Consider the following 101,094-nt stretch of genomic DNA (forward strand, 5'->3'; position numbering starts at 1 on the left):
ATTCAGTGGCTGTGCGAGCACGGCGAACGGGAGCAGTGCCGTTAAGATCAGTAGTCGTTTCATTCTCATTTCCTCCTTCTGAGGCCTCTCTTAAGTTTACCCCGAATCTGCCACAACGATGATTTTTTAGGAGTTGTGAACCAGGCTTAAACGGGAATCTGGATCCCTCACCTGGAGAACAACAATGATAAAACCAACGTTTTTGCGCTGGGTAGCGATCGCTGCGCTGATGGCCGGCGGGACATTTACCGTGGCGGCGAACCCGCCAGCCGCACCGCCAGTCTCCTACGGCGTGGAAGAGGATGTCTTCCATCCCGTCAGGGCGAAGCAGGGGATGGTGGCGTCCGTGGACGCGATGGCCACCCAGGTCGGCGTGGATATTCTCAAGCAGGGCGGTAATGCAGTTGATGCGGCGGTGGCCGTGGGTTATGCCCTGGCGGTGACCCACCCGCAGGCGGGGAATCTTGGCGGCGGGGGCTTTATGCTGCTGCGCACCAAAGACGGCAATACCACGGCCATCGACTTCCGCGAAATGGCGCCAAATCAGGCATCGCGCGATATGTTCCTCGACGATCAGGGGAATCCGGACAGTAAAAAATCCCTCACATCCCATCTGGCAAGCGGCACGCCGGGCACCGTCGCCGGGTTCTCTCTGGCGCTGGAAAAATACGGGACCTTACCGCTGAACAAAGTGGTGCAGCCAGCCATCAAGCTGGCGCGCGACGGGTTTGTGGTCAATGACGCGCTGGCGGACGATCTCAAAACCTACGGCAGCGAAGTGATTCCGAACCATGAGAACAGTAAAGCGATCTTCTGGAAGGACGGCGAGCCGCTGAAAAAGGGCGACAAGCTGGTGCAGACAAATCTTGCGAAAAGCCTGGAGCTGATTGCGGAAAACGGCCCGGATGCCTTCTACAAAGGGGCGATTGCCGATCAGATTGCCGACGAGATGCAAAAGAACGGCGGGCTGATTACCAAAGCAGATTTGGCGGAGTACAAAGCCGTTGAGCGCACACCGATAAGCGGTGAGTATCGCGGGTATCAGGTGTTCTCAATGCCGCCACCATCCTCCGGCGGGATCCACATCGTGCAGATCCTCAATATTCTTGAAAACTTCGATATGCACAAATTTGGCTTCGGTAGCGCCGATGCGATGCAGGTGATGGCGGAGGCAGAAAAATTTGCCTATGCCGACCGCTCGGAGTATCTCGGCGATCCGGATTTTGTCAAAGTGCCCTGGCAGGCGCTGACCAACAAAGCCTATGCAAAATCGCTGGCGGATCAGATTGATATCAACAAAGCGAAACCGTCCAGCCAGATCCGCCCCGGCAAACTGGCGCCGTACGAGAGCAATCAGACCACCCATTTCTCGGTGGTGGATAAGGACGGCAACGCGGTGGCGGTGACGTACACGCTGAACACGGTGTTTGGCACCGGGATTGTGGCGGGTAACAGCGGCATTCTGCTGAACAACGAAATGGACGACTTCTCCGCCAAACCGGGCGTGCCGAACGTTTACGGGCTGGTGGGTGGCGATGCCAACGCCGTTGGGCCGAAGAAACGCCCGCTGTCCTCCATGTCTCCGACCATCGTGGTGAAAGACGGCAAAACCTGGTTGGTGACGGGTAGCCCAGGCGGAAGCCGAATTATTACCACCGTGCTGCAAATGGTGGTGAACAGTATCGATTTCGGAATGAACGTGGCCGAAGCGACCAACGCGCCGCGCTTCCACCATCAGTGGCTGCCGGACGAACTGCGCGTGGAAAAAGGCTTTAGCCCGGACACTATCAAGCTGCTGGAACAGCGCGGGCAGAAAGTGGTGGTGAAAGAGGCGATGGGGAGCACGCAGAGCATTGTGGTGGCGCCCGACGGTTCCCTTTCCGGGGCATCCGATCCACGGTCGGTGGATGATTTGACGGCAGGGTACTGATACGTTGTCGCCCGGCAGCGCAGCGCTACCGGGCAATTTTTCACTTCATCCGCGCCATATAATAGGCATCCACAAACTCGCCGTTACGCAGGGCGAATCTCTTTCCGGTGCCTTCGATTTCAAAGCCAAACTTCTTGTACAGCGCCAGTGCAGGAGGATTATCGGCAAAAACCGTGAGTTCGATACGCTCGATGCGCATCCAGTTGTCGCACAGGTTGATCATCTCACGCATGAGCGCACTTCCAACGCCTCGCCCCTGAGCATGCGCCGCAACGCTGATACCAAAGGTTGCCACATGGCTGCGTCGCGGGCTGGCTTCGACCTGCAGCGCCAGATCACCGACAATAATCTCATCCATGCAGGCGACCAGACGTTTTTGGCCAGCTTTAGGATTAAGGCGTTCCTGCCACATCTCAAGGGAAGGATGAGGGAGTTGTAGCGTGTCGTGATACACCTCTGGATGCATATAATTTTGGCGCAGGGCTTCGGCATCTTTCGGTTCAGCGTGGCGTATCACTATCTCACTCATTCTTTTGTCCTCGGTGGGTTGATATCCCTTTCAACATCATTGACTTTGAAATTCGAGTCAACTCCCTTTTTTTTGCAAAAAGTATTGGACAAGTGCGAATGAGAATGATTATTATTGTCTCGCGTTCAGGAAGACCTTTACGGAAACCTGAAAGCACGACATTGCTCACATTGCTTCCAGTATTACTTTAGCCAGCCTCGCGCTGGCTTTTTTTTATCCTGTTTCAGCCAGGCAGACCTGCCCGTTCCCCTCGGGAAGTGTTCTCCATCCCACATACGTGAAGCTCACAGCGGCGGATGCGCGCGCATTTAACTTGCGCTATGGTTGTCCCAACAACCTTAACAAGGACTGAGCCATGACATTACATTGCGCATTTATTGGATTTGGTAAAAGCACCACTCGCTATCACCTTCCGTATGTTCTCAACCGTAAAGACAGCTGGCACGTGGCGCATATCTTCCGCCGTCACGCGAAACCTGAAGAGCAGTCCCCACAGTATTCCCATATTCATTTCACCAGCGATCTGGATGAGGTGTTAAGCGATCCGCAGGTCAAACTGGTGATCGTCTGTACCCATGCCGACAGCCACTTTGACTACGCGAAACGCGCGCTGGAAGCGGGCAAAAACGTGCTGGTGGAAAAACCCTTCACCCCGACGCTTGCGGAGGCCAAAGAGCTCTTCGCGCTGGCAAAAAGCAAAGGGCTGACCGTCACGCCGTACCAAAACCGTCGCTTTGATACCTGCTTCCTGATGGCGAAACAGGCCATCGAGAGTGGCAAGCTGGGCGATATCGTTGAAATCGAAAGCCATTTCGACCTCTATCGTCCGGTGGCGGAAACCAAACCCGGCCTGCCGCAGGACGGCGCGTTTTATGGTCTGGGCGTGCATACCATGGACCAGGTAATCTCTCTGTTAGGCCGCCCGGATCACGTGACCTACGATATCCGCAGCCTGCGCAACAAAGCCAATCCGGACGATACCTTTGAAGCACAGCTGTTTTACGGCGATTTAAAGGCGATCGTCAAAACCAGCCATCTGGTGAAAACGGACTACCCGAAATTTATCGTGCACGGCACCCGCGGCTCGTTTATTAAATACGGTATCGACCAGCAGGAGACCAGTCTGAAGGCCAATATCATGCCGGGCGAGCCAGGATTTGCGGCGGATGAATCGGTCGGCGTGCTGGAGTATGTCAATGACGAAGGCGTGACGGTAAAAGAACAGCTCACCCCGGAAACCGGCGATTATGGCCGCGTCTACGATGCGCTGTATGACACCCTCACCAAAGGCGCGCCGAATTACGTCAAGGAATCTGAAGTTCTCACTAATCTGGAGATCCTCGAACGCGGGTTCGAACAGGCTTCTCCTGCCACGATTACCCTCGCGAAGTAAGCTCTGTCGACTCCTCTATGCTTGTTCATAATTTTTGAACAGAGGAGTCAATTTTCACCCTCTATGATCCCAGGCCAATTGCGTCCACACTTACTTCATCGAAACGAACTGGGGTGAAAAACAATGATCTTTTTACGTAAAGCAGGCGATCGTGGTCACGCAAATCATGGCTGGCTGGACTCATGGCATACCTTCTCGTTCGCGGACTATTACGACCCGAACTTCATGGGCTTCTCGGCACTGCGCGTGATTAACGATGACGTGATTGACGCGGGCCAGGGCTTCGGTACCCATCCGCACAAAGACATGGAAATCCTGACCTATGTGCTGGAAGGCGCTGTAGCGCACAAAGACAGCATGGGTAACGAAGAGCAGGTTCCGGCCGGTGAGTTCCAGATTATGAGTGCCGGTACCGGGGTTCGTCACTCGGAGTACAACCCGAGCAACACGGAAAAACTGCACCTGTACCAAATCTGGATCATTCCAGAAGAAACCGGCATCACGCCGCGCTACGAGCAGCGCCGCTTCGATGCCCTGCAGGGCAAACAGCTGGTGCTTTCCCCGGATGCGCGTGATGGCTCCCTGAAAGTGCATCAGGATATGGAACTGTACCGTTGGGCGCTGGCGAAAGACGAACAGTCTGTGCATCAGATTGCCGCAAACCGCCGCGTGTGGATCCAGGTGGTCAAAGGTGACGTGACAATCAACGGCACCAAAGCCACCACCGCTGACGGTCTGGCGGTTTGGGATGAGCAGGCGCTGTCCGTTCATGCTGACAGCGCGAGCGAAATTCTGCTCTTCGATCTGCCGCCCGTGTGATTAATCGTAAATAAAAGGCCAACCTTCCCTATTTGACAGGGGAAGGTTGGCCTTTGTCCGTGATAAACTGAGAGAATGTCTCATTACAGGTTTCTCTCAGGACGATGAAAAAGAAACGACCCGTACTTCAGGATGTGGCCGATCGCGTCGGTGTGACTAAAATGACGGTCAGCCGCTTTTTGCGTAACCCGGAACAGGTTTCCCTGGCGTTGCGTGGCAAGATTGCCGCTGCTCTCGATGAACTGGGTTATATCCCCAACCGCGCGCCCGATATTCTCTCCAATGCCACCAGCCGTGCGGTCGGTGTTCTGCTTCCTTCCTTAACCAACCAGGTCTTCGCCGAAGTGCTGCGCGGAATCGAAAGCGTTACTGACGCCTACGGTTATCAAACCATGCTCGCGCACTATGGGTACAAACCGGAACTGGAAGAGGAACGTCTTGAATCGATGCTTTCCTGGAACATCGACGGTCTGATCTTAACGGAACGTACTCACACACCGCGTACGCTCAAGATGATTGAAGTCGCCGGCATTCCGGTGGTGGAGCTGATGGACAGTCAGTCGCCTTGTCTGGATATTGCCGTCGGGTTCGATAACTTCGAAGCCGCGCGTCAGATGACCGCCGCCATTCTCGCCCGCGGTCACCGCCACGTGGCCTATCTGGGCGCACGTCTCGACGAACGTACTATCATCAAACAGAAGGGATACGAGCAGGCGATGCTCGACGCAAACTTAACGCCGTACAGCGTGATGGTGGAGCAATCCTCTTCCTATTCGTCCGGTATTGAGCTGATGCGCCAGGCCCGCCGTGAGTATCCGCAGCTTGATGGTATATTCTGTACCAACGATGACCTTGCGGTCGGCGCAGCCTTTGAATGTCAGCGTCTTGGCCTGAAAATCCCTGACGATATGGCGATTGCCGGTTTCCACGGCCACGATATCGGACAGGTGATGGAGCCACGTCTGGCGAGCGTTCTGACGCCGCGCGAACGCATGGGCCGCATCGGTGCGGAACGCCTGCTGGCGCGCATTCGTGGTGAAGTGGTCACGCCTAAAATGTTAGATTTAGGTTTCACCTTGTCACCGGGTGGATCAATTTAGTCTGACAAATTTGAAGTAGCTCACACTTATTCACTTCTCGCACGAATGGATATTGCTTCTCCATAGCCCCGGCAGGACAATGTTACCGATAACTGTTACCCGTAACAATTGACTGAGGGGCACCCTTTGAGCACGACAAATCTCGATCACCACGTTTACGTCCTGATGGGCGTTTCCGGTAGCGGTAAATCTGCCGTCGCCAGCGAAGTGGCGCATCAACTTCAGGCAGCGTTTCTTGATGGCGACTTCCTCCACCCGCGCAGCAACATCACTAAAATGGCCGCTGGCGAACCGCTGAACGACGACGATCGTAAGCCCTGGTTGCAGGCGCTGAACGATGCCGCGTTTGCGATGCAGCGCACCAACAAAGTGTCGCTGATTGTCTGCTCCGCGCTGAAAAAGACCTATCGCGATCTGCTGCGTGACGGTAACCCAAACCTCTCCTTTATCTATCTGAAAGGCGATTTCGACGTGATCGAAAGCCGTCTGAAAGCCCGTAAAGGCCACTTCTTCAAAACTCAGATGCTGGTCACGCAGTTTGAAGCGCTGCAGGAACCGGGTGCAGACGAAAGCGATGTTCTGATCGTCGATATCGATCAGCCGCTGGACGGTGTTGTTGCCAGCACCATTGAGGTCATTAAAAAAAGGCAGTAAGTTTTGAGTACATTAACGCTAGTTTTGACAGCCGTCGGCTCCGTTTTGCTGCTGCTGTTTTTAGTGATGAAGGCGCGTATGCATGCCTTCGTTGCTTTGATGGTGGTTTCTATTGGTGCAGGTCTCTTTTCCGGTATGCCGCTCGATAAAATCGCAGCGACAATGGAAAAAGGGATGGGAGGCACGCTGGGCTTCCTGGCGATTGTGGTCGCGCTCGGCGCGATGTTTGGCAAGATTTTGCATGAGACGGGCGCAGTCGATCAGATTGCCGTCAAGATGCTCAAATCCTTCGGCCACAGCCGCGCGCACTACGCGATTGGTCTGGCCGGTCTGATTTGCGCGCTGCCGCTGTTCTTTGAAGTGGCCGTGGTGCTGCTGATTAGCGTCGCGTTCTCCATGGCGCGTCACACGGGCACCAACCTTGTTAAGCTGGTCATTCCGCTGTTTGCGGGCGTGGCGGCGGCCGCAGCGTTCCTGCTGCCTGGGCCTGCGCCGATGCTGCTGGCGTCTCAGATGCACGCCGATTTTGGCTGGATGATTCTGATTGGTCTGTGCGCCGCGATCCCGGGGATGATTATTGCCGGGCCGCTGTGGGGCAACTTTATCAGCCGCTACGTTGAGCTGCACATTCCTGATGACATCACCGAGCCGCACCTTGGCGAAGGCAAAATGCCGTCCTTCGGCTTCAGCCTGTCGCTGATTCTGCTGCCGCTGGTGCTGGTTGGCCTCAAAACCATCGCCGCGCGCTTTGTGCCGGTCGGTTCCAGTGCTTACGAATGGTTCGAGTTTATCGGTCATCCGTTCACCGCGATTCTGGTGGCGTGTCTGGTGGCGATTTACGGCCTGGCGATGCGTCAGGGGATGCCGAAAGACCGCGTGATGGAGATCTGCGGCGCGGCGCTGCAACCGGCGGGGATTATTCTGCTGGTGATTGGCGCAGGCGGTGTGTTCAAGCAGGTGCTGGTTGATTCCGGCGTGGGCCCGGCCCTGGGCGAAGCGCTGACCGGGATGGGCTTACCGATTGCCGTGACCTGTTTCGTGCTGGCAGCCGCGGTGCGTATTATTCAGGGTTCTGCCACGGTAGCCTGTCTGACTGCGGTCGGCCTGGTGATGCCGGTGATTGAACAGCTGAACTACTCCGGTGCGCAAATGGCGGCCCTGTCTATCTGTATCGCAGGCGGCTCTATCGTGGTCTCCCACGTAAACGACGCAGGCTTCTGGCTGTTCGGTAAATTTACCGGCGCGACCGAAGCGCAAACCCTGAAAACCTGGACGCTGATGGAAACCATCCTCGGCACGACAGGCGCGATTGTTGGGATGATTGCGTTTTCGCTGCTGAGTTAAGTGCGATGTTTGTCGGGAAGGCGGCTACGCCTTACCCGACCGATAAAACGGTGATATGAAGGCCGGGTAAGCGCAAGCACTACCCGGCTTTTTTACAGCGGCTCGACACCTTCTTCAGTCCGTAAGATCAACGGAACAACGCCTTTACCCGATATACTCCTCAACCTCACCCCTTCATCCACGCCCGAATTCCATCCAGGAACATCTGCGTCGCCATCATCACCAGAATCAACCCCATCAGGCGTTCCAGCGCGTTCACCCCTTTTTCGCCCAGCAGGCGCAGGAACAGCGACGACTGCAGCAGGATGATGAAGGTCCCGCCCCAGGCGATCAGCAGAGCAATCACCAGATGGCTCATCTGATTCGGATACTGATGGGAGAGCAGCATCAGCGTTGCCAGAATGGTCGGCCCGGCGACCAGCGGGATCGCCAGCGGTACGATAAACGGCTCTTCACCCGCAGGCAGGCCGCTGCTGCTGCCTTCGGCGCTCGGGAAAATCATTTTAATGGCGATCAGGAACAGAATAATGCCGCCAGAGATCGAAACCGTCTCAGCGCGTAAATTCAGGAACGCGAGGATCTTTTCACCCGCGAACAGGAAGATAAACATCACCAGCAGCGCGATGAGCAGCTCGCGGATCATGATCGCCCGGCGGCGCTTTGGCTCGGTGTGTTTCAGCACCGACATAAAGATGGGCAGGTTCCCAAGCGGATCCATAATCAGGATCAAAAGCACCGCTGCGGAAATGATTTCAGTCATTGTATTTATCCCTGATAAACCCTGTGGTTTCTATTGTAATTAGTGGTATTACTGATCGCAGCGCAATCATTGATTAATTTCACTTGCGACTTTGGCAGCATTTTGTAATGTGAAGGCTATGCCCGTTGGATACGGGTTGACACACACAGCACACACCTCTGCAGGAACATACGCTATGAAAAACGTTGGTTTTATCGGCTGGCGCGGTATGGTCGGCTCTGTCCTCATGCAACGCATGATCGAAGAGCGCGATTTTGACGCCATCCGCCCGGTCTTCTTCTCCACTTCCCAGTTCGGGCAAGCAGCGCCCGCGTTCGGCGGTGCCTCTACGGGCACGCTTCAGGACGCCTTTAATCTGGAAGCGCTGAAGGCACTTGATATTATAGTGACCTGCCAGGGCGGCGATTATACCAACGAAATCTATCCAAAGCTTCGTGAAAGCGGCTGGCAGGGTTACTGGATTGACGCCGCGTCTTCTCTGCGTATGAAAGACGACGCGATCATTATTCTCGACCCGGTGAACCAGGGCGTGATCACCGACGGCCTGAACAACGGCGTGAAAACCTTTGTCGGCGGTAACTGTACCGTCAGCCTGATGCTGATGTCCCTGGGCGGTCTGTTCGCGCAGGATCTGGTTGAGTGGGTCTCCGTTGCCACCTATCAGGCCGCATCCGGCGGCGGCGCGCGTCATATGCGCGAACTGCTGGCACAGATGGGGCAACTGCACAGTCACGTCGCTGACGAGCTGGCGAACCCGGCCTCGGCGATTCTGGATATCGAACGCAAAGTCACCCAGCTTTCCCGCTCCGGCGAACTGCCGGTCGACAACTTCGGCGTTCCGCTGGCAGGCAGCCTGATCCCGTGGATCGACAAACAGCTCGATAACGGCCAGAGCCGCGAAGAGTGGAAAGGTCAGGCTGAGACCAACAAAATCCTCAGCACCTCTTCCGTGATCCCGGTTGACGGTCTGTGCGTGCGCGTTGGCGCGCTGCGCTGCCACAGCCAGGCCTTCACCCTTAAACTGAAAAAAGATGTGTCTATTCCGACCGTGGAAGAGCTGCTGGCTGCGCACAACCCGTGGGCGAAAGTGGTGCCAAACGATCGCGATATCACCATGCGTGAACTGACCCCAGCCGCCGTTACCGGCACGCTGACCACGCCGGTCGGTCGTCTGCGTAAGCTGAACATGGGGCCGGAGTATCTCTCGGCCTTCACCGTCGGAGACCAGCTCCTGTGGGGCGCCGCCGAGCCGCTTCGCCGCATGTTGCGACAACTGGCCTAATAATTTGCTAATACCGGGGGTGATATTCACCCCCTTTTTTTTGCGCGTAACACGGAGTCATGCGCAGAGCGTCAATTTTTATCAGGAGTCATTTCGTCGTTGGCTATGCTTTAAGGAAGAGTCATTTCTTACCTGAGGGTGGGATGGCGCAGAGAGGATGAACAATATCTGCGTCGTTCAGGTCACATTAAAAGTCGCACCGGAGCGCTTAAATAGGGCGACATTAGAAAAAACAGGATGAATACCATGTCCGATCGTATTGATAGAGACGTGATAAATGCGCTAATTGCGGGTCATTTCGCTGACCCATTTTCTGTGCTGGGTATGCACAGGACGGAGGATGGACTGGAGGTCCGCGCACTGTTGCCCGACGCCACCGAAGTGTGGGTCATTGAACCTAAAACTGGCCGCAAGGTAGGCAAGCTGGAGTGCCTTGATTCGCGCGGTTTCTTCTCAGGCGCGATCCCGCGTCGCAAAAACCTGTTCCGTTATCAGCTCGCCGTGCTCTGGCATGGTCATGAAAACCTGATTGACGATCCCTACAGTTTTGGCCCGCTGTTACAAGAGATGGACGCCTGGCTGCTCTCCGAAGGCACGCACCTTCGCCCGTACGAAACGCTGGGCGCGCATGCCGATACGATGGATGGCATCACCGGCACCCGTTTTTCCGTCTGGGCACCGAATGCGCAGCGCGTGTCGGTGGTCGGGCAGTTCAACTACTGGGACGGTCGCCGCCACCCGATGCGCCTGCGGCGTGAATCGGGGATCTGGGAGCTGTTTATCCCCGGCGCGCACAACGGCCAGCTCTACAAATTCGAAATGATCGATGCCCACGGTCAGCTGCGGGTCAAAGCCGATCCTTACGCCTTCGAAGCGCAAATGCGCCCGGACACCGCGTCGCTGATTTGCGGTCTGCCGGAGAAAATCGTACAGACCGAAGAGCGCAAACAGGCTAACCGCTTCGATGCGCCAATCTCTATTTATGAAGTCCACCTCGGCTCGTGGCGTCGCCACACGGACAACAATTTCTGGCTGAGCTATCGCGAACTGGCGGACCAGCTGGTGCCCTACGCCAAATGGATGGGCTTTACCCATCTGGAGCTGCTGCCGATTAACGAGCACCCGTTCGACGGCAGCTGGGGCTATCAGCCGACCGGCCTTTACGCACCGACGCGCCGCTTCGGCACCCGCGATGACTTCCGCTATTTCATCAACGCCGCCCATGCTGCCGGACTCAGCGTGATCCTCGACTGGGTGCCAGGCCATTTCCCGACGGATGATTTTGGTCTCTCTCAGTTTGATGGCACCAATCTTTACGAGCACAGCGATCCGCGCGAAGGCTTCCATCAGGACTGGAACACCCTGATTTACAACTATGGTCGTCGCGAAGTGGCGAACTATCTGGTGGGCAACGCCCTGTACTGGATTGAACGTTTTGGTATCGACGCTCTGCGCGTGGACGCCGTGGCGTCGATGATCTATCGCGACTACAGCCGCAAAGAGGGCGAGTGGATCCCGAACGAATACGGGGGCCGCGAAAACCTCGAAGCCATTGAATTCCTGCGCAGCACTAACCGCATTCTCGGCGAGCAGGTCGAAGGCGCGGTGACGATGGCCGAAGAGTCGACCGACTTCCCCGGCGTATCGCGTCCGCCAGCCATGGGCGGGCTGGGTTTCTGGTACAAGTGGAACCTGGGCTGGATGCACGACACCCTCGACTATTTCAAACTCGATCCGGTCTATCGTCAGTATCACCACGACAAACTGACCTTCGGGATGCTCTACAACAACACCGAAAACTTTGTTCTGCCGCTCTCTCACGATGAAGTGGTGCACGGCAAAAAATCGATTCTCGACCGCATGCCGGGCGATGCGTGGCAGCGCTTTGCCAACCTGCGTGCCTACTATGGCTGGTTGTTTGCCTTCCCGGGCAAAAAGCTGCTGTTTATGGGCAACGAATTCGCTCAGGGCCGCGAGTGGAACCATGATGCGAGCCTCGACTGGCATCTGCTGGAAGGCGGCGACAACTGGCATCACGGCGTTCAGCGCCTGGTGCGCGACCTCAACCTGACCTATCGCCATCACAAAGCCCTGCACGAGCTGGACTTTGACTCCTACGGCTTTGAGTGGCTGGTGGTGGATGACCACGAGCGCTCGGTGTTTATCTTCGTGCGCCGCGATCGGGAAGGGAATGAAATCATCGTCGCCAGCAACTTTACGCCGGTGCCGCGCCAGAACTATCGCTTCGGCATCAATCAGCCGGGCAGATGGCGTGAAATTCTCAACACCGACTCCAGCCACTACCACGGCAGTAACGCCGGTAACGGCGGCAGCGTTCATAGCGATGAGTGGGAAAGCCACGGGCGTCCAAACTCTCTGAGCCTCACGCTGCCACCGCTGTCGACAATCTGGCTGGTTCGGGAGGGCGAATGACGCAACTCACGGCAGGCAAACCCGCTCCGCTTGGGGCAACGTTTGACGGCAAAGGGGTGAATTTCACCCTCTTTACCGCCCACGCAGAACGGGTGGAACTCTGTGTGTTTGACGGTGAGGGTAATGAGTACCGCTACGATCTGCCGGAACGCAGCGGGGACATCTGGCATGGCTATCTGGCCGACGGACGGCCCGGACTGCACTACGGTTTTCGTGTGCACGGCCCGTGGGAGCCGGGGCAGGGGCTACGATTTAATCCGGCCAAATTACTCGTCGACCCTTGCGCCCTGCGCGTCGAGGGAGAGGTCACCGATAACCCGCTCTATTTTGATGGCGACCACGAACCCGAGCCTCGCGACAGCGCGGCGATTGCGCCAAAAAGCGTGGTGGTGAGCGATGCTTACGACTGGGAAGATGACGCCCCGCCCGCGACGCCGTGGGGCAGTACGGTTATCTACGAAGCCCACGTCAAAGGGCTGACGTATCTGCATCCGGCGATCCCGCAGGAGATCCGCGGCACCTACAAGGCGCTCGCTCATCCGGTGATGATTGCCTATCTCAAACACCTGGGCGTCACCGCGCTGGAGCTGCTCCCGGTGGCCCACTTTGCCTCCGAGCCGCGCCTGCTGCGCCTGGGGCTGACCAACTACTGGGGCTACAACCCGCTGGCGATGTTTGCTCTCGATCCGCGCTACGCCTCACATCCGGAACGCGCCAGAGATGAGTTTCGCGATGCGGTAAAAGCGCTGCATCAGGCCGGTATCGAAGTGATTCTGGATGTGGTGTTGAACCACAGCGCGGAGCTGGATCTCGACGGACCGACGCTCTCAATGCGCGGAATCGATAACCGTAGCTATTATTGGATTAGGGAGGATGGTGATTATCACAACTGGACCGGTTGCGGTAACACGCTCAACCTCAGTCATCCGGCGGTGGCAGACTTTGCTTATCACTGCCTGAAATCCTGGGTCGAGACCTTCCATATCGACGGTTTCCGCTTCGATCTGGCGTCTGTGATGGGCCGAACGCCTGCGTTCAGCCAGCAGGCTCCCTTGTTTGAAGCCATTAAAAACTGTCCGGTGCTGTCGCGCGTCAAACTGATTGCTGAGCCGTGGGATATCGGTGACGGCGGTTATCAGGTGGGGAACTTCCCGCCGCTGTTTGCCGAGTGGAACGATCGTTTCCGCGATGCCACGCGCCGTTTTTGGCTGGAAAAAAATCTCTCTCTTGGCGACTTCGCCGGGCGGTTTGCGGCGTCCAGTGATGTGTTCAGGAAGAGTGGCAGAGCACCGTCGGCCAGCGTCAATCTGGTGACGGCGCACGACGGCTTTACCCTTCGCGACTGTGTTTGTTTCAATCAGAAACACAATGAGGCAAACGGCGAAGAAAACCGCGATGGGACTAACAATAACCATAGCTTTAATCATGGTATAGAAGGGTTAGGCGGCAGTCAGGATGTTATCGAGCGGCGTCGCGCCAGCGTGCATGCGCTGCTGACTTCGCTGTTGCTCTCGCAAGGGACGCCAATGCTGCTGGCGGGTGATGAGTTTGGTCATAGCCAGCACGGCAATAACAATGCTTATTGCCAGGATAACGCGCTGACCTGGCTCGACTGGGAACAGGCAAACACGGGGTTAACGCACTTTGCAGCGGCCTTGATCCATCTTCGGCAACAGATCCCGGCACTCACGGCGGATCGCTGGTGGGAAGAGGGAGACGGCAACGTCAGCTGGCTGAATAAAGAGGCGCAACCGCTGAGTGCGCACGAGTGGCAGTACGGTATTCCCTGCCTGCAAATCCTGCTTTCGGATAACTGGCTAATCACGTTAAACGCGACGAACGATGTCGCAGAGATTGTTTTACCTCACGGGGAATGGCGCGCCATTTCCCCCTTTGCCGGAGTGGATAATCCGGTGGTAATGGCTGTCTGGCACGGGCCTGCACACGGAGTGTGCGTATTCCAAAGATGATAAAAAAGGAGTTAGTCATGGTGAGATTAGAGAAGAACGATCCCTTGATGTTGGCGCGCCAGTTACCCTTAAAAACGGTCGCGCTGATACTTGCTGGTGGACGTGGTACCCGTCTGAAAGATTTGACAATCAAGCGTGCTAAGCCTGCCGTTCACTTTGGTGGTAAGTTCCGTATTATCGATTTTGCATTATCCAACTGCCTGAACTCCGGTATTCGCCGTATCGGCGTGATTACTCAGTATCAGTCGCACACCCTGGTGCAGCACATCCAGCGCGGCTGGTCATTTTTCAGCGAAGAGATGAACGAGTTTGTCGATCTGCTTCCGGCGCAGCAGCGCGTACACGGTGAAAACTGGTATCGCGGCACGGCTGATGCGGTGACGCAAAACCTCGACATCATTCGCCGCTACGGCGCGGAATACATCGTGATCCTCGCGGGCGACCATATCTATAAGCAAGACTACTCGCACATGCTCATCGACCACGTCGAAAAAGGGGCGCGTTGCACCGTGGCGTGTCTGCCGGTGCCCGTTGCTGAAGCGACGGCGTTCGGCGTCATGGACGTGGACGAGAATGACAAGATTATCGATTTCGTCGAGAAACCGGCCAACCCGCCGACCATGCCGACGGACGCCACCAAATCCCTCGCCAGTATGGGCATCTATATCTTTGATGCCGATTACCTTTATGAACTGCTGGAAGAGGACGACAAGGACGAGAATTCGAGCCACGACTTCGGCAAAGATATCATCCCGAAAATCACCAAAGCTGGCATGGCTTATGCACATCCCTTCCCGCTGTCCTGCGTGCAGTCTGACCCGGATGCCGAGCCGTACTGGCGCGACGTGGGTACGCTTGAAGCGTACTGGAAGGCGAACCTCGATTTAGCCTCCGTCACCCCGGAACTGGATATGTACGACCAGAACTGGCCGATTCGCACGCACATGGAATCGCTGCCGCCGGCCAAATTTGTGCAGGATCGTTCCGGTAGCCACGGCATGACGCTGAACTCGCTGGTGTCGGGCGGGTGCATTATTTCTGGCTCAGTGGTGGTGCAGTCGGTGCTCTTCCCGCGCGTGCGGGTGAACTCCTTCTGCAATATCGATTCGTCGGTACTGCTACCGGATGTGTGGGTGGGGCGCTCGTGTCGTTTGCGTCGCTGTGTTATCGACCGTGCCTGTGTGATCCCGGAAGGGATGGTGATTGGAGAGAATGCGGAGGAAGACGCTCGCCGCTTCTACCGCTCAGAAGAAGGCATCGTGCTGGTCACGCGCGAAATGCTGCGCAAACTGCAGGTCAAACAGGAGCGATAATGCAGGTTTTACATGTATGTTCTGAGATGTTCCCGCTGCTGAAAACGGGCGGGCTGGCGGATGTACTGGGCGCACTCCCGGCGGCGCAAATTGCGGAAGGTATCGACACCCGCGTGCTGCTGCCGGCTTTTCCTGATCTCCGCCGTGGCATTCCCGACGCGCAGGTGGTGAGCCGTCGCGACACGTTCGCCGGGCGCATCACCCTGCTGTTTGGCCATTACAATGGCGTCGGCATTTATCTGATTGATGCGCCGCATTTGTACGATCGTCCAGGGAGCCCGTACCACGATACGAACTTATTCGCCTATACGGACAACGTGCTGCGTTTTGCGTTGCTCGGGTGGGTGGGCGCTGAAATGGCGGTCGGACTCGATCCCTTCTGGCGCCCGGAGATCGTCCACGCGCACGACTGGCACGCAGGGCTGGCTCCCGCCTATCTGGCGGCGCGCGGCCACCCGGCAAAGTCGGTCTTTACGGTGCACAACCTGGCGTATCAGGGCATGTACTACGCCCATCATATGAATGACATCGATCTGCCATGGTCGTTCTATAACATGCACGGGCTGGAGTTTAACGGTCAGATTTCGTTCCTGAAAGCGGGGCTGTACTACGCCGATCACATCACGGCGGTCAGCCCGACTTACGCACGCGAAATCACCGAGCCGGAGTTTGGCTACGGCATGGAAGGGCTGTTGCGTCAGCGTCATCGCGAAGGACGCCTGTCGGGGATCCTCAACGGCGTGGATGAAAAAATCTGGAGTCCGGAAACGGACCTTTTGCTGGCCTCGCGCTACAACCGTGATTCGGTGGAAGACAAAGCGGAAAACAAACGCCAGCTGCAGATTGCGATGGGGCTGAAGGTGAACGACAAAGTGCCGCTATTCGCCGTGGTCAGCCGCCTGACCAGCCAGAAAGGGCTGGATCTGGTGCTGGAAGCGCTGCCGGGGCTGCTGGAGCAGGGCGGTCAACTGGCGCTGCTGGGGGCAGGCGATCCGGTGTTGCAGGAAGGTTTCCTTGCCGCTGCCGCCGAACATCCGGGGCAGGTCGGCGTGCAGATTGGTTATCACGAGGCGTTCTCGCACCGCATTATGGGCGGCGCGGATGTCATCCTGGTGCCAAGCCGCTTTGAGCCGTGTGGCTTAACCCAGCTGTATGGACTCAAGTACGGCACGCTGCCGCTGGTGCGCCGCACCGGTGGGCTGGCCGATACCGTATCGGATACGTCGCTGGAGAATCTGGCGGACGGCATCGCCACCGGTTTTGCCTTTGAAGACAGCAATGCCTGGTCGCTGCTGCGGGCGATTCGGCGGGCATTTGTTCTGTGGTCGCGTCCCTCTTTGTGGCGTTTCGTGCAACGCCAGGCGATGGCGATGGACTTTAGCTGGCACGTTGCGGCGCAGTCGTACCGCGATCTTTATCAACGCTTGATGTCATAAGGCGGAGTCACTGATATGAATGCACCTTTTAGTTATGCATCCCCGACACTTAGCGTAGAGGCGTTAAAGCATTCCATCGCCTATAAGCTGATGTTTACCATCGGGAAAGATCCGGTGATCGCCAACAAGCACGAGTGGCTGAACGCCACGCTGTTTGCCGTGCGTGACCGTCTGGTCGAACGCTGGCTGCGCTCGAACCGCGCCCAGCTCTCGCAGGAAACCCGTCAGGTCTACTACCTGTCGATGGAGTTTTTGATTGGCCGCACCCTTTCCAACGCGCTGTTATCGCTCGGGATTTACGACGATGTCAAAAACGCACTGGAAGAGATGGGGTTAGATTTAGAAGAGCTGATTGATGAAGAGAACGACCCCGGTTTAGGCAACGGTGGTCTGGGCCGTCTGGCGGCGTGCTTCCTCGATTCGCTGGCGACGCTGGCCCTACCGGGGCGCGGGTACGGGATTCGCTACGATTACGGCATGTTCAAGCAGAACATCGTCGACGGGCGGCAGAAAGAGTCGCCGGATTACTGGCTGGAGTACGGCAATCCGTGGGAATTTAAACGCCACAATACGCGCTACAAAGTGCGCTTTGGTGGCCGCGTGCAGCTCGAAGGCAAAAAGAGCCGCTGGCTGGAGACCGAAGAGATCCTGGCAGTCGCTTACGATCAGATTATCCCCGGCTATGACACCGATGCCACCAATACATTGCGTCTGTGGAACGCCCAGGCCAGTAGCGAAATCAACCTCGGTAAATTCAACCAGGGCGACTACTTCGCGGCGGTGGAAGACAAAAACCACTCCGAAAACGTGTCACGCGTGCTGTATCCGGATGACTCCACCTACTCCGGGCGCGAACTGCGTCTGCGTCAGGAGTATTTCCTGGTATCGTCGACTATCCAGGACATTTTGAGCCGCCACTATCAGCTGCACAAAACCTACAACAACCTGGCCGAAAAGACCGCAGTTCACCTCAACGACACCCACCCGGTGCTGTCGATTCCCGAACTGATGCGCCTGCTGATGGATGAGCACAAGTTCAGCTGGGACGAGGCGTTCGAAGTGACCTGTCAGGTGTTCTCTTACACCAACCATACGCTGATGAGCGAAGCGCTGGAGACCTGGCCGGTCGACATGCTCGGCAAGATCCTGCCGCGCCATCTGCAGATCATCTTTGAAATTAACGACTACTTCCTGAAAACGCTCCAGGAGCAATATCCGAACGACACCGGGCTGTTGAGCCGCACGTCGATTATCGATGAGTCCAATGGCCGTCGCGTGCGTATGGCGTGGCTGGCGGTGGTGATCAGCCACAAGGTGAACGGGGTGTCCGAGCTGCACTCGAACCTGATGGTGCAGTCGCTGTTTGCTGACTTCGCGAAAATCTTCCCGATGCGCTTCTGCAACGTCACTAACGGCGTCACGCCTCGCCGTTGGCTGGCGCTGGCGAACCAACCGCTCTCAGAGGTGCTGGACGAAAACATCGGTCGCACCTGGCGTACCGATCTCAGTCAACTGAGCGAACTGGAACAGCACGCCGATTTCCCGACGGTGAACAAAGCGGTACGCGACGCCAAGCTGCTGAACAAAAAGCGCCTCGCGGTGTACATGGCTCAGCACCTGAACGTCATCGCGAATCCGAAAGCGCTGTTTGACGTGCAGATTAAACGTATTCACGAGTACAAACGTCAGCTGATGAACGTGCTGCATGTGATCACCCGCTACAACCGCATCAAAGCCGATCCGACGGCGGAGTGGGTGCCGCGTGTGAACATTTTTGCCGGTAAGGCCGCCTCGGCGTACTACATGGCGAAGCACATCATTCACCTCATCAACGACGTGGCGAAGGTGATCAACAACGATCCGCAGATTGGCGACAAACTGAAGATCGTCTTCATTCCCAACTACAGCGTGAGCCTGGCGCAGCTGATCATTCCGGCGGCGGATCTCTCCGAGCAGATTTCGCTCGCGGGGACCGAGGCGTCCGGGACCAGTAACATGAAGTTTGCACTGAACGGCGCGCTGACCATCGGCACGCTGGACGGTGCTAACGTCGAGATGCTGGAGCACGTCGGTGCGGACAATATCTTTATCTTCGGGAATACGGCGGAAGAGGTGGAGGAGCTGCGCAAGCAGGGCTACAAACCACGCGAGTATTACGAGCAGGATGAAGAGCTGCGCGAAGTGCTGACGCAGATTGCCACCGGCCTGTTTAACCCGGAAGAGCCTGGCCGCTATCGCGATCTGGTGGATTCCCTGATTAACTTCGGCGATCACTATCAGGTGCTGGCGGATTATCGCAGCTATGTGGATTGCCAGGACAAGGTGGACGAGCTGTATCGCCATCAGGAGGAGTGGGCCACCAAAGCGATGCTCAATATCGCCAACATGGGCTATTTCTCATCCGACAGGACCATCAAAGAGTATGCCGAGACCATTTGGCATATCGATCCGGTACGGTTGTAAATGCAAAACGGCAACGTAAGTTGCCGTTTTTTATGTCTTCGCCCTCACGCTGTGTGGGAGGGCGGGGCATTACGATGCCAGTGACAATTTACGCTTTCCCGCATGTTGGGCCAGCCACTGCGCCACGCGCGATTGCTGCTCCGCATCCAGCCACATCCCCTCTTTGGTACGACGCCAGATGGCATCGTCCAGACGGCGCACCCACTCGTGCTCGACCAGGTAACGCAGCTCCGCTTCATACAACTCATGACCAAAATGTTCACCGAGATCGGCGAGCGTTTTCGCTTCCCCCAGAATCCACTCGGTATTGCTACCGTAAGTGCGCGCGTAATGGCGTGCCATGGATTCGGTAATAAACGGATAACGGCGGCGCAGTTTTGCCGCAAAGTCATCGCGGTCGCTGCCGATATCACCGCCAGGCAGCGTCGCGCCTTTGGTCCACGCCGGGCCGATACCTTTGTAGTACGGCGTCAGTTTTTCCAGCGCATGTTCCGCCAGCTTACGGTAGGTCGTCAGCTTGCCGCCAAAGACCGACAGCAGCGGCGCCTGGCCGTCAACGTCATGAATATCGAGCGTATAGTCACGGGTGATCGCCTGCGGGGAATCAGATTCGTCATCGCACAGCGGACGCACGCCGGAGTAAGTCCAGACCACGTCATCGCGGCCCAGCTGTTTCTTAAAGTGGGCGTTATAGACTTTCAGCAGGTAGCCGATTTCGCTCTCGTCGATTTCAACGTTCTTCGGATCGCCTTTGTACTCCACGTCGGTGGTGCCGATGATTGAAAACTCGTCCATCCACGGGATCACAAACACGATACGCTTATCTTCGTTTTGCAGGATGTAGGCCTGCTTCTGGGTGTGTACGCGCGGAACAACGATATGGCTGCCCTTGATCAGGCGGATGCCGTACGGCGAAGGCAATTTCATGCCGTCGTCAAAGAACTGTTTCACCCACGGGCCAGTGGCGTTCACCAGGCCGCGCGCCTGCCAGCTGAATTTCTCGCCGGTATCGATATCTTCGGCTTCCACAATCCACAGCCCGTTTTCACGGCGTGCAGCGGTGGCGCGAGTGCGGGTTTTCACCTCGCCGTCTTTCTTTACGACCATCTGGGCGTTCGCCAGCACCAGACGCGCATCGTCTACCCAGCAGTCGGAATATTCGAATCCGCGCACGATTTCCGGTTTCAGAACCGATTCTGAGCCAAAACGCAAACCAGTCGATCCCGGCAGACTGGTACGTTTACCCAGATGATCGTACATAAACAGACCAATTCGGATCATCCATGCCGGACGAAGATGCGGGCGATGAGGCAGACGGAAACGCATCGGAATCGCCAGGTGAGGGGCCATTTTCAGCAGCACTTCACGCTCCGCCAGCGCTTCGCTGACCAGGCGGAACTCGTAGTGCTCAAGGTAGCGCAGGCCACCGTGGATCAGTTTGGAGCTGGCGGACGACGTCGCGCAGGCGAGATCGTTGGCTTCCAGCATCAGTACAGATAATCCGCGTCCTGCAGCATCCGCCGCAATACCGGCACCGTTAATGCCACCGCCTATCACAATCAGATCTTTGGTTTCCATATCACCCTCACGCACTTTCGTTAAAGCTCAGAAATGTTCGATATCGCTCATAATAGCAAAGGAACGCTCTTTTGGTAACATCAAAAAAACAATTTTGAGTGATAGAGATAACATAATGGCGTTTCGCCGCCGCCAGGACGTACACTACGGGGTAAAATAGTTTTCCCCTCTTCCTGCGGGAGAGCGCACCAAACCTGAAAAACGAAGAGAATCGAATGGAACAGTTTGAATGCATTAATGTAGAAGAAGCCCATCAGAAGATGCACCAGGGAAAGGCGGTGCTGGTGGATATCCGCGATCCGCAAAGTTTTGCGATGGGCCACACGCCGGGCGCGTTTCATCTGACGAACGATAGCCTGGGCGCGTTTATGCGCGATAACGATTTTGAAACGCCAGTGATGGTGATGTGCTACCACGGCAACAGCAGTAAAGGTGCCGCGCAATACCTGCTCCAGCAGGGTTATGACGCGGTATACAGCGTCGATGGCGGCTTCGACGCCTGGCATCGTCATTTTCCGGCGGAAGTAGAACACGCCTTTGGCGGCTGACGCAGTTATACTGTCCTCTTTTGTACGGAAATAAGCGACTGCCGCCCATGTTGATGATTACCTCTTTTACGAACCCGCGCGTCGCTCAGGCGTTTGTCGATTATATGGCGACGCAGGGTGTGATCCTGACGATTCAACAGCATACGCAAACCGATGTCTGGCTTGCTGATGAAAGCCAGGCGAATTTTGTTAACACCGAGCTGGCGCGCTTTCTTGAAAACCCTGCGGACCCGCGCTATCTGGCGGCCAGCTGGACCTCCGGCCATACGGACAGCGGGCTGCATTATCAGCGTTTCCCTTTCTTAGCCACCGTGCGCGAGCGCGCCGGGCCGTTTACCCTGCTGCTGATGGCGGCCTGTATTCTGGTGTTTATCATCATGAACGTGGTGGGCGATCAGCAGGTGATGATTGCCCTGGCCTGGCCGTATGACGCTTCGGTGCAGTTTGACGTCTGGCGTTACTTCAGCCATGCCCTGATGCACTTCTCGGTGCTGCATATCCTCTTTAACCTGCTGTGGTGGTGGTATCTCGGTGGTGCCGTTGAGAAGCGCCTCGGCACCGGTAAACTTGTCGTCATCACCGTGATCAGCGCCCTGCTGAGCGGCTATGTGCAGCACAAGTTTAGCGGCCCGTGGTTCGGCGGTTTGTCCGGCGTGGTGTATGCGTTAATGGGCTATGTCTGGCTGCGCGGCGAGCGCGACCCACAAAGCGGCATCTATCTGCAACGCGGGTTAATCACCTTTGCATTAATATGGCTCATTGCCGGATGGTTTGATCTGTTTGGTATGTCTATCGCCAATGGCGCACACGTTGCCGGGCTGGGCGTGGGGCTGGTGATGGCCTTTGCTGATACGCTGAATGCGCGAAAACGAACATAATTCCCAGGGATATTTCATGAAACAAACGCAACGTCATGACGCCATTATCGAACTGGTTAAAAAGCAGGGATACGTCAGCACCGAAGAGCTGGTGGAGCAATTCGCCGTCAGCCCGCAAACAATTCGTCGTGATTTAAACGATCTGGCCGATCAGAACCGTATTCTGCGCCATCACGGCGGCGCGGCCCTGCCGTCCAGCTCGGTGAATACCTCATGGCATGACCGTAAGGCGACGCAAACCGCAGAGAAAGAGCGTATTGCCGCCAAAGTCGCGAGCCAGATCCCCAACGGCGCGACGCTGTTTATTGATATCGGCACGACGCCAGAAGCGGTGGCCCATGCGTTGCTCAACCATGAAAACCTGCGCGTGGTCACCAACAACCTTAACGTCGCCAATACCCTGATGCAGAAAGAAGATTTCCGCATCATTCTGGCGGGTGGCGAGTTGCGCAGCCGCGACGGCGGAATCATTGGTGAAGCGACGCTCGATTTTATCTCCCAGTTCCGCCTCGATTTCGGCATCCTTGGGATCAGCGGCATCGACAGCGATGGTTCTCTGCTGGAGTTTGATTACCATGAAGTGCGCACCAAACGGGCGATTATCGACAACTCGCGCCACGTCATGCTGGTGGTAGATCACTCGAAATTTGGCCGTAACGCGATGGTAAATATGGGCAGCATCAGCATGGTCAATGCCGTGTACACCGATGTAATGCCGCCAGCGGGGGTGTTGCAGGTGATTAAGGACAATAACGTTCAGTTAGAGTTGTGCTAATCCCGGTGCGGGCGGCGGCGCCTCCCGACTGACTTAATCGCAGGCCCGGCAAACGTCCCGCCGCCGGGCATTGCATTACACGCCGTAACCCATCATTTTCAACAATTGCTGCGCATGCTGCACCGCATCCTGACGATGCGCCACGCCGAGTTTCTGATACAAATTGCGAATATGGGTTTTGATGGTGGTCGCCGCGACCGCCAGCTCGCCCGCAATCTGTTCGTTGCTGTAACCCGAATAAATCAGCCCCAGAACCTGCCATTCACGCTGGGTGAGCGGGCTGGTGCGAATCAGCTCCGGCACTTCCGGGTGGTTCAGCAGACGTTCGACAAAGTTCTCATCAAAATGCGCGAACTTATGGCGATGATGCTGATTAATCTCTCGCAGAATACGCTGGGCGCGGTGCTGATCCAGCTCCGGCAGGGTGTTGAGTTGAATCAGCTGACGCAGTTGCTGCGCCATCGTTTCGCCTTCAATCACAAAGTGGCTGATAAATCCGGTGCGGTTCGCCAGCTGTAGTGCTTCCAACAACACGCGCTGCGCGTCATTTTTCCGCCCTGCCTGCCAGTAAAGCTGATTGAGCAGCAGCAGGTTGCGGTTCAGATCGCTCATCAGACGCAGACTGCGGGCGTTTTCGTTCAGCTCTTCGAGCACAATTTCCGCAGGCTCAAACTCACCGAGCAGGATCTGCGCGCGGGCGATGTTGCGCCACTGGCTTTGCAGGAAGTGGTTATTGGCAAATTCCGGTTTTGGCGTCTGACGCAGCCAGTTGGCGGCTGATTTCTTATCGCCGATCATTTGCCAGTAAATCACCCGGACTTTATCGGCGTTGGAAACCCAGTCGCTATGGTACTGACCATTGCCCAGCAGGTTTTCCAGACGGTTCAGATGGTTGCGGGCGTTATCCAGATCGCCGCGCGCCAGCGAGCACTGCACCAGCAGCGCCAGACATTGCAGCTGCTGCTGCGGCTGGAAGGTGGAAAGGACGTCAACGCCATGACGGGCAGAGGCTTCGGCCTCATCGAGACGCGCCCAGGCCCACAGCAGCTGTGCGCGAATGCGCAGCAGGAACTCGTGCATCGGCAGCTGTTCCAGGTGTTGATCCTGAATCAGCTGGAACGCTTTTTCCTGTGTCTCCCAGGCGGCTTGCAAGAACCCCTGAGCAAATAAGATTTCGCTCTGCTGGATCATGCTCCACAGGGCGTAATGCCAGACATCATGGCGGCGGGACATCTGCTCCGTCTGCTGCATCAGCGACAGAGAACGGGTGAGATCCCCTTTGCAGTGCAGCACTTCCCCGTGGACCGAGGTGGCGACAATGCGGCTGTAATAGTTCGCCAGCGGCAGCTCGTCGAGGGCGATCATCGCCAGACGTTCGGCCTCTTCCTGGTCACCATCGTTGATGGCCACCTGCGCGCGGAGGGCGTTAAATTCGCCGTGCAGCGTACCGTCCATCTCGCCTTTCATCTCTTGTTCGGCGCGGGCCAGCAGGGTATTCACTTCGCTGTAGCGGTGCTGACTCTGCATCAGCCACGCCTGCAACAGGACAAGACGCGGATTTTCCAGCAGGCTTTCCCACGGCAGGGCGCGGAGTGACTCTTCAAGCAGCGTCAGCTCGCTGTGGTTGAACAGGCCCCAGGCGTGGTTGAGCAGGATATCGCGCAGCATGTTGGCGTCACCGGCGGCAAGCGCGTGGTGGATCGCTTCGCTTGGGAAGCCTTGTGCCATCCAGCTCTCTGCTGCGGAGCGGTGGACGTCGGGTAATTCGGTGGCCATTTCCCACTGACAGCGCTGGCGCAGGAAATTGCCAAACAGCGGGTGGAAGCTGAACCATTCGCCGGAGTCGTCCATGCGTTGCAGGAACAGCCCCTGACGTTCAATCTCTTCGAGGCGCATCTGGCCGTTGTCTTCGCCAGTGACGCGCACAATCAGCGCATCGTTCATGGAGCGCAGCAGCGAGCTTTTCAGCAGGAACTGGCGGGTCGCCGGGTCAACGCTGTTCAGCACTTCGTCGACCAGATAATCGGACAGGTGGCTGGCATTAATGCCTGCCAGGCGGCGCGCAGACTGATGCGTCGGGCTGTTATTCTGACGCGCTGAGAGGGCGATGAGTTGCAACGCGGTTGCCCAGCCGGCTACGTCGTCGCACAGGCGGCTGCTTTCAGAGGCTTCAATCGGCGAGCTGAGGCGGCAGTCAAAGAACTGTTTCGCTTCCTGATGGTTAAAGGCCAGCTGTTGGCTGCCCACTTCGAGCAGCTGATCGCGCACGCGCAGGTTGGCAATTCCCAACTGCGGCAGATTACGTGACAGTACCACCAGGGTCAGGTTCTCCGGCTGATGGCGCAGGAAGAAACGCATGGATTCGTGGATCACCGGATTGGTGATCAGGTGATAATCGTCAATCACCAGGAACAGCGGGCGATGCCATTCGGCCAGCTCAATGAACAGTTGGGCGAACAGGGAGGAGAGGCTAGCGTACTGGCGTTTTTGCACCATCACTTCGCTGGTGACGCAATGCCCGTTAGTCGCCTGCTGTATGGCGGCGATCAGGTAGCTGGCAAAGCGCTCCTGCTGGTTATCGCCCTCATCAAGGGAGTACCAGCCTAAATCGCTTTTGCCTGCGGCCCACTGTGAGATGAGCGTTGTTTTTCCATAACCTGCAGGACTCGTAACCAGCGCCAGTCGGAAATTATTCGCGCCGGAAAGTTTCGCCAGCAGACGTTCGCGGACCACAGTATGGTCAAGACGAACCGGGCGACTTAATTTGGACGGAATCAACATAAGTTTTTCACTTCACTGTGGGGAAACGAGGAAAATCGATTTTTTTTGCGCTTCGTAATTAATAGATATAAGGTCGGCCAGAAAAGGAACTATTGCAAGTTATGTCCGTCTTTTCTATCCCTTAATTTGCACTCTGTCACAAAATTATTTCTCATTGACCGGGAACTTTCTTAGATGCCCTATATCCCGCATGGATGCTGGCTTGTATGCATTTAGTGCGCTTATCCTGAAACTGGTTTCATTAGGCGATTCTCATCACGAAGTTAATAAATAACCGGTATAGTTATTCCTGGAAAATAACCCTCTGAGAAAGGCCTAAAAGCAAGAAATATTATTCCTGGTAAGCAATCATTTCTGCTGTTATTAATTTCATCCGAAACTGCATTTCATTTTTTTGACACTCTTCCCGTTTATCCTCGCGCCGTATTGGCACACTCGTTCTATGCTCACAGAGTGGCCTTGATCACACTTTTGCGCTCATCCCCGCTACTCCTCCCTGTCTAATCCTTGGCAGGAGGAGGAAGAGCCGGAATGAGCCTGGCACACTAGCGCCATTATCTTTTCTTTCTCTACAGGATGCCGATTCCCTATGTCTCAGCCTACCTTCAACAAAGCTCAATTTCAGGCTGCCCTGACGCGTCAGTGGCAGCGATTTGGTTTGTCTGCAGCCGAAGACATGACGTCTCATCAGTGGTGGCAGGCCGTGAGCGGTGCGCTGGCCGAACTGCTCAGTGCTCAGCCTGCGGCGAAACCGGTGAAAAACCAGCGTCATGTGAACTACATCTCGATGGAGTTCCTGATCGGTCGTCTGACCGGCAACAACCTGCTGAACCTCGGCTGGTATCAGGAGGTAAGCGACGTACTCAGCGAGCACAGCGTTAACCTGACCGATCTGCTGGAAGAAGAGACCGACCCCGGTTTAGGTAACGGCGGGTTAGGGCGTCTGGCGGCCTGTTTCCTGGATTCCATGGCGACGGTGGGGCAATCCGCTATCGGGTATGGTCTGAACTACCAGTACGGCCTGTTCCGTCAGTCCTTTAACGACGGGAATCAGATTGAAGCGCCGGACGACTGGCATCGCGGCAGCTATCCGTGGTTCCGCCACAACGCACAACTCGATGTGCAGGTGGGTATCGGCGGGAAAGTGTCTAAACAGGGCCACTGGGAGCCGGGTTTTGTGATCACCGGTGAAGCCTGGGATCTGCCGGTGCTGGGCTATCGCAACGGCGTGGCGCAGCCGTTACGTCTGTGGCAGGCGAAGCACGCCCATCCGTTCAACCTGACCAAATTTAACGACGGCGATTTCCTGCGTGCCGAGCAGCAGGGTATCGACGCCGAAAAACTGACTAAAGTGCTCTACCCGAACGACAACCATCTGGCGGGCAAAAAGCTGCGCCTGATGCAGCAGTATTTCCAGTGCGCCTGCTCTGTGGCGGATATCCTGCGGCGCCATCATCTGGCGGGGCGTAAGCTGTCAGAGCTGGCGGATTACGAAGTGATTCAGCTCAACGATACCCACCCAACCATCGCCATTCCAGAACTGCTGCGCGTGCTGCTTGATGAGCACCAGCTGAGTTGGGACGCGGCCTGGGCAATCACCAGCAAAACCTTCGCCTACACCAACCACACCCTGATGCCAGAGGCGCTGGAGTGCTGGGATGAGAAACTGGTGAAAGCGCTGCTGCCGCGCCATATGCAGATCATCAATCAGATCAACGATCGGTTCAAAGTGCTGGTGACGAAAACCTGGCCGGGCGATAAAGCGGTCTGGGCGAAACTGGCGGTGGTGCACGACAAACAGGTCCGCATGGCGAACATGTGCGTGGTCAGCGGTTTTGCGGTGAACGGCGTGGCGGCGCTGCACTCGGATCTGGTGGTTAAAGATCTGTTCCCGGAATATCACCAGCTCTGGCCGAACAAATTCCATAACGTCACCAACGGCATTACGCCGCGTCGCTGGATCAAACAGTGCAACCCGGCTCTCGCCGCGCTGCTGGATAAAACGCTGAAGAAAGAGTGGGCCAACGATCTCGACCAGCTGATCAACCTGGAAAAGCAGGCTGACGATGCCAAGTTCCGTCAGAAATACCAGGCCATCAAACAAGAGAACAAAGTGCGCCTCGCGGCGTTCGTGAAAGTGCGTACGGGGATTGAAATCAACCCGAACGCGATTTTTGATATCCAGATCAAACGCCTGCACGAGTACAAACGTCAGCACCTGAACCTGCTGCATATTCTGGCGCTGTACAAAGAGATCCGCGAAAACCCGAACGCGAACCGCGTGCCGCGCGTGTTCCTCTTCGGTGCCAAAGCGGCGCCGGGCTACTACCTGGCGAAGAACATTATCCTCGCCATTAACAAAGTGGCTGAAGCGGTGAACAACGATCCGCAGGTGGGCGACAAGTTGAAAGTGGTGTTCCTGCCGGATTACTGCGTGTCCGCAGCGGAAATGCTGATCCCGGCGGCGGATATCTCCGAGCAGATTTCGACTGCGGGCAAAGAGGCGTCCGGCACCGGTAACATGAAGCTGGCCCTGAACGGTGCCTTAACCGTCGGCACGCTGGACGGCGCGAACGTCGAGATCGCCGAGCAGGTAGGTGAAGAAAATATCTTTATCTTCGGTCACACGGTCGAGGAGGTGAAAGCCCTCAAAGCCAAAGGCTACGATCCGGTGAAATGGCGCAAGAAAGACAAGGTTCTGGATGCAGTGCTGAAGGAGCTGGAAAGCGGCAAATACAGCGACGGCGACAAACACGCCTTCGACCAGATGCTGCACAGCATCGGCAAACAGGGCGGCGATCCATATCTGGTAATGGCTGATTTCGCGGCCTACGTTGAAGCGCAGAAGCAGGTGGATGTGCTGTACCGCGATCAGGACGCCTGGACGCGCGCATGTATTCTGAATACCGCGCGCTGCGGGATGTTCAGCTCTGACCGTTCAATCCGTGATTATCAGGCCCGTATCTGGCAGGCAAAACGCTAAGGAAGCGCGATGGACAGCAAACGTCTGGATAATGCCGCCCTGGCGGCGGGGATCAGCCCCAGTTACATCAATGCTCACGGCAAACCACAGTCAATTGGCGCTGAAACCAAACGACGTTTGCTGGACGCCATGCACAAAACAACGCCCGCCGCGAAAGCGGCGGTAGCGCCGGTGCCGGTGGTGAAAGTGTTCACAGCCGGTAAGAAGATGGCGTTGCTGGTGGAAGGCCGCGGCGAATTCAGCTGGCTGTTAACCACCGAAGAGGGCCAGCAGCATAAGGGCCATGCGACGGGCGGGAAAAATCTCACCCTTCCGGCAAAACTGCCGCACGGCTACCACACCCTGACGCTGACGCAGGATGATAAGCGCTATCACTGCCGGGTGATCATCGCGCCGAAACGCTGCTACGAGCCGCAGGCGCTGCTCGACGGAAAAAAGCTGTGGGGCGCCTGCGTGCAGCTTTACACGCTACGTTCGAATGAAAACTGGGGGATCGGCGATTTCGGCGATCTGAAAAATATGCTGGCGGAGGTGGGCAAGCGCGGCGGGGCCTTTATCGGTCTCAACCCGATCCACGCTCTCTATCCGGCGAACCCGGAAAGCGCCAGCCCGTATAGTCCGTCGTCCCGCCGTTGGCTGAATGTGATTTATATCGACGTCAACGCGCTGGAGGATTTCAGGAAAAGCAAAGAGGCCCAGGTGTGGTGGAATCTCACCACTACGCAGCAGACGCTGAAACAGGTGCGTGAAGCCGACTGGGTCGACTATGCGACGGTGACGGCCCTGAAAATGGCTGCCCTGCGTATGGCCTGGAAAGGCTTTGCAAAGCGCACGGACGACCAGATGAAAGCGTTCCGTCAGTTCGTCGCCCAGGAAGGCGAAAGCCTCTTCTGGCAGGCGGCGTTTGACGCGCTACATGCGTATCAGGTGAAAGAGGACGAAATGCGCTGGGGCTGGCCGGTGTGGCCGGAAGCCTATCAGTCGGTGGACTCGCCGGAGGTGAAAGCCTTCTGCAAGCAACACGCCGATGAAGTGGACTTTTTCCTGTGGCTGCAGTGGCTGGCGTACAGTCAGTTTGCCGCCTGCTGGCAGGAGAGCCAGGGCTACGACATGCCGATTGGTCTGTATCGCGATCTGGCCGTAGGCGTGGCGGAAGGCGGAGCCGAAACCTGGTGCGACCGCGAGCTTTACTGCCTGAAAGCTTCCGTCGGCGCCCCGCCGGATATCCTCGGCCCGCTGGGACAGAACTGGGGATTGCCGCCGATGGACCCGCATGTGATGGTCGCGCGCGGGTACGAGCCGTTTATGGATCTGCTGCGCGCCAATATGCAAAACTGCGGCGCGCTGCGTATCGACCACGTGATGTCCGTGCTGCGCCTGTGGTGGATCCCTTACGGTGAAACGGCGGATCACGGTGCCTATGTGCATTACCCGGTGGACGATCTGCTGTCGATCCTCGCGCTGGAAAGCCAGCGTCACAACTGCATGGTCATTGGCGAAGATCTCGGCACTGTGCCGGTTGAAATCGTCAGTAAATTACGCGAGAGTGGCGTTTATTCATACAAAGTACTCTATTTCGAAAGTGACCATGAGAAGACGTTCCGTTCGCCGCAAGCGTACCCTCAACAATCAATGGCTGTCGCGACAACGCATGATCTTCCTACGCTGCGAGGCTACTGGGAGAGCGGTGATCTCACGCTCGGCAAAACGTTAGGGTTATATCCAGACGAAGTGGTGCTGCGCGGGCTGTATCAGGACCGCGAGCTGGCCAAACAGGGGCTACTGGATGCGCTGCATAAGCACGGCTGCCTGCCAAAACGCGCCGGGCATAAAGCCTCGCTGATGGCGATGACGGCAACCCTGAATCGCGGCATGCAGCGCTACATCGCCGACAGCAATAGCGCCCTGCTGGGCCTGCAACCCGAGGACTGGCTGGGAATGGCGGAGCCGGTGAACATTCCGGGCACCAGCTATCAGTACAAAAACTGGCGGCGCAAGCTCTCCACCACCCTTGAAAAGATGTTTGCCGATGACGGTGTGAACAAGCTGATTAAGGATTTGGATAAGCGCAGAAAAGCGAAGAAGTGATAAAAAAAGCCCGGCAAACATCATCAGTTTGCCGGGCTTTTAACGTTTTAGACCGGGTCAGGCGCAACCACCACCCGGCTTTTTTGTGCTTAAACCACCATCGCCAGCAGCAGACACCCAATCAGGCCGCACACTGAGATAATCGTTTCCAGCATCGACCAGGACTTGATGGTCTCGCCGATCGTCAGGTTGAAGTACTCCTTGAACAGCCAGAAGCCTGGATCGTTCACGTGGGAGAAGATGACGCTACCGGAACCCACCGCGATAACCATCAGCTCAGGGCTAACGCCCGTGGTCGCAATCAGTGGCGCAACAATACCGCCGGCAGTGATTGCCGCAACAGTTGCAGAACCCAGCGCGATACGCAGCACCGCAGCAATCGACCAGGCCATCAGGATTGGCGAAATGTTAGTTTCATGCATCATCGAGGCGATGTATTTGTCTACGCCGCTGTCGACCAGAACCTGCTTGAACGCACCGCCACCGCCGATAATCAGCAGCATCATGGCGATGATTTTGATGGAAGAGCCAAGCGTCTCGTTGATCTGATCCATGCTACGGCCACGGTTCAGACCGAAGGTGAAGAGGGCAATCAGAACCGCAATCAGCGTCGCCATCACCGGGTCACCGAGGAACTCAGCGACGGAGAGGAACGCGTGACCTTTTGGCAGCACCATTTCGGCGACTGCGCGCATCGCCATCAGCACAACCGGCACCAGAGAGGTCCAGACGCTGACGCCAAAGCTTGGCATTTCCGCTTCGGTGAAGGTTTTTGCGCTATACAGACCTTCCGGAATTGGCTTGTCGATACCTTTCAGGCAGCGTGCAAACACCGGGCCGGCCAGAATAACGGTTGGGATCGCCAGAATCGTACCGAACAGCAGGGTTTTACCCATATCTGCGTGGAAGATGGTCGCGATAGCGGTTGGACCCGGGTGCGGCGGCAGGAAGCCGTGCGTCACGGACAGGGCAGCCGCCATCGGCACACCGACGAACAGCAGCGGAATGTTGGCGGCAGCTGCGATGGTGAAGACCAGCGGCAGCATCAGTACGAAGCCGACTTCATAGAACAGCGCGAAACCGACGGTAAAACCGGTTAACACCACCGCCCACTGAATGTGTTGTTTACCAAATTTGGCAATCAGCGTGGTCGCGATGCGCTGTGCACCGCCGCAGTCCGCCAGCATTTTACCGAGCATGGCACCGAAGCCCATGATCAGCGCCAGGCTGCCGAGCGTTCCGCCCACACCTGCTTTGATTGAGCTGATGACTTTCACCAGCGGCATCCCTTGCATCAGACCCACTGCAAGTGCCACCAGAACCAGAGCGATGAAGCCGTTCAGTTTGAAACGGATCATCAAGAGCAGTAATAAGACAACACCGATAGCGACAATAACTAATGGCATGATTAACCTGGCCTTTCAATTGTTATGGGTAACGTCATTGTTTCAACGACAATTTCCGATTGTCCCAACCGGGAACAGAGAATTAACGGCACTAATACTGATTGCCTGCGAAACTAATAAGTTTAGTCGGCTGTTATGAGGATGCTTAGTGCCCACGCGAATGATACGGGTAACATGTGCAGATTGAGAATCACCCAGGCAGGCAAAATTTGAATTATGAGACGCAGGTCAACATATGGGGCGGGGAGCGACGGGCAAACAAAAGCCGGGGGGCGAAATCGCCTTACCCGGCCTGGGATCTGATTTAACGGCCCGGATCGCTGCGCGGCACCGGGCAAAGACAGACGGGAACTTAGTAGTAAGAGTGCTCGCCGCGCTGGTGTTCGGTGAGATCGCGCACGCCTTTCAGTTCCGGAAACTCGTTCAGCATCTGCTTCTCGATCCCTTCTTTCAGGGTCACGTCGACCATGGAACAGCCGTTACAGCCGCCGCCGAACTGCAGGATTGCCAGACCGTCTTCGGTGATCTCCATCAGCGTGACTTTACCGCCGTGGCCGGCCAGCTGCGGGTTGATCTGGGATTGCAGCAGATACTCTACGCGCTCCATCAGCGGCGCATCATCAGACACTTTACGCATTTTGGCGTTCGGTGCTTTCAGCGTCAGCTGAGAACCCAGCTGATCGGTGACGAAATCGATCTCGGCGTCATCAAGGTATGGCGCGCTTAACTCATCGACATAGGCGGTGAGCTGCTCAAATTTAAGGGCAGTGTCAGATGCTTCCACAGCGTCCGGAGGACAATAAGAGACACCGCATTCTGCATTCGGAGTGCCTGGATTAATCACAAACACGCGGATCTGCGTCCCTTCTTCCTGATTTGCCAGCAGTTTGGCAAAGTGTGATTGTGCAGAATCGGAAATACGGATCATAGCTTTGGCCTAATAGTTGACTAAATTACCTGGGTATAATAATACGCCCATCGGAAAAGGGCTACAAGGTACGACACAAACACCATACCTGAACCGTCGCTGCGCCGCTTTGCAAAAGCAGTCGGGAAAGCTCCGCCACGGTGCTGCCGGTTGTGACGACATCATCCACAATCGCGATATGGCGCCCCTTGACCGCTAAATCAAGGCGAAAGGCATTTTTTAGATTTCTTTTGCGCAACCGCGCGCTTAACCGGTGCTGAACGGCCGTTGCGTGTGTGCGTTTTAACGCGTCCGGTTGCCAGTCACAGCGTAGCCAGCGGGAAAGTGGGCGGCACAACAGATCGCTCTGATTGTAGCCGCGACGCCAGTGACGTCGACGGTGCAACGGCACGCTGATAAGAAGATCCACGGCTGGTAACCCCCGTGAGCGCCGGGCCTGCAAAACGGCGAGTACCAGCAGGCGTGCCAGCGGCCCCGCCAGCTGCGTCTGGCGAGAAAACTTAAACTGGTGGATCAGGCCGCTCAGGGGCTGAACGTAATTATCGACCGCCACCAGATCGCCCCACGGCGGCGGTTTTTGCAGGCATCGCCCGCAGGGGATATCGACGCGCGTTGCGGATAAACCGCACTGGGGGCAGCAGGGAGGTCGGCGCTCAAAGGCGCGCGTGCAGACGGAGCAGATCCCCCAGCGGCTCATCCTGAGCGGCATTCGGCATAGCCAGCACAAGCCGGGCACTGATAGCATGGGCAACTTCCTTGTTAAAAAAGAGAATCCTAACCGATGAACAATCTTTGGTGGCAGACCACGGGCACGGGAAATGTTGATCTTGTGCTGCTGCACGGATGGGGGCTGAACGCTGAAGTCTGGCATTGCATTCAGGAGGAACTGGCCTCGCAATTTACGCTGCATCTGGTGGATCTGCCGGGATTTGGCCGCAGCCACGGGTTTGGCGCGATGCCGCTCCAAGAGATGGCCCGGCATGTTCTGGAACGCGCGCCGCAAAAAGCGATCTGGCTCGGCTGGAGCCTGGGCGGGCTGGTGGCGAGCCAGATAGCCCTGACGCACCCGGAGCGCGTTCAGGCGCTGGTGACGGTCGCATCATCGCCTTGCTTTGCGGCCCGGGATGAGTGGCCGGGCATCAAGCCGGAGGTGTTGGCCGGTTTCCAGCAGCAGCTGAGCGAAGATTTCAAGCGGACGGTTGAGCGCTTTCTGGCGCTGCAAACTCTGGGAACCGAAACGGCGCGTCAGGATGCGCGAATGCTCAAAAACGCAGTGCTGGCACTTCCCATGCCGGAGGTTGAGGTGCTTAACGGTGGGCTGGAAATTCTGACAACCGTCGACCTGCGTGAACCGCTGGCTGCGCTTTCAGTGCCGCATCTGCGAATCTACGGTTATCTGGATGGCCTGGTGCCGCGCAAAGTGGTGCCGATACTGGATGCGTTATGGCCGAACAGCGAATCGAAGGTCATTGCTAAAGCCGCACATGCGCCTTTCGTCTCGCATCCTGAGGCGTTTTGCGACGTGCTAACGGCGTTAAGTCAGCGTTTAAACTGATTATTTACTGATCCACCTGGAAAAAGTTTCATACCGCAACAATACTTCAAATATCGTTGCGGAAGTTGAGCCTACGATAATCAAAACTACAAACCTATGGAGAGTAATGGTTATGAAACTTGTTACGGGAATTGTTACATCACTGGTTATTGGGTCTCTGTCATTTGGCGTATTTGCAGCGAAAGAGCTGGAAAAAGACAAAGTTAAAGAGATGAATCTGACCAAAATTGGCGAGATTACGACCTCAAAAACGACTGCGCCAATGGATGCACGTAAAGAATTATCGAAAAAAGCTGATGAGCTGGGCGGTACGTATTATGTAGTGACCAGCGCGAACAAAGGCGAGAAAACCGTTCATGCAACGGCGGAAGTCTATAAATAACAGTATTGCCGGGCGGCATAGGCTGCCCGGCAAATCGTGTTAGCACAGTGCCCACCACTCCCGTAAGCAGGCTTTGCCTTCCGGACAGCTTTTGCAGCTACCCGTTAAACAACCCTCCGCATCTTCCTGAATCCGCACGGCTTTGCCCATCGCTTCCATTCGTTCGAGCATAGCATCGATCATCGGCTGCGGCGTATGCAGGGAAAGGCTCAACTGTCTGGCCTCCATTCGCCCCTGAAGAGCCAGTAAATCCCGAACCTGAATCATCGATGCCATTATTTCACCTCTTAGTGGCAGTCGCCCGCAGGGCTGTTACAGCAGTTCGCCGCGGTTTTATTCGTGGCCAGCAGGTTGACGTTCACGCGGCTACGGGCGCGGCGCAACAGGCCAATCAGCACGACGTTGAACAGCACCACCGCCAGAATGCACACCAGACTGTAGCGCGGATGCTGGCTGAAGTTAGCCGCCTGGTAGAAGACGGTTGCCAGCGAGTAAGCGATGTTCAGCCCCCACAGGACCGAGAAGCCCATCCAGCCGCGGCTGGATTCGCGGGCAATGGCCCCCATTACCGAGATGCACGGAATGTAGAGCAGGACGAAAATCAGATAGCTGTACGCCGCTGAAGCGCTGCCAAATTTCTGGCTCATCACACCCATCGCACCGGTAGCCATTTCGCCATCGCCTTTGCTGGCTTCGATAGGGTTTGCCAGTACGCTCAGGCTGATGGTGTCTTTCAGACTCTGCCAGGTTTCGTCCACGGCGCTGAGCAGCTCGTCACCGAGATGGAACTCAGCCGGGTTAAACTCCTCTTCCTGAATATTTTCCGCCGTATAGAGCGTATTCAGCGTGCCGACGACCACCTCTTTCGCCATCGCACCGGTAAACAGCCCGACGGTGGCCTGCCAGTTATCTTCGTGAACGCCAATCGGCTTGAACAGCGGGGTGATGACCCGACTCACGGAAGCCAGCGCCGAGTCGTTGATGTTATCTGCCGCCTGGCCGCTGAGGGTAAAACTGTTCAGCGCGCTCAGGAAAATACTGACAATGACGATCACTTTACCGGCGCGCAGAACGAAGCCTTTCAGGCGCTGCCAGGTCTGGATCAGCAGGCTTTTGATATGTGGCACGTGGTAAACCGGCAGCTCCATCACAAACGGCGACGCTTCGCCGCGCATGATGGTGTGCTTGAGCATCAGGCCGGTGAGAATCGCCATCACAATGCCCAGCAGATAGAGGGAGAAGACCGCCAGTGCGCCTTCCTGACCAAAGAACGCCGCCGCAAAGACCGCGAAGATCGCCAGACGCGCCCCGCAGGACATAAACGGCGCCATCATGATGGTCATCAGACGCTCACGCGGAGCATCCAGAGTACGTGCGCCCATTACCGACGGCACGTTACAGCCAAAGCCGACAATCAGCGGGACGAAGGACTTGCCCGGCAAACCGAGCGCCTGCATCAGGCGGTCCATCACGAACGCCGCGCGGGCCATATAGCCGGAATCCTCAAGGAAGGAGAGGAACAGGTACATCATGCCGATCTGCGGCACCAGCGGCAGAACGGTGTTTATCCCGCCGCCCAGCCCCTGGGCGAGGAAAATCGTTAGCCACTCCGGGAAATGCAGGGTGTAGCCCAGCCATTGCAGGCCGTGAATGAAGATCGCAACCGAGCCGACATCGAACAGTGGCTGCAGCGCGCCGCCGATGTTGATGGCGAGCAGGAACATCACATACATCACCAGCAGGAAGATCGGCAAACCGAGGAAACGGTTCAGAATGATTTTATCCACCGCTGCGGTGAAACGGCTCGGCTCGGCGGTCAGGGTATTGCTGACCACTTCGCAAATGGCCGCGATACTTTGATAGCGCGCATCGGCGATATGTAGCGCCGGATCGTCCAGCTCGTCGCTCAGGCGTGCCTGCGACATCTCCAGGCTCTCTGCGGCGTCGCCAGCGTAGCCCCGGCTATAGATATCGCCTTCCAGCATTTGTAGCCCAAGCCAGTTGCGCTGTTTTTGTGGCATCGCGTTGTTCATCTCTCCGGCCAGAATGCTGGCCTCGTGCACCAGCGGCTGCGGATAGTGAACCAGCTCCAGATCGATATTGCCCGTATGGCGATCGACCGCCAGCTTCAGGGCGTCAATCCCGCGCGCACGGGTCGAGACCAGCGGAATGACCGGGCAGCCGAGACGGGCGGAAAGCGCATCGATATCAATGCGAATTTTTTGCTTCTCGGCGATATCGAGCATATTCAGCGCCACGATGCACGGAATGCCCAGCTCCAGCAGCTGTAACGTCAGGTAGAGGTTACGCTCAAGATTGGAGGCATCGACAACGTTAATCAGTAAATCCGCATCGCCGCTCAGAATATAGTGACAGGCAATCTGCTCATCGAGAGAGGTCTGGGACGAAATGGTGGTGAGTGAATAGGTGCCAGGCAGGTCAACGAGGGTGACCTGATGATCGATTGTTGAAAACTGGCCTTCTTTACGTTCTACCGTGACGCCCGCCCAGTTACCGACACGCTGACGCGCACCCGTTAACTGATTAAATAAGGTTGTCTTGCCGGAATTAGGATTACCAATTAAGCCAATGGTTAATTTTTTCATTGTTTTAGACTCGGTATAACTGCTGGCGGTTTATCGGGCTAAAGCTTCGACTTCTAATAAGGCGAGGTCTTTCTTACGCAATACCAGATTGACGCGACGGGTTTCGATATGAATGGGATCGCCCAAGGGTGCAATGCGAACCACCTGGAACGATGATCCTGGCAGCATGCCTAACGACAGCAGTTTTTGACGATACGCCGGGCTAATTTCGCGGGCAAAACCGGTAATTTTCCAGGCACTGTCTGGTGTGAATTGCATAGAGACCACTTTTACCGAAGGTTAAATAATCAACAGGTTCATGATAATGAGAATGGTTTCTATCAGCAATATTTAAAATGTGACGGGATGTTCATATGAGGGGTAAATCGAGGACTGTTTGACCTTGCTCAATATTTATTGAAATGGAGCGTCAGGGATGAATAATTAATTTGTTAACTAAGTGATAATCGATGGTTTAAATATGGATATGCAATCGGTTCCATATTTAATAAATAATGAGTGAGTACATTCTTATTTATTTTTATTTTGTGGGGTCTGATTGCCGGGCGGGAACGCATTTGCCCGGCCAGGGGATACACAGGCCGGGCAAATGTTTAACGTTAGCGCTTCTTACCCATCGCGGCGGCCAGCGCATCCATCATCGCGCTGTTACCGGCAGGCTGCGCCTGAGGGCGAGGTTTCGCGGCTTTCGCGTTTGGACGCGATTGCTCACGCGCACCACCTCCGTTGCTGCGGCGGGCGTTAGTTTCGCCTGGCTGCTCGTCGAGACGCATCGTGAGCGCGATACGCTTACGCTGCATATCCACTTCCAGCACTTTCACCTTCACGATATCGCCCGCTTTGACCACAGTGTGAGGGTCTTCCACGAACTTATCCGCCAGCGACGAGATATGCACCAGGCCATCCTGATGGACGCCGATGTCGACAAAGGCACCAAAGTTGGTGACGTTGGTGACCGCGCCTTCCAGCACCATGCCCGGCTGCAGATCCTTCATCGTCTCCACGCCTTCGGCGAATTTCGCCGTTTTGAACTCAGGGCGCGGGTCGCGGCCTGGTTTTTCCAGCTCTTTGATGATGTCGGTTACGGTCGGCACACCGAATTTGTCGTCGGTGAAATCGACAGCTTTCAGATCGCGCAGGTTGGTGCTGTTGCCCATCAGATCTTTCAGGGCCTGCTGCGTGGCAGCCAGAATACGCTCCACGACCGGATAGGCTTCCGGGTGAACCGTAGAGGCGTCCAGCGGGTTATCGCCGTGGTTGATACGCAGGAAGCCCGCGCACTGCTCGAAGGCTTTCGGTCCCAGGCGGCTCACTTTCAGCAGTTGCTGACGATTCTGGAACTGGCCGTTCTCATCGCGCCAGGCAACGATGTTCTGCGCCATCATGCGGGTTAAGCCCGCCACGCGGGTGAGCAGGGCGACGGAGGCGGTATTCAGGTCCACGCCGACGGCGTTCACGCAGTCTTCCACCACCGCATCCAGACGACGCGCCAGCTGAGTCTGGCTGACGTCGTGCTGGTACTGGCCCACGCCGATGGATTTCGGATCAATTTTCACCAGCTCGGCCAGCGGGTCCTGCAGTCGACGGGCGATAGAGACCGCGCCGCGCAGGGAAACGTCCAGATCCGGGAACTCGAGCGCCGCCAGTTCGGACGCGGAATAGACCGACGCACCGGCTTCGCTGACGATCACCTTCTGCGCGGTCACTTTCGGGAACTGCTGCTGCACATCGAGGAAGAAACGTTCGGTTTCACGGGAGGCAGTGCCGTTACCAATCGCCACCAGCTCGACGTTGTATTTTTCACACAGGGCGGCAACCACAACGGCGGCTTTCGCGGCCTGGCCGGTGTGTGGATAGATGGTGTCGGTCGCGACCAGTTTGCCGGTACCATCAACGACGGCCACTTTCACGCCGGTACGCAGGCCCGGATCGAGACCCATCGTTGCGCGCAGACCCGCCGGGGCGGCCATCAGCAGGTCATGCAAGTTACGGGCAAAAACATTGATCGCTTCGTCTTCAGCGCGCTCGCGCACGGTGCCCATCAATTCGGTTTCGAGGTGCATCAGCACTTTGATGCGCCAGGTCCAGCTCACCACGCCTTTGCGCCAGCTATCTGCCGGGGCGTTATTCAGGCGCAGGCCGAGATGGTCAGTAATAATCTGCTCGCAGTAGCTCTCTTTCGGCGGCTCGTCGAACTGCGGATCGGCATTGAGAGAGAGTTGCAGCACGCCTTCGTTGCGGCCACGGAACATGGCCAGCGCGCGGTGCGATGGGGCGGTTGAAATCGGTTCATGGTGATCGAAGTAGTCGCGGAATTTCGCGCCTTCCTCTTCTTTACCGCTCACGACGGTAGAGACGATGTGGGCATTTTTCCACAGGTAATCACGCACTTTGGAGAGCAGCGCGGCGTCTTCGGCAAAACGCTCCATCAGAATGTAGCGCGCGCCATCAAGGGCGGCTTTGGTGTCGGCCACGCCTTTTTCTGCATCGATAAATTTCGCGGCTTCCGTTTCGGGATCGTGCGACGGCGTCGTCCACAGCAGATCGGCTAGCGGCTCGAGGCCTGCTTCAATCGCAATCTGCCCGCGGGTGCGGCGCTTAGGTTTGTACGGCAGATAGAGGTCTTCCAGCTCGGTTTTGCTCATTGTGCCGTTGATGGCACCTGCCAGCGCATCGGTCAGTTTGCCCTGCTCGCCAATGGATTTGAGAATAGCCTGGCGACGGTCTTCCAGCTCACGCAGGTAGCCCAGACGGGTCTCCAGGTTGCGCAGCTGCGTGTCATCCAGACCGCCGGTGACTTCCTTACGATAACGTGCAATAAACGGCACGGTGTTCCCTTCATCAAGCAGGCGAACGGCAGCTTCTACCTGTTCGGCTCTGGCCTGAAGTTCACCCGCAATAATGCGGCAGAGCGAATCTTTCATCATGGCTTTGTCATCTGGTTTGTCGAAAAACAGGGGATAGTTATACGGACTGGCACGGCAAAATGCCAGTCGTGGAGGGCGCTCTCGGACTATTTAACGTACTCAATTTCGTTGACGTACCAGCTGGCTTCCCCGGCAGGTGTCTGGACGACGGCTAAATCGCCGACCTCCTTTTTCAGCAGCGCGCGGGCCATCGGCGAGTCGATCGAGATGTAATCCTTACGACCAAAAATTTCATCGTAGCCGACAATGCGAAAACGCCGGGTCGCGCCGTCATCGTTCTCGATTTCCACCCATGCGCCGAAGAAGACTTTGCCTTCCTGCTGCGGTGAATAATCAACGATTCGCAGGTTCTCGAGGCATTTAGTCAGATAACGGACCCGGCGATCAATCTCGCGCAGGCGTTTTTTATTATACTGATAGTCAGCGTTCTCGCTGCGGTCGCCAAGACTGGCTGCCCAGGTCACTTTTTTGGTCACTTCCGGGCGCTCTTCCCGCCAGAGGTAATCCATCTCTTTTTTGAGTTTTTCGTACCCTTCGCGGGTGATCAGCGGCGTTTTCATGGGATGACCTTTAAGACTCTACTCAATGACAGACATTACGCACATTACGTACCACATAGCTTACCAGACAGGATTAATAATGATTTATGTGATGAAATGTGCAGATAAGCTCCTGTTAAATATGCTTTGTAACAATTTCGACTAGAATTTATACCAGATTTAGCTGGTCGTAGACGTGCACTTTTTTAGAATACGTACTGAAACACTATCCGGGCCTTTGGGAGTACATACAATGCAAGAGAACTATAAAATTCTGGTCGTGGATGACGACATGCGCCTGCGTGCGCTGCTGGAGCGTTATCTGACCGAGCAGGGCTTCCAGGTTCGAAGCGTGGCGAACGCCGAGCAAATGGATCGCCTGCTTACCCGTGAATCGTTCCACCTGATGGTGCTCGATTTAATGCTTCCTGGCGAAGACGGGCTCTCCATCTGCCGTCGTCTGCGCAGCCAGAGTAACCCGATGCCGATCATTATGGTCACGGCGAAAGGGGAAGAAGTTGACCGTATCGTGGGCCTGGAAATTGGCGCCGACGACTACATTCCTAAACCGTTTAACCCGCGTGAGCTGCTGGCGCGTATCCGTGCTGTGCTTCGTCGTCAGGCGAACGAACTGCCGGGCGCACCGTCTCAGGAAGAAGCGGTGATTGCCTTCGGTAAGTTCAAGCTGAACCTCGGTACCCGCGAAATGTTCCGTGAAGATGAGCCGATGCCACTCACCAGCGGTGAATTTGCGGTGCTGAAAGCGCTGGTCAGCCATCCGCGTGAGCCGCTGTCCCGCGATAAACTGATGAACCTGGCACGCGGTCGCGAATACTCCGCCATGGAGCGTTCCATCGACGTACAGATCTCCCGTCTGCGCCGCATGGTCGAAGAAGATCCTGCGCATCCTCGTTATATTCAGACCGTCTGGGGTCTGGGCTACGTCTTCGTGCCGGACGGTTCTAAGGCATGAAGCGAATGCGCTTTTCACCGCGCAGCTCGTTTGCCCGTACCCTGTTACTGATCGTCACCCTGCTGTTCGTCAGCCTGGTGACGACGTATCTGGTGGTGCTGAACTTCGCGATTCTGCCAAGCCTGCAGCAGTTTAATAAGGTGTTAGCCTACGAAGTCCGTATGCTGATGACCGATAAACTGCAGCTTGAGGACGGCACGCAGCTGGTGGTGCCTCCGGCGTTCCGCCGTGAGATTTATCGTGAGCTGGGCATTTCGCTGTACTCAAACGAGGCGGCGGAAGACGCTGGCCTGCGCTGGGCGCAACACTACGAATTCTTAAGCCAGCAGATGGCGCAGCAGCTGGGCGGCCCAACGGAAGTGCGCGTTGAGGTCAACAAAAGCTCGCCGGTCGTCTGGCTGAAAACCTGGCTGTCACCCAATATCTGGGTGCGCGTCCCGCTGACTGAAATCCATCAGGGCGATTTCTCGCCGCTGTTCCGCTACACCCTCGCGATCATGCTGATGGCAATAGGTGGCGCGTGGCTGTTTATCCGAATACAAAACCGACCCTTGGTCGATCTTGAGCATGCGGCCCTGCAGGTGGGGAAAGGTATTATTCCGCCGCCGCTGCGCGAATACGGTGCTTCTGAAGTGCGTTCGGTTACGCGCGCGTTCAACCATATGGCGGCAGGGGTGAAGCAGCTGGCAGACGATCGTACGCTGCTGATGGCGGGCGTAAGTCACGATCTGCGCACACCGCTGACGCGCATTCGCCTGGCGACAGAGATGATGGGCGAAGAGGACGGTTATCTCGCGGAGTCCATCAACAAGGATATCGAAGAGTGTAACGCTATCATCGAGCAGTTCATCGATTACCTGCGTACCGGTCAGGAGATGCCGATGGAGATGGCGGATCTCAACGGAGTGCTGGGCGAAGTGGTGGCCGCAGAGAGTGGTTACGAGCGTGAAATCGATACGGCTCTGCAGCCGGGCGAAATTCAGGTGCGTATGCACCCGCTCTCCATCAAGCGCGCGGTCGCCAATATGGTGGTCAACGCGGCGCGCTACGGCAACGGCTGGATCAAAGTCAGCAGCGGCTCCGAACTGAATCGCGCCTGGTTCCAGGTGGAAGATGACGGTCCGGGGATCAAGCCTGAACAGCGTAAACATCTGTTCCAGCCGTTTGTACGCGGCGACAGCGCGCGCAGTACCAGCGGCACCGGATTAGGGCTGGCGATTGTGCAGCGTATTGTGGATAACCATAACGGTCTGCTGGAGATTGGTACCAGCGAACGGGGTGGGTTGAGCATCCGCGCGTGGCTGCCGGTTCCGGTGACGCGGGGGCAGGTGAAAGAGAGTTAAAAAAAGCCGGGTGGCGTTACGCTTACCCGGCCTTCTCATGCTTTATAGTTCGGGTGAGCGCAGCGCCACCCGACACTATTTACAGCTTCGGTCCCGCACTCACCAACGCCGCACCTGCTGGCGTATCGGTGTACTTCTCAAAGTTCTCAATAAACAGCTTCGCAAGGGCTTCTGCCTTCTCCTGCCACTGTTCCGGTGAGCCGTAGGTATTACGCGGGTCGAGGATATGGGTATCCACGCCCGGCAACGCCGTTGGGATTGCCAGATCGAACATCGGCAGGGTGAAGGTTTCCGCATCGTCCAGCGAGCCATCGATAATCGCGTCGATAATGGCGCGGGTATCTTTGATGGAAATACGTTTCCCCGTTCCGTTCCAGCCGGTGTTCACCAGATAAGCCTGCGCGCCTGCAGCCTGCATGCGTTTCACCAGCACTTCTGCGTACTGCGTCGGGTGCAGCGACAGGAACGCCGCGCCGAAACAGGCGGAGAAGGTTGGGGTTGGCTCCGTCACACCGCGCTCAGTGCCCGCCAGTTTCGCGGTAAAGCCCGACAGGAAGTGATACTGCGTCTGGCTGGCCGTCAGACGAGAGACCGGTGGCAGCACGCCAAAGGCATCGGCGGTCAGGAAGATCACCTTCGAGGCGTGGCCCGCTTTGGAGACCGGCTTGACGATGTTATCGATGTGATAGATCGGATACGACACGCGGGTGTTTTCGGTCTTCGAGGCATCGTCAAAATCAACGGTGCCATCGGCAAGCACGGTGACGTTTTCCAGCAGCGCATCGCGGCGGATGGCACCGTAAATGTCCGGCTCGGCTTCGGCCGACAGACGGATCGTTTTGGCGTAGCAGCCGCCTTCGAAGTTGAACACGCCGTCGTCGTCCCAGCCGTGTTCATCGTCGCCAATTAACCGGCGCTTAGGATCGGTGGAGAGGGTGGTTTTCCCGGTCCCGGAGAGACCAAAGAACACGGCCACGTCCCCGTCTTCGCCCACGTTAGCGGAGCAGTGCATGGAGGCAATGCCCTGCAGCGGCAGCAGGTAGTTCATCACCGAGAACATCCCTTTCTTCATTTCGCCACCGTACCAGGTGCCGCCAATCAGCTGGACGCGCTCGGTCAGGTTGAAGGCAATGAAGTTTTCCGAGTTTAGGCCCTGCTCTTTCCACTGCGGGTTGGTGCATTTCGCGCCGTTCATGACGATGAAATCAGGCTCGAAATCCTGTAACTCTTCATCGGTCGGGCGAATAAACATGTTCTTCACGAAATGCGCCTGCCAGGCGACTTCGGTGATAAAGCGAACGGAGAGGCGAGTGTCGGCATTGGCACCACAGAAGGCATCAACAATAAACAATCGCTTGCCGGAGAGTTGATTCGTGACGAGTCCTTTCAGATGCTGCCAGGTTTCCTGGGAGAGCGGCTTGTTATCGTTCTTCCCTTTGCCCTTATCTGCCCACCACAGCGTATCGCGGGTAGTGTCGTCACGGACGATATACTTATCTTTCGGCGAACGGCCGGTAAAAATCCCGGTGTCCACGGCGATAGCACCAGTGTTCGTCAACACACCTCGCTCGTATCCTTCCAGTGCTGGATTGAGCTCTTCCTGATACAGCGTATCGTAATCGGGGTTGTAGACGATTTCCTGGACGTCGTTGATACCATAAGCCTTGAGATCTTGCGGGGTTAAGTCTTTAACGCGCATGTCACTGCTCCTTAGCCAATATGTACTGCCTGAAATTGTAGGGTTTTTCTTAGGATGTTAACCGCGACGGGGCTCATAGATTTACGTATCTGGACAAAACCCTTCCTGACGGAAAACGCTGTGACTCCTGTCACGAAGCAGGGCGGATTATCGCAGGATTCGCTTTTTTGTGGGGGGAAATGTTCTCAAAAGGTTAAATGATGGAGTATTTAACCGGAAGAATGTGAATGTAATCGCATACATGTAAGAAAGTTACGTAAGGATTACATTACGAAAAACGATTCAGCTTAAAAGGGAGTTTTCCCCCTCACCGGGCGTGAGGGGGGAGGGCATCAATGAACCTGCGGATCCGCCGGGGAGGCGTTGTTGCGGATCTCGGCGATATCCATCGAGTTGAACACGTAGTGAGAACCACAGTAATCACAGTTCATATCGATTTCGCCATCTTCAGCCATGATGCTGTCGATCTCTTCGTCCGGCAGAGTACGCAGCGCGCCTGCGCAACGTTCACGGGAACAGGTGCATTTGAACTCCACGTCCTGCGGATCGTAAAGCGTCACCTCTTCTTCGTGATACAGACGCCACAGCACTTCATTCGCAGGCAGCGTAAACAGCTCTTCTGCTTTGATGGTTTCGGTCAGTGTCGCCAGATGCTCGAAATCGTTGCCCTGTGCATTTTGAGCAGGCAGAACCTGCAGGAGCATACCGCCCGCCGCCAGTTGACCGTCCACTTCACCGGTGCGGATAAACAGGCGTGTTGGCAGCTGTTCGGAACGCAGGAAGTAATCTTCCAGGCACGCGGCCAGCGTATCGCCTTCCAGACCCACTACGCCCTGATAGCGCTCGCCTTCTTCTGGCGTAATGGTAATCACCAGGAAACCGTTGCCGACCAGCGTTTTCAAATCAGCACCTTCCGGCACCTCACCCTGCACGCGCGCCACACCGCGCATCTGCTGCTGGTTATTGCCGTTGATTACCGCCAGGGTCATCGGGCCGTCGCCCTGCAGCTGCACGGTGATATCCCCTGCAAACTTCAGCGTCGCTGTCAGCAGGCTGGTCGCCACCAGCAGTTCGCCAAGGATGTTTTTCACCGGCTGAGGATAGCTGTGGTTTTCGAGGATCTGTTTCCAGGTTTCGGATACCGTCACCAGCTCGCCGCGAACGGCAAATTGCTCAAACAGATAGCGATGTAATTGGTCGTGTTGGGACATAATTTTCTCTCTTTAAACGGCGATTACTCGTGTTCGCCGTGTTTAAATTTCATCAGATCGCGACGTTCTTTTTTATCCGGTCGCCTGTCCGGATGCGGCATGGTGAGGGCATTCATCTTGCGAGCCAGCGCCACTTTCTCGCGCTTTTCAACACTTTCCGCCGTCTCTTCATACATCAGAACCGCTTCGGCAGCCGGGCGACGATGCTCGGTAACGGCTTTGACGATCACCGTGCGTTCATCGTTCCCCTGGCGCAGGGTCAGGGTGGCATTCAGTTCGACAAGTTTACTTGGCTTGCTGCGCTGCCCGTTGTAGTGCACCTTTCCCCCGTCGACCATTTCACGGGCCAGCGCGCGCGTTTTATAAAAACGGGCGGCCCACAGCCACTTATCCAGTCTTACCCCTTCGGAGGGTTTTTCTTTCATGGCGTCTCCTTCACGGTGAGTGAGGGGATCATTCGGCGATAGTCGTTCAGCGCCGGATGCCGCAGATAGCTTTTATCCGCCAGGCCGGAATCAGGATTCGTCACGCCCAGACAATAGCGAATACCAAATTTTGCCGCCGAATCCAGAATCGGTTCACTGTCATCAATGAACAAGGTTCTTTCGGGCTGCAAACCGGTCTCTTCCGCCACGGCCTGCCACAATCGCTGATCCTCTTTCGGATAACCAAATGTGTGGGTGGAAAGTAATAAATCAAGGTGCGACGCTAACCCGGTATGTTCGAGCTTTACCGCCAGATTGTGCGGATGCGCGTTGGTCAGCAAAATGCGCCGCTTGCCGCTCGCTTTTAGTGCATCCAAAAATGGCACCGTATCGTCGCGCAGCACCGCGTTCGGCCCCTGGGCGGTGGTCATGGCGCAGATATCCAGCCCGAGCTTTTCGCTCCAGTAATCCAGGCAGTACCAGTTTAGCGTATGCTGCACGGCGTGATACTGCTGGCGAATATAATCCTGCGCTTCTGCCGGAGTGATGCCCTGCTGCGCGCCATAAGTTTCAGGCACCAGCTTTTGCCAGAAGTGGGTATCAAATGCGAGATCGAGCAGCGTGCCGTCCATATCCAGCAGGACGGTATCAACGTCCTGCCAGGCAATATCAAGATGCATGAGGGGAACTCTCCAGCCAGAAGAAACGTGCGCGACAGGGTAGCATAACTGTCGCGCAGCGGTATTATCCGATCAGGCTGTCAGGCGCGGGGATGAGCTGCGGGTTGAGGCAGTTCTCGTAGTACTGCTGGATCTCGGCAAGACGCGTTCGCGAGCGCTGGTAGCGGCGCAGGGCGGCGATCCCGTTCCAGATAATGCACACCAGCATTGCCAGCATCAGCAGGGTGGTGCCGATATAACGCCACAATCCGGCGCTGTCCGGCATACGGTGCAGGTCAACGTGGCGCGTGCCGTTGGCGTCCGTGAAAATGCCCGTCACAATCCCTTCGGCACTGAACGGCGTTTGCATCAGCATCTGCGCCAGGCGCTGGAATTCACCCCACTGATCCTGGGCCGGATAATCATACAAGGCCACCGGCGGATAAGGCTGGTCGACCAAATCGCTGCCCTCGTCGCTGACAATCACAAACCCACCCGGTGCCGGGCTGTTTAACGCCTGGGCCGCGCGGGTGGTTTCCCGCATCACAAACGGTGCGGTGGAGGTGGTCACCAGATTCTCAAGCGATTCGGCACTCACCGGGCGCAGCAGAACGTTTACGCCATCGAGACGCCCTGCGTCAGCGCGTTTCACCAGCGCTTCCCAGTCTTTGCTGTTCCCGAGATTCACCAGCGCGTTTTTGAGACGTACACACTCATCTTCCGCAGAGCATAAATCCTGGGTTTTCATCACGATGTCGCCAAAATCATCCAGCAGCACCATTCCGGATTTCTGAATCGCGGCGCGCAGGGACTGGCTTACACGGGAGTTGTCTTCCGGCTTTGGATGAAGCTGGCGGCTCAGCGCCTGCGTCAGGGCTGTCGCTTTGCTGACCGTGTCTGATTCCGGCAGCGGCAGCGGTGGGGCGTCGTTCCAGATAATTTGTGAGCAATCAAACGGCGTAAACGGTGAATTCTGCCGCGTGTTCCAGGTGCCAGGCGCATGGATGTTACACATGCCCGTTCCTTTCAGCTTCAGCGTATCACCCACGCGCACACCGGCCTCTTCCAACTGATTAACGCTGGTGGCTTCAATGGTTTGTGCGCCTTTGATCCAGGAAAGAGTGAATTTGATCGGCATATCGAGCGGCACCAGCAAAATCAGCATCGCCAGCACCAGCGCAGCGCCACCGGCGATGACGGTACTGCGCAGCCAGTGCTGCAGCGGAAAGTTTTTCACTTCATCATGAAGCGATAAGAAACGGCCCTGACGCACGACGTGACGGTCGAGGTAAATATCGATATCGGTTTTCTGCCCTAAATCCTGGGCGATCCACGGCTGCCAGTGGCGGGGATAGATCAGGTCGATAATCCCGAGCGAAATGTTGTTGATATGCTCCTGATCGTTCTCGCCGAACAGCCCCCAGCGCTTTGGCGTACCGCGCAGGCAGTGGATCTCACGCAGCGCGGTTTTGGCCGGTTTCGCGAACAATCCCCACAGCCCTGCGGCCAGCAGCAGAACGGCGCCGCCCGCGAGCCACGGTGCGAAGACGTCGGGCGTCATCAGGCAGAAGAAAAAGAGCAGGAAGGCGGCGACAATAAGGACCGCTTCACGAATGCCGTCCGGTCGGCTGAGGGCGTACTCTTCGTGGGTTTCCTGGCGAATATTCAGCAGTTCGATCTGCTCGGTCTCTTCGCCGCGAATGGACGCCTGCGTGCCGCTGGTGCGTTCCAGGGCAAAGCGCGGCGCTTCCTGAACATATTCGCTCAGCGTATGGCCATTCAGGGCAATCACCAGCGGGATGGAATCCGTATGGATCAGCTCAACGCTATTTTCGTCATTAATATATTGTTCCCAGAACGGCGGCAGATGCACCTCGACGGAGTCGAGATAGTAGCGCCATTTATTGGGATCGTCGGTGTTAATGCCGTAGCGGGTGATCGAGCGCGTCACGCAGAGCACAGTATCGCTTTGCGCGTTCAGCGTCAGGGAGATGGGCGCGGTGCTGGCGCCGGTCGGGCCTGGCGTCTGCAGGACACGGTTCAACGTATCAAGGTAATTTTCAATCGCGCTGCGCTCTTCAGGTGCGAGTTTGCGCGTGGTGGCTCCGGCAAAGGCGTTTAAAAAAGGCAGACGGTATTGCCGTTGTGCCCGACGCCTGAATAACCACCCTGCGAGCAATGCGCAGGCCAGCATAGCAACGAAAATTATTAGAATGGTGCTCATGCTTTCCCCATCTTACTTATCTTCAGGTGTTGTCAGTTGCACCCTTTACCGTGAATGAGTCTCTGTGGTTGGCTATCGGCAAGTATGGAGTCGAACTTGAGCGTTTTGAAGCGCATCCCAGTGACCGGAGATAATAGCAAAGGCAGCGAAGGCGGGATATCAGCAAATTCCTGGAGTTATTTCAACCTCTTGACTTTTGTTGTGAAATGAGGATTAACTCACGATACGTTGCAAAAATGTAAATAAAGAGCGATTGACATTGCCGAAACCGTGCGGCGTATCGCACAATGCACTCAGTTCACACAGCAAAGACCCATCAAGATGAGCAAACCCTTACAAAAGCCCACCATTCTGAATGTTGAAACCGTCGCCAAATCACGCCTGTTTACGGTGGAAAGTGTCGACCTGGAGTTCAGCAACGGCGTGCGTCGCGTATATGAACGTATGCGGCCCTCCACGCGCGAGGCGGTGATGATCATCCCCATTGTGGACGATCACCTGATCCTGATCCACGAATATGCGGTGGGCACAGAATCCTATGAGCTGGGTTTCTCAAAAGGGCTTATTGATCCCGGTGAAACCGTTTTTGAAGCGGCGAATCGCGAGCTGAAAGAAGAGGTGGGTTTTGGCGCAAAAGATCTGACGTTTTTGAAAAAGCTGAGCATGGCGCCGTCCTATTTCTCCAGCAAAATGAATATCGTGCTGGCAGAAGATCTCTATCCGGAGAAGCTGGAAGGGGATGAGCCTGAGCCGCTGCCGCAGGTGCGCTGGCCACTGGCGCATCTGATGGATCTGCTGGAAGAACCCGATTTTAACGAAGCGCGTAACGTGAGTGCGCTGTTCCTGGTGAGGGAATGGCTGAAAGGACAGGGTCGGCTGTAGCGCGTAAAAAAACCGGGTGGTGTATCACCTTACCCGGCCAGGATTGTTAAAAACGGCTGCCTTAAGGCAGCCGTTTTGCATTTTACTTCTTAGAAAAGCTCGTGCGTCTCGCCGTTATCGATAAGCTCGGTTCCCACCTCATGCACTGCCTGTGTGGTCGGCTGCGTGCCTTCGATGAAATACTCTGCCCGGCTGTTGCCACCGTTCGCTAACTGACCGGTGCTGCGATCGATATTCACCGTCACGATACCTGGCGGAGGGGTAAGCGGCTGCTCTGGTACGCCCTCAAGAACCGCTTTCATGTAAGCGTCCCAGGCTGGCTGCGCACTCTTCGCTCCGCCTTCATAACCCGAAATCTGATCTTTAATCGCGCCGGATGCCGTCGTGCGACCTAAATCGCGGCGGTGATCGTCAAAACCAATCCACACGGAGGTCACCACGCCCGGGCCGTAACCCGAGAACCAGGCGTCTTTCGAGCTGTTGGTGGTGCCGGTTTTACCGCCGATATCGTGGCGCTGCAAATCACGCCCCGCGCGCCAGCCCGTACCCTGCCAGCCCGGTTCCCCAAAGATGTTGGTGTTCAGCGCGCTCTTGATCAGGAACGACAGCGGCGTGTTGATCACGTGCGGTGCATACTCCTGCGCGCCGCTTTGGGCGACCAGCGCCTGGTTTGCCTGCTCAAGCTGCGGCTGCGGAACGACGGCGTTTTGCTGCTCCTGCGACTGAGCAACGTCTTCCATATCTTTGTTATCCAGCACGTTTGATTTTGGCGTATCGCCATAAATCACCGGAATATCGCACTCCGGGCAGGCGATTTTCGGTTTCGCCTCAAACAGCACGCCGCCCTGATCGTTTTCAATCTTGCTGATGAAATACGGGTCGACCAGGAAGCCGCCGTTAGCCATCACCGAGTAACCGCGCGCCACCTGCAATGGCGTAAAGGAGGCGGAGCCGAGAGCCAGCGATTCCGTATGCACAATATTTTGCGCCGGGAAGCCGAAGCGCTGCAGGTACTCTGCCGCGTAATCGACGCCCATTGCGCGCATCGCGCGAACCATCACCACGTTTTTGGACTGTCCCAGACCCTGGCGTAAACGGATAGGGCCTGAATATTCCGGCGGGGAGTTTTTCGGCTGCCAGTCGGAACCGGCACCCGCATCCCAGCGTGAAATCGGTACGTCGTTGAGAATACTCGCCAGCGTCAGACCTTTATCCATCGCCGCGGTGTACAGGAACGGTTTGATGTTCGAGCCGACCTGGCGCAGCGCCTGCGTCGCACGGTTGAATTTGCTCTGGTTGAAATCAAAGCCGCCGACCAGCGCCATCACGGCACCGTTTTGCGGATTGATCGACACCAGCGCAGAGTTCACGTCGGGAACCTGCGCCAGCCACCAGGCGTCGTTCACCTGACGCACCCAGATTTGCTGTCCGGTTTGCACCGCATCGGTCACTTTACGCGGCGTCGGGCCTTGCGCTGTATCAGAGCGGTACGGACGCGCCCAGCGGATACCGTCCATGCGCAGCGACACGGAGGTGCCGTCGGCCATCATCGCGGTGGCTTCCTGCGGATCGGCACTGGTGACGACTGCCGGCAGCAGCGGCCCGTAGGTCGGCAGCGTTTTCAGAGAGTCGATGATTTTTTTGCTGTCCCATGCGCTTTCGCCCACTTTCCACAGCACGTTCGACGGGCCACGGTAGCCGTGGCGCATGTCGTAATCCATCACATTGTTACGCACCGCCTGCTGTGCCGCCTGCTGCACTTTGCGGGTGATGGTGGTGGTGATCCGGTAGCCATCTTCATACGCCTGCTCGCCGTAACGGCTGACCATCTCCTGTCGAACCATTTCGGTCAGATAGGGGGCAGAGAAAGCGATTTCCGGCGCGTGATAGTTGGCGTCGATGGCGTCGTTGCGCGCCTGATCGTACTCAGTCTGGCTGATGTAGCCTTCGCTCAGCATGCGCGACAACACCACGTTACGACGCGCAGTGGCGCGGTTGAGGGAGTAGAGCGGGTTGAACGTTGACGGCGCTTTCGGCAGACCGGCAATGGTCGCCATCTCGCTTAAGGTCAGCTGATCGACAGGTTTACCGAAATAGACCTGCGCCGCCGCACCTACGCCATAGGCGCGATAGCCCAGATAGATCTTGTTGAGATAAAGCTCAAGGATCTCGTCTTTGCTCAGCAGTTGCTCGATGCGAATGGCAAGGAACACCTCTTTGATCTTACGCGTCAGGGTTTTTTCCGGGCTGAGGAAGAAGTTACGCGCCAGCTGCTGTGTGATGGTACTCGCCCCTTGAGAGGCTCGACCAGAGAACAGCGCGACGCTGGCGGCACGGAAAATCCCCACCGGATCGACGCCATGGTGTTCGTAAAAACGGCTGTCTTCCGTGGCGATAAAGGCTTTCACCATCACCGGCGGAATCTGGTTAAGGGTCAGCGGGATACGTCGTTTTTCGCCGTACTGGGCGATCAACTCGCCATCGGCGCTATAGACCTGCATTGGGATCTGGAGTCGCACATCACGCAGTGTGGCGACATCGGGTAGTTGCGGCTCAATATATTTGTACAAACCATAAATCGAGCCTGCTCCCAGCAGAATGCAACAGACTGCAAGGATCAATAAATACTTTACGAACTTCACTGGAGATTTCCCATTTAGTTTCACTTGGGCAGTTTCTAAACAATCGCGCGGTAGTATAAAGGCAAGCCTGAAGCATTGATAGAGCCGTCACCTGACGGGCGATAAGGAGATCGTGAAGTATGGCTTTCAAAACGTGGCGAACAGGTTTTCATCTTCAACAAGATAGCGTTCTGGCTGTCTCAGTCACCCAGGAGCGGACCGGGTGGTGTCTGCGCCACTGGTGGCGTATCCCGCTACCGGCGGGAATTATCCGCGACGGGAAAATTATCCAGCCGGAACAACTGGTTGCGGCGCTTAAGGACTGGAGTCAGGCACTGCCCCATTACCACCGCCTGTTTATCGCATTTCCGGCCGCCCGCACGCTGCAAAAGACGCTGCCTGCTCCGGCGCTGACGTTACGCGACAGTGAGCAGGCGTCGTGGATCGCCTCAGCGATCTCCCGTGAACTGGAAATGCCGCCAGAAGCGCTGTGCTTTGACTATACGCAAGACACCTTTAGTCGTGCCTTTCACGTGACAGCCGCACAAAACCAGGAGGTGGCGGCGCTGTTAACGCTCGGGGAGTCGTTGCGTCTGCATGTGGCGGCGATCACGCCCGACGCTGCGGCGCTGGCGAATCTCCTGCCGCTTCTTGACCCTCCCGCGCAGTGCGTGGCGTGGTGCGACGGCCAGCACTGGCTATGGTCGATGCGTCACCAGTGGGGGCGAAAACGCGCGGATGAGGCGAAAGATGTGGCTGAGCTGGCGGCCCTGTTAGCGCTCAGCCCTGAGGATATCGCGCTCTTCGACGGCGCAGCGCGTGATCCTTTTAGCCTGCTGGCGCGTTCTCAGCCGCCGCTGCCTGAATGTGGCGCGGAATTTACCGTTGCTCTGGCCCTCGCGATGGGAGAACTCTTCGAGTGACAACGACTAACTTTTTGCCGTGGCGCCATCAAAAACAGCAAGCCTGCTGGCGTTTTTGGGTATGGCTGTTTGCAGGCTCCTGTCTACTTTCCCTTGCCGTGATGATAAGCCTGCGAACCGGCGAGGGGCTTAAGGTGCGGGCGCTTGAGGCGCATCTGGCGGGTGAGCGCGTGATTCAACAAAAGCTGCACGCCCATCGCGCGCAGTGGCAGGCGCTGCAGAAAGCACACCCGCAAACACCGCAAGCCGGAGTACAGCGCGCGAAAACACAGGCCTGGCAATCATCGTTGATTTCACTGGCGTCAGCGATGCCGGAGCAGGCGTGGCTGACACAGCTTCAGTACCAGAAGCCTCGGCTGATGTTGACGGGGTTTGCCGCAACCCCCATCGCCCTTTCTGCACTGGCGGCGTCGCTCAGGCAACTACCGGGTTTTACTCTCGGGCCTGCGGGTGAAATGCAGCAGGATGCTGAGGGACGCTGGACGTTCAGTTTTACCCTCACGAGTCAGGGGTGAACCGTGCGCCTCTTTTATGAACGCTGGTATGGGTTTCTACCGCGCACGCGCCTGTTCTGCTGGAGCCTTTTTACCGTCGCCATACTGCTGGGTGCCTGGCTGCTGTTGGTGCGACCGGTTATTCAGCAGCTGACACAGCTTGAGGCAAAGCGAAGTCAGGCTGGCGCAGAGCGCGCTGAATTATGGGCGAGTGAAGCGCAGCCGCATCCGGTTTTGGCTGCGCCGGTGATCCCCGCGTCGCTGCCATTTTCTCCACTGGATTTTCAAACCGACGGCGTTCGGCTGGTGCGCTGGCTGCCTGTCGCGAACGGGGGTGAATTAACGCTGAAAGTGGACTGGGCGCAGATTCCGGCCGTGTTTGCGCGGCTCGCGCAGCGTGGGATGGCCGTGAGCGGGTTTTCCGTTAAGCCGGAGGAGGCGCGGTTACAGCTGGTTTTGCAGGTGGAGAACACCGATGCGAACTGAGCTGCGCTGTCTGATTTTGTGTTCGCTGGCACTGCTCACCGGCATGCGTGACCCCTTTCGCCCGCCGGACGATCGCTGTGCCACAGGTGCATTAGCGCGCTGGCGCTATCAGGGGATGATCCAGAGCGGGAGCGCTGTGGGTATCGTCAAGGATGAACAGGATCGCTGGCATCGCATACGGCAGGGCGAACGACTGCCTGCGGGCTGGCAGGTGCTGACATTCAATGAAACGGAAATGGTCGTCGGGCTTGGCGAGGGATGCGAGCCGAAAACGTGGCGATGGCAACGAGAGGGAACGAAGAATGAAACGACTCAGGAGAATCATCCTGCTGATGATGCTCAGCATGCCAACATGGGCCGCAGTGCCAAAACCCGTCACTCTGGCGGTGGATGATGTGCCTGTGGTGCAGATTTTACAGTCATTGGTGGAGCTTGAGGGCCGCAATCTGATTGTTGCACCGGACGTGAAAGGCGCGCTTTCGCTGCATCTCACCCATGTCCCGTGGCGGCAGGCGCTGCACATCGTCGTGACCAGCGCCGGACTGGTGCTGCGCGAAGAAGGCGGCATTTTCTATGTCAACACTGCCGCTGGGCAACGTGAGCAGCAGACGCGAAAAGAGGAGGAGCTGGCGCAGCAGAAACTGAATGTGCCGCTCTCCTCGCGCGCGCTCTCTTTAGCCTACGCGGATGTCACCGAGCTGCAAAAAGCGGCGGAAAAACAGCTCAGCCCCAAGGGCAGTCTCTCCGTGGATAAACGCACCAACCGCCTGCTGGTGCGGGATATCCCCGTGGTACTCGATTCTCTAGAGCACTGGGTCGAACAGATGGACCTGCCCGTGGCGCAGGTGGAACTCGCCGCCCATATCGTCACCATCAATGAAAAAAGCCTGCGTGAACTGGGGGTGAAGTGGAATCTGGCGGAGGCGCAGAGTGCCGGTTCACCGGGACAAGTCACCACGCTGGGTGCCGATTTGTCAGTGGCGAGCGCCACAACGCACGTCGGATTTAATATTGGACGGATCGACGGCAGGCTGTTGGATCTGGAGCTGTCGGCACTGGAGCAAAAGCAGCAGCTGGAGATCATCGCCAGCCCACGGCTATTGGCGTCGCATATGCAGCCTGCCAGTATCAAACAGGGCAGTGAAATTCCGTATCAGGTGTCCAGCGGTGAGAGCGGGGCGACATCGGTGGAGTTCAAAGAGGCGGTGCTGGGGATGGAAGTGACGCCCGTGGTGCTTCCAAATGGCCGCGTGCGATTAAAGTTACACATTAGCGAAAATATGCCTGGCCAGGTTTTACAGCAGGCCGATGGCGAAACCCTGGCGATTGATAAACAGGAAATCGAAACGCAGGTGGAAGTAAAAAGCGGTGAAACACTCGCGCTGGGGGGAATTTTCTCGCAAAAGAATAAAACGGGCAGTGACAGTATTCCGGGTCTCGGTGGACTTCCCTGGGGGGGGCAACTCTTTCGCCACGACGGCAAGGATAACGAGCGGCGCGAGCTGGTGGTCTTCATCACACCGCGTCTGATTAGTATTCAATAATGGAAACGATCCCCGCGAGGATTTTGCAGCCAGTTTGTTGCAGATGTTTGACGTGGGGCATGAATTAGCATACAAGGAGTACCGATTTGAGTTTCAGCTTCTCCTAATCTTACCTCTTGTTGCTTTAAGCATCTGGCGTGGTGATTTAATCAGTTGCCAAACAAGCAGGACTACTGAGATAATTTTTAGTCTGACTCTCGCACTATCGCATATGAGGTTTCAGTTCATGTCCTGCTACGCTGAGTGTCTGCGAAGCGGGGATTACCATTAACGAATAGTCTTAGTAGTACCGAAAAAATGGCAGAGAAACGCAATATCTTTCTGGTTGGGCCTATGGGTGCCGGCAAAAGCACTATTGGGCGCCAGTTGGCTCAACAACTCAATATGGAATTTTACGATTCTGATCAAGAGATTGAGAAACGAACCGGAGCTGATGTGGGCTGGGTCTTCGATGTAGAAGGCGAAGAAGGTTTCCGTGACCGTGAAGAAAAAGTTATCAATGAACTTACGGAAAAACAGGGCATCGTGCTGGCAACGGGCGGTGGTTCTGTAAAATCTCGCGAAACTCGTAACCGTCTCTCCGCCCGCGGCGTTGTGGTCTATCTTGAGACGACCATCGAAAAACAGCTGGCACGGACGCAGCGCGATAAAAAGCGCCCGTTACTGCAAGTTGAAACGCCTCCACGTGAAGTTCTGGAAGCATTGGCCGGTGAGCGCAATCCACTGTACGAAGAGATTGCTGATGTAACCATTCGTACCGACGATCAGAGCGCTAAAGTGGTTGCAAACCAGATTATTCATATGCTGGAAAGCAACTGATTCTGGCTTTATATACACTCGCCCACGGGTATAAGCATTTAAGGTGGATGTCGCGTCATGGAGAGGATTACAGTTACTCTCGGGGAACGTAGTTACCCTATCACCATCGCGGCTGGCTTGTTTAACGATCCAGCTTCCTTCTTACCACTGAAAGCGGGTGATCAGGCAATGCTGGTCACCAACGAGACTCTGGCTCCGCTTTATCTCGACAAAATTCGTCATCTGCTTGAACAGGCAGGTGTGAAGGTCGACAGTGTGATTCTGCCTGATGGCGAGCAGTATAAAAGCCTGGCGGTACTCGATACCGTCTTCACCGCATTACTGCAAAAACCGCATGGTCGCGATACGACACTACTTGCCCTGGGCGGTGGTGTTGTTGGCGATCTGACGGGGTTTGCTGCGGCAAGTTATCAACGTGGTGTTCGTTTTATTCAAATTCCTACCACGTTACTCTCGCAAGTCGACTCTTCAGTTGGCGGCAAAACGGCCGTCAATCATCCGCTTGGCAAAAACATGATTGGCGCGTTCTATCAGCCCGCTTCGGTGGTGGTGGATCTCGACTGTCTGAAAACCCTGCCTAAACGCGAACTGGCGTCAGGCCTTGCTGAAGTGATCAAATACGGCATTATTCTGGACGGTGAATTCTTCACCTGGCTGGAAGAGAACATGGATGCGCTGCTTAACCTTGACGGTCAAGCGCTGGCGTATTGTATCCGCCGTTGTTGTGAGCTGAAAGCAGAAGTCGTTGCAGCGGACGAGCGGGAAACCGGCTTACGTGCTTTACTGAATCTGGGGCATACGTACGGTCACGCGATTGAAGCCGAAATGGGCTACGGCAACTGGCTTCATGGTGAAGCGGTCGCTGCAGGCATGGTCATGGCTGCTCGCACCTCCGAACGTCTGGGTCAGTTCACGAAAGAAGAGACTCAACGCATCATCACGCTGCTGGAGCGCGCGGGTTTACCGGTGACGGGACCACGCGAGATGTCTTCGCAAGCGTATTTACCCCACATGATGCGTGATAAAAAAGTATTGGCTGGCGAGATGCGTTTAGTCCTCCCGCTGGCAATAGGGAAGAGTGAAGTGCGCGGCGGAGTGTCGCACGAAGTGGTTCTTGGCGCGATTGCTGATTGCCAGCAGGCGTAACAACTAGAAAGGTCTGGCTACTGTCAAAGGTGGCTATTTAGATTCAGGTGCAATGCAACGTCGTAAGCATGAGCCTTTGAGTGGGGTGTTAAATGGATGAATTCAAACCAGAAGACGAGCTGAAACCCGATCCCAGCGATCGTCGTACTGGTCGTTCTCGTCAATCTTCAGAACGTGATAACGAGCCGCAAATCAACTTTGACGATGTTGATTTGGATGCAGACGATCGTCGTCCGTCACGCAGCCGCAATGCGCGTGATGAGCGAGAAGAAGAAGAGGGTTATGAGTCCGAAGAAGATTCAATGGACGAAGAGCCTGTAGAGCGTCGCCCACGCAAACGTAAAGCGGCCGCCAAAAAACCGGCTTCCCGCCAGTACATCATGATGGGCCTTGGCGTGTTTGTCCTGCTGCTGCTGATTATCGGCATCGGCTCCGCGCTGAAAGCACCGTCAACGGATTCCACTGAGCAGACGCCTTCTGCCGAAAAGAGCATTAATCTTTCGGGGAATGACACTGCCGATCAGGCCAATGGTGCGCAGCCTGCGCCTGGCACAACATCTGCTGAGCAGACTGCAACTGCAAATGCAACGCAGGATGTTTCTCTGCCGCCTGTCTCCTCAACGCCAACTCAGGGTCAAACGCCTGCTACGCCAGAAGGCCAGCAGCGTGTAGAAGTTCAGGGCGATCTGAACAACGCACTGACCCAACCGCAGAGTCAGGATCAGGTGAACAACGTAGTGGCTAACTCTACGCTGCCAACCGAGCCTGCGACGGTAGCTCCGATTCGTGGTGGCGCGGCTCAACCGCAAACCGCAGCAACGGAAACCAAACCGCGTCAGACTCAGACCCAGACTGCGCCTCGACCAGAGCGCAAACAGGCTGTCATTGAGCCGAAGCGTGAAACCAAACCGCAGACGGTTGCGAAAGCGCCAGAAGCGAAACCTGTTGCACAGCCTAAGCAGACCGAAACCGCAGCCGTGAAAGCGCCTGCTGCGACAACGACTGCACCGAAGGCCACGACCTCAACGCCAGCAGCCACGCCTGCACCAGCCGCGACGGCAACGGCCAGCGCTGCAGCTACGGGTAAATCTACGGGCAACGTGGGTTCGCTGAAATCAGCGCCTTCCAGCAACTACACGCTTCAGTTGAGCAGCTCTTCCAGCTACGACAATCTGAACGGCTGGGCGAAGAAATCGAATCTGAAAAACTATGTGGTTTATCAGACGACCCGCAACGGACAACCCTGGTATGTGCTGGTGAGCGGTGTGTACGCGTCTAAAGACGAAGCGAAACGCGCAGTTGCCACGTTACCTGCGGATGTTCAGGCGAAAAACCCGTGGGCGAAACCGATTCATCAGGTTCAGGCTGATTTGAAGTAATGGTTAAAGCGCAGGATGCTGTCGGAGCTTTTTCCACAGCCGGAGAAGGTGTAATTAGTTAGTCAGCATGAAAAAAAATCGCGCTTTTCTAAAATGGGCAGGGGGGAAATACCCCCTGCTCGACGATATTAATAAACATCTGCCGAAAGGCGAGTGTCTTATCGAGCCCTTCGTGGGCGCCGGGTCGGTGTTCCTGAACACCGACTTTTCTCGCTATATCCTTGCGGATATCAACAGCGATCTCATTACCCTCTACAACATCGTTAAAACTCAGACAGATGAGTATATCGATGCGGCGCGTCAACTCTTTACCCCAGAGAACAACAACCCGGACGCCTACTATCAGTACCGCGCCGAGTTCAACCAGAGCACGGATGCGTTCCGTCGCGCGCAGTTGTTCTTGTATCTGAACCGTCATGGCTACAATGGCCTGTGCCGGTACAATCTGAAGGGTGAATTTAACGTGCCGTTTGGCCGCTACAAGCGCCCCTACTTCCCGCTGGCCGAGCTGCAGCATTTTGCCGAAAAGGCACAAAAAGCGGAGTTCCATTGCATCTCGTATGAAGAGTGTATGGAAATGGCGAACGCGGACTCTGTGGTCTATTGCGATCCGCCGTACGCCCCGCTCTCGGCCACGGCGAATTTTACCGCTTATCACACCAACAGCTTCAGCCCGAAAGAGCAGGCTCATCTGGCTGAAATGGCGGAAAAGCTGGTCAGTAAGCAAATCACGGTGTTAATTTCGAACCATGACACGCCTGATACTCGCGAGTGGTACAAAGCGGCGAACGATCGTATTCAGCTTAAAGTGCGGCGCAGTATCAGCAGCAACGGCGGCACACGTAAAAAGGTGGACGAACTGCTGGCTCTTTATCGACCCTGAGCCGTTTCGCCCGCCGGTAACTACATTTCAAGGAGATGCGGATGAAACAGTTTTTGATTGCTCCCTCAATTCTGTCAGCCGATTTCGCCCGCCTGGGTGAAGATACGGCCAACGCCTTAGCCGCCGGTGCGGATGTGGTCCATTTCGACGTTATGGACAACCACTACGTGCCGAACCTGACCATCGGCCCGATGGTTCTGAAAGCGCTGCGTAACTACGGCATCACCGCCCCGATTGACGTTCACCTGATGGTGAAACCGGTCGATCGCATTGTGCCGGATTTTGCCGCCGCAGGGGCCAGCATCATTACCTTCCATCCCGAAGCCTCCGAGCATGTCGATCGCACGCTGCAGCTGATTAAAGAAAACGGCTGCAAAGCGGGCCTGGTGTTTAACCCGGCAACCCCGCTCAGCTACCTTGATTACGTCATGGATAAGCTGGATGTGATCCTGCTGATGTCCGTTAACCCAGGCTTTGGCGGCCAGTCCTTTATCCCGCAAACGCTGGATAAACTGCGCGAAGTGCGCCGTCGTATTGATGAGTCTGGCTATGACATCCGCCTGGAAGTGGACGGCGGCGTGAAGGTCAACAACATCGGCGAAATCGCGGCGGCGGGTGCGGATATGTTCGTTGCCGGTTCGGCGATTTTCGATCAACCGGATTACAAAAAAGTCATTGAAGAAATGCGCGCTGAACTGGCAAAGGTAAGTCATGGATAAGTTGAAGGCAATTCGGGGCGTCGCGTTCGACCTCGATGGCACGCTGGTCGACAGCGCGCCAGGTTTAACCAGCGCCGTGGATCGGGCGCTCTATGCGCTCGAACTGCCGATGGCAGGCGAAGAGCGCGTAGTGACCTGGATCGGTAATGGCGCAGACGTGCTGATGGAACGTGCCCTGACATGGGCGCGCCAGGAGCGTGCGATTCAGCGCGCCGCGCAGGGTAAACCCGGCGTTGATCACTCGGATATCCCTCAGGACGAGCAGTTACGCGTCCTGCGTAAACTCTTCAATCGTTACTATGAAGAGACGGTGGAAGAGGGCAGCTTCCTGTTCCCGGACGTGGTGGAAACCCTTAGCGCGCTGCATTCTAACGGCCTGCCGCTGGCGCTGGTGACCAACAAGCCGACGCCGTTTGTCGCTCCGCTGCTTGAAGTGCTGGGCATCGCGAAGTACTTCTCCGTGATCGTCGGCGGTGATGACGTACAAAACAAAAAGCCGCATCCTGAGCCGATCTTACTGGTGGCAGGAAAACTATCGTTGTCACCTGAACAGCTGCTCTTTGTCGGCGATTCGCGCAATGATATTCTGGCGGCCAAATCGGCAGGATCCCCCTCCGTCGGCCTAACCTATGGCTACAACTACGGTGAAGCCATTACGCTGAGTGAGCCGGACGTGGTGTTCGATCACTTCAAAGATTTACTGCCCGCACTCGGGCTTTCGCACAGTGAACATCAGGAATCGAAAAATGACTAAGCCCATCGTATTTAGTGGCGCACAGCCTTCAGGTGAATTGACCATTGGTAACTACATGGGTGCGTTACGTCAGTGGGTCAACATGCAGGATGATTATCACTGCATCTACTGCATCGTGGATTTACACGCGATTACCGCGCGTCAGGATCCAGAAAAACTGCGCAAAGCAACGCTCGATACGCTGGCGCTGTACCTGGCCTGTGGCATCGATCCTGAGAAAAGCACCATCTTCGTGCAGTCCCACGTGCCAGAACACGCACAGCTCGGCTGGGCGCTGAACTGCTACACCTATTTCGGTGAACTGAGCCGCATGACCCAGTTCAAAGACAAATCCGCGCGCTACTCCGAAAACATCAACGCCGGTCTGTTTGACTACCCGGTGCTGATGGCAGCAGATATTCTGCTGTACCAGACTAACCAGGTCCCGGTCGGTGAAGACCAGAAACAGCATCTGGAGCTTAGCCGTGATATCGCCCAGCGCTTCAATGCCATTTATGGTGATGTCTTCAAAGTACCAGAGCCGTTCATTCCGAAATCCGGCGCGCGCGTAATGTCTCTGCTTGAGCCGACCAAGAAGATGTCCAAGTCTGACGATAACCGCAATAACGTGATCGGCCTGCTGGAAGATCCGAAAGCGGTGGTTAAGAAGCTTAAGCGTGCCGTGACCGACTCCGACGAGCCGCCTGTTGTTCGCTACGACGTGCAGAACAAAGCGGGCGTATCAAACCTGCTGGATATTCTCTCCGGCGTGACCGGTCAGAGCATCCCTGAGCTTGAGCAGCACTTCGAAGGCAAAATGTATGGTCACCTGAAAGGGGAAGTGGCTGAGGCGGTTTCCGGCATGCTGACTGACCTGCAGGAGCGTTATCACCGTTTCCGTAACGACGAAGCGTTCCTGAACAACGTGATGCGCGACGGTGCCGACAAAGCCAGCGCCCGTGCGTCTGAAACCCTGAAAGCGGTGTATGACGCGATTGGGTTTGTAGGTAAGCCGTAAGCTGTTGCCGGGTGGTTTGACGTAGACCGGGAAAGCGCGAGCGCTACCCGGCGAAACAACCGCTCTGCACCCATAAAAAAACCGGGATATTCCCGGTTTTTTTGTGCCTGAAAAAGACTTACGGCTGTTCTGCCGCCGGGCCGCAGCCGCCGATCATTTTCGAAATCGAGATCGCAGGGTGCAGGAAGTAATCATAGCCGCAGTTGTTTTTGGTGTTTTGCACGTGACCCGTACACGCCGTCAGGGTCGATAATAAGCCAACTAACACAGCGGCTTTTGCCAGTTTAAACATACACTTTCCTTGTAATGGAGCCGTACTTTTGGATGTAAAATAAGGGAATTAATGGAAAAGATTCCATTTCGCAGGCGGTATGTTATCGGCAGGTGTCAGGCGGGAGTAGTCCGGTTAAAGACTACTCCCTGAAGTGTGAATATGCGGGGGGAGATTAATGGTTTGAGAACCAGTTTAGCTTTTCGCGCAGTTCGACCACGCGACCGACAACGATCAGCGCCGGGCTTTCCACTTGCTGCGCCAGTTCACCCAGTTGAGTCAGAACGCCGCTCACCACGCGTTGCGTAATGGCAGTGCCGTTTTCCACCAGCGCCACCGGCATATCCTCCGGCATACCGTGTTCCAGCAGTTTTTCCTGAATAGTGGCCGCCTGGTTTAGCCCCATGTAGAACACCAGCGTCTGTTTCTCTGCGGCCAGGTTATGCCAGTCCAGCTCGCTGCCGGTTTTCAGGTGGCCCGTCACCAGGCGCACGCTCTGGGCGTAATCGCGATGAGTCAGCGGAATACCGGAGTAGGCTGAGCAGCCGGACGCTGCCGTAATTCCCGGTACAACCGAGAACGGAATACCCGCATTGCAGAGGGTTTCCAGCTCTTCGCCGCCGCGGCCAAAGATAAACGGATCGCCGCCCTTCAGGCGCACCACGCGTTTTCCTTTTTGCGCTTCACGCAGCAGAATCTGGTTGATCTCTTCCTGCGGCACGCAGTGATACCCGGCGCGTTTACCCACGAATACCCGGTCAGCGTCGCGGCGCACCAAATTCATGATGTCATCGGAGACCAGACGATCGTAAACCACGATATCCGCCTGCTGGATCTGCTGCAGCCCTTTCAGGGTCAACAGCCCCGCGTCACCCGGCCCTGCGCCAACCAGCACCACTTCACCGCGATGGTCCAGCGGCTCGGTCAGCAGGCGTTCGGTGGTCTCGGTAATGGCTTTTTGATCCTGATTCGCCAGCGACTGTGCCAGGCGATCGTTTACAAAGAATTTTTCCCAGAAGCGACGGCGCTCGCCAACGGTGGCGAAGGTTTTCTTCACCCGCGAGCGGAGTTGCCCCGCGTAGTGCGCCACCTGACCAAGATGCTGAGGCAGTATCGCTTCCAGTTTCTCACGCAGCAAACGCGCGAGCACCGGAGAGGTGCCGCCGGACGACACCGCCACCATCAGCGGCGAGCGGTCGATAATCGACGGCATAATAAAACTGGCTTCTTTTGGCGCGTCGACCACATTGCAGAAAATACGGCGGGTTTCACAGGCGTCGCTGACGCGCTGGTTCACTTCGTCGTTATCTGTAGCGGCAATGGTCAGCCAGCAGGTGTCGAGCAGCGTTTCGTCGAATTCGCCTTCGACCAGTGTCAGCATGCCTTCCTGCGCCCATACGTTAAACTGCGGGTCAAAGGCGAGGGCATTCACCGTCAGTCGGGCACCCGCTTCTAACAGGAGACGCGCTTTGCGTTCAGCGACATCGCCACCGCCCACCAGCAGGCAGTCGCGATGGCGTAATTGACAGAAAATCGGCAGGTGATCCACGACATTACCTCTTAAGAGTGGGCTTTCGCCTGAACAGTTGCGATGGTTTACGGAGTCGGATGCTCCGCTTTGTGAGTAGCATACCCGTAACGACAAGCGTCATACAGAAAACATGTGAAACGTACGGGAGGCATTGCGCCTCCCGTTCTGGTTTAGCCTTTCAGCTGCACGTTGCCGTCTTTCACGCGAACGTCGTAGTGCTTCACAGAGTGACTTTCATCTTCCATACAGTGCCCGTCCGTTAAGCGGAAACGCTGTTTTTTCAGCGGGCTGGCGACCCACAGCTCGCCCTGGTGTTCAGCAATCAGGCCGCGAGACAACACGCTGGCCTCAAAGAACGGATCGATATTGCTGATCGCGAAGAGCTGTTCATCGTGGCGCGGGCGGAAGATCGCCACATGCTCGTTGCCCAGCAGCGCACAGACGCCCGTCGCCGGAATGATGTCGTCGATTTTGCAGATGTTTACCCACTGGCTCATACGTTTTCCTCCACCAGAGTCACCGGAATGCGCTCGTAAGGCGTTGCCGGACGGTGCTGCTCGCGCTCAGGAACAACCTGTACGTTCGGATCGCGCTGGGTGCTGTTGATAAAGTGTTTGAAGCGAACCTGCGCGGCTGGCGTGTTGACGGTTTCTGTCCACTCGCAAATGACGGCCTCGCGCAGGCGGGAAATCTCTTCTTCCAGATGCTCGTTCAGGCCAAGTTTATCGTCGATGATCACCGATTTCAGGTATTCGATGCCGCCTTCCAGGTTATCGAGCCAGGAGGCGGTACGGGTCAGTTTGTCGGCGGTACGAATGTAGAACATCATGAAGCGGTCGAGATACTTGAGCAGGGTTTCGCGATCGAGATCGGCCGCCAGCAGGTCGGCGTGACGCGGTTTCATCCCGCCGTTACCGCAAACGTACAGGTTCCAGCCTTTTTCGGTGGCGATAATCCCCACGTCTTTACCCTGCGCTTCCGCACATTCGCGGGTACAGCCGGAGACGCCAAACTTCATTTTGTGTGGGGTACGAATGCCCTTGTAGCGGTTTTCCAGCTCAACGCCGAAGCCCACGCTATCGCCCACGCCGTAACGGCACCAGGTGCTGCCGACGCAGGTTTTCGCCATACGCAGCGCTTTGGCATACGCGTGACCGGTTTCGAAGCCCGCTTCGATCAGCTGACGCCAGATTTCCGGCAGGTCATCTTTCTGCGCACCAAACAGGCCGATACGCTGGGAACCGGTGATTTTGGTGTACAGGTTAAATTCGCGCGCCACGCGGCCCACGGCCACCAGCCCTTCCGGGGTGATTTCGCCACCGGCGGAACGTGGGATCACAGAGTAGGTCCCGTCTTTCTGAATGTTCGCCAGGAAGTTGTCGTTAGTATCCTGCAGCGGCGTGTGCTCTGGCTTCAGGATGTATTCATTCCAGCAGGAAGCCAGCAGTGAACCGACGGTCGGTTTACAGACTTCGCAGCCGTAGCCCTGGCCGTGTTTTTGCAGCAGTTCGTCGAAGGTTTTGATGCCTTCCACGCGGATCAGGTGGTAAATCTCCTGGCGTGAGTAAGAGAAGTGCTCACACAGGTTGTTGTTCACTTCGATGCCCTGTTTCGCCAGTTCGGCGTTCAGCACCTGGGTGACCAGCGGGATACAGCCGCCGCAGCCGGTACCGGCTTTGGTTTCGGCTTTCAGGGCGGCGACGGTGTGGCAGCCTTTGTTGATCGCTGAGATCAGCATGCCTTTGGTCACGTCGAAGCAGGAGCAAATCTGCGCGCTGTCGGGCAGTTTATCCACGCCGATAGAAGGTTTACCGTTGGAGGCGTGAGCCGGCAGGATCAGCGCGTCCGGGTTTTCCGGCAGTTCGATGGCGTTCAGGACCAGCTGCAGCAGATTACCGAAATCGCTGGTATCCCCCACCAGCACCGCGCCCAGCAGGTTTTTGTTGTCCTGACTGACGATCAGGCGTTTGTAGACCTCTTTGCTTTCGTCGAGGTAAACGTAGCTGCGACAGCCTGGTGTGCGGCCGTGCGCATCGCCGATCCCGCCGACGTCCACGCCGAGCAGTTTCAGCTTGGCGCTCATGTCCGCGCCGGTAAAGGCATTTTCGTTACCGAGAATATGGTCAACGGCGACCTGCGCCATTTTGTAGCCAGGAGCCACCAGACCATACACGCGGTTGTTCCAGCTGGCGCATTCGCCGATGGCGTAAATGTCCGGGTCGGAGGTCTGACAGGCGTCGTTAATCATGATCCCGCCACGCTGAGCCACGGCCAGACCGCACTGGGTCGCCATTTTATCGCGCGGGCGGATACCGGTGGAGAAGACGATGAAGTCGACTTCCAGCTCGCTGCCGTCGGCAAAGCGCATGGTTTTACGCGCTTCGGTGCCTTCCTGAACAATCTCTTTGGTATTTTTGCTGGTGTGAACTTTCACACCCATGCTTTCGATTTTACGGCGCAGCTGATCGCCACCCATGTGGTCGAGTTGTTCAGCCATCAGCATCGGGGCAAATTCGATGACGTGGGTTTCGACTCCCAGGTTTTTCAGCGCGCCTGCCGCTTCGAGGCCCAGCAGACCGCCGCCGACTACCGCACCGCGTTTACTGCGGCGTGCACAGGATTCGATCGCTTTGAGGTCTTCAATGGTACGATAAACGAAGCAATCCTGCGTTTCCGAGCCTTTGATTGGCGGGATCCACGGGTAAGAGCCAGTCGCCATGATCAACTTATCGTAAAAAACCGTGCGTCCGGCACTGGAGTGGATCACTCTTTCCTGGCGGTTGATGGTGATAGCGCGTTCGCCCACCAGCACCTTGACGCCATGCTTCTCGTAGAAACCTTCGCGCACCAGCGAAAGTTCTTCCGCGGTGTGATGAGAGAAGTAGGAAGAGAGGTGTACACGATCGTATGCTTTGCGGGGTTCTTCACAGAAGACGGTAATATCGAACTGGGCAGCGTCAGCTTTATCAAGGAGATCCTCAATAAAGCGGTGGCCGACCATGCCGTTACCGATAATAGCGAGTCTGACTTTGCTCATTTTTGCCTCGATTTCTTTTCTATTACTGCCTACCTTAACGATTCAGCAGGGGCACTTATTGATGCAAATCAAATACGCCTTAACCTACCACTTAGTGGGTATATGTCTGATTTGTCAGGATTTTTATAAGTCATGGAAATAGCACGCTTTTCGTGAGCGTCTAATTTATATACAAATTAGGGGGCTAATGATTACGATGACGTACCCCTTAATTTCAGCCGCATTTTTCGGGAGAAAGGTATGACGACAACACCGCTTTGGCTGGTTCAGAATGTTCGGTTACCTGGCCGGGAAGGGTTATGGCAAATCGGCATTGAGAATGGCCGTTTTGCAGAGATCACCCCGATGCGCGATGCTCATGACGAAAGTTATGAGGTGCTTAACGCTCGCGGTGGACTGGCGATTCCGCCGTTTATCGAGCCTCATATTCATCTGGATACGACGCAAACTGCCGGGGAACCGAGCTGGAACCAGTCGGGGACGCTGTTTGAAGGCATCGAACGCTGGGCCGAACGCAAGGCGCTGCTCAGCCATGACGATGTCAAAGCCCGCGCGTGGAAAACCCTGAAGTGGCAAATCGCCAACGGCATCCAGTTTGTGCGCACCCATGTGGATGTCTCCGATCCGACCCTTACCGCCCTGAAAGCGATGCTGGAAGTGAAGCAGGAAGTGGCGCCGTGGGTCACGCTGCAAATCGTCGCATTCCCGCAGGAAGGCATTCTCTCTTATCCCAACGGCGCGGCGCTGCTGGAGGAGGCCTTAAAACTGGGGGCCGATGTGGTCGGGGCGATCCCGCACTTTGAATTTACCCGCGAGTACGGCGTGGAGTCCTTGCACATCGCCTTCGCGCTGGCGAAAAAATATGACCGCCCGCTGGATATCCACTGCGATGAGATCGACGATGAGCAGTCGCGCTTCGTCGAAACCGTCGCCATGCTGGCGTACGAGGCGGGCATTGGCCATCGCGTGACTGCCAGCCATACCACGGCGATGCACTCCTACAACGGCGCTTACACGTCGCGCCTGTTCCGCCTGCTGAAAATGTCAGACATCAACTTTGTCGCCAATCCGCTGGTGAATATCCATCTGCAAGGGCGTTTTGACGACTATCCGAAACGCCGCGGAATCACCCGCGTGAAAGAGCTGCTCGAGGCAGGAATTAACGTCTGCTTCGGTCATGATGACGTCTTTGATCCCTGGTATCCGCTGGGGACGGGCAATATGTTGCAGGTGCTGCACATGGGGCTGCATGTTTGCCAGATGATGGGCTATCCGCAAATCGACAGCGGGTTAAATCTGATCACGCACAACAGCGCCAGAACGTTTGGCCTGACGGATTACGGCATCGAAACGGGTCATCCGGCGAACCTGATTATTCTGCCTGCTGAGAGCGGTTTCGAAGCGGTGCGTTGCCAGGTGCCGGTGCGCTGGTCAATTCGTCAGGGACGGGTGATTGCCACCACACAGCTGGCACAAACGTGGATACAAACCGATAGCGGGGGAGAGGAAGTGAGTTTTACACGAAACAGCCCCTTCACCGATGGCAAAGGGGCGTAGGCATTAGTGAGAAGCCGCTGCCGTGTTGTGCTGACGGTGGCGGGTGACAAAGCCCAGAATCAGACACATCACGAACACCACGGCGTACAAGCCGTTAGCCGTGTGCAGGGCTGCCAGCGGGCCACTGTGCGCCACGATAGGACCGGTCACCACGAAGGTCAGCATGGTGCCGATGGTGCCGCAGGTCAGCACAAAGTTCACCAGCTTCGGCGACGCTACTTTGGTTTGCAGGGAGCCAAGCGTAATGATCGAGGTGTAAATCGCGCTGGAGAAGAAACCGAGGGTCAGAATGAACCACGGCATATGCTCCGGCGAACCGTTGATGAACAGATACATCAGCACAGTTGCCAGGCCCGCCAGTACGGTCAGGATGCGCTGCAGATCGAAGAAGCGCAGGATGAAGCTAAACGCCCACATGCCAAACATGTACGACATCCAGAAATCACTCACCAGTTTACCGGCGTCGTTCAGACTCATGCCCAGCCCTTTGGCATATTCCGGGACCCAGGAGATAAAGCCCAGCTGGCCGAGGATGTAGCACAGCGCGGCAATGGAGAGGAACAGCACGCCGATTCCCCATTTCTCTTTCACCACCGGCTCGGACGTTTGCACCGCTTTTTTGCCCAGTACCGGGAAATCGCAGCCGAAGGTCAGAATAAAGATAGCGACGTACACCAGCCCGATGCAGGCATAAACCCAGTACCACTCGATGCTACGCGCCAGCAGAACGGCGGCCACCATTGGGAAGATCATCCCCGCCATGCTGAAGAACGAGTCGGTGAACAGCAGACGCGCGCCGCGCTGGCGGCCTTCATACATGTGGGTGATCAGGAAGGTCCCGATGGACATGGTGATCCCGCTGACCAGCCCGAGAACGAACATCGACGCCGAGAACAGGGCGATACTGTGGCTGACCATCAGGCCCGCCACGGCGGCGACCATCAGCACAAAGCCGAAGCGCAGCTGCGTTTTCAGCGGCACAATTTCCATCAGCCAGGCGTTCAAAAAGATCGAAATCAGGATCCCGGCGTTCAGGAAGGTGAAGGTGTTACTCATGCTGGAAACAGGTAGCTGGAAATAATCGGCAATATTGCCCATTACCATCCCGGTGACGATCACCAGTGCGCCGGTGAGGGCGTACGAGAAGAAGCTGATCCATGTGAGCTTGATGCGGTTGCTGTTAGTCATGTCTGCCTTGTATATGTACGTAAAGCGCGTTGACGCGCGAAGTGCGGGCAGATTTTAGTCATTAAAGTGATCTATTTAAATCTTTTCTGAAAATTATGATCATCGTTACAGTATTTATCATGACGGAAATCACCTTTTTACCCGCTGGATTCAACTGTTTGCGCCGTTACAACTGTTTCAAATTCGTAAAATTAGGTAAAAGGCTGGCCTCCATCCATACTGCTCTTTAGAATCAAGCAACTTGCCTTATTTACCGCGCTTTTTTAAGGAATTCTCATGCTCAAATCAACTCTGGCGGCTGTCGCAGCTGTGTTTGCTCTTTCTGCTGTCTCTCCTGCTGTTCTCGCAGCGAAAGGCGACCCCCATGTTTTGCTGACAACGTCCGCCGGGAATATTGAGCTGGAACTGAATAGCCAGAAAGCTCCTGTTTCTGTGAAAAACTTCCTTGATTACGTCAATAGCGGTTTCTATAACAACACCACATTCCACCGCGTGATCCCGGGCTTCATGCTCCAGGGCGGCGGTTTTAACGAGCAGATGCAGCAGAAACAGCCTAACGCGCCGATCAAAAACGAAGCCGATAACGGCCTGCGTAACACCCGTGGCACCATCTCCATGGCACGTACTGCTGACAAAGACAGCGCGACCAGCCAGTTCTTCCTGAACGTTGCTGATAACGCCTTCCTCGATCACGGTCAGCGTGATTTTGGTTATGCGGTCTTCGGTAAAGTTGTGAAAGGCATGGACGTGGCGGACAAGATCTCTCAGGTACAGACCCACGACGTTGGTCCATACCAGAATGTGCCGACAAAACCGGTAGTTATCCTCTCCGCAAAAGTGCTGCCGTAAGATTCTCCTCTGCGGGCATTCTCGCCCGCATTGCTTTCCCCTCCCTGCGAAAGCGCAGTTTGCTGCTTATACTTGTGGCAAACGGACACATTCAGGGAGGCGTTAAGTGAAAAAACTCACCGATAAGCAAAAATCCCGTCTCTGGGAGCAACAGAGAAATACCAATTTCCAGGCCAGCCGCCGTCTCGAAGGCGTCGATAGCCCGTTAGTCACGCTCAGTGCGCAGGACGCCGAGGTTCGTATTCAGGAACTCAGGAGGCACTATGAGCGATAAAATTGGTGACGACCGCGATCCATACCTCTACCCCGGCCTGAATGTGATGCGTAATGCGCTCAGTATTCGTCAGGCGGAGCGCCTGGCACAGGCCTCTTACGAACTCACCGCCCTGCGCGCGGCCACGCTGCCTCTTGGCCCGCCGGCTCGCGGGCTGCCGCATCTGTGCGCCATCCATCGCCACATTTATCAGGACATTTTTAGCTGGGCGGGAGCGATTCGTGAGGTCGATATTTATCAGGGCGATACCCGTTTTTGTCATTTTGCCTACATCGAAAAAGAGGGCAACGCCCTGATGCAGGACCTGGAGGAGGAGCACTATCTGACCGGTCTTGAACGCGAGGCGTTTATTGCCAGACTCAGCCACTACTACTGCGAGATTAACGTGCTGCACCCGTTTCGCATTGGCAACGGCATCGCGCAGCGCATCTTCTTCGAGCAACTGGCAATCCACGCGGGCTATCAGCTGAGCTGGCAGGGGATCGATCCGGATGAGTGGTCGGCGGCCAACCAGAGCGGGGCGATGGGCGATCTGACCGCGCTCAACGCCATCTTTGCCAAAGTAGTGAGCGAAGCGCGGGAAACTGAGTAGAATAGGGCGGCTATTTTTGTCCCGGAGCCGCCATGATCCTGCTGATTGATAACTACGATTCCTTTACCTGGAACCTTTACCAGTACTTTTGTGAACTGGGTGCAGAGGTCATTGTCCGGCGCAACGATGACATCACGCTGGCTGATATCGACGCACTGGCCCCGCAGAAAATCGTGATTTCACCGGGGCCGTGTACGCCTGACGAATCAGGTATTTCGCTGGAGGTCATTCGCCACTATTCCGGCAAACTGCCGATTCTGGGGGTTTGTCTCGGTCATCAGGCTATCGCGCAGGTGTTTGGTGCGACCATTGTTCGTGCCGAACGCGTGATGCACGGCAAAACCTCACCGGTTACCCACACCGGCATGGGCGTGTTTCAGGGGCTGAATAATCCGCTGACCGTCACGCGCTACCACTCGCTGGTGATCGACCCGCCCACGCTTCCCGCGTGCTTTGACGTCACCGCCTGGAGCGACACCCGTCAGATCATGGGCATTCGCCATCGCGAGTGGGACCTCGAAGGGGTGCAGTTCCACCCGGAGAGCATTCTGAGCGAACAGGGCCACCAGCTTCTCGCCAATTTCCTCAATCGCTGAATTTCTATTGCCTTGCTGTGATTTTTTATGCATATTTTGTGATTATATTTTCACAATTACTGTGACATAAAACGGACGGGCATGACATGGCAACTGAACAACCTGCAATTACGCGCGCAACATTCGATGAAGTGATTCTGCCGGTTTATGCACCGGCGGAGTTTATCCCGGTGAAAGGGAAAGGCAGTCGGGTATGGGATCAACAGTGCAAAGAGTACGTTGATTTCGCGGGCGGCATTGCGGTGACGGCGCTGGGGCACTGCCATCCGGCGCTGGTTGAGGCGCTGAAAACCCAGGGGGAAACCCTGTGGCACACCAGTAACGTGTTCACCAACGAACCGGCGCTGCGCCTGGGCCGTAAGATCATTGATGCCACCTTTGCCGAGCGTGTGCTGTTCATGAACTCCGGCACTGAAGCCAATGAAACCGCCTTTAAGCTGGCGCGCTATTACGCCTCCACGCGTCACAGCCCATACAAAAGCAAGATTATTGCATTCCATAACGCCTTCCATGGCCGTTCGCTGTTCACCGTTTCCGTGGGCGGGCAGCCGAAATATTCCGACGGTTTTGGTCCAAAACCCGCTGATATCATCCACGTGCCGTTTAACGATCTGCATGCGGTCAAAGCGGTGATGGACGATCATACCTGCGCGGTGGTGGTTGAGCCGATCCAGGGCGAGGGCGGCGTGATGGCCGCGACGCCAGAATTCCTGAAAGGACTGCGCGAGCTATGCGATGAGCATCAGGCATTGCTGGTCTTTGATGAAGTGCAGAGCGGTATGGGGCGTACCGGCGATCTGTTTGCCTATATGCACTACGGCGTAACGCCGGATATCCTGACCAGCGCCAAAGCGCTCGGCGGCGGTTTCCCGGTGAGCGCCGTCCTGACGACGCAAGAGATCGCCTCGGCCTTCCACGTTGGCTCTCACGGCTCCACTTATGGCGGCAACCCGCTGGCGTGCGCGATCGCCGGGGTGGCGTTCGATATTATCAACACCCCGGAAGTGCTGAACGGTGTAAACGCGAAGCGTGAGCAGTTTGTGCAGCATCTCCAGCAGATCGACGCGCAGTACGACGTGTTCAGCGATATTCGCGGCATGGGGCTGTTGGTCGGTGCGGAACTAAAGCCGCAGTACAAAGGTCGCGCGCGCGATTTCCTCCACGCCGCTGCCCACGAAGGGGTGATGGTGCTGAATGCCGGGCCGAATGTGATGCGCTTTGCGCCGTCGCTGGTGATTGAAGGGCAGGATATCGATGACGGTATGAACCGCTTTGCCAGTGCGGTGAAGAAGATCGTTCAGGGCTAGTGGAGCAGCGGCTTCGTTTTGTTCCGACCTACGGAGCCGCAAACCTCACGACGTCTTACGGCGCATAATCCGCGTCAGCCAAATCCCGTGATGCGGACGCTGACGCCACGCCACCGACGAAATGGTGTGCATGGTGTTCAGGTGGCCTATTACGCGCTGTAAATGCTGCTCCAGAGTGCTCATTGGCCCGTGGGTGAGCGTCTCTGGCGCTTCCAGAATATTGGAATCTCCCGACTCTCCCGGCGCGTCGTACTCCAGACGCTGCTGGCAACGCTGCAATGCAATTTCACACGACTGCAAATAGCGCTGCGCCAGATCCGGCGTCAGCATTGTGTGCTCGCGCGCCAGGGTCGTCATCGCGTTAATGTGTTCGACGATGAACTGGCTGTGCGTCACCCACAGTTTCATATCTGCCAGATAGTCTGAATTAAAGCCCGGCTCCTGCATCGCCTGGTTGAGGGAGTTATACAGCGCGTTGTGCGCCTGGTTGACCTTCATGCGCTCGTACGCCAGCGGCGAAGGTTTGGGATCGTCGCTCAGGATCAGACGAATGGCCTGCTGGTCCGCTTCAAGGGCGTCGTGGGCGTTCTGGCGCAGCAGCCCGCTCTGCCACTGTGGCCACAGCCAGACCATGCCGCCAAAGGCGATCAGACAGCCAATCAACGTATCCACCAGCCGCGCCACGATAAACTGCTCGCCGTTCAGGGTCAGCAGTTGCAGGGTGTATACCGCCGTCACTGTAAACCCGACCATTGCCCAGCCGTAGTTTTTGCGGATGATCAGATAGCCGACCAGGGTAATGACCAGCATTCCCAGCAGGGTATAGCCGTCAGGAACATGGAAGTGCAGTGTGATACCGGCAATCACCAGCCCGGCAAACGTCCCGAGCGCACGGTGCAGTATTCGCACGCGCGTCGCACCATAGCCATTCTGCGTGACAAACAGCACGGTCATTAAAATCCAGTAGGGCTTGGGTAAGTGCAGCGCGACGCCCATCAGGCTGGCGATGCTCAGCATCACGCTGATGCGTGCGGCATTGCGCAGGGCGGAGGATTTCAGTGATAAATAGCTTTTCAGCGCTGGCAGCAGCGGCAGACGCTTTTGTTTATCGGCCATCAGGTCGCGCGGGTAGAGCGGGCGCTGAGTGCGCAACACGCGTGCGATGCGGCTAAAGTGCCACGCGCAGAACTGCCCAACCGGATTATCCGGATGCTGACGGGCAATTTTCTCCAGCGCGCCCAGCTGTTTATCCATCGTAAAACGCGTGGGATAACGGTGGTAAAGAATATCGTCAGCCAGCACCCGCAGGCGCGCCGCGACCGTTTGGGCATTCCAGCGGATCACCGCTTCGGCGTGGCTGCGCTCCACCAGTTTTTGCACCTCCTGCGGGTGATGCAGACTGACCGAAATATGCTCCTGCAGATCAAGCCCCACCTGGAAGACGCGCAGCAGTCGCTTGTATTCATGGTTTTTATTGGCCGCCAGCATGTGCAGCTGCTGATAGCACTGGCTGATTAAGTCGACCACTTTTTGCTGGCGCGTAAGCAGCGGGGGCAATGATTTTTCCGGGTCTGTGTGTTGCGTCAGCAGGGTGTATTTGGCTTCGCAATAGTCCGCGAGCTGGACGTAGAGCAAGCTCAGGGATTCGCGCAGAGGCTGCTCCCGCCACATCCAGAACCAAAACCAGTTAAACAGCCCATACCACAGCGTACCGAACGTATAGATCAGCAGCGGCTCCCAGACGGGCATATTTCCGGCGAGGCTCAGCGTGAAAATAGCAGCAATCAGTGAGGCGGGCAGCAGGCGAGCGTGAAGCGAACTGATCTCCGCCGTGACGCCCAGCGTCATCGCCAGCACGGTAAGGATTAACGGCAGCGGGATATCACGGGCCAGCAGCAGCTGCACGGCCAGGCTACATCCGGCGAACAGGCAGCCGCCGATAATCAGGCGTTTGAAAAAGCGTTTATGCGGTGTATCGAGACCGGCGATGTTGCAGCAGGCAGGAACGAGAGAGAACAACAGCCCATGTTGCAGATGGCCCAGGATTAAACCGACAGCCACGGGAAGACATAACACCAGGGTTTGACGTAGTGCGTAGTTAACTTCGGGGTGATAAATCAGCCTGCGCCACATGTTCGTCAGAGACAAAAACGGCGTGACACCTTGCGATGGCACGCCGTTCGTTCCGGAATTAACGCGTTCCGTAGACCACGATAGTTTTACCGTGAGCAGAGATCAGGTTTTGATCTTCCAGCATTTTCAGGATACGGCCAACGGTTTCACGAGAACAGCCGACGATCTGACCAATCTCCTGACGGGTAATTTTAATTTGCATACCGTCCGGGTGGGTCATGGCGTCAGGTTGTTTCGCCAGGTTCAGCAGGGTCTGCGCGATGCGGCCTGTTACGTCCAGGAAGGCGAGGTTACCCACTTTCTCGGAAGTGACCTGCAGGCGGCGAGCCATCTGCGAAGAAAGACGCATCAGGATGTCCGGGTTTACCTGGATCAGCTGGCGGAATTTCTTATAGGAGATCTCTGCAACTTCACACGCGGTTTTCGCACGCACCCAGGCGCTACGTTCCTGGCCTTCTTCAAACAGGCCCAGTTCACCGATGAAATCGCCCTGGTTCAGATAAGAAAGGATCATCTCTTTCCCTTCTTCATCTTTGATCAGCACTGCCACCGAGCCTTTGACGATGTAGTACAACGTTTCCGCTTTTTCACCCTGGTGAATCAGCGTGCTCTTCGATGGGTACTTATGAATGTGGCAATGAGACAAGAACCATTCGAGAGTCGGGTCTGTTTGCGGTTTGCCAAGCACCATGCGCTGTTATCCTCTGTTATAAGCTGTCTCAGAGTCAAAATCGCATCCTGACTCTGGGGTTGCAATCGAATTCTTACCCGTACCTGGGACGTGGCTGTCGCACTGTTCGCAGCCAGTAAAGTTTGATGTCCTCTGCATACATGTGTAACGTCAATGTATTACTGTAGCATCGAGACTGTTTTAGCATAGCTTTAGCCGCGTGTCTCCTGGTGTCTCGCTTCAGCATGATGCAGGTCGCCTTCCGTTGCGAGAATTGTAACGCACGCGTAATCTGTTCGGAAAAATGCAACTTTGGAGTTAATGAAAATGCAAGCGCGTGTGAAATGGGTTGAAGGTTTAACGTTCCTTGGCGAATCCGCTTCAGGACACCAGATTTTGATGGACGGCAACTCCGGAGATAAAGCGCCAAGCCCGATGGAAGTGGTGCTGATGGCGGCGGGCGGATGCAGCGCGATTGACGTGGTTTCCATTCTGCAGAAAGGCCGTCATGACGTGACGGACTGCGAAGTGAAGTTGACGTCAGAGCGTCGCGAAGAGGCGCCACGTCTGTTTACGCACATCAACTTGCATTTTATCGTCACCGGTAAAGAGCTGAAGGATGCGGCGGTTTCCCGTGCGGTGGATCTGTCTGCGGAGAAGTACTGCTCCGTGGCGCTGATGCTGGAAAAAGCGGTGAACATTACGCATTCGTACGAAGTGATCGACGCTTAACACAACGCCCGGTAGCGCTACGCTTGCCGGGCCTGTCACCGCATGATTCAGCCGGATAGCAAAGTGCCCTCCGGTAACTGAACTCAGGCGATCTTCTTGCCTTCCATCAGCCGTTGCACCAGCGGCATCATGATCAGCTCCATCGCCAGCCCCATCTTCCCGCCCGGGACCACTAATGTATTGATATGGGAAATGAATGAACCCTGCAGCATCGCCAGCAGCCAGGGGTAATCAATGTCTTCCAGATTGCGGAAGTGAATCACCACAAAACTCTCGTCCAGCGACGGAATTGTTTTCGCCGCAAACGGGTTAGAGGTGTCCACCGTCGGGACGCGCTGGAAGTTGATGTGGGTGCGTGAGAACTGCGGCGTCAGGAAGTTGATGTAATCTTCCATCGAGCGCACGACTGAATCCATCACCGCTTCACGCGAATGGCCGCGCTCGCTCATGTCACGGGTCAGCTTCTGAATCCACTCCAGATTGACAATCGGCACCACGCCGACCAGCAGATCCACGTGGCGCGCCACGTCGTGCTGTGGCGTTACCACGCCGCCGTGCAATCCTTCATAAAACAACACGTCCGTTGGCTCCGGCAGGGGCTGCCACGGGGTGAATGTGCCAGGAACCTGATTCCACGGCACCGCTTCATCGTAGGTGTGCAGATATTTGCGCGACTGACCTTTGCCCGTGTGGCCGTAGTCCTGAAAAGTTTGTTCCAGCAGGCCAAAGTCGTTGGCGTCTGGCCCGAAATAGCTGATGTGTTTACCTAAATCCCGGGCCTTGCGGATAGCCATGTCCATTTCAGGACGGGTGAAGCGATGAAAGCTATCACCCTCAACCTCGGCAGCGTGCAGATTGAGCTGCGCGAAAATCTTGCGAAAAGCGAGGCTGGTGGTGGTGGTTCCCGCACCACTCGAACCCGTAACGGCAATAACCGGATGTCTGGCGGACATAGCAACTCCCTGACTGGAAAGATGGAACAATCAACCGCGAAACTGATTGCGCGGCATGATGTTGACGGTTTCGTGCAGTTCAGACCACACCAGCAACACCTCGCCACTCTGTAGCTGCCGTTTTACATCGGCGACCTTTTGTTCGAGCGAACGCTCATGTTCACCATAATCGGTGCCTTCGCGTAATACAAAGCTTTCAATCAGGCTATCCAGCGTTTCGGGAGCCAGATCCTGCCAGGGAATCATCATTTTACTCTCTCCAGAAATGGGGTTAACCAGTCAGGGATGCGCGATTCCAGCCACATTTTCGGGCGCAGTAACGTCCCGGTAATAAAGCCGACGTGGCCGCCGTGTTCGGTCAGCTGATACTGCACGTTCGCAGGCAGATGTTCCGGGGCCGGGATGGAGTGATGATCCATAAAGGGATCATCCTTCGCATGGATGATCAGCGTCGGCCTGGTGATCTGGTTCAGCAACGGCATCGCGCTACACTGACGATAGTAGTCGATCGCGTCGGCAAAGCCGTGGATCTTCGATGTGATCAGATCATCAAACTCGCGAAGACGACGCATCCGCTTCAGCTGTTGCAGGCTGATGGGCAGGGTGTCCGGATAGGCCTTTAGCTTACGCGCGGCGTTAGCTTTCAGCAGGTTGAGCAGATAGCGCTGATAGACCCGCGAAAAACCTTTTTCCATATGGTAGCTACACTGCTCAAGCATGAACGGTGCGGAGACAATCACCGCCGCATCCAGCGGAACGTTATTGCTCTCTTTTGCCAGCAGGCAGGCGAGCATATTACCGCCCAGGGAGTAGCCTACGGCGGCTGTCGGCACGGTACCGAAGGTAGTGCTTAACCAGTGTAAAAACCAGGTGCCGTCTTCGGTTTCACCGGAGTGATAAATTCGCTCACGGCGATTCGGCTCGCCGCTGCAGCCGCGAAAGTGCATCACGACGCCGAGCCAGCCGCGTGATTTTGCCGCGTGGATCAGCCCGTGGGCATAGGGGCTGTGCAGGCTCCCTTCCAGGCCATGAAACACCACCAGACGCGGTTTGTGCCTGGCCTGTTCGGGATCTTCGCTCCAGGCTAAATCCACGAAATCTCCGTCCGGCAGGTCGAGGCGCTGCCAGTGCGGCGTAAACTGCAGTTTTCGGCGCAAAATACGCGGCAGCATGGTCTGCAGATGTGGGTTCGCCACACCCCGCATGGGGACGAATGCTGCGCTCTCATCGCTTGCGATGTCGAAATCTGATGGAATAATTTGAGTCATAACGATGCAATGTTAATTCTTGTCAGTCATTTACTATACCTTCCGAATTGTACCCTGTTTATAAAAACGAAGAGCGTTTACCTCCGATTCAGCCATTTCTGCCACCTCTGGCATTTTTTCGCGCGATGCGAACTGATCTCGATCACAAATCTTTACCTCGATTATTACTCTCAGGCTAATGATTCCACACTACGCTTAATTGATGCCTTTCTCACCAGAGCGCACACTTTGTTCAGCGTTAAGCAAATCAGAATGATGTGCTGAATCAGGAGGTTAATAATGTTATCTGGGCAAACACCCGCCCGGGTCTGGAACACGCGTCGCACTGAAAAAGCGCGCCGCCTGGCTTCTGTCCCGGTGCAAGGCAAGGTTCTGCCAACCGACGATCTTGTCGCCATGCTGGAAAAACTGATTGCTCCGGGCGATAAAGTCGTACTGGAAGGCAACAACCAAAAGCAGGCTGATTTTCTGTCCCGTTCACTGGCCGAGGTCAATCCGCAAATCGTGCATGACCTGCATATGATCATGCCAAGCGTCGGTCGCAGCGAGCATCTCGATATCTTCGAAAAGGGCATCGCCCGCAAACTCGATTTCTCCTTCTCCGGAACCCAAAGCCTGCGTATTTCGCAGCTACTGGAGGACGGCCAGCTCGAAATCGGTGCCATTCATACTTACATCGAACTCTACTCCCGCCTGTACGTCGATCTTTCACCGAACGTGGCGCTGATTGCCGGTTTTAAAGCGGACCGCAAAGGCAACCTGTATACCGGCGCAAGCACCGAAGACACGCCTGCGCTGGTGGAAGCCGCCGCGTTCCACGACGGGATCGTCATCGCTCAGGTGAACGAGCTGGTGGACGACGAGTGCGATCTGCCGCGCGTCGATATTCCTGGCTCGTGGATTGATTACGTGGTCGTTGCCGACAAGCCGTTCTTCATCGAACCGCTCTTTACCCGCGACCCGCGTCTCATCAAACAAGAACACATCCTGATGGCGATGATGGCGATTAAGGGCATCTACGCGGAACACCAGGTGCAGTCTCTGAACCACGGTATTGGCTTTAACACCGCAGCGATTGAGCTGCTGCTGCCGACCTACGGCGAACAGCTCGGTCTGAAGGGTAAAATCTGTAAGCACTGGACCCTGAACCCGCACCCAACGCTGATTCCGGCGATTGAAAGCGGCTGGGTCGAGAGCGTCCACTGCTTCGGCGGTGAGCTGGGGATGGAAGAGTACATCCGTGCCCGTCCTGACGTGTTCTTTACCGGTGCCGACGGCTCGATGCGTTCCAACCGTGCATTCTGCCAGCTGGCAGGCCAGTACGCGGTGGATATGTTTATCGGTTCAACCCTCCAGGTTGACGGCTATGCCAACTCCTCGACTGTGACCCGCGGTCGCCTGTCGGGCTTCGGCGGCGCGCCAAACATGGGTCACGATCCCCACGGTCGTCGTCATGCCACGCCAGCATGGCTCAACATGATCACCGAACCAGACCCGATGCAGCGCGGTAAAAAGCTGGTGGTGCAGATGGTGGAAACTTTCCAGGCGGGCGTTAAACCGACCTTCGTGGAAAAACTCGATGCCGTTGAAGTGGCGAAAACCTCCGGGATGCCGCTGGCGCCAGTCATGATTTACGGCGATGACGTGACGCACGTGCTCACCGAAGAGGGGATTGCGTACCTCTATCGCGCTGAAAATCTCGAAGAGCGCCGCGCAATGGTTGCGGCAGTGGCCGGGATCACCGACATCGGCCTGGGCGTGGACGCCAAACGCGTCGCCGCGCTGCGCCAGAGCGGCAAAGTGGTCTATCCGGAAGATATGGGTATTCGTCGTACCGATGCGACCCGATCTCTGCTGGCAGCCGGGAGTGTATCTGACCTGGTGGAATGGTCCGGCGGTCTTTACAACCCACCTGCGAAATTCCGGAGCTGGTAATGAAACTTCTGCCACAGATTCAGGTTGAAGGCGGTGCCGAATGGCTGGCGCGAACCGCCACGCAGTGTCTGATTGACGAAGCACGATTAAGCCCGAAACCCGGTCTGGTGGACAGTCGGGGGAATGGCGCGCACCTGGATCTCTCGCTCGCGTTAATGGAGCGTTCCGCGCACAGCCTGACCCCCACGTTTCAGGCACTGGCGCAGCAAAGCTGGCAGCGTCCGGCCGACATTGCGCTCAGACAAACCATCGGCAGGCTCGGCCGTGAGGGCGAGCAGAACATGATGGCGGCCACCCAGGGAGTGAACACTCACCGTGGCGCAATCTGGGCGCTCGGGCTGCTGGTAAGCGCGGTAGCGATGCTGGGCGGCGACGCGCGTCCGCAGACTATCGCACGGACTGCAGCCGAACTGGCCACGCTGCCCGATGACGCCGCCCCGAAAGTGTTCAGCAAAGGGCTTCGCGCCACGCACCGCTACCGGGTGCCGGGTGCACGCGAAGAGGCGCAGCAGGCGTTCCCACACGTTTTACAGCGGGCACTGCCGCAGCTTCGTCTCAGCCGCCTGAACGGCAGCAGCGAATCGCACGCCAGGCTTGATGCGCTGATGGCCATCATGACCTCGCTGACCGACACCTGCGTGCTCTCCCGCGCCGGGATGGAAGGGCTGGAGACGATGCAGGACGGCGCTCGCGCCGTGCTGAATGCGGGCGGAACCGCGCAGCCGGAAGGCCAGCGCGCTTTGGCGGAACTTGACCGCCGGATGCTGGCGCTCAACGCCTCTCCGGGTGGTGCCGCCGATCTGCTTGCCGCCACGCTGTTCCTCGACCGCGTCGAGACGCCTTATTCAAAGCATTAAGAGGATGTTATGGAAAAAATCACATTGACCGTGCCAGCCAGCCGCGAAGTAAGCGGCAGGGCGCTGGCAGGGGTTGTCGGTTCTGGTGATATGGAGGTGCTATTCACCGCCGACCAGAGCCAGACCTTAACCATCGATATCACCACTTCCGTCGACAACAGCCGTGGTCGCTGGGAGGCGCTATTCAACCGTCTGCACACCGTGAGCAGCCTGCCTGCCGGTCGCCTCACCATTCATGACTTTGGTGCCACCCCTGGCGTGGCGCGCATTCGTATTGAACAGGTCTTTGAAGAGGTGAGCCATGCGTGACGATCTGAGTTTTATCGAATTAAAAGCGCGCCAGCGTGCGCACGCGCTGCTGGACGATGGCAGCTACCGTGAACTGCTGGACCCGTTTGAAGGCATTACCTCTCCGTGGCTGGGCGCACAGGGTATCGTGCCGCAGGCAGACGACGGGATGGTGGTCGCGAAAGGGACCATTAACGGTCAGCCTGCTGTCGTCGTGGCGATCGAAGGTGCGTTCCAGGGCGGCAGTATGGGCGAAGTCTCAGGGGCCAAAATGGCCGCCGCACTGGAACTGGCGGCAGAAGATAACCGCAACGGTATCCCGACCCAGGCGGTGCTTTGCCTCGAAACCGGCGGCGTTCGTCTGCAGGAAGCGAATCTTGGTCTGGCGGCGATTGCTGATATTCACGCGGCGATTGTCGATTTACGTCGCTATACGCCGGTCATCGGTATTGTCGCCGGGACCGTCGGTTGCTTCGGTGGGATGTCGATTGCGGCGGCCCTGTGCAGCTATCTGATTGTCACCCGCGAAGCACGTCTCGGTCTTAACGGCCCGCAGGTTATCGAGCAGGAAGCCGGGATTGATGAGTACGACTCCCGCGACCGTCCGTTTATCTGGAGCATGACCGGCGGCGAAATCCGCTATGAAAGTGGTCTGGTGGATGCGCTGGTGGGCGACGGCGTGAACGCGGTGAAACAGGCGATGAACGAGGCTATTGCCAAAGGGGTTCCGGCTGCGCATCGCACCGATAACTATGATGGTTACCTGAATCGACTGAGCCATTTCGACACCCGCAAACAGGCGGATACCGAACAGATCCATGCGCTTTTTGCCCGGGAGGTGAAATGATGACTACTACAATCAGCCGCGGCGAACTCTGGCTGCAAACGCTCGCCCCACATGCCCAACGTCTGTCAGGGCTATGCCCGTCCGTGCAGGCCGCTGACGGTGAACTGAACGGTGAGACCGTACGTTTCGTTGCCGTGGTCCCGGATGCGAACAACCATTTCCCGCGCGCCGCGCAGGGTGAAGTGGGGCTGCTGGAGGGCTGGACGCTGGCTAAAGTGGTGAGCGAAACCATTGCCGCTGATGCCGATAAAGCCGTTAAACGTCCTATCGTGGCGGTGATTGACGTACCGAGCCAGGCGTATGGCCGTCGCGAAGAGGCGTTCGGTATCCATCAGGCGCTGGCCGGAGCAGCTGCGGCGTATGCCAATGCGCGTCTGGCCGGTCATCCGGTCATCGGCCTCATCGTCGGCAAAGCGATGTCGGGTGCTTTCCTGGCACACGGCTACCAGGCAAACCGCCTGATTGCTTTCAACGACAAGGGTGTACTGATTCATGCGATGGGCAAAGAGTCTGCCGCACGTATCACCCTGCGCACCGTCGACGCGCTGGAAAAACTGGCGGCCACCATCCCGCCAATGGCGTACGACATCAGTAACTACGCCACGCTCGGGCTGCTCGCCGATCTGCTGGACATCAGCAACCCGGACGCCCCTTCCGACAGCGATCTGGCGCAGGTGAAAACCACTCTGCAACAGGCCATCAACGACGCACGTCAGGACACCACGCTGAAAAGCCGTCTGGGTGCTGACAACCGCCGCAGCTCTGCTCTGGTACGCGAACGTATGCGAGCAAGCTGGTAATTAAAAAAAAAGTCCTGCCAGATGCAGGGCCACGTGGGCGCACTCGCTGCGCCTGCGCGGGAACCTGCATCCTGAAAATAATAATCATCGCGCCAGTGCTATCTCTTTTTTTAAATTACAGGTGATTTATGACTTACGTAATTGTTCATGCTCTTGCTCCGATTTTTGTCATCATGCTGCTGGGATTCTGGGCCGGTAAGGCCAAAATGGTCGACAACAAAAATGTCTCCCTGCTGAATATCTTTGTGATGGATTTTGCGCTGCCTGCGGCGCTGTTTAGTGCCACAGTACAAACCCCGTGGACGGGTATCCTCGCCCAGTCGCCGCTGATTCTGGTGCTGACGCTGGCGATGTGGATCACCTATGCGGCGATCTATTTCCTGGCCACCAAGGTCTTTAAAAAATCCCCGCAGGATGCGGCCGTACTGACCCTGACGGTGGCCCTGCCTAACTATGCGGCGCTCGGTCTGCCCATTCTCGGCAGCGTGCTCGGGGAAGGTTCGTCCACCTCGCTCTCCGTGGCGGTCTCCATCGCCTGTGGTTCTGTCCTGATGACGCCGTTCTGCCTGCTGATTCTGGAGCGCGAAAAAGCGCGTGCCGAAGGCGGCAACAGCGGTTCGACTCTGGCGATGCTGCCGGTGCTGATGTGGCGCTCTATCAAAAAACCGATCGTGATGGGCCCGCTGCTTGGGGTAATTCTGTCGGCTATTGGTATCAAAATGCCGGAACTGGTTCTGGCAGCGATTAAACCGCTGGGTCTGGCAGCTACGGCGGCAGCGCTGTTCCTGACCGGGGTGATCCTCTCTGCGCGCAAACTGCAAATCAACACCATGGTGATCACGTCCACTATTGCCAAACTGCTGATTCAGCCTGCCATTGCCTGGGGTCTGGTGCTAATTTTCGGTCTGCATGGATCTGTGGCGATCACGGCAATTCTGATGATTGCGCTTTCCGCAGGTTTCTTTGGCGTGGTCTTCGGCAACCGTTTTGGCGTGCAGTCTCCTGATGCAGAAGCGGTGCTGCTGTTAAGCTCGGTCCTGTGTATCCTGTCTCTGCCGCTGTTTATCTCGCTGACTTCAGGAATGTAATTATGATCAAAACATTACGCCCGCACGATCTTATCTGGCTTAACGCGCGCGACGCGCTGGAAGGTATCACCGAATCCTGGGTGGATGGCGTGTGGCATACCGGTCTGCCTGTGGTGGTGCGGCGTGATGTTGATGGTATCGGACGGATCCCCGTCGGCGTACGCGGTTTGAAGCGCGAACAACGCGCCGCCGGTTGGGTTAACCCCGAGCGCGTGACCCGCGTGGTATCTCCGGAAGATTTAAGCGTCGCGACCGATTTGCTGCGCTCGCCGTTTATCACCCAGCCGCCCGTGCAGGTGGCGTTTCAGGTTGCGCAGCAGGCGTGGCCCTGGACGTGGGGGATAACCGGCAGTACCGGCTATGCGCTGGCAACCGGCGTTCCGGTGATCCATGCCGAGAGCGATCTGGATCTGCTGATCCGGGCGCCCGTGCCGCTGCCTCAGGAAGCGTTCCAGCGCTGGGCGGCGCAGCTCGGTAGTGCGTTGTGCCGCGTGGATACGCAGGTGGAAACCCCTGCGGGCGGGTTCGCGCTGAACGAGTGGCTGCGCGAGGGCGGAGCGCTGCTAAAAACGCATCGTGGGCCCCGCCTGGTAGCCGACCCGTGGGGCAGGGAGGAGTCATGAAAATTTTGTTTACCTTCCCGGGACAGGGGACGCAGCGTGCAGGCATGCTGCAGGACCTGCCGGGTACAGAGAGAGCGGTAGCGCGCGAGGTTTTGGGTGAAGAAGCGGATCGGCTGGATTCCCCCGACGCGCTGAAACACACCCGCGCGGTGCAACTGTCTCTTCTGATCGCTGGCATTTCCTGGGCGCGAGAACTGGAACGACGTGGCGTGACGCCAGATATTGTTAGCGGCCTGTCGATTGGTGCTTATCCTGCTGCCGTGATCGCCGGTGCACTGACGTTTACCGACGCGCTTCAGCTGGTGGCCTTGCGCGGTGATTTGATGGAGCAGGCGTATCCCCACGGCTACGGTTTGACGGCCATCATGGGGCTGACGCTGCCACAGGTGGAGGCGCTGCTTGCGGGCACTGGCACGTACATCGCTAACCTCAACGCGGAAACGCAGATTGTGATTGCCGGCACCGATGAGGGAATGGCCGAAGTGGCAAAACGCGCGCTGGAGAAGGGCGCGAATAAAGCTCATCGGCTGGCGGTGAGTGTGCCTTCGCATTGTGAACTGCTGGCGGCACCGGCGCAGAAACTGGCGGAGGCGTTCAGCCATGTGACCCTTTCTCGCCCGCGCTGTGCCTGGCTCAGCGGCAGTACCGGACGCGTATTATGGGCGCCGGAGAAAATTGCCGACGATTTAGCCATGAACATGGCGCGTACGGTGCGCTGGCAGGAGGCGGTGATTTCCGCCAACGAGCGTGAGGCGCGACTGGCGATAGAGATGCCTCCCGGCGGTGTGCTGACGTGCCTGACGCGACAGGCGGCGTGGGAAGGTGAAGCGGTTTCACTCGAGCGCAGCGGTGTGGATGTGGCGGTGCATCTGGCAAAACGTCTTCGCGGGTAGTTTTTTGCCTGCTGGCGACGGGTTTTAATTCCTGGAAAATCCTGCGTCTGGTAACGCGGAGTTACACCCGGCAAAGCATCAGCTACCGTCCTGCAAACTGCGGGCGTACATTCGCCCCTCTGCAGCCAGTGCCCGCAGGCTCGGGTCTTGCTCGCGGTTGCGGGCAAAGACAATCGCGATCAGCTGTTGCATCTGGTACGGCTGCGCCAGCTTCAGCAACTGCACGGAGTTCTCGTAGACCTTTTTCATCCTGCCGGGCATCAGCGTAAAGCCCACACCCGCCTGCACCAGACTTAACATCGAGAAGATATCATTCACACGGGTGACGATTTCCGGCTCAAAACCGGCAATCTGGAACGCGTCCTGAAAACCGGCGTAGGTGGCAAACCCTTCCGCCAGCGAGACAAACTTCTGATCTTTGTAATCGCGCAGATCGGCCAGGCCGTTGCTGTTGAGTTTGGCCGACGCGGGCGCAGCGAGAAAAATGTCGTCGTGGAACAGGGGCAGCACTTCGAGGGTATTTCGGTCGATATCGCTTTCGGAGATGGAGATCAGGATTGCGTCCAGCGCGCCTTCATCGAGCAGATGGAGCAGGGTGTCGTTAGAGCCCATCGTCAGGTCCATCTCCAGATCCGGACGGCGCAGTTTCATCCCCATAATCAGCCGTGGGACGGTTTCCATCGTCAGGGAGTAGAGCGTACCGACGCGCAGGCGCCCCTGTCCTATCCCGGCGATTTTGCGCGACTCTTCCAGCCCGCGCTCCATCACCTGCATCACTTCCTGGCAATACTCCAGCAGTGTCCAGGCGGAAGGTAGCGCAATCAGATTGCGTCCTTTGTGGGTGAACAGCGGGCAGCGAACGTTCTCTTCAAGGGTATGCAGGGCGCGGTGCACGCTGACACCGCTCAGGCCCAGAGCCTCGGCGGTGCGGGCGATATTGCCCTTTTCCATGAAGGTCATGAAAATACTCAGTTTGCGAAATGTGATGTCGCTCGTGATGTCGATAGTCATAACCTTCCTGATCCATTAATCGGTTTGCAGTATCTCTTCCAGCTGTTCCTGCGCGTCCAGCCACGCCATTTCGCACTCTTCCAGGCCAGATTTGGTTTTGGCCTGTACCTGCAGGCACTCGGTCAGCTCGGCTTTGCGCGCCTGATCGTACAGGCCGCTGTCGCCGAGCTTCTCTTCCACCGTGGCCAGCTGCGCGTGCAGTTTTTCCATCTCTTTTTCCAGACGCGCGATCTCTTTACGCAGCGGCTGGGTTTGCGTGCGCAGTTCTGCCTCGCGACGTTTCTGGTCTTTACGCGCCTGAGCGCTGTTGGCGTTATCTTTCGCGTCATCGGCAGGCTGGTTTTCCTGCTTCTGCACGTCCGTTAGCCACTGCTGATAATCTTCCAGATCGCCGTCGAACGGTTCGACTTTGCCATCGTGCACCAGATAGAGGTCATCGGTGGTGGAGCGGATCAGGTGCCTGTCGTGCGAAACCACAACAAGGGCGCCTTCAAATTCGATCAACGCTTCGGTCAACGCCTGACGCATATCGAGATCCAGGTGGTTAGTCGGTTCATCGAGCAGCAGCAGGTTCGGACGCTGCCAGACGATCAGCGCGAGCACCAGACGGGCTTTTTCCCCGCCGGAGAAGCGCTCGGTGTTCTCGCTGACTTTATCGCCCTGGAAGCCGAAACCGCCGAGGTAGTCGCGCAGCTTCTGCTCCATTTCCTGAGGTGCCAGACGCGCCATGTGCTGAATCGGCGATTCGTCTGCGCGTAAAAATTCCAGCTGATGCTGGGCGAAGTAGCCCAGTTTGATGCCCTTCGCCAGCCCGATATCGCCGCTGACCGGGTTCAGTTCGCCCGCCAGCAGTTTAATCAGTGTGGACTTACCTGCGCCATTACGCCCGAGCAGACCGATGCGAGAACCCGGCACCAGGTTGAGCTTGATGGAGTCGAGAATAATGCGCTCGCCGTAGCCGGCGCTGACCTTCTCCATCTTCAGCAATGGGTTAGGCAGGCTTTCCGGGGCGCGGAAGCTAAAGTGGAACGGGTTATCCACGTGCGCAGGGGCAATCATCTCCATGCGCTCGAGCATTTTGATGCGGCTCTGGGCCTGTTTGGCTTTGGAGGCTTTGGCCTTAAAGCGATCAACAAAGCTTTGCAGATGGGCAACGCGCTGCTGCTGGCTTTCGTACATCGCCTGCTGCTGTGACAGGCGTGTGGCGCGCTGGCGCTCGAACGAGCTGTAGTTGCCCGTATATTCGAACATCGATTCCTGTTCGATATGAATGATTTTATCGACGACCGGGTCGAGGAAGTCGCGGTCGTGGGAGATCAGGATCAGCGTACCCTGATAGCTTTTCAGCCATTTTTCCAGCCAGATCACCGCGTCGAGATCAAGGTGGTTGGTCGGTTCATCGAGGAGCAGCAGATCCGAGCGGCAGACCAGCGCTTGCGCGAGGTTCAGGCGCATACGCCAGCCGCCGGAGAAATCGCTCACCGGGCGCTCTAACTGCTCGTTGCTGAAGCCCAGACCGTGCAGCAGGCTGGAGGCGCGCGAGCGGATGGTCCAGGCGTCGATGGCGTCGAGCTTGCCGTGAACGGTGGCGATGGCGTGGCCGTCGTTACGCTCGTTGGCGGCGTTCAGCTCGGCTTCCAGCTTGCGGTATTCGCGGTCGCCATCAATCACATAGTCGAGCGCCGGAACGCTCAGGGCAGGGGTTTCCTGGTTAACCCAGGCCAGCTGCCAGTTTCCCGGATAGGTGAAGCTCCCTGCATCGGCGCTCATCTCGTTTTTCAGAAGCGACAGCAGAGTGGATTTGCCGCAGCCGTTTTTGCCCACCAGACCGACTTTTTGCCCAGGGTTAATGGTGGCTGTAGCGTTGTCCAGCAGGACGCGTACGCCGCGACGAATTTGTAACGAGGAGAAAACAATCATAGAGCGCCGTGTGTTCCGACTATGTTAAGTTGTCATTATAATGGAGTTAAATGTTGTACCGCGCCTGACGCGGGAGTGCCATGTTAGCCCAAAATGGCAATGATGACGACCCGGGAGGGGAATGATGTCCCAGACAGCAAAAGTGCTGCTGCTGTATGCCCATCCGGAATCACAGGACTCGGTCGCTAACCGGGTTTTGCTCAAACCGGCTCGACAACTCAGCAATGTGACGGTGCACGACCTGTACGCGCACTATCCTGATTTTTTTATTGATATCCCACACGAACAGGAACTGTTGCGTCAGCATGACGTGATTGTGTTCCAGCATCCGCTTTATACCTACAGCTGTCCGGCGTTGCTGAAAGAGTGGCTGGACCGGGTATTGACCCGCGGCTTTTCCAGTGGACCAGGGGGAAACCAGCTGGCGGGAAAGTACTGGCGGAGTGTCATCACGACCGGTGAACCCGAGAGCGCCTACCGTCACGACGGGCTAAACCGCTATCCCATGAGCGATATTCTGCGCCCTTTTGAATTGACAGCGGCCATGTGCCGTATGCAGTGGATGAGCCCGATTGTGGTCTATTGGGCGCGCCGCCAGCCCTCAAAAGAGCTGGCGAATCATGCCAAAGCCTATGGCGACTGGCTGGCCTCACCGATTCTGACAGGAGGCCGCTGATGGAAGGTTCTGATCTGTTACTGGCTGGTGTGTTGTTCCTCTTCGCGGCGGTTGTGGCCGTGCCGCTGGCCTCCCGGCTGGGTATCGGCGCGGTACTGGGCTATCTGCTGGCAGGTATCGCAATAGGCCCGTGGGGGCTTGGATTTATAAGCGACGTGGATGAAATCCTCCACTTCTCTGAGCTGGGTGTGGTCTTCCTGATGTTTATCATTGGGCTGGAGCTGAATCCTGCGAAGCTCTGGCACCTGCGGCGCTCGATTTTTGGCGTTGGCGCCGCACAGGTGCTGTTCAGCGCGGTGATCCTCGCTGGATTGCTGATGTTGACCGAGTTCAAGTGGCAGGCGGCGGTGATCGGCGGGATTGGTCTGGCGATGTCTTCGACGGCGATGGCGCTGCAGCTGATGCGTGATAAGGGGATGAATCGCAACGAGTCGGGACAGCTCGGTTTTTCCGTTTTGCTGTTTCAGGATTTAGCGGTGATCCCCGCGTTAGCGCTGGTGCCGCTGCTCGCCGGGTCTGGCGACGATCATTTCGACTGGATGAAAGTTGGCATGAAGGTGCTGGCGTTTGGAGGCATGCTGATTGGCGGGCGTTACCTGCTGCGTCCGGTGTTTCGCTTTATTGCGGCGTCCGGCGTGCGGGAAGTGTTTACCGCGGCGACGCTGCTGCTGGTGTTGGGGTCCGCGCTGTTTATGGATGCGCTGGGGCTGTCGATGGCGCTGGGGACGTTTATCGCGGGTGTCCTGCTGGCAGAGAGTGAATATCGTCACGAGCTGGAGATTGCCATCGATCCCTTTAAGGGGTTGCTGTTAGGGCTGTTCTTTATCTCTGTCGGTATGGCGCTCAACCTTGGCGTGCTCTACACCCATCTGCTGTGGGTGGTGATCAGCGTCGCGGTGCTGGTGGCGGTGAAAACCGGCGTGCTTTACGCCCTGGCGCGGATTTACGGCCTCCGAAGTTCTGAGCGCATGCAGTTCGCGGGCGTGCTGAGTCAGGGGGGAGAGTTCGCATTTGTGCTCTTCTCCACAGCATCGTCCCAGCGTTTATTTCAGGATGATCAGATGGCGCTGCTGCTGGTGACGGTCACCCTGTCGATGATGACCACGCCGCTGCTGATGAAGCTGATTGATAAATCCCTGTCGCGCCGCTTCAATCCGCCGGAAGACGAAGCGGAAACACCGTGGGTGGAAGACGATAAACCACAGGTAATTGTGGTGGGCTTTGGCCGTTTTGGGCAGGTGATTGGCCGCTTGCTGATGGCCAATGAGATGCGCATTACGGTGCTGGAGCGTGATATCAGCGCAGTAAATCTGATGCGCAAATACGGTTATAAAGTCTATTACGGCGATGCGACGCAGCTTGAGCTGCTGCGTTCAGCAGGTGCCGAGGCCGCAGAGTCTATCGTCATCACCTGTAATGAACCGGAAGATACGATGAAGCTGGTGGAGCTGTGTCAGCAGCATTTCCCGCATCTGCATATTCTGGCGCGCGCCAGAGGGCGTGTAGAAGCCCATGAGCTGTTGCAGGCGGGGGTGAAAAACTTCTCGCGTGAGACGTTTTCCAGCGCCCTTGAGCTAGGCCGTAAGACGCTGGTTTCGCTGGGGATGCATCCGCACCAGGCGCTGCGCGCCCAGCTACATTTCCGCCGCCTTGATATGCGTATGCTGCGCGAGTTAATGCCCGTCCATAGCGATACGGCGCAAATCTCCCGCGTGCGGGAAGCTCGCCGTGAGCTGGAAGAGATCTTCCAGCGTGAGATGCAGAAGGAACGGCGTCAGCTCGATGGCTGGGATGAATTTGAATAGGGGAAAAAGTATGGCAGTTCGTAAACGTTTTATTGCAGGCGCAAAATGCCCGTCCTGCCAGGCGCAAGATACCCTGGCCATGTGGCGCGAGAATAATATCGATATTGTTGAGTGTGTTAAGTGCCGGCACCAGATGCGCGAGGCGGATAAAGAGGTTCGCGAGCACGTTCGCAAAGAAGAGCAAGTGATCGGCATTTTTCATCCGGACTAGCGATATGCCCTCAGATTTTTTAAGCTAAAGGGTACACGGGTGCAGATTTCCGCTACAATCTGCGCCAGCAATTTTCCCACGCTCAGGAGATATCATGAAAGTAGCAAAAGACCTGGTGGTCAGCCTGGCCTATCAGGTACGTACAGAAGACGGTGTGTTGGTTGATGAGTCTCCGGTGAGTGCGCCGCTGGACTACCTGCATGGTCACGGTTCCCTGATTTCCGGCCTGGAAAACGCGCTGGAAGGTCATGTTGTTGGCGACAAATTTGATGTTGCTGTAGGCGCGAATGACGCTTACGGTCAGTACGACGATAATCTGGTTCAGCGCGTTCCTAAAGACGTGTTCATGGGCGTTGACGAGCTGCAGGTTGGCATGCGTTTCCTGGCTGAAACTGACCAGGGTCCAGTACCTGTTGAAATCACAGAAGTTGAAGACGAGCACGTTGTGGTTGACGGTAACCACATGCTGGCTGGCCAGAACCTGAAATTCAACGTTGAAGTTATCGCGATTCGTGAAGCGACTGCTGAAGAGCTGGCTCATGGCCACGTTCACGGTGCAAATGGTCACGACCACGATCACGACCATGACGGTTGCTGCGGTGGTCACGGCCACGATCATGACCACGGTCATGAGCACGGCAAAGGCGGTTGTGGTGGTAACGGCGGTTGCGGCTGCCACTAAATCACCGGCGTCTTTCGAGCCGCAGAGGCGTTGACTGCGTTTTCCAGTCCCGGTTGTAGAGTGTTCTATGCTCTCGGGAATGTTCTAACCAGTCACCTTTCTGCAACGCGTATGACCGGGTAATTTAGCAGTGTCGCAGGCACAAAAAAGCGGGAAATGTTCCCGCTTTTTTTATGCCTCAATAGTGAGGTGGGGGCGTCTCTTCTGCCTGTGAGGCGATGTGTGACGACTGCGTCGCTTTCACTTTTTCCGTAAGCAGGCGCAGAAGATCGCGCAGTTTGGCCATTTCCAGTTCGTGAGCCGTCACCGTCTGGTTCAGCTCATCGATGGTCACTTCCTGAAAAGCCAGGCGGCTTTCCAGCTCGGCCAGCCGCGCTTCCAATGTCGTATTTTGCATGATTGACCTCTCTGTGATTTCGCACGCCAGGGGCGTTGGCGGCGGCGAATTTTACCCGAGTTTACTCCTCTGTAAAGCATCCTGCCTTAATGCAAGAAACTTATTTAAACAAAAATAGTCTGAAAAGAAGCGAGTTTAGGGAGAGTCTGTCTGTAGATTTCTTCTTCAACGTTCTATAGTACGCTTCTCATATACGTTTAACGCTGGGGTGAGAGGCCCCGGTCCTGGAGAAATGGATGAAATCACTGTTTAAAGTAACGCTGCTGGCGACCACGATGGCCGTCGCACTGAATGCGCCGCTCTCTTTCGCTGCTGATACCGCTGCGAAGCCTGCTGCAAGCGCAGACAGTAAAGCTGCGTTCAAAAATGACGACCAGAAATCAGCCTATGCGCTGGGCGCATCTCTGGGCCGTTACATGGAAAACTCTCTCAAAGAGCAAGAGAAACTGGGCATCAAACTGGATAAAGACCAGCTGATCGCCGGGGTTCAGGATGCGTTTGCAAACAAGAGCAAACTGTCTGACCAGGAAATCGAACAGACCCTGCAGGCTTTTGAAGCTCGCGTGAAAGGTGCTGCTCAGGGCAAGATGGAACAAGACGCAAAAGACAACGAAGCGAAAGGCAAAGCCTACCGCGATACTTTTGCTAAAGAGAAGGGTGTGAAAACCTCTTCTACCGGTCTGCTGTACAAAGTAGAGAAAGCCGGTACTGGCGATGCGCCTAAAGACAGCGATACCGTAGTTGTGAACTACAAAGGTACCCTGATCGACGGTAAAGAGTTCGATAACTCTTATACCCGTGGTGAACCGCTCTCCTTCCGTCTTGACGGTGTTATCCCAGGCTGGACCGAAGGCCTGAAAAACATCAAGAAAGGCGGCAAAATTCAGCTGGTAATCCCACCGGATCTGGCTTACGGCAAAACGGGCGTTCCGGGTATTCCGGCTAACTCCACTCTGGTCTTCAATGTTGAGCTGCTGGACATCAAACCAGCACCGAAGGCAGATGCCAAACCAGATGCTGCTGCAGATGATAAAGCTGCAGACGCAGCGAAGAAGTAAAACGCTGAAATCCGCCGCCTTTAAGGCGGCGGTTTTTTTATTGTGGGGCAGATATAATTAACACTGGAAAGCGTTACCTACGCTGTATTAATTTAGTTGTCCGTGTAAATATGAGCCTGCCCTGACAACCTAATGACAGGCTCCTGAAAAGGAGTGTTTTTTTCATGTCCAGGTCGCTTTTAACCAACGAAACCAGTGAACTCGATTTGCTGGATCAACGTCCTTTCGATCAGACCGACTTCGATATTCTCAAATCCTACGAAGCGGTGGTGGACGGGTTAGCGATGCTCATTGGCTCCCACTGCGAAATCGTATTGCACTCCCTGCAAGATCTGAAATGTTCCGCCATCCGCATTGCTAATGGTGAGCACACTGGCCGCAAAATTGGATCGCCAATTACCGACCTTGCACTGCGTATGCTGCACGACATGACCGGCGCGGACAGCAGCGTCTCCAAATGTTATTTCACTCGTGCCAAAAGCGGCGTTCTGATGAAATCAGAAACGATCGCCATCCGTAACCGCGAGCACCGCGTAATCGGACTGCTGTGTATCAACATGAACCTTGATGTGCCGTTCTCTCAAATCATGAGCACCTTTATTCCGCCTGAAACGCCGGAAGTGAACTCGTCGGTGAACTTTGCGTCTTCCGTTGAAGACCTCGTCACCCAGACGCTGGAGTTCACCATCGAAGAGGTCAATGCCGATCGCAACGTATCGAACAACGCTAAGAACCGTCAGATCGTGCTGAACCTCTATGAAAAAGGCATTTTCGATATTAAAGATGCGATTAACCAGGTGGCAGATCGCCTGAACATTTCCAAGCACACGGTTTATCTTTACATCCGCCAGTTCAAAAGCGGTGATTTCCTGGGACAAGAGAAGTAATGCGTTTTGCCATCATGGTGACAGGCCCGGCTTACGGTACTCAGCAGGCCAGTAGCGCTTTTCAGTTTGCCGAGGCGTTGTTGGCTGCCGGGCATCAGCTGAGCAGTGTCTTTTTCTACCGGGAAGGGGTCTACAACGCTAACCAGTTGACCTCGCCTGCGTCGGATGAGTTTGATCTGGTGCGCGGCTGGCAGAAACTTAATGAGTTACAGGGCGTCGAGCTGCACATTTGTGTCGCGGCGGCGTTGCGTCGCGGTGTGACGGATGAAGCAGAAGCCGAGCGTCTTGGCCTTGCCGGGGCGAATCTCCAGCCTGGCTTTTCCCTCAGTGGCTTAGGCGCGCTGGCTCAAGCGGCGTTGACCAGCGATCGGATGGTACAATTCTGATGAACCGCGTTGCCTTTGTATTTACTTCTGCCCCGCACGGCAGTGCAGCCGGCAGGGAAGGGCTTGATGCGCTTTTAGCGACCTCGGCTCTGACGGAAGATATCGGTGTCTTCTTTATCGGTGATGGCGTGCTCCAGCTTTTGGCCGGGCAACAGCCTCAGCAGATTTTGGCGCGTGACTATATTGCGACCTTCAAAGTTCTGCCCCTGTACGACATCGAGACTTTCTGGGTCTGTGCGGCATCGCTAAAAGAGCGCGGGCTGGATAAAAACACCGCTATGGTTCTGGATGTGACTGTCGTCGCGCCCGAAGTGTTACGCGAACAACTCTCTCAATATCATACTGTTCTGACTTTCTGAGGCCGTCATGCTCCATACCTTGAGCCACTCTCCGTGGCAGTGCGATATCGACGGGTTGCTGAGAATGCTGGCCGACGGCGACGACCTGCTGCTGATTCAGGACGGCGTGCTGGCCGCAATTGAAGGCAGCCGCTTTGTTGAAATGCTCAATAATGCCCCCATTACTGTCTCTGCACTAAAGGAAGACATTGATGCACGCGGCCTTGCTGCTCAAATTTCAGCCAAAATCGACGTGGTTAGCTATACTGATTTCGTCAATCTCTCGGTGAAACACACAACTCAAATGAGTTGGTGAGGTGAGATCGCTGTATATTTCTTGACACCTTTTCGGCGTGGCCCTAAAATTTCGCGTCCTCATATTGTATGAGGCGATTTATTACGTGTTTACGAAGCAAAAGCTAAAACCAGGAGCTATTTAATGGCAACAGTTAACCAGCTGGTACGCAAACCACGCGCTCGCAAAGTTGCAAAAAGCAACGTGCCTGCGCTGGAAGCCTGCCCGCAGAAACGTGGCGTATGTACTCGTGTATATACCACCACTCCTAAGAAACCAAACTCCGCACTGCGTAAAGTATGCCGTGTGCGTTTGACCAACGGTTTTGAAGTGACTTCCTACATCGGTGGTGAAGGTCACAACCTGCAGGAACACTCCGTGATCCTGATCCGTGGCGGTCGTGTAAAAGACCTTCCGGGTGTTCGTTATCACACCGTTCGTGGTGCGCTCGACTGCTCCGGCGTTAAAGACCGTAAGCAAGCTCGCTCCAAGTATGGCGTGAAGCGTCCTAAGGCTTAATGGTTCTCCGTTAAGTAAGGCCAAACTGATTTATCTTAATGTCAAACTAAACTCTTTGAGTTTTGGACAATCCTGAATTAACAACGGAGTATTCCCATGCCACGTCGTCGCGTCATTGGTCAGCGTAAAATCCTTCCAGATCCTAAGTTCGGATCAGAACTGCTGGCAAAATTTGTAAATATCCTGATGGTAGATGGTAAAAAATCTACTGCAGAAGCAATCGTATACAGCGCGCTGGAGACCCTGGCTCAGCGTTCTGGTAAAAATGAACTGGAAGCTTTCGAAGTCGCTCTCGACAACGTTCGCCCAACCGTAGAAGTTAAGTCCCGCCGCGTTGGTGGTTCTACTTATCAGGTTCCAGTTGAAGTTCGTCCGGTTCGTCGTAATGCTCTGGCAATGCGTTGGATCGTTGAAGCTGCTCGTAAACGCGGTGATAAATCCATGGCTCTGCGTCTGGCGAACGAACTTTCTGATGCTGCAGACAACAAAGGTACTGCAGTTAAGAAACGTGAAGACGTTCACCGTATGGCAGAAGCCAACAAGGCGTTCGCACACTACCGTTGGTAATCCCTTCGGAGTCATAGTCACCAGGCGGGCGCTTCAGAGAAGCCGCCCGCTCTGGGTTACTTAACTGAACGCCAAAGAATCAAACGAGGAATCAAATGGCTCGTACAACACCCATCGCACGCTACCGTAACATCGGTATCAGTGCGCACATCGACGCCGGTAAAACCACTACTACCGAACGTATTCTGTTCTACACCGGTGTAAACCATAAAATCGGTGAAGTTCATGACGGCGCAGCTACCATGGACTGGATGGAACAGGAGCAGGAGCGTGGTATTACCATCACCTCCGCAGCGACTACTGCATTCTGGTCAGGTATGGCTAAGCAGTATGAACCGCATCGCGTAAACATCATCGACACCCCGGGGCACGTTGACTTCACTATCGAAGTTGAACGTTCCATGCGTGTTCTTGATGGTGCAGTAATGGTTTACTGCGCAGTTGGTGGTGTTCAGCCACAGTCTGAAACCGTATGGCGTCAGGCTAATAAATACAAAGTTCCACGCATCGCGTTCGTTAACAAAATGGACCGTATGGGTGCTAACTTCCTGAAAGTTGTTGGTCAGATCAAAACCCGTCTGGGCGCGACTCCGGTTCCGCTTCAGCTGGCAATTGGTGCTGAAGAAGGTTTCACCGGTGTTGTTGACCTGGTGAAAATGAAAGCCATCAACTGGAACGAAGAAGATGCAGGCGTCACCTTCGTTTATGAAGATATTCCAGCAGACATGCAGGACCTGGCCGACGAATGGCACCAGAACCTGATCGAGTCCGCTGCTGAAGCTTCAGAAGAGCTGATGGAGAAATACCTGGGTGGTGAAGAACTGACTGAAGAAGAGATCAAGAAAGCTCTGCGTCAGCGCGTTCTGAACAACGAAATCATCCTGGTAACCTGTGGTTCTGCGTTCAAGAACAAAGGTGTTCAGGCAATGCTGGATGCGGTAATTGATTACCTGCCATCTCCAGTAGATGTTCCTGCGATCAACGGTATCCTGGACGACGGTAAAGACACTCCGGCTGAACGTCACGCAAGTGATGACGAGCCGTTTGCTGCACTGGCGTTCAAAATCGCTACCGACCCGTTCGTGGGTAACCTGACGTTCTTCCGCGTGTACTCTGGCGTGGTTAACTCCGGTGACACCATCCTGAACTCCGTGAAAGCTGCACGTGAACGTTTCGGTCGTATCGTACAGATGCACGCGAACAAACGTGAAGAGATCAAAGAAGTTCGCGCAGGCGACATCGCTGCGGCTATCGGTCTGAAAGACGTGACTACTGGTGACACCCTGTGTAACCCAGATCACCCAATCATTCTGGAGCGTATGGAGTTCCCTGAGCCAGTAATCTCTATCGCCGTTGAACCAAAAACCAAAGCTGACCAGGAAAAAATGGGTCTGGCTCTGGGCCGTCTGGCTAAAGAAGACCCATCATTCCGCGTATGGACTGATGAAGAATCTAACCAGACCATCATCGCTGGTATGGGTGAACTGCACCTCGACATCATCGTTGACCGTATGAAGCGTGAATTCAACGTTGAAGCTAACGTGGGTAAACCTCAGGTTGCTTACCGCGAAGCGATTCGTGCGAAAGTTACCGATGTTGAAGGTAAACACGCTAAGCAGTCTGGTGGTCGTGGTCAGTACGGTCATGTTGTTATCGACATGTACCCACTGGAGCCGGGCTCAAATCCGAAAGGTTACGAGTTCATCAACGACATCAAAGGTGGTGTAATTCCTGGCGAATACATCCCTGCCGTTGATAAAGGTATCCAGGAGCAGCTGAAGTCTGGCCCTCTGGCAGGTTACCCGGTAGTAGATCTCGGCGTGCGTCTGCACTTCGGTTCTTACCATGACGTTGACTCCTCTGAACTGGCGTTTAAACTGGCCGCTTCTATCGCCTTCAAAGATGGCTTTAAGAAAGCGAAACCAGTTCTGCTTGAGCCTATCATGAAGGTTGAAGTAGAGACTCCGGAAGAGAACACCGGTGACGTTATCGGTGACCTTAGCCGTCGTCGTGGTCAGCTGAAAGGTCAGGAATCTAACGCTACTGGCGTTCAGATTCATGCTGAAGTTCCGTTGTCAGAAATGTTCGGGTACGCAACTCAGCTGCGTTCTCTGACTAAAGGTCGTGCATCTTACTCCATGGAATTCCTGAAGTATGATGATGCGCCGAACAACGTTGCTCAGGCCGTAATCGAAGCCCGTGGCAAATAAGCCTCAGGTTTAAAAACCAAAATCCCGTGTCCCCTCGGTGAGGGGGCACTATAGTAAGGAATATAGCCGTGTCTAAAGAAAAATTTGAACGTACAAAACCGCACGTCAACGTTGGTACTATCGGCCACGTTGACCATGGTAAAACTACCCTGACTGCTGCAATCACTACCGTTCTGGCTAAAACCTACGGTGGTTCTGCTCGTGCATTCGATCAGATCGATAACGCACCAGAAGAAAAAGCTCGTGGTATCACCATTTACAC

General features: G+C 56.1%; 94 protein-coding genes (1 of these 94 running past the window's edge). 62 read left to right on the forward strand and 32 right to left on the reverse strand.

Annotated features, from left to right (window positions below; all coding sequences use genetic code 11):
- Positions 1-63: the beginning of a DUF2756 family protein gene (locus F153LOC_RS15950; RefSeq protein ID WP_102105319.1), read on the reverse strand. The gene continues 318 nt to the left of window position 1, outside the view; only the first 63 of its 381 coding nucleotides appear in the window; it begins with the start codon at positions 61-63; the stop codon falls past the left edge of the window.
- A gap of 121 nt (positions 64-184) precedes the next feature.
- On the opposite strand from F153LOC_RS15950, the gene ggt reads away from it, so the two are divergent.
- Positions 185-1,930, forward strand: coding sequence for a gamma-glutamyltransferase (ggt, locus tag F153LOC_RS15955; RefSeq protein ID WP_181826966.1), 1,746 nt, complete (start codon positions 185-187; stop codon positions 1,928-1,930).
- A 40-nt stretch (positions 1,931-1,970) separates the two neighbouring features.
- On the opposite strand, the gene yhhY is transcribed toward ggt, so the two are convergent.
- Positions 1,971-2,459 (reverse strand): N-acetyltransferase, encoded by a 489-nt coding sequence (yhhY, locus tag F153LOC_RS15960; protein ID WP_102105320.1) that lies wholly within the window; start codon positions 2,457-2,459, stop codon positions 1,971-1,973.
- A gap of 355 nt (positions 2,460-2,814) precedes the next feature.
- Between yhhY and F153LOC_RS15965 the strand changes: the two genes are divergently transcribed.
- The 5 genes from F153LOC_RS15965 to gntU all read left to right on the forward strand — a co-directional run bounded on the left by F153LOC_RS15965 (position 2,815) and on the right by gntU (position 7,769).
- On the forward strand, positions 2,815-3,852 hold the full coding sequence (locus tag F153LOC_RS15965; protein WP_100778569.1) for an oxidoreductase: 1,038 nt from the start codon (positions 2,815-2,817) through the stop codon (positions 3,850-3,852).
- 123 nt (positions 3,853-3,975) lie between these two features.
- Positions 3,976-4,671, forward strand: a complete 696-nt coding sequence (locus F153LOC_RS15970) for a pirin family protein (protein WP_102105321.1) — start codon at positions 3,976-3,978, stop codon at positions 4,669-4,671.
- A 104-nt stretch (positions 4,672-4,775) separates the two neighbouring features.
- Positions 4,776-5,771, forward strand: a complete 996-nt coding sequence (gene gntR, locus F153LOC_RS15975; RefSeq protein WP_100778571.1) for a gluconate operon transcriptional repressor GntR — start codon at positions 4,776-4,778, stop codon at positions 5,769-5,771.
- Between the two features lie 126 nt (positions 5,772-5,897).
- The gene (gntK, locus tag F153LOC_RS15980; protein WP_100778572.1) at positions 5,898-6,425 is read left to right on the forward strand and encodes a gluconokinase; all 528 of its coding nucleotides are present in this window, start codon (positions 5,898-5,900) and stop codon (positions 6,423-6,425) included.
- Between the two features lie 3 nt (positions 6,426-6,428).
- Positions 6,429-7,769 carry a gluconate transporter gene (gntU, locus tag F153LOC_RS15985; protein WP_100778573.1) on the forward strand — a complete coding sequence of 447 codons (1,341 nt, stop codon included), beginning with the start codon at positions 6,429-6,431 and terminating at the stop codon, positions 7,767-7,769.
- A gap of 166 nt (positions 7,770-7,935) precedes the next feature.
- Here the strand turns inward: gntU and yhgN are convergent, their stop codons facing one another.
- Complete coding sequence (gene yhgN / locus F153LOC_RS15990; RefSeq protein ID WP_015960802.1) at positions 7,936-8,529, reverse strand: NAAT family transporter YhgN; 594 nt, start codon at positions 8,527-8,529, stop codon at positions 7,936-7,938.
- A gap of 175 nt (positions 8,530-8,704) precedes the next feature.
- On the opposite strand from yhgN, the gene asd reads away from it, so the two are divergent.
- The 6 genes from asd to glgP all read left to right on the forward strand — a co-directional run bounded on the left by asd (position 8,705) and on the right by glgP (position 19,426).
- The gene (asd, locus tag F153LOC_RS15995; RefSeq protein WP_100778574.1) at positions 8,705-9,811 is read left to right on the forward strand and encodes an aspartate-semialdehyde dehydrogenase; all 1,107 of its coding nucleotides are present in this window, start codon (positions 8,705-8,707) and stop codon (positions 9,809-9,811) included.
- Positions 9,812-10,057: 246 nt separating this feature from the next.
- Positions 10,058-12,244: a 1,4-alpha-glucan branching enzyme gene (gene glgB / locus F153LOC_RS16000; protein ID WP_100778575.1), complete on the forward strand. Its 2,187-nt coding sequence runs from the start codon at positions 10,058-10,060 to the stop codon at positions 12,242-12,244.
- Positions 12,241-14,214 (forward strand): glycogen debranching protein GlgX, encoded by a 1,974-nt coding sequence (glgX, locus tag F153LOC_RS16005; protein ID WP_102105322.1) that lies wholly within the window; start codon positions 12,241-12,243, stop codon positions 14,212-14,214. Before glgB ends, glgX begins: the two co-directional genes overlap by 4 nt.
- 17 nt (positions 14,215-14,231) lie before the next feature.
- A complete protein-coding gene (glgC, locus tag F153LOC_RS16010) occupies positions 14,232-15,527 on the forward strand; it encodes a glucose-1-phosphate adenylyltransferase (RefSeq protein ID WP_102105323.1) in 1,296 nt (431 codons plus the stop codon).
- On the forward strand, positions 15,527-16,963 hold the full coding sequence (gene glgA, locus F153LOC_RS16015; protein ID WP_100778578.1) for a glycogen synthase GlgA: 1,437 nt from the start codon (positions 15,527-15,529) through the stop codon (positions 16,961-16,963). Before glgC ends, glgA begins: the two co-directional genes overlap by 1 nt.
- Before the next feature lie 15 nt (positions 16,964-16,978).
- Positions 16,979-19,426 carry a glycogen phosphorylase gene (gene glgP / locus F153LOC_RS16020; RefSeq protein WP_102105324.1) on the forward strand — a complete coding sequence of 816 codons (2,448 nt, stop codon included), beginning with the start codon at positions 16,979-16,981 and terminating at the stop codon, positions 19,424-19,426.
- 69 nt (positions 19,427-19,495) lie between these two features.
- On the opposite strand, the gene glpD is transcribed toward glgP, so the two are convergent.
- On the reverse strand, positions 19,496-21,004 hold the full coding sequence (gene glpD / locus F153LOC_RS16025) for a glycerol-3-phosphate dehydrogenase (protein ID WP_100778580.1): 1,509 nt from the start codon (positions 21,002-21,004) through the stop codon (positions 19,496-19,498).
- 215 nt (positions 21,005-21,219) lie between these two features.
- On the opposite strand from glpD, the gene glpE reads away from it, so the two are divergent.
- The 3 genes from glpE to F153LOC_RS16040 are packed head-to-tail and all read left to right on the forward strand — an operon-like array spanning position 21,220 to position 23,205.
- A complete protein-coding gene (gene glpE / locus F153LOC_RS16030) occupies positions 21,220-21,552 on the forward strand; it encodes a thiosulfate sulfurtransferase GlpE (RefSeq protein WP_100778581.1) in 333 nt (110 codons plus the stop codon).
- Between the two features lie 47 nt (positions 21,553-21,599).
- On the forward strand, positions 21,600-22,430 hold the full coding sequence (gene glpG / locus F153LOC_RS16035; RefSeq protein ID WP_100778582.1) for a rhomboid family intramembrane serine protease GlpG: 831 nt from the start codon (positions 21,600-21,602) through the stop codon (positions 22,428-22,430).
- 16 nt (positions 22,431-22,446) lie between these two features.
- On the forward strand, positions 22,447-23,205 hold the full coding sequence (locus tag F153LOC_RS16040; RefSeq protein WP_100778583.1) for a DeoR/GlpR family transcriptional regulator: 759 nt from the start codon (positions 22,447-22,449) through the stop codon (positions 23,203-23,205).
- A 75-nt stretch (positions 23,206-23,280) separates the two neighbouring features.
- Here F153LOC_RS16040 and malT read toward each other — a convergent pair whose 3' ends face one another.
- Complete coding sequence (gene malT / locus F153LOC_RS16045) at positions 23,281-25,986, reverse strand: HTH-type transcriptional regulator MalT (protein WP_100778584.1); 2,706 nt, start codon at positions 25,984-25,986, stop codon at positions 23,281-23,283.
- A gap of 589 nt (positions 25,987-26,575) precedes the next feature.
- Here malT and malP point away from each other — a divergent pair.
- Together malP and malQ are read left to right on the forward strand one after the other, a co-directional pair.
- Complete coding sequence (gene malP, locus F153LOC_RS16050) at positions 26,576-28,969, forward strand: maltodextrin phosphorylase (protein ID WP_102105325.1); 2,394 nt, start codon at positions 26,576-26,578, stop codon at positions 28,967-28,969.
- 9 nt (positions 28,970-28,978) lie between these two features.
- Positions 28,979-31,057, forward strand: a complete 2,079-nt coding sequence (gene malQ / locus F153LOC_RS16055) for a 4-alpha-glucanotransferase (protein ID WP_102105326.1) — start codon at positions 28,979-28,981, stop codon at positions 31,055-31,057.
- 89 nt (positions 31,058-31,146) lie between these two features.
- On the opposite strand, the gene gntT is transcribed toward malQ, so the two are convergent.
- From gntT to gntX, 3 genes are all read right to left on the reverse strand, one after another.
- Entirely contained in the window at positions 31,147-32,463 is a 1,317-nt protein-coding gene (gntT, locus tag F153LOC_RS16060) for a gluconate transporter (RefSeq protein ID WP_100778587.1), read from the reverse strand.
- Between the two features lie 352 nt (positions 32,464-32,815).
- Entirely contained in the window at positions 32,816-33,391 is a 576-nt protein-coding gene (gene nfuA, locus F153LOC_RS16065; RefSeq protein ID WP_100778588.1) for a Fe-S biogenesis protein NfuA, read from the reverse strand.
- Positions 33,392-33,452: 61 nt separating this feature from the next.
- On the reverse strand, positions 33,453-34,136 hold the full coding sequence (gntX, locus tag F153LOC_RS16070) for a DNA utilization protein GntX (protein WP_102105327.1): 684 nt from the start codon (positions 34,134-34,136) through the stop codon (positions 33,453-33,455).
- A 36-nt stretch (positions 34,137-34,172) separates the two neighbouring features.
- Here gntX and bioH point away from each other — a divergent pair, with 36 nt between their 5' ends.
- Together bioH and F153LOC_RS16080 are read left to right on the forward strand one after the other, a co-directional pair.
- Complete coding sequence (gene bioH / locus F153LOC_RS16075; RefSeq protein WP_102105328.1) at positions 34,173-34,946, forward strand: pimeloyl-ACP methyl ester esterase BioH; 774 nt, start codon at positions 34,173-34,175, stop codon at positions 34,944-34,946.
- Between the two features lie 112 nt (positions 34,947-35,058).
- Positions 35,059-35,328: a YdgH/BhsA/McbA-like domain containing protein gene (locus F153LOC_RS16080; protein WP_100780800.1), complete on the forward strand. Its 270-nt coding sequence runs from the start codon at positions 35,059-35,061 to the stop codon at positions 35,326-35,328.
- Between the two features lie 39 nt (positions 35,329-35,367).
- Here F153LOC_RS16080 and feoC read toward each other — a convergent pair whose 3' ends face one another.
- The 5 genes from feoC to greB form a co-directional block, all read right to left on the reverse strand.
- On the reverse strand, positions 35,368-35,604 hold the full coding sequence (gene feoC / locus F153LOC_RS16085; protein WP_102105329.1) for a [Fe-S]-dependent transcriptional repressor FeoC: 237 nt from the start codon (positions 35,602-35,604) through the stop codon (positions 35,368-35,370).
- 11 nt (positions 35,605-35,615) lie between these two features.
- Positions 35,616-37,934, reverse strand: coding sequence for a Fe(2+) transporter permease subunit FeoB (gene feoB / locus F153LOC_RS16090; RefSeq protein ID WP_102105330.1), 2,319 nt, complete (start codon positions 37,932-37,934; stop codon positions 35,616-35,618).
- 30 nt (positions 37,935-37,964) lie between these two features.
- Positions 37,965-38,192: a ferrous iron transporter A gene (feoA, locus tag F153LOC_RS16095; protein WP_100778593.1), complete on the reverse strand. Its 228-nt coding sequence runs from the start codon at positions 38,190-38,192 to the stop codon at positions 37,965-37,967.
- A gap of 341 nt (positions 38,193-38,533) precedes the next feature.
- Positions 38,534-40,861 (reverse strand): Tex family protein, encoded by a 2,328-nt coding sequence (locus tag F153LOC_RS16100; RefSeq protein WP_100778594.1) that lies wholly within the window; start codon positions 40,859-40,861, stop codon positions 38,534-38,536.
- A gap of 86 nt (positions 40,862-40,947) precedes the next feature.
- A complete protein-coding gene (greB, locus tag F153LOC_RS16105) occupies positions 40,948-41,421 on the reverse strand; it encodes a transcription elongation factor GreB (RefSeq protein ID WP_100778595.1) in 474 nt (157 codons plus the stop codon).
- Positions 41,422-41,653: 232 nt separating this feature from the next.
- On the opposite strand from greB, the gene ompR reads away from it, so the two are divergent.
- Together ompR and envZ are read left to right on the forward strand one after the other, a co-directional pair.
- A complete protein-coding gene (gene ompR / locus F153LOC_RS16110) occupies positions 41,654-42,373 on the forward strand; it encodes a two-component system response regulator OmpR (RefSeq protein ID WP_001157751.1) in 720 nt (239 codons plus the stop codon).
- A complete protein-coding gene (gene envZ / locus F153LOC_RS16115; protein ID WP_100778596.1) occupies positions 42,370-43,716 on the forward strand; it encodes a two-component system sensor histidine kinase EnvZ in 1,347 nt (448 codons plus the stop codon). The genes ompR and envZ overlap by 4 nt, the downstream gene beginning before the upstream one ends.
- 79 nt (positions 43,717-43,795) lie before the next feature.
- Here envZ and pckA read toward each other — a convergent pair whose 3' ends face one another.
- From pckA to F153LOC_RS16140, 5 genes are all read right to left on the reverse strand, one after another.
- Positions 43,796-45,415 carry a phosphoenolpyruvate carboxykinase (ATP) gene (pckA, locus tag F153LOC_RS16120; protein WP_102105331.1) on the reverse strand — a complete coding sequence of 540 codons (1,620 nt, stop codon included), beginning with the start codon at positions 45,413-45,415 and terminating at the stop codon, positions 43,796-43,798.
- Between the two features lie 332 nt (positions 45,416-45,747).
- On the reverse strand, positions 45,748-46,626 hold the full coding sequence (hslO, locus tag F153LOC_RS16125) for an Hsp33 family molecular chaperone HslO (RefSeq protein ID WP_100778598.1): 879 nt from the start codon (positions 46,624-46,626) through the stop codon (positions 45,748-45,750).
- A gap of 23 nt (positions 46,627-46,649) precedes the next feature.
- A complete protein-coding gene (gene hslR, locus F153LOC_RS16130) occupies positions 46,650-47,051 on the reverse strand; it encodes a ribosome-associated heat shock protein Hsp15 (protein WP_100778599.1) in 402 nt (133 codons plus the stop codon).
- Positions 47,048-47,731, reverse strand: a complete 684-nt coding sequence (yrfG, locus tag F153LOC_RS16135; protein ID WP_102105332.1) for a GMP/IMP nucleotidase — start codon at positions 47,729-47,731, stop codon at positions 47,048-47,050. Before yrfG ends, hslR begins: the two co-directional genes overlap by 4 nt.
- Positions 47,732-47,795: 64 nt before the next feature.
- On the reverse strand, positions 47,796-49,934 hold the full coding sequence (locus tag F153LOC_RS16140) for an intracellular growth attenuator family protein (RefSeq protein ID WP_100778601.1): 2,139 nt from the start codon (positions 49,932-49,934) through the stop codon (positions 47,796-47,798).
- 321 nt (positions 49,935-50,255) lie between these two features.
- On the opposite strand from F153LOC_RS16140, the gene nudE reads away from it, so the two are divergent.
- Entirely contained in the window at positions 50,256-50,816 is a 561-nt protein-coding gene (gene nudE, locus F153LOC_RS16150) for an ADP compounds hydrolase NudE (protein ID WP_100778602.1), read from the forward strand.
- A gap of 89 nt (positions 50,817-50,905) precedes the next feature.
- Here nudE and mrcA read toward each other — a convergent pair whose 3' ends face one another.
- The gene (mrcA, locus tag F153LOC_RS16155; protein WP_102105333.1) at positions 50,906-53,458 is read right to left on the reverse strand and encodes a peptidoglycan glycosyltransferase/peptidoglycan DD-transpeptidase MrcA; all 2,553 of its coding nucleotides are present in this window, start codon (positions 53,456-53,458) and stop codon (positions 50,906-50,908) included.
- Positions 53,459-53,577: 119 nt separating this feature from the next.
- On the opposite strand from mrcA, the gene F153LOC_RS16160 reads away from it, so the two are divergent.
- The 12 genes from F153LOC_RS16160 (at position 53,578) to trpS (ending at position 63,581) form a co-directional block, all read left to right on the forward strand.
- Positions 53,578-54,360, forward strand: coding sequence for a DNA utilization protein HofM (locus tag F153LOC_RS16160; RefSeq protein ID WP_102105334.1), 783 nt, complete (start codon positions 53,578-53,580; stop codon positions 54,358-54,360).
- Positions 54,357-54,875 carry a PilN domain-containing protein gene (locus tag F153LOC_RS16165; RefSeq protein ID WP_102105335.1) on the forward strand — a complete coding sequence of 173 codons (519 nt, stop codon included), beginning with the start codon at positions 54,357-54,359 and terminating at the stop codon, positions 54,873-54,875. Before F153LOC_RS16160 ends, F153LOC_RS16165 begins: the two co-directional genes overlap by 4 nt.
- Before the next feature lie 3 nt (positions 54,876-54,878).
- Positions 54,879-55,340, forward strand: a complete 462-nt coding sequence (locus tag F153LOC_RS16170) for a hypothetical protein (protein ID WP_102105336.1) — start codon at positions 54,879-54,881, stop codon at positions 55,338-55,340.
- Complete coding sequence (locus F153LOC_RS16175) at positions 55,330-55,734, forward strand: HofP DNA utilization family protein (RefSeq protein WP_102105337.1); 405 nt, start codon at positions 55,330-55,332, stop codon at positions 55,732-55,734. Before F153LOC_RS16170 ends, F153LOC_RS16175 begins: the two co-directional genes overlap by 11 nt.
- Positions 55,643-56,884, forward strand: coding sequence for a DNA uptake porin HofQ (gene hofQ, locus F153LOC_RS16180; protein WP_102105338.1), 1,242 nt, complete (start codon positions 55,643-55,645; stop codon positions 56,882-56,884). The genes F153LOC_RS16175 and hofQ overlap by 92 nt, the downstream gene beginning before the upstream one ends.
- 297 nt (positions 56,885-57,181) lie before the next feature.
- Positions 57,182-57,703 (forward strand): shikimate kinase AroK, encoded by a 522-nt coding sequence (aroK, locus tag F153LOC_RS16190; protein ID WP_010436374.1) that lies wholly within the window; start codon positions 57,182-57,184, stop codon positions 57,701-57,703.
- 57 nt (positions 57,704-57,760) lie between these two features.
- Positions 57,761-58,849 (forward strand): 3-dehydroquinate synthase, encoded by a 1,089-nt coding sequence (gene aroB, locus F153LOC_RS16195; protein WP_100778610.1) that lies wholly within the window; start codon positions 57,761-57,763, stop codon positions 58,847-58,849.
- A 92-nt stretch (positions 58,850-58,941) separates the two neighbouring features.
- Positions 58,942-60,228: a cell division protein DamX gene (damX, locus tag F153LOC_RS16200; RefSeq protein ID WP_102105339.1), complete on the forward strand. Its 1,287-nt coding sequence runs from the start codon at positions 58,942-58,944 to the stop codon at positions 60,226-60,228.
- A 67-nt stretch (positions 60,229-60,295) separates the two neighbouring features.
- On the forward strand, positions 60,296-61,111 hold the full coding sequence (gene dam / locus F153LOC_RS16205) for an adenine-specific DNA-methyltransferase (RefSeq protein WP_102105340.1): 816 nt from the start codon (positions 60,296-60,298) through the stop codon (positions 61,109-61,111).
- Between the two features lie 41 nt (positions 61,112-61,152).
- Positions 61,153-61,830: a ribulose-phosphate 3-epimerase gene (rpe, locus tag F153LOC_RS16210; RefSeq protein WP_100778613.1), complete on the forward strand. Its 678-nt coding sequence runs from the start codon at positions 61,153-61,155 to the stop codon at positions 61,828-61,830.
- Complete coding sequence (gph, locus tag F153LOC_RS16215) at positions 61,823-62,584, forward strand: phosphoglycolate phosphatase (protein WP_102105341.1); 762 nt, start codon at positions 61,823-61,825, stop codon at positions 62,582-62,584. Before rpe ends, gph begins: the two co-directional genes overlap by 8 nt.
- Complete coding sequence (gene trpS / locus F153LOC_RS16220; protein WP_100778615.1) at positions 62,577-63,581, forward strand: tryptophan--tRNA ligase; 1,005 nt, start codon at positions 62,577-62,579, stop codon at positions 63,579-63,581. The genes gph and trpS overlap by 8 nt, the downstream gene beginning before the upstream one ends.
- Positions 63,582-63,699: 118 nt before the next feature.
- Here trpS and F153LOC_RS16225 read toward each other — a convergent pair whose 3' ends face one another.
- The 4 genes from F153LOC_RS16225 to nirB form a co-directional block, all read right to left on the reverse strand.
- A complete protein-coding gene (locus F153LOC_RS16225; protein ID WP_100778616.1) occupies positions 63,700-63,873 on the reverse strand; it encodes a YhfL family protein in 174 nt (57 codons plus the stop codon).
- Positions 63,874-64,027: 154 nt separating this feature from the next.
- The gene (gene cysG, locus F153LOC_RS16230; RefSeq protein ID WP_102105342.1) at positions 64,028-65,401 is read right to left on the reverse strand and encodes a siroheme synthase CysG; all 1,374 of its coding nucleotides are present in this window, start codon (positions 65,399-65,401) and stop codon (positions 64,028-64,030) included.
- Positions 65,402-65,553: 152 nt separating this feature from the next.
- Positions 65,554-65,880, reverse strand: a complete 327-nt coding sequence (nirD, locus tag F153LOC_RS16235) for a nitrite reductase small subunit NirD (protein WP_102105343.1) — start codon at positions 65,878-65,880, stop codon at positions 65,554-65,556.
- Entirely contained in the window at positions 65,877-68,420 is a 2,544-nt protein-coding gene (gene nirB, locus F153LOC_RS16240; protein ID WP_102105344.1) for a nitrite reductase large subunit NirB, read from the reverse strand. Before nirB ends, nirD begins: the two co-directional genes overlap by 4 nt.
- Before the next feature lie 240 nt (positions 68,421-68,660).
- On the opposite strand from nirB, the gene F153LOC_RS16245 reads away from it, so the two are divergent.
- Positions 68,661-69,977: a cytosine deaminase gene (locus F153LOC_RS16245; RefSeq protein WP_102105345.1), complete on the forward strand. Its 1,317-nt coding sequence runs from the start codon at positions 68,661-68,663 to the stop codon at positions 69,975-69,977.
- 3 nt (positions 69,978-69,980) lie between these two features.
- Here the strand turns inward: F153LOC_RS16245 and tsgA are convergent, their stop codons facing one another.
- Positions 69,981-71,165, reverse strand: a complete 1,185-nt coding sequence (gene tsgA / locus F153LOC_RS16250) for an MFS transporter TsgA (RefSeq protein WP_102105346.1) — start codon at positions 71,163-71,165, stop codon at positions 69,981-69,983.
- Positions 71,166-71,441: 276 nt separating this feature from the next.
- Here tsgA and ppiA point away from each other — a divergent pair, with 276 nt between their 5' ends.
- From ppiA to F153LOC_RS16275, 5 genes are all read left to right on the forward strand, one after another.
- A complete protein-coding gene (gene ppiA / locus F153LOC_RS16255) occupies positions 71,442-72,014 on the forward strand; it encodes a peptidylprolyl isomerase A (RefSeq protein WP_095283699.1) in 573 nt (190 codons plus the stop codon).
- Between the two features lie 106 nt (positions 72,015-72,120).
- Positions 72,121-72,288, forward strand: coding sequence for a YhfG family protein (locus F153LOC_RS16260; RefSeq protein WP_100778622.1), 168 nt, complete (start codon positions 72,121-72,123; stop codon positions 72,286-72,288).
- Entirely contained in the window at positions 72,278-72,880 is a 603-nt protein-coding gene (locus F153LOC_RS16265) for a putative adenosine monophosphate-protein transferase Fic (RefSeq protein WP_102105347.1), read from the forward strand. The genes F153LOC_RS16260 and F153LOC_RS16265 overlap by 11 nt, the downstream gene beginning before the upstream one ends.
- A gap of 32 nt (positions 72,881-72,912) precedes the next feature.
- Positions 72,913-73,476 (forward strand): aminodeoxychorismate synthase component 2, encoded by a 564-nt coding sequence (gene pabA / locus F153LOC_RS16270; protein WP_100778624.1) that lies wholly within the window; start codon positions 72,913-72,915, stop codon positions 73,474-73,476.
- Positions 73,477-73,562: 86 nt separating this feature from the next.
- Positions 73,563-74,783 (forward strand): aspartate aminotransferase family protein, encoded by a 1,221-nt coding sequence (locus F153LOC_RS16275; protein ID WP_102105348.1) that lies wholly within the window; start codon positions 73,563-73,565, stop codon positions 74,781-74,783.
- Positions 74,784-74,828: 45 nt separating this feature from the next.
- On the opposite strand, the gene F153LOC_RS16280 is transcribed toward F153LOC_RS16275, so the two are convergent.
- Together F153LOC_RS16280 and crp are read right to left on the reverse strand one after the other, a co-directional pair.
- Positions 74,829-76,916, reverse strand: coding sequence for a YccS/YhfK family putative transporter (locus F153LOC_RS16280; RefSeq protein WP_100778626.1), 2,088 nt, complete (start codon positions 76,914-76,916; stop codon positions 74,829-74,831).
- Between the two features lie 58 nt (positions 76,917-76,974).
- Positions 76,975-77,607, reverse strand: coding sequence for a cAMP-activated global transcriptional regulator CRP (gene crp / locus F153LOC_RS16285; RefSeq protein WP_000242758.1), 633 nt, complete (start codon positions 77,605-77,607; stop codon positions 76,975-76,977).
- A 306-nt stretch (positions 77,608-77,913) separates the two neighbouring features.
- Between crp and F153LOC_RS16295 the strand changes: the two genes are divergently transcribed.
- A complete protein-coding gene (locus F153LOC_RS16295; RefSeq protein WP_100780801.1) occupies positions 77,914-78,318 on the forward strand; it encodes an OsmC family protein in 405 nt (134 codons plus the stop codon).
- A gap of 83 nt (positions 78,319-78,401) precedes the next feature.
- Here the strand turns inward: F153LOC_RS16295 and F153LOC_RS16300 are convergent, their stop codons facing one another.
- Genes F153LOC_RS16300 through F153LOC_RS16310 form a run of 3 tightly spaced genes read right to left on the reverse strand, consistent with a single transcriptional unit; the run spans position 78,402 to position 80,539 of the window.
- Entirely contained in the window at positions 78,402-79,271 is an 870-nt protein-coding gene (locus F153LOC_RS16300) for a phosphoribulokinase (protein WP_102105349.1), read from the reverse strand.
- Between the two features lie 30 nt (positions 79,272-79,301).
- The gene (locus tag F153LOC_RS16305; protein WP_095283693.1) at positions 79,302-79,520 is read right to left on the reverse strand and encodes a YheU family protein; all 219 of its coding nucleotides are present in this window, start codon (positions 79,518-79,520) and stop codon (positions 79,302-79,304) included.
- On the reverse strand, positions 79,517-80,539 hold the full coding sequence (locus F153LOC_RS16310) for a hydrolase (RefSeq protein WP_102105350.1): 1,023 nt from the start codon (positions 80,537-80,539) through the stop codon (positions 79,517-79,519). The genes F153LOC_RS16305 and F153LOC_RS16310 overlap by 4 nt, the downstream gene beginning before the upstream one ends.
- Before the next feature lie 279 nt (positions 80,540-80,818).
- On the opposite strand from F153LOC_RS16310, the gene mdcA reads away from it, so the two are divergent.
- The 8 genes from mdcA (at position 80,819) to mdcH (ending at position 87,870) form a co-directional block, all read left to right on the forward strand.
- The gene (gene mdcA / locus F153LOC_RS16315) at positions 80,819-82,474 is read left to right on the forward strand and encodes a malonate decarboxylase subunit alpha (RefSeq protein WP_100778629.1); all 1,656 of its coding nucleotides are present in this window, start codon (positions 80,819-80,821) and stop codon (positions 82,472-82,474) included.
- Positions 82,474-83,331, forward strand: coding sequence for a triphosphoribosyl-dephospho-CoA synthase (locus F153LOC_RS16320; protein WP_100778630.1), 858 nt, complete (start codon positions 82,474-82,476; stop codon positions 83,329-83,331). The genes mdcA and F153LOC_RS16320 overlap by 1 nt, the downstream gene beginning before the upstream one ends.
- Positions 83,332-83,340: 9 nt before the next feature.
- Positions 83,341-83,640, forward strand: a complete 300-nt coding sequence (gene mdcC, locus F153LOC_RS16325; RefSeq protein WP_100778631.1) for a malonate decarboxylase acyl carrier protein — start codon at positions 83,341-83,343, stop codon at positions 83,638-83,640.
- Complete coding sequence (locus F153LOC_RS16330) at positions 83,633-84,466, forward strand: biotin-independent malonate decarboxylase subunit beta (RefSeq protein WP_102105351.1); 834 nt, start codon at positions 83,633-83,635, stop codon at positions 84,464-84,466. The genes mdcC and F153LOC_RS16330 overlap by 8 nt, the downstream gene beginning before the upstream one ends.
- Positions 84,466-85,266 carry a biotin-independent malonate decarboxylase subunit gamma gene (gene mdcE / locus F153LOC_RS16335; protein WP_100780802.1) on the forward strand — a complete coding sequence of 267 codons (801 nt, stop codon included), beginning with the start codon at positions 84,466-84,468 and terminating at the stop codon, positions 85,264-85,266. The genes F153LOC_RS16330 and mdcE overlap by 1 nt, the downstream gene beginning before the upstream one ends.
- Positions 85,267-85,394: 128 nt before the next feature.
- Positions 85,395-86,354, forward strand: a complete 960-nt coding sequence (locus F153LOC_RS16340; RefSeq protein ID WP_100778633.1) for an AEC family transporter — start codon at positions 85,395-85,397, stop codon at positions 86,352-86,354.
- Between the two features lie 2 nt (positions 86,355-86,356).
- A complete protein-coding gene (locus F153LOC_RS16345; RefSeq protein WP_102105352.1) occupies positions 86,357-86,977 on the forward strand; it encodes a malonate decarboxylase holo-ACP synthase in 621 nt (206 codons plus the stop codon).
- Positions 86,974-87,870: a malonate decarboxylase subunit epsilon gene (gene mdcH, locus F153LOC_RS16350; RefSeq protein ID WP_102105353.1), complete on the forward strand. Its 897-nt coding sequence runs from the start codon at positions 86,974-86,976 to the stop codon at positions 87,868-87,870. Before F153LOC_RS16345 ends, mdcH begins: the two co-directional genes overlap by 4 nt.
- Positions 87,871-87,948: 78 nt before the next feature.
- Here the strand turns inward: mdcH and F153LOC_RS16355 are convergent, their stop codons facing one another.
- Positions 87,949-88,881 (reverse strand): LysR family transcriptional regulator, encoded by a 933-nt coding sequence (locus F153LOC_RS16355; protein WP_100778636.1) that lies wholly within the window; start codon positions 88,879-88,881, stop codon positions 87,949-87,951.
- Positions 88,882-88,896: 15 nt separating this feature from the next.
- The gene (locus F153LOC_RS16360) at positions 88,897-90,801 is read right to left on the reverse strand and encodes an ABC transporter ATP-binding protein (protein ID WP_102105354.1); all 1,905 of its coding nucleotides are present in this window, start codon (positions 90,799-90,801) and stop codon (positions 88,897-88,899) included.
- A 121-nt stretch (positions 90,802-90,922) separates the two neighbouring features.
- Here F153LOC_RS16360 and kefG point away from each other — a divergent pair, with 121 nt between their 5' ends.
- The 4 genes from kefG to slyD all read left to right on the forward strand — a co-directional run bounded on the left by kefG (position 90,923) and on the right by slyD (position 94,175).
- Entirely contained in the window at positions 90,923-91,477 is a 555-nt protein-coding gene (kefG, locus tag F153LOC_RS16365) for a glutathione-regulated potassium-efflux system ancillary protein KefG (RefSeq protein ID WP_100778638.1), read from the forward strand.
- Positions 91,477-93,282: a glutathione-regulated potassium-efflux system protein KefB gene (kefB, locus tag F153LOC_RS16370; RefSeq protein ID WP_100778639.1), complete on the forward strand. Its 1,806-nt coding sequence runs from the start codon at positions 91,477-91,479 to the stop codon at positions 93,280-93,282. The genes kefG and kefB overlap by 1 nt, the downstream gene beginning before the upstream one ends.
- A 10-nt stretch (positions 93,283-93,292) precedes the next feature.
- Positions 93,293-93,493, forward strand: coding sequence for a YheV family putative zinc ribbon protein (locus F153LOC_RS16375; protein WP_102105355.1), 201 nt, complete (start codon positions 93,293-93,295; stop codon positions 93,491-93,493).
- 94 nt (positions 93,494-93,587) lie between these two features.
- Positions 93,588-94,175, forward strand: coding sequence for a peptidylprolyl isomerase (gene slyD, locus F153LOC_RS16380; RefSeq protein WP_095283679.1), 588 nt, complete (start codon positions 93,588-93,590; stop codon positions 94,173-94,175).
- A 178-nt stretch (positions 94,176-94,353) separates the two neighbouring features.
- On the opposite strand, the gene F153LOC_RS16385 is transcribed toward slyD, so the two are convergent.
- Positions 94,354-94,572 (reverse strand): protein SlyX, encoded by a 219-nt coding sequence (locus tag F153LOC_RS16385; RefSeq protein WP_100778641.1) that lies wholly within the window; start codon positions 94,570-94,572, stop codon positions 94,354-94,356.
- A 236-nt stretch (positions 94,573-94,808) separates the two neighbouring features.
- Between F153LOC_RS16385 and fkpA the strand changes: the two genes are divergently transcribed.
- From fkpA to F153LOC_RS16430, 9 genes are all read left to right on the forward strand, one after another.
- Positions 94,809-95,630, forward strand: coding sequence for an FKBP-type peptidyl-prolyl cis-trans isomerase (gene fkpA, locus F153LOC_RS16390; RefSeq protein WP_095283677.1), 822 nt, complete (start codon positions 94,809-94,811; stop codon positions 95,628-95,630).
- Between the two features lie 164 nt (positions 95,631-95,794).
- A complete protein-coding gene (locus tag F153LOC_RS16395; protein ID WP_100778642.1) occupies positions 95,795-96,517 on the forward strand; it encodes a transcriptional regulator in 723 nt (240 codons plus the stop codon).
- On the forward strand, positions 96,517-96,903 hold the full coding sequence (gene tusD, locus F153LOC_RS16400; protein ID WP_102105356.1) for a sulfurtransferase complex subunit TusD: 387 nt from the start codon (positions 96,517-96,519) through the stop codon (positions 96,901-96,903). The genes F153LOC_RS16395 and tusD overlap by 1 nt, the downstream gene beginning before the upstream one ends.
- Positions 96,903-97,262 carry a sulfurtransferase complex subunit TusC gene (gene tusC / locus F153LOC_RS16405; protein ID WP_100778644.1) on the forward strand — a complete coding sequence of 120 codons (360 nt, stop codon included), beginning with the start codon at positions 96,903-96,905 and terminating at the stop codon, positions 97,260-97,262. Before tusD ends, tusC begins: the two co-directional genes overlap by 1 nt.
- A 7-nt stretch (positions 97,263-97,269) precedes the next feature.
- Positions 97,270-97,557, forward strand: a complete 288-nt coding sequence (tusB, locus tag F153LOC_RS16410) for a sulfurtransferase complex subunit TusB (protein ID WP_102105357.1) — start codon at positions 97,270-97,272, stop codon at positions 97,555-97,557.
- Between the two features lie 123 nt (positions 97,558-97,680).
- Positions 97,681-98,055, forward strand: a complete 375-nt coding sequence (rpsL, locus tag F153LOC_RS16415) for a 30S ribosomal protein S12 (RefSeq protein ID WP_000246815.1) — start codon at positions 97,681-97,683, stop codon at positions 98,053-98,055.
- A gap of 96 nt (positions 98,056-98,151) precedes the next feature.
- Positions 98,152-98,622 carry a 30S ribosomal protein S7 gene (gene rpsG, locus F153LOC_RS16420; RefSeq protein WP_004106370.1) on the forward strand — a complete coding sequence of 157 codons (471 nt, stop codon included), beginning with the start codon at positions 98,152-98,154 and terminating at the stop codon, positions 98,620-98,622.
- Positions 98,623-98,717: 95 nt separating this feature from the next.
- A complete protein-coding gene (gene fusA / locus F153LOC_RS16425; RefSeq protein WP_100778646.1) occupies positions 98,718-100,832 on the forward strand; it encodes an elongation factor G in 2,115 nt (704 codons plus the stop codon).
- A 68-nt stretch (positions 100,833-100,900) separates the two neighbouring features.
- A partial coding sequence (locus tag F153LOC_RS16430; RefSeq protein WP_233213764.1) for a GTP-binding protein occupies positions 100,901-101,094 on the forward strand: 194 nt, incomplete at its 3' end.

Source organism: Lelliottia sp. F153 (assembly GCF_002870005.1).
Taxonomy (GTDB): domain Bacteria; phylum Pseudomonadota; class Gammaproteobacteria; order Enterobacterales; family Enterobacteriaceae; genus Enterobacter; species Enterobacter nimipressuralis.

Bases quoted from the DNA above. Each gene is read 5' to 3' on its own strand.
- hslO (WP_100778598.1), bottom strand. From the start codon at position 46,626: ATGTCCCAACACGACCAATTACATCGCTATCTGTTTGAGCAATTTGCC.
- tusC (WP_100778644.1), top strand. From the start codon at position 96,903: ATGAACCGCGTTGCCTTTGTATTTACTTCTGCCCCGCACGGCAGTGCA.
- F153LOC_RS16395 (WP_100778642.1), top strand. From the start codon at position 95,795: ATGTCCAGGTCGCTTTTAACCAACGAAACCAGTGAACTCGATTTGCTG.
- F153LOC_RS16295 (WP_100780801.1), top strand. From the start codon at position 77,914: ATGCAAGCGCGTGTGAAATGGGTTGAAGGTTTAACGTTCCTTGGCGAA.
- F153LOC_RS16330 (WP_102105351.1), top strand. From the start codon at position 83,633: ATGCGTGACGATCTGAGTTTTATCGAATTAAAAGCGCGCCAGCGTGCG.
- glgX (WP_102105322.1), top strand. From the start codon at position 12,241: ATGACGCAACTCACGGCAGGCAAACCCGCTCCGCTTGGGGCAACGTTT.
- F153LOC_RS16040 (WP_100778583.1), top strand. From the start codon at position 22,447: ATGAAACAAACGCAACGTCATGACGCCATTATCGAACTGGTTAAAAAG.
- hslR (WP_100778599.1), bottom strand. From the start codon at position 47,051: ATGAAAGAAAAACCCTCCGAAGGGGTAAGACTGGATAAGTGGCTGTGG.
- fkpA (WP_095283677.1), top strand. From the start codon at position 94,809: ATGAAATCACTGTTTAAAGTAACGCTGCTGGCGACCACGATGGCCGTC.
- F153LOC_RS16140 (WP_100778601.1), bottom strand. From the start codon at position 49,934: ATGAGCACCATTCTAATAATTTTCGTTGCTATGCTGGCCTGCGCATTG.
- gntX (WP_102105327.1), bottom strand. From the start codon at position 34,136: ATGCTATCAGTGCCCGGCTTGTGCTGGCTATGCCGAATGCCGCTCAGG.
- crp (WP_000242758.1), bottom strand. From the start codon at position 77,607: ATGGTGCTTGGCAAACCGCAAACAGACCCGACTCTCGAATGGTTCTTG.
- aroK (WP_010436374.1), top strand. From the start codon at position 57,182: ATGGCAGAGAAACGCAATATCTTTCTGGTTGGGCCTATGGGTGCCGGC.
- F153LOC_RS16375 (WP_102105355.1), top strand. From the start codon at position 93,293: ATGGCAGTTCGTAAACGTTTTATTGCAGGCGCAAAATGCCCGTCCTGC.
- malP (WP_102105325.1), top strand. From the start codon at position 26,576: ATGTCTCAGCCTACCTTCAACAAAGCTCAATTTCAGGCTGCCCTGACG.
- rpe (WP_100778613.1), top strand. From the start codon at position 61,153: ATGAAACAGTTTTTGATTGCTCCCTCAATTCTGTCAGCCGATTTCGCC.
- yhgN (WP_015960802.1), bottom strand. From the start codon at position 8,529: ATGACTGAAATCATTTCCGCAGCGGTGCTTTTGATCCTGATTATGGAT.
- F153LOC_RS16100 (WP_100778594.1), bottom strand. From the start codon at position 40,861: ATGATGAAAGATTCGCTCTGCCGCATTATTGCGGGTGAACTTCAGGCC.
- greB (WP_100778595.1), bottom strand. From the start codon at position 41,421: ATGAAAACGCCGCTGATCACCCGCGAAGGGTACGAAAAACTCAAAAAA.
- F153LOC_RS16245 (WP_102105345.1), top strand. From the start codon at position 68,661: ATGACGACAACACCGCTTTGGCTGGTTCAGAATGTTCGGTTACCTGGC.
- F153LOC_RS16360 (WP_102105354.1), bottom strand. From the start codon at position 90,801: ATGATTGTTTTCTCCTCGTTACAAATTCGTCGCGGCGTACGCGTCCTG.
- glgC (WP_102105323.1), top strand. From the start codon at position 14,232: ATGGTGAGATTAGAGAAGAACGATCCCTTGATGTTGGCGCGCCAGTTA.
- F153LOC_RS16300 (WP_102105349.1), bottom strand. From the start codon at position 79,271: ATGTCCGCCAGACATCCGGTTATTGCCGTTACGGGTTCGAGTGGTGCG.
- gntR (WP_100778571.1), top strand. From the start codon at position 4,776: ATGAAAAAGAAACGACCCGTACTTCAGGATGTGGCCGATCGCGTCGGT.
- feoA (WP_100778593.1), bottom strand. From the start codon at position 38,192: ATGCAATTCACACCAGACAGTGCCTGGAAAATTACCGGTTTTGCCCGC.
- yhhY (WP_102105320.1), bottom strand. From the start codon at position 2,459: ATGAGTGAGATAGTGATACGCCACGCTGAACCGAAAGATGCCGAAGCC.
- mdcA (WP_100778629.1), top strand. From the start codon at position 80,819: ATGTTATCTGGGCAAACACCCGCCCGGGTCTGGAACACGCGTCGCACT.
- mdcC (WP_100778631.1), top strand. From the start codon at position 83,341: ATGGAAAAAATCACATTGACCGTGCCAGCCAGCCGCGAAGTAAGCGGC.
- rpsL (WP_000246815.1), top strand. From the start codon at position 97,681: ATGGCAACAGTTAACCAGCTGGTACGCAAACCACGCGCTCGCAAAGTT.
- mdcE (WP_100780802.1), top strand. From the start codon at position 84,466: ATGACTACTACAATCAGCCGCGGCGAACTCTGGCTGCAAACGCTCGCC.
- F153LOC_RS16340 (WP_100778633.1), top strand. From the start codon at position 85,395: ATGACTTACGTAATTGTTCATGCTCTTGCTCCGATTTTTGTCATCATG.
- kefG (WP_100778638.1), top strand. From the start codon at position 90,923: ATGATGTCCCAGACAGCAAAAGTGCTGCTGCTGTATGCCCATCCGGAA.
- tusB (WP_102105357.1), top strand. From the start codon at position 97,270: ATGCTCCATACCTTGAGCCACTCTCCGTGGCAGTGCGATATCGACGGG.
- pckA (WP_102105331.1), bottom strand. From the start codon at position 45,415: ATGCGCGTTAAAGACTTAACCCCGCAAGATCTCAAGGCTTATGGTATC.
- malQ (WP_102105326.1), top strand. From the start codon at position 28,979: ATGGACAGCAAACGTCTGGATAATGCCGCCCTGGCGGCGGGGATCAGC.
- nirD (WP_102105343.1), bottom strand. From the start codon at position 65,880: ATGAGCCAGTGGGTAAACATCTGCAAAATCGACGACATCATTCCGGCG.
- dam (WP_102105340.1), top strand. From the start codon at position 60,296: ATGAAAAAAAATCGCGCTTTTCTAAAATGGGCAGGGGGGAAATACCCC.
- aroB (WP_100778610.1), top strand. From the start codon at position 57,761: ATGGAGAGGATTACAGTTACTCTCGGGGAACGTAGTTACCCTATCACC.
- yrfG (WP_102105332.1), bottom strand. From the start codon at position 47,731: ATGCATCTTGATATTGCCTGGCAGGACGTTGATACCGTCCTGCTGGAT.
- F153LOC_RS16160 (WP_102105334.1), top strand. From the start codon at position 53,578: ATGGCTTTCAAAACGTGGCGAACAGGTTTTCATCTTCAACAAGATAGC.
- F153LOC_RS16305 (WP_095283693.1), bottom strand. From the start codon at position 79,520: ATGATGATTCCCTGGCAGGATCTGGCTCCCGAAACGCTGGATAGCCTG.
- glpG (WP_100778582.1), top strand. From the start codon at position 21,600: ATGTTGATGATTACCTCTTTTACGAACCCGCGCGTCGCTCAGGCGTTT.
- F153LOC_RS16265 (WP_102105347.1), top strand. From the start codon at position 72,278: ATGAGCGATAAAATTGGTGACGACCGCGATCCATACCTCTACCCCGGC.
- gntT (WP_100778587.1), bottom strand. From the start codon at position 32,463: ATGCCATTAGTTATTGTCGCTATCGGTGTTGTCTTATTACTGCTCTTG.
- glpD (WP_100778580.1), bottom strand. From the start codon at position 21,004: ATGGAAACCAAAGATCTGATTGTGATAGGCGGTGGCATTAACGGTGCC.
- F153LOC_RS16080 (WP_100780800.1), top strand. From the start codon at position 35,059: ATGAAACTTGTTACGGGAATTGTTACATCACTGGTTATTGGGTCTCTG.
- damX (WP_102105339.1), top strand. From the start codon at position 58,942: ATGGATGAATTCAAACCAGAAGACGAGCTGAAACCCGATCCCAGCGAT.
- nfuA (WP_100778588.1), bottom strand. From the start codon at position 33,391: ATGATCCGTATTTCCGATTCTGCACAATCACACTTTGCCAAACTGCTG.
- F153LOC_RS16175 (WP_102105337.1), top strand. From the start codon at position 55,330: ATGCGAACTGAGCTGCGCTGTCTGATTTTGTGTTCGCTGGCACTGCTC.
- pabA (WP_100778624.1), top strand. From the start codon at position 72,913: ATGATCCTGCTGATTGATAACTACGATTCCTTTACCTGGAACCTTTAC.
- kefB (WP_100778639.1), top strand. From the start codon at position 91,477: ATGGAAGGTTCTGATCTGTTACTGGCTGGTGTGTTGTTCCTCTTCGCG.
- ompR (WP_001157751.1), top strand. From the start codon at position 41,654: ATGCAAGAGAACTATAAAATTCTGGTCGTGGATGACGACATGCGCCTG.
- F153LOC_RS16385 (WP_100778641.1), bottom strand. From the start codon at position 94,572: ATGCAAAATACGACATTGGAAGCGCGGCTGGCCGAGCTGGAAAGCCGC.
- glgP (WP_102105324.1), top strand. From the start codon at position 16,979: ATGAATGCACCTTTTAGTTATGCATCCCCGACACTTAGCGTAGAGGCG.
- malT (WP_100778584.1), bottom strand. From the start codon at position 25,986: ATGTTGATTCCGTCCAAATTAAGTCGCCCGGTTCGTCTTGACCATACT.
- nirB (WP_102105344.1), bottom strand. From the start codon at position 68,420: ATGAGCAAAGTCAGACTCGCTATTATCGGTAACGGCATGGTCGGCCAC.
- ppiA (WP_095283699.1), top strand. From the start codon at position 71,442: ATGCTCAAATCAACTCTGGCGGCTGTCGCAGCTGTGTTTGCTCTTTCT.
- tusD (WP_102105356.1), top strand. From the start codon at position 96,517: ATGCGTTTTGCCATCATGGTGACAGGCCCGGCTTACGGTACTCAGCAG.
- F153LOC_RS16310 (WP_102105350.1), bottom strand. From the start codon at position 80,539: ATGACTCAAATTATTCCATCAGATTTCGACATCGCAAGCGATGAGAGC.
- gph (WP_102105341.1), top strand. From the start codon at position 61,823: ATGGATAAGTTGAAGGCAATTCGGGGCGTCGCGTTCGACCTCGATGGC.
- bioH (WP_102105328.1), top strand. From the start codon at position 34,173: ATGAACAATCTTTGGTGGCAGACCACGGGCACGGGAAATGTTGATCTT.
- envZ (WP_100778596.1), top strand. From the start codon at position 42,370: ATGAAGCGAATGCGCTTTTCACCGCGCAGCTCGTTTGCCCGTACCCTG.
- F153LOC_RS16320 (WP_100778630.1), top strand. From the start codon at position 82,474: ATGAAACTTCTGCCACAGATTCAGGTTGAAGGCGGTGCCGAATGGCTG.
- F153LOC_RS16355 (WP_100778636.1), bottom strand. From the start codon at position 88,881: ATGACTATCGACATCACGAGCGACATCACATTTCGCAAACTGAGTATT.
- F153LOC_RS16275 (WP_102105348.1), top strand. From the start codon at position 73,563: ATGGCAACTGAACAACCTGCAATTACGCGCGCAACATTCGATGAAGTG.
- F153LOC_RS15970 (WP_102105321.1), top strand. From the start codon at position 3,976: ATGATCTTTTTACGTAAAGCAGGCGATCGTGGTCACGCAAATCATGGC.
- nudE (WP_100778602.1), top strand. From the start codon at position 50,256: ATGAGCAAACCCTTACAAAAGCCCACCATTCTGAATGTTGAAACCGTC.
- glpE (WP_100778581.1), top strand. From the start codon at position 21,220: ATGGAACAGTTTGAATGCATTAATGTAGAAGAAGCCCATCAGAAGATG.
- hofQ (WP_102105338.1), top strand. From the start codon at position 55,643: ATGAAACGACTCAGGAGAATCATCCTGCTGATGATGCTCAGCATGCCA.
- F153LOC_RS16225 (WP_100778616.1), bottom strand. From the start codon at position 63,873: ATGTTTAAACTGGCAAAAGCCGCTGTGTTAGTTGGCTTATTATCGACC.
- F153LOC_RS16280 (WP_100778626.1), bottom strand. From the start codon at position 76,916: ATGTGGCGCAGGCTGATTTATCACCCCGAAGTTAACTACGCACTACGT.
- slyD (WP_095283679.1), top strand. From the start codon at position 93,588: ATGAAAGTAGCAAAAGACCTGGTGGTCAGCCTGGCCTATCAGGTACGT.
- feoC (WP_102105329.1), bottom strand. From the start codon at position 35,604: ATGGCATCGATGATTCAGGTTCGGGATTTACTGGCTCTTCAGGGGCGA.
- mdcH (WP_102105353.1), top strand. From the start codon at position 86,974: ATGAAAATTTTGTTTACCTTCCCGGGACAGGGGACGCAGCGTGCAGGC.
- feoB (WP_102105330.1), bottom strand. From the start codon at position 37,934: ATGAAAAAATTAACCATTGGCTTAATTGGTAATCCTAATTCCGGCAAG.
- tsgA (WP_102105346.1), bottom strand. From the start codon at position 71,165: ATGACTAACAGCAACCGCATCAAGCTCACATGGATCAGCTTCTTCTCG.
- asd (WP_100778574.1), top strand. From the start codon at position 8,705: ATGAAAAACGTTGGTTTTATCGGCTGGCGCGGTATGGTCGGCTCTGTC.
- F153LOC_RS16345 (WP_102105352.1), top strand. From the start codon at position 86,357: ATGATCAAAACATTACGCCCGCACGATCTTATCTGGCTTAACGCGCGC.
- F153LOC_RS15965 (WP_100778569.1), top strand. From the start codon at position 2,815: ATGACATTACATTGCGCATTTATTGGATTTGGTAAAAGCACCACTCGC.
- fusA (WP_100778646.1), top strand. From the start codon at position 98,718: ATGGCTCGTACAACACCCATCGCACGCTACCGTAACATCGGTATCAGT.
- ggt (WP_181826966.1), top strand. From the start codon at position 185: ATGATAAAACCAACGTTTTTGCGCTGGGTAGCGATCGCTGCGCTGATG.
- trpS (WP_100778615.1), top strand. From the start codon at position 62,577: ATGACTAAGCCCATCGTATTTAGTGGCGCACAGCCTTCAGGTGAATTG.
- rpsG (WP_004106370.1), top strand. From the start codon at position 98,152: ATGCCACGTCGTCGCGTCATTGGTCAGCGTAAAATCCTTCCAGATCCT.
- glgA (WP_100778578.1), top strand. From the start codon at position 15,527: ATGCAGGTTTTACATGTATGTTCTGAGATGTTCCCGCTGCTGAAAACG.
- glgB (WP_100778575.1), top strand. From the start codon at position 10,058: ATGTCCGATCGTATTGATAGAGACGTGATAAATGCGCTAATTGCGGGT.